117 protein-coding genes, 6 pseudogenes, 3 riboswitches and 1 other annotated feature (1 of these 127 cut by a window edge) are annotated in these 115,343 nt (G+C 31.8%); of the genes and pseudogenes, 98 read left to right on the plus strand and 25 right to left on the minus strand.

Annotation, left to right across the window (positions count from 1 at the left end; genetic code table 11):
• Positions 1 to 80 precede the first annotated feature (80 nt).
• Positions 81 to 530: a dCTP deaminase domain-containing protein gene (locus B6K90_RS04750; RefSeq protein ID WP_235821711.1), complete on the plus strand. Its 450-nt coding sequence runs from the start codon at positions 81 to 83 to the stop codon at positions 528 to 530.
• 55 nt (positions 531 to 585) lie between these two features.
• On the opposite strand, the gene B6K90_RS04755 is transcribed toward B6K90_RS04750, so the two are convergent.
• Positions 586 to 1,980: a peptide MFS transporter gene (locus tag B6K90_RS04755; RefSeq protein WP_088011605.1), complete on the minus strand. Its 1,395-nt coding sequence runs from the start codon at positions 1,978 to 1,980 to the stop codon at positions 586 to 588.
• 687 nt (positions 1,981 to 2,667) lie between these two features.
• Here B6K90_RS04755 and rsgA point away from each other — a divergent pair.
• From rsgA to B6K90_RS04795, 8 genes are all read left to right on the plus strand, one after another.
• Positions 2,668 to 3,714: a ribosome small subunit-dependent GTPase A gene (gene rsgA, locus B6K90_RS04760; protein WP_088011606.1), complete on the plus strand. Its 1,047-nt coding sequence runs from the start codon at positions 2,668 to 2,670 to the stop codon at positions 3,712 to 3,714.
• A gap of 650 nt (positions 3,715 to 4,364) precedes the next feature.
• On the plus strand, positions 4,365 to 5,102 hold the full coding sequence (gene liaF, locus B6K90_RS04765) for a cell wall-active antibiotics response protein LiaF (protein ID WP_088011607.1): 738 nt from the start codon (positions 4,365 to 4,367) through the stop codon (positions 5,100 to 5,102).
• Positions 5,099 to 6,115, plus strand: coding sequence for a sensor histidine kinase (locus B6K90_RS04770; protein WP_088011608.1), 1,017 nt, complete (start codon positions 5,099 to 5,101; stop codon positions 6,113 to 6,115). The genes liaF and B6K90_RS04770 overlap by 4 nt, the downstream gene beginning before the upstream one ends.
• Positions 6,116 to 6,126: 11 nt before the next feature.
• Complete coding sequence (locus B6K90_RS04775; protein WP_088011609.1) at positions 6,127 to 6,765, plus strand: response regulator transcription factor; 639 nt, start codon at positions 6,127 to 6,129, stop codon at positions 6,763 to 6,765.
• 136 nt (positions 6,766 to 6,901) lie between these two features.
• Positions 6,902 to 10,099, plus strand: coding sequence for a DEAD/DEAH box helicase (locus tag B6K90_RS04780; RefSeq protein WP_088011610.1), 3,198 nt, complete (start codon positions 6,902 to 6,904; stop codon positions 10,097 to 10,099).
• A 169-nt stretch (positions 10,100 to 10,268) separates the two neighbouring features.
• Positions 10,269 to 11,633: a 4-aminobutyrate--2-oxoglutarate transaminase gene (gabT, locus tag B6K90_RS04785; protein ID WP_088011611.1), complete on the plus strand. Its 1,365-nt coding sequence runs from the start codon at positions 10,269 to 10,271 to the stop codon at positions 11,631 to 11,633.
• 1 nt (position 11,634) lies between these two features.
• A complete protein-coding gene (locus B6K90_RS04790) occupies positions 11,635 to 13,059 on the plus strand; it encodes an aldehyde dehydrogenase family protein (protein ID WP_088011612.1) in 1,425 nt (474 codons plus the stop codon).
• Between the two features lie 220 nt (positions 13,060 to 13,279).
• On the plus strand, positions 13,280 to 15,076 hold the full coding sequence (locus B6K90_RS04795; RefSeq protein WP_088011613.1) for a M3 family oligoendopeptidase: 1,797 nt from the start codon (positions 13,280 to 13,282) through the stop codon (positions 15,074 to 15,076).
• Positions 15,077 to 15,450: 374 nt separating this feature from the next.
• Here the strand turns inward: B6K90_RS04795 and B6K90_RS04800 are convergent, their stop codons facing one another.
• Positions 15,451 to 16,116, minus strand: a complete 666-nt coding sequence (locus B6K90_RS04800; protein WP_088011614.1) for an HAD family hydrolase — start codon at positions 16,114 to 16,116, stop codon at positions 15,451 to 15,453.
• A 224-nt stretch (positions 16,117 to 16,340) separates the two neighbouring features.
• On the opposite strand from B6K90_RS04800, the gene B6K90_RS04805 reads away from it, so the two are divergent.
• Together B6K90_RS04805 and B6K90_RS04810 are read left to right on the plus strand one after the other, a co-directional pair.
• Entirely contained in the window at positions 16,341 to 16,634 is a 294-nt protein-coding gene (locus B6K90_RS04805; protein WP_139840679.1) for a hypothetical protein, read from the plus strand.
• Between the two features lie 158 nt (positions 16,635 to 16,792).
• Positions 16,793 to 16,990 (plus strand): hypothetical protein, encoded by a 198-nt coding sequence (locus B6K90_RS04810; protein WP_088011616.1) that lies wholly within the window; start codon positions 16,793 to 16,795, stop codon positions 16,988 to 16,990.
• A 190-nt stretch (positions 16,991 to 17,180) separates the two neighbouring features.
• Here the strand turns inward: B6K90_RS04810 and B6K90_RS04815 are convergent, their stop codons facing one another.
• Positions 17,181 to 17,873, minus strand: a complete 693-nt coding sequence (locus tag B6K90_RS04815) for an alpha/beta fold hydrolase (RefSeq protein WP_088011617.1) — start codon at positions 17,871 to 17,873, stop codon at positions 17,181 to 17,183.
• 877 nt (positions 17,874 to 18,750) lie between these two features.
• On the opposite strand from B6K90_RS04815, the gene B6K90_RS04820 reads away from it, so the two are divergent.
• From B6K90_RS04820 to B6K90_RS04830, 3 genes are all read left to right on the plus strand, one after another.
• Positions 18,751 to 19,215, plus strand: coding sequence for a hypothetical protein (locus B6K90_RS04820; protein ID WP_235821712.1), 465 nt, complete (start codon positions 18,751 to 18,753; stop codon positions 19,213 to 19,215).
• A 100-nt stretch (positions 19,216 to 19,315) separates the two neighbouring features.
• The gene (locus B6K90_RS04825; RefSeq protein ID WP_088011618.1) at positions 19,316 to 19,507 is read left to right on the plus strand and encodes a hypothetical protein; all 192 of its coding nucleotides are present in this window, start codon (positions 19,316 to 19,318) and stop codon (positions 19,505 to 19,507) included.
• A gap of 195 nt (positions 19,508 to 19,702) precedes the next feature.
• Positions 19,703 to 19,963 (plus strand): hypothetical protein, encoded by a 261-nt coding sequence (locus tag B6K90_RS04830; RefSeq protein ID WP_088011619.1) that lies wholly within the window; start codon positions 19,703 to 19,705, stop codon positions 19,961 to 19,963.
• Positions 19,964 to 20,059: 96 nt separating this feature from the next.
• Here the strand turns inward: B6K90_RS04830 and B6K90_RS04835 are convergent, their stop codons facing one another.
• On the minus strand, positions 20,060 to 20,899 hold the full coding sequence (locus B6K90_RS04835) for a tyrosine-type recombinase/integrase (protein WP_088011620.1): 840 nt from the start codon (positions 20,897 to 20,899) through the stop codon (positions 20,060 to 20,062).
• Between the two features lie 214 nt (positions 20,900 to 21,113).
• On the opposite strand from B6K90_RS04835, the gene B6K90_RS04840 reads away from it, so the two are divergent.
• From B6K90_RS04840 to B6K90_RS04930, 19 genes and pseudogenes are all read left to right on the plus strand, one after another.
• Positions 21,114 to 21,668, plus strand: a complete 555-nt coding sequence (locus B6K90_RS04840) for a GNAT family N-acetyltransferase (RefSeq protein WP_088011621.1) — start codon at positions 21,114 to 21,116, stop codon at positions 21,666 to 21,668.
• A gap of 85 nt (positions 21,669 to 21,753) precedes the next feature.
• Positions 21,754 to 22,197: a GNAT family N-acetyltransferase gene (locus B6K90_RS04845; RefSeq protein WP_088011622.1), complete on the plus strand. Its 444-nt coding sequence runs from the start codon at positions 21,754 to 21,756 to the stop codon at positions 22,195 to 22,197.
• 228 nt (positions 22,198 to 22,425) lie between these two features.
• Positions 22,426 to 23,169 (plus strand): transglutaminase domain-containing protein, encoded by a 744-nt coding sequence (locus B6K90_RS04850; protein WP_088011623.1) that lies wholly within the window; start codon positions 22,426 to 22,428, stop codon positions 23,167 to 23,169.
• A 173-nt stretch (positions 23,170 to 23,342) separates the two neighbouring features.
• Complete coding sequence (locus B6K90_RS04855; protein WP_088011624.1) at positions 23,343 to 23,912, plus strand: VanZ family protein; 570 nt, start codon at positions 23,343 to 23,345, stop codon at positions 23,910 to 23,912.
• A 167-nt stretch (positions 23,913 to 24,079) separates the two neighbouring features.
• Entirely contained in the window at positions 24,080 to 24,580 is a 501-nt protein-coding gene (locus B6K90_RS04860; RefSeq protein ID WP_088011625.1) for an RNA polymerase sigma factor, read from the plus strand.
• Positions 24,570 to 25,331 carry a hypothetical protein gene (locus B6K90_RS04865; protein WP_088011626.1) on the plus strand — a complete coding sequence of 254 codons (762 nt, stop codon included), beginning with the start codon at positions 24,570 to 24,572 and terminating at the stop codon, positions 25,329 to 25,331. Before B6K90_RS04860 ends, B6K90_RS04865 begins: the two co-directional genes overlap by 11 nt.
• A gap of 227 nt (positions 25,332 to 25,558) precedes the next feature.
• On the plus strand, positions 25,559 to 26,062 hold the full coding sequence (locus B6K90_RS24500) for a barstar family protein (RefSeq protein ID WP_407920495.1): 504 nt from the start codon (positions 25,559 to 25,561) through the stop codon (positions 26,060 to 26,062).
• 148 nt (positions 26,063 to 26,210) lie between these two features.
• Positions 26,211 to 26,783: a suppressor of fused domain protein gene (locus B6K90_RS04875; protein WP_088011627.1), complete on the plus strand. Its 573-nt coding sequence runs from the start codon at positions 26,211 to 26,213 to the stop codon at positions 26,781 to 26,783.
• Positions 26,784 to 26,992: 209 nt separating this feature from the next.
• Entirely contained in the window at positions 26,993 to 27,355 is a 363-nt protein-coding gene (locus tag B6K90_RS04880; RefSeq protein WP_088011628.1) for a hypothetical protein, read from the plus strand.
• Between the two features lie 257 nt (positions 27,356 to 27,612).
• Positions 27,613 to 28,119: a thioredoxin domain-containing protein gene (locus tag B6K90_RS04885; RefSeq protein ID WP_088011629.1), complete on the plus strand. Its 507-nt coding sequence runs from the start codon at positions 27,613 to 27,615 to the stop codon at positions 28,117 to 28,119.
• A 223-nt stretch (positions 28,120 to 28,342) separates the two neighbouring features.
• Entirely contained in the window at positions 28,343 to 28,849 is a 507-nt protein-coding gene (locus B6K90_RS04890; protein ID WP_088011630.1) for a hypothetical protein, read from the plus strand.
• Positions 28,850 to 28,981: 132 nt separating this feature from the next.
• Positions 28,982 to 29,737, plus strand: a pseudogene (locus B6K90_RS04895) (AAA family ATPase).
• A 181-nt stretch (positions 29,738 to 29,918) separates the two neighbouring features.
• Positions 29,919 to 30,380 carry a hypothetical protein gene (locus B6K90_RS04900; protein WP_088011631.1) on the plus strand — a complete coding sequence of 154 codons (462 nt, stop codon included), beginning with the start codon at positions 29,919 to 29,921 and terminating at the stop codon, positions 30,378 to 30,380.
• A 189-nt stretch (positions 30,381 to 30,569) separates the two neighbouring features.
• Positions 30,570 to 31,271: an NAD(P)-binding domain-containing protein gene (locus B6K90_RS04905; RefSeq protein WP_235821713.1), complete on the plus strand. Its 702-nt coding sequence runs from the start codon at positions 30,570 to 30,572 to the stop codon at positions 31,269 to 31,271.
• Positions 31,272 to 31,529: 258 nt separating this feature from the next.
• Positions 31,530 to 32,615, plus strand: coding sequence for a DUF3626 domain-containing protein (locus B6K90_RS04910; RefSeq protein WP_088011632.1), 1,086 nt, complete (start codon positions 31,530 to 31,532; stop codon positions 32,613 to 32,615).
• A gap of 243 nt (positions 32,616 to 32,858) precedes the next feature.
• Positions 32,859 to 33,200, plus strand: a complete 342-nt coding sequence (locus B6K90_RS04915) for a GNAT family N-acetyltransferase (protein ID WP_139840693.1) — start codon at positions 32,859 to 32,861, stop codon at positions 33,198 to 33,200.
• Between the two features lie 74 nt (positions 33,201 to 33,274).
• Positions 33,275 to 33,520, plus strand: a complete 246-nt coding sequence (locus B6K90_RS04920) for a hypothetical protein (protein WP_088011634.1) — start codon at positions 33,275 to 33,277, stop codon at positions 33,518 to 33,520.
• Positions 33,484 to 33,831 (plus strand): DMP19 family protein, encoded by a 348-nt coding sequence (locus tag B6K90_RS04925; protein WP_167555276.1) that lies wholly within the window; start codon positions 33,484 to 33,486, stop codon positions 33,829 to 33,831. Before B6K90_RS04920 ends, B6K90_RS04925 begins: the two co-directional genes overlap by 37 nt.
• 170 nt (positions 33,832 to 34,001) lie before the next feature.
• Positions 34,002 to 34,469, plus strand: a complete 468-nt coding sequence (locus B6K90_RS04930; protein WP_088011636.1) for a hypothetical protein — start codon at positions 34,002 to 34,004, stop codon at positions 34,467 to 34,469.
• Positions 34,470 to 34,792: 323 nt separating this feature from the next.
• Here B6K90_RS04930 and B6K90_RS04935 read toward each other — a convergent pair whose 3' ends face one another.
• The 3 genes from B6K90_RS04935 to B6K90_RS04945 are packed head-to-tail and all read right to left on the minus strand — an operon-like array spanning position 34,793 to position 35,653.
• A complete protein-coding gene (locus tag B6K90_RS04935) occupies positions 34,793 to 34,999 on the minus strand; it encodes a hypothetical protein (protein WP_088011637.1) in 207 nt (68 codons plus the stop codon).
• A gap of 39 nt (positions 35,000 to 35,038) precedes the next feature.
• Positions 35,039 to 35,242, minus strand: a complete 204-nt coding sequence (locus tag B6K90_RS04940) for a helix-turn-helix transcriptional regulator (protein WP_088011638.1) — start codon at positions 35,240 to 35,242, stop codon at positions 35,039 to 35,041.
• Positions 35,243 to 35,254: 12 nt separating this feature from the next.
• Positions 35,255 to 35,653, minus strand: coding sequence for a hypothetical protein (locus B6K90_RS04945; protein WP_088011639.1), 399 nt, complete (start codon positions 35,651 to 35,653; stop codon positions 35,255 to 35,257).
• Between the two features lie 679 nt (positions 35,654 to 36,332).
• On the opposite strand from B6K90_RS04945, the gene B6K90_RS23590 reads away from it, so the two are divergent.
• The 3 genes from B6K90_RS23590 (at position 36,333) to B6K90_RS04950 (ending at position 38,641) form a co-directional block, all read left to right on the plus strand.
• On the plus strand, positions 36,333 to 36,509 hold the full coding sequence (locus B6K90_RS23590) for a hypothetical protein (RefSeq protein ID WP_167555277.1): 177 nt from the start codon (positions 36,333 to 36,335) through the stop codon (positions 36,507 to 36,509).
• A 219-nt stretch (positions 36,510 to 36,728) separates the two neighbouring features.
• Positions 36,729 to 36,866, plus strand: coding sequence for a hypothetical protein (locus tag B6K90_RS23595; protein WP_167555278.1), 138 nt, complete (start codon positions 36,729 to 36,731; stop codon positions 36,864 to 36,866).
• A 629-nt stretch (positions 36,867 to 37,495) separates the two neighbouring features.
• Positions 37,496 to 38,641 (plus strand): HD domain-containing protein, encoded by a 1,146-nt coding sequence (locus B6K90_RS04950; protein ID WP_167555279.1) that lies wholly within the window; start codon positions 37,496 to 37,498, stop codon positions 38,639 to 38,641.
• Positions 38,642 to 39,292: 651 nt separating this feature from the next.
• On the opposite strand, the pseudogene B6K90_RS04960 reads toward B6K90_RS04950, so the two are convergent.
• A pseudogene (locus B6K90_RS04960) lies at positions 39,293 to 39,625 on the minus strand (hypothetical protein); the annotation flags it as partial.
• A 218-nt stretch (positions 39,626 to 39,843) separates the two neighbouring features.
• Here B6K90_RS04960 and tnpA point away from each other — a divergent pair.
• From tnpA to B6K90_RS24050, 13 genes and pseudogenes are all read left to right on the plus strand, one after another.
• A pseudogene (tnpA, locus tag B6K90_RS04965) lies at positions 39,844 to 40,068 on the plus strand (IS200/IS605 family transposase); the annotation flags it as partial.
• Positions 40,069 to 40,158: 90 nt separating this feature from the next.
• Positions 40,159 to 40,371 (plus strand): hypothetical protein, encoded by a 213-nt coding sequence (locus B6K90_RS24035; protein WP_235821714.1) that lies wholly within the window; start codon positions 40,159 to 40,161, stop codon positions 40,369 to 40,371.
• A 119-nt stretch (positions 40,372 to 40,490) separates the two neighbouring features.
• Positions 40,491 to 40,754, plus strand: coding sequence for an adenine nucleotide alpha hydrolase family protein (locus B6K90_RS24040; RefSeq protein WP_235821715.1), 264 nt, complete (start codon positions 40,491 to 40,493; stop codon positions 40,752 to 40,754).
• Between the two features lie 139 nt (positions 40,755 to 40,893).
• Positions 40,894 to 41,035: riboswitch (cyclic di-AMP (ydaO/yuaA leader) on the plus strand.
• Between the two features lie 257 nt (positions 41,036 to 41,292).
• A riboswitch (cyclic di-AMP (ydaO/yuaA leader) is annotated at positions 41,293 to 41,435 on the plus strand.
• A 120-nt stretch (positions 41,436 to 41,555) separates the two neighbouring features.
• Positions 41,556 to 41,951 carry a hypothetical protein gene (locus B6K90_RS04975; RefSeq protein WP_088011642.1) on the plus strand — a complete coding sequence of 132 codons (396 nt, stop codon included), beginning with the start codon at positions 41,556 to 41,558 and terminating at the stop codon, positions 41,949 to 41,951.
• 54 nt (positions 41,952 to 42,005) lie between these two features.
• A riboswitch (cyclic di-AMP (ydaO/yuaA leader) is annotated at positions 42,006 to 42,170 on the plus strand.
• Between the two features lie 199 nt (positions 42,171 to 42,369).
• On the plus strand, positions 42,370 to 42,450 hold the full coding sequence (kdpF, locus tag B6K90_RS24505) for a K(+)-transporting ATPase subunit F (RefSeq protein WP_088011644.1): 81 nt from the start codon (positions 42,370 to 42,372) through the stop codon (positions 42,448 to 42,450).
• Positions 42,451 to 42,466: 16 nt separating this feature from the next.
• Positions 42,467 to 44,137 (plus strand): potassium-transporting ATPase subunit KdpA, encoded by a 1,671-nt coding sequence (gene kdpA, locus B6K90_RS04990; RefSeq protein ID WP_088011645.1) that lies wholly within the window; start codon positions 42,467 to 42,469, stop codon positions 44,135 to 44,137.
• 15 nt (positions 44,138 to 44,152) lie between these two features.
• Positions 44,153 to 46,225: a potassium-transporting ATPase subunit KdpB gene (kdpB, locus tag B6K90_RS04995; RefSeq protein WP_088011646.1), complete on the plus strand. Its 2,073-nt coding sequence runs from the start codon at positions 44,153 to 44,155 to the stop codon at positions 46,223 to 46,225.
• A 43-nt stretch (positions 46,226 to 46,268) separates the two neighbouring features.
• A complete protein-coding gene (gene kdpC / locus B6K90_RS05000) occupies positions 46,269 to 46,853 on the plus strand; it encodes a potassium-transporting ATPase subunit KdpC (protein ID WP_088011647.1) in 585 nt (194 codons plus the stop codon).
• Between the two features lie 40 nt (positions 46,854 to 46,893).
• The gene (locus tag B6K90_RS05005; RefSeq protein WP_268875900.1) at positions 46,894 to 47,121 is read left to right on the plus strand and encodes an IS3 family transposase; all 228 of its coding nucleotides are present in this window, start codon (positions 46,894 to 46,896) and stop codon (positions 47,119 to 47,121) included.
• 504 nt (positions 47,122 to 47,625) lie between these two features.
• A complete protein-coding gene (locus tag B6K90_RS24045; protein ID WP_235821735.1) occupies positions 47,626 to 47,886 on the plus strand; it encodes an SMI1/KNR4 family protein in 261 nt (86 codons plus the stop codon).
• 145 nt (positions 47,887 to 48,031) lie between these two features.
• Positions 48,032 to 48,355, plus strand: coding sequence for a DUF4362 domain-containing protein (locus B6K90_RS24510; RefSeq protein ID WP_407920500.1), 324 nt, complete (start codon positions 48,032 to 48,034; stop codon positions 48,353 to 48,355).
• Between the two features lie 323 nt (positions 48,356 to 48,678).
• Entirely contained in the window at positions 48,679 to 48,870 is a 192-nt protein-coding gene (locus B6K90_RS05020; protein ID WP_088011649.1) for a hypothetical protein, read from the plus strand.
• A 2,015-nt stretch (positions 48,871 to 50,885) separates the two neighbouring features.
• The gene (locus B6K90_RS24050; RefSeq protein WP_235821716.1) at positions 50,886 to 51,203 is read left to right on the plus strand and encodes a histidine phosphatase family protein; all 318 of its coding nucleotides are present in this window, start codon (positions 50,886 to 50,888) and stop codon (positions 51,201 to 51,203) included.
• Between the two features lie 592 nt (positions 51,204 to 51,795).
• On the opposite strand, the gene B6K90_RS05030 is transcribed toward B6K90_RS24050, so the two are convergent.
• Positions 51,796 to 53,262: an alanine/glycine:cation symporter family protein gene (locus B6K90_RS05030; protein WP_088011650.1), complete on the minus strand. Its 1,467-nt coding sequence runs from the start codon at positions 53,260 to 53,262 to the stop codon at positions 51,796 to 51,798.
• A gap of 870 nt (positions 53,263 to 54,132) precedes the next feature.
• Here B6K90_RS05030 and B6K90_RS05035 point away from each other — a divergent pair.
• From B6K90_RS05035 to B6K90_RS05050, 3 genes are all read left to right on the plus strand, one after another.
• Complete coding sequence (locus B6K90_RS05035) at positions 54,133 to 54,570, plus strand: hypothetical protein (protein WP_088011651.1); 438 nt, start codon at positions 54,133 to 54,135, stop codon at positions 54,568 to 54,570.
• Between the two features lie 824 nt (positions 54,571 to 55,394).
• On the plus strand, positions 55,395 to 55,898 hold the full coding sequence (locus B6K90_RS05045; protein WP_167555280.1) for a GNAT family N-acetyltransferase: 504 nt from the start codon (positions 55,395 to 55,397) through the stop codon (positions 55,896 to 55,898).
• 72 nt (positions 55,899 to 55,970) lie between these two features.
• Positions 55,971 to 56,642 carry a YoaK family protein gene (locus tag B6K90_RS05050; RefSeq protein ID WP_235821717.1) on the plus strand — a complete coding sequence of 224 codons (672 nt, stop codon included), beginning with the start codon at positions 55,971 to 55,973 and terminating at the stop codon, positions 56,640 to 56,642.
• Between the two features lie 45 nt (positions 56,643 to 56,687).
• On the opposite strand, the gene B6K90_RS05055 is transcribed toward B6K90_RS05050, so the two are convergent.
• Both B6K90_RS05055 and B6K90_RS05060 read right to left on the minus strand, forming a co-directional pair.
• Positions 56,688 to 57,392 (minus strand): DUF554 domain-containing protein, encoded by a 705-nt coding sequence (locus B6K90_RS05055; RefSeq protein WP_088011654.1) that lies wholly within the window; start codon positions 57,390 to 57,392, stop codon positions 56,688 to 56,690.
• A gap of 26 nt (positions 57,393 to 57,418) precedes the next feature.
• Positions 57,419 to 58,393 (minus strand): NAD(P)H-quinone oxidoreductase, encoded by a 975-nt coding sequence (locus tag B6K90_RS05060; protein ID WP_088011655.1) that lies wholly within the window; start codon positions 58,391 to 58,393, stop codon positions 57,419 to 57,421.
• Positions 58,394 to 58,612: 219 nt separating this feature from the next.
• On the opposite strand from B6K90_RS05060, the gene B6K90_RS05065 reads away from it, so the two are divergent.
• The 3 genes from B6K90_RS05065 (at position 58,613) to B6K90_RS05075 (ending at position 60,200) form a co-directional block, all read left to right on the plus strand.
• Complete coding sequence (locus B6K90_RS05065; RefSeq protein WP_088011656.1) at positions 58,613 to 59,179, plus strand: RNA polymerase sigma factor; 567 nt, start codon at positions 58,613 to 58,615, stop codon at positions 59,177 to 59,179.
• Positions 59,154 to 59,669 carry a hypothetical protein gene (locus tag B6K90_RS05070; protein ID WP_088011657.1) on the plus strand — a complete coding sequence of 172 codons (516 nt, stop codon included), beginning with the start codon at positions 59,154 to 59,156 and terminating at the stop codon, positions 59,667 to 59,669. The genes B6K90_RS05065 and B6K90_RS05070 overlap by 26 nt, the downstream gene beginning before the upstream one ends.
• A gap of 63 nt (positions 59,670 to 59,732) precedes the next feature.
• Complete coding sequence (locus B6K90_RS05075) at positions 59,733 to 60,200, plus strand: hypothetical protein (protein WP_088011658.1); 468 nt, start codon at positions 59,733 to 59,735, stop codon at positions 60,198 to 60,200.
• A 76-nt stretch (positions 60,201 to 60,276) separates the two neighbouring features.
• Here B6K90_RS05075 and B6K90_RS05080 read toward each other — a convergent pair whose 3' ends face one another.
• Positions 60,277 to 60,789, minus strand: coding sequence for a GNAT family N-acetyltransferase (locus B6K90_RS05080; RefSeq protein ID WP_088011659.1), 513 nt, complete (start codon positions 60,787 to 60,789; stop codon positions 60,277 to 60,279).
• Between the two features lie 367 nt (positions 60,790 to 61,156).
• Here B6K90_RS05080 and B6K90_RS05085 point away from each other — a divergent pair, with 367 nt between their 5' ends.
• The 3 genes from B6K90_RS05085 (at position 61,157) to B6K90_RS05095 (ending at position 64,082) form a co-directional block, all read left to right on the plus strand.
• Positions 61,157 to 61,987: an alpha/beta hydrolase gene (locus B6K90_RS05085; RefSeq protein ID WP_088011660.1), complete on the plus strand. Its 831-nt coding sequence runs from the start codon at positions 61,157 to 61,159 to the stop codon at positions 61,985 to 61,987.
• A 149-nt stretch (positions 61,988 to 62,136) separates the two neighbouring features.
• Positions 62,137 to 63,324: an ATP-grasp domain-containing protein gene (locus tag B6K90_RS05090; protein ID WP_088011661.1), complete on the plus strand. Its 1,188-nt coding sequence runs from the start codon at positions 62,137 to 62,139 to the stop codon at positions 63,322 to 63,324.
• A 17-nt stretch (positions 63,325 to 63,341) separates the two neighbouring features.
• Positions 63,342 to 64,082 carry an esterase family protein gene (locus tag B6K90_RS05095; protein ID WP_088011662.1) on the plus strand — a complete coding sequence of 247 codons (741 nt, stop codon included), beginning with the start codon at positions 63,342 to 63,344 and terminating at the stop codon, positions 64,080 to 64,082.
• Between the two features lie 183 nt (positions 64,083 to 64,265).
• Here the strand turns inward: B6K90_RS05095 and B6K90_RS05100 are convergent, their stop codons facing one another.
• A complete protein-coding gene (locus B6K90_RS05100; protein WP_088011663.1) occupies positions 64,266 to 64,787 on the minus strand; it encodes a nucleoid-associated protein in 522 nt (173 codons plus the stop codon).
• A gap of 290 nt (positions 64,788 to 65,077) precedes the next feature.
• Between B6K90_RS05100 and B6K90_RS05105 the strand changes: the two genes are divergently transcribed.
• The 3 genes from B6K90_RS05105 (at position 65,078) to B6K90_RS05115 (ending at position 66,962) form a co-directional block, all read left to right on the plus strand.
• Positions 65,078 to 65,602 carry a hypothetical protein gene (locus B6K90_RS05105; RefSeq protein WP_088011664.1) on the plus strand — a complete coding sequence of 175 codons (525 nt, stop codon included), beginning with the start codon at positions 65,078 to 65,080 and terminating at the stop codon, positions 65,600 to 65,602.
• A gap of 96 nt (positions 65,603 to 65,698) precedes the next feature.
• The gene (locus B6K90_RS05110) at positions 65,699 to 66,193 is read left to right on the plus strand and encodes a hypothetical protein (RefSeq protein ID WP_088011665.1); all 495 of its coding nucleotides are present in this window, start codon (positions 65,699 to 65,701) and stop codon (positions 66,191 to 66,193) included.
• A 208-nt stretch (positions 66,194 to 66,401) separates the two neighbouring features.
• Positions 66,402 to 66,962: a GNAT family N-acetyltransferase gene (locus tag B6K90_RS05115; protein ID WP_088011666.1), complete on the plus strand. Its 561-nt coding sequence runs from the start codon at positions 66,402 to 66,404 to the stop codon at positions 66,960 to 66,962.
• A 291-nt stretch (positions 66,963 to 67,253) separates the two neighbouring features.
• Here B6K90_RS05115 and B6K90_RS05120 read toward each other — a convergent pair whose 3' ends face one another.
• Together B6K90_RS05120 and B6K90_RS23600 are read right to left on the minus strand one after the other, a co-directional pair.
• Entirely contained in the window at positions 67,254 to 67,907 is a 654-nt protein-coding gene (locus B6K90_RS05120; RefSeq protein ID WP_088011667.1) for a DUF1062 domain-containing protein, read from the minus strand.
• 333 nt (positions 67,908 to 68,240) lie between these two features.
• Complete coding sequence (locus tag B6K90_RS23600; protein ID WP_167555281.1) at positions 68,241 to 68,414, minus strand: hypothetical protein; 174 nt, start codon at positions 68,412 to 68,414, stop codon at positions 68,241 to 68,243.
• A gap of 531 nt (positions 68,415 to 68,945) precedes the next feature.
• Here B6K90_RS23600 and B6K90_RS05130 point away from each other — a divergent pair.
• The 12 genes from B6K90_RS05130 (at position 68,946) to B6K90_RS05185 (ending at position 82,841) form a co-directional block, all read left to right on the plus strand.
• On the plus strand, positions 68,946 to 71,219 hold the full coding sequence (locus B6K90_RS05130; protein ID WP_088011669.1) for an AAA domain-containing protein: 2,274 nt from the start codon (positions 68,946 to 68,948) through the stop codon (positions 71,217 to 71,219).
• A gap of 96 nt (positions 71,220 to 71,315) precedes the next feature.
• Positions 71,316 to 72,491, plus strand: a complete 1,176-nt coding sequence (locus tag B6K90_RS05135; protein WP_088011670.1) for an amino acid deaminase/aldolase — start codon at positions 71,316 to 71,318, stop codon at positions 72,489 to 72,491.
• Complete coding sequence (locus tag B6K90_RS05140; RefSeq protein ID WP_088011671.1) at positions 72,479 to 73,786, plus strand: D-arabinono-1,4-lactone oxidase; 1,308 nt, start codon at positions 72,479 to 72,481, stop codon at positions 73,784 to 73,786. Before B6K90_RS05135 ends, B6K90_RS05140 begins: the two co-directional genes overlap by 13 nt.
• Before the next feature lie 631 nt (positions 73,787 to 74,417).
• Positions 74,418 to 75,266: an iron uptake system protein EfeO gene (efeO, locus tag B6K90_RS05145; protein ID WP_088011672.1), complete on the plus strand. Its 849-nt coding sequence runs from the start codon at positions 74,418 to 74,420 to the stop codon at positions 75,264 to 75,266.
• 1 nt (position 75,267) lies between these two features.
• Positions 75,268 to 76,518, plus strand: coding sequence for an iron uptake transporter deferrochelatase/peroxidase subunit (efeB, locus tag B6K90_RS05150; RefSeq protein WP_088011673.1), 1,251 nt, complete (start codon positions 75,268 to 75,270; stop codon positions 76,516 to 76,518).
• Positions 76,519 to 76,527: 9 nt separating this feature from the next.
• Positions 76,528 to 78,240: an FTR1 family iron permease gene (locus B6K90_RS05155; protein ID WP_088011674.1), complete on the plus strand. Its 1,713-nt coding sequence runs from the start codon at positions 76,528 to 76,530 to the stop codon at positions 78,238 to 78,240.
• A 243-nt stretch (positions 78,241 to 78,483) separates the two neighbouring features.
• Positions 78,484 to 79,002, plus strand: a complete 519-nt coding sequence (gene msrA, locus B6K90_RS05160; protein WP_088011930.1) for a peptide-methionine (S)-S-oxide reductase MsrA — start codon at positions 78,484 to 78,486, stop codon at positions 79,000 to 79,002.
• Between the two features lie 114 nt (positions 79,003 to 79,116).
• Entirely contained in the window at positions 79,117 to 80,556 is a 1,440-nt protein-coding gene (locus tag B6K90_RS05165) for an MDR family MFS transporter (RefSeq protein ID WP_088011675.1), read from the plus strand.
• A gap of 25 nt (positions 80,557 to 80,581) precedes the next feature.
• Positions 80,582 to 81,517: an EamA family transporter RarD gene (gene rarD / locus B6K90_RS05170; protein WP_088011676.1), complete on the plus strand. Its 936-nt coding sequence runs from the start codon at positions 80,582 to 80,584 to the stop codon at positions 81,515 to 81,517.
• 36 nt (positions 81,518 to 81,553) lie between these two features.
• A complete protein-coding gene (gene ybaK / locus B6K90_RS05175) occupies positions 81,554 to 82,030 on the plus strand; it encodes a Cys-tRNA(Pro) deacylase (RefSeq protein WP_088011677.1) in 477 nt (158 codons plus the stop codon).
• 21 nt (positions 82,031 to 82,051) lie between these two features.
• Positions 82,052 to 82,312 (plus strand): DUF1294 domain-containing protein, encoded by a 261-nt coding sequence (locus tag B6K90_RS05180; RefSeq protein ID WP_088011678.1) that lies wholly within the window; start codon positions 82,052 to 82,054, stop codon positions 82,310 to 82,312.
• A gap of 229 nt (positions 82,313 to 82,541) precedes the next feature.
• Positions 82,542 to 82,841, plus strand: coding sequence for an SMI1/KNR4 family protein (locus B6K90_RS05185; RefSeq protein WP_088011679.1), 300 nt, complete (start codon positions 82,542 to 82,544; stop codon positions 82,839 to 82,841).
• A 497-nt stretch (positions 82,842 to 83,338) separates the two neighbouring features.
• Here B6K90_RS05185 and B6K90_RS05190 read toward each other — a convergent pair whose 3' ends face one another.
• Together B6K90_RS05190 and B6K90_RS05200 are read right to left on the minus strand one after the other, a co-directional pair.
• Positions 83,339 to 84,562: an MFS transporter gene (locus B6K90_RS05190; protein ID WP_088011680.1), complete on the minus strand. Its 1,224-nt coding sequence runs from the start codon at positions 84,560 to 84,562 to the stop codon at positions 83,339 to 83,341.
• A gap of 609 nt (positions 84,563 to 85,171) precedes the next feature.
• Entirely contained in the window at positions 85,172 to 85,630 is a 459-nt protein-coding gene (locus B6K90_RS05200) for a VOC family protein (RefSeq protein WP_088011682.1), read from the minus strand.
• Positions 85,631 to 85,802: 172 nt separating this feature from the next.
• Between B6K90_RS05200 and B6K90_RS05205 the strand changes: the two genes are divergently transcribed.
• The 5 genes from B6K90_RS05205 to B6K90_RS05225 all read left to right on the plus strand — a co-directional run bounded on the left by B6K90_RS05205 (position 85,803) and on the right by B6K90_RS05225 (position 90,696).
• Positions 85,803 to 86,729: a helix-turn-helix transcriptional regulator gene (locus tag B6K90_RS05205; protein ID WP_088011931.1), complete on the plus strand. Its 927-nt coding sequence runs from the start codon at positions 85,803 to 85,805 to the stop codon at positions 86,727 to 86,729.
• A 269-nt stretch (positions 86,730 to 86,998) separates the two neighbouring features.
• Complete coding sequence (locus B6K90_RS05210) at positions 86,999 to 88,969, plus strand: fructose-1,6-bisphosphatase (RefSeq protein WP_088011683.1); 1,971 nt, start codon at positions 86,999 to 87,001, stop codon at positions 88,967 to 88,969.
• 336 nt (positions 88,970 to 89,305) lie between these two features.
• Positions 89,306 to 89,701, plus strand: coding sequence for a transcriptional regulator SpxA (gene spxA, locus B6K90_RS05215; protein ID WP_088011684.1), 396 nt, complete (start codon positions 89,306 to 89,308; stop codon positions 89,699 to 89,701).
• 121 nt (positions 89,702 to 89,822) lie between these two features.
• Complete coding sequence (locus B6K90_RS05220; RefSeq protein WP_088011685.1) at positions 89,823 to 90,236, plus strand: RrF2 family transcriptional regulator; 414 nt, start codon at positions 89,823 to 89,825, stop codon at positions 90,234 to 90,236.
• A gap of 127 nt (positions 90,237 to 90,363) precedes the next feature.
• Complete coding sequence (locus B6K90_RS05225) at positions 90,364 to 90,696, plus strand: IDEAL domain-containing protein (RefSeq protein WP_088011686.1); 333 nt, start codon at positions 90,364 to 90,366, stop codon at positions 90,694 to 90,696.
• A 299-nt stretch (positions 90,697 to 90,995) separates the two neighbouring features.
• On the opposite strand, the pseudogene B6K90_RS05230 reads toward B6K90_RS05225, so the two are convergent.
• Positions 90,996 to 91,365: pseudogene (locus tag B6K90_RS05230) on the minus strand (FUSC family protein); the annotation flags it as partial.
• Positions 91,366 to 91,853: 488 nt separating this feature from the next.
• Positions 91,854 to 92,807 carry a nucleoside hydrolase gene (locus tag B6K90_RS05235; RefSeq protein ID WP_088011687.1) on the minus strand — a complete coding sequence of 318 codons (954 nt, stop codon included), beginning with the start codon at positions 92,805 to 92,807 and terminating at the stop codon, positions 91,854 to 91,856.
• A gap of 362 nt (positions 92,808 to 93,169) precedes the next feature.
• On the opposite strand from B6K90_RS05235, the gene B6K90_RS05245 reads away from it, so the two are divergent.
• From B6K90_RS05245 to B6K90_RS05275, 6 genes and pseudogenes are all read left to right on the plus strand, one after another.
• On the plus strand, positions 93,170 to 93,670 hold the full coding sequence (locus B6K90_RS05245; protein ID WP_088011688.1) for a GNAT family N-acetyltransferase: 501 nt from the start codon (positions 93,170 to 93,172) through the stop codon (positions 93,668 to 93,670).
• A 147-nt stretch (positions 93,671 to 93,817) separates the two neighbouring features.
• Entirely contained in the window at positions 93,818 to 94,111 is a 294-nt protein-coding gene (locus B6K90_RS05250) for an antibiotic biosynthesis monooxygenase family protein (protein ID WP_088011689.1), read from the plus strand.
• A 443-nt stretch (positions 94,112 to 94,554) separates the two neighbouring features.
• Complete coding sequence (locus B6K90_RS05260) at positions 94,555 to 95,073, plus strand: hypothetical protein (protein ID WP_088011691.1); 519 nt, start codon at positions 94,555 to 94,557, stop codon at positions 95,071 to 95,073.
• Positions 95,074 to 95,396: 323 nt separating this feature from the next.
• On the plus strand, positions 95,397 to 95,831 hold the full coding sequence (locus B6K90_RS05265; RefSeq protein WP_235821718.1) for a hypothetical protein: 435 nt from the start codon (positions 95,397 to 95,399) through the stop codon (positions 95,829 to 95,831).
• 158 nt (positions 95,832 to 95,989) lie between these two features.
• Positions 95,990 to 96,373: a hypothetical protein gene (locus tag B6K90_RS05270; protein ID WP_088011692.1), complete on the plus strand. Its 384-nt coding sequence runs from the start codon at positions 95,990 to 95,992 to the stop codon at positions 96,371 to 96,373.
• A 148-nt stretch (positions 96,374 to 96,521) separates the two neighbouring features.
• A pseudogene (locus B6K90_RS05275) lies at positions 96,522 to 96,762 on the plus strand (antibiotic biosynthesis monooxygenase family protein).
• Between the two features lie 39 nt (positions 96,763 to 96,801).
• Here the strand turns inward: B6K90_RS05275 and B6K90_RS05280 are convergent.
• Positions 96,802 to 97,572, minus strand: a complete 771-nt coding sequence (locus B6K90_RS05280) for a hypothetical protein (protein WP_235821719.1) — start codon at positions 97,570 to 97,572, stop codon at positions 96,802 to 96,804.
• A 260-nt stretch (positions 97,573 to 97,832) separates the two neighbouring features.
• Between B6K90_RS05280 and B6K90_RS05285 the strand changes: the two genes are divergently transcribed.
• Complete coding sequence (locus B6K90_RS05285) at positions 97,833 to 98,324, plus strand: GNAT family N-acetyltransferase (RefSeq protein ID WP_088011693.1); 492 nt, start codon at positions 97,833 to 97,835, stop codon at positions 98,322 to 98,324.
• A gap of 93 nt (positions 98,325 to 98,417) precedes the next feature.
• On the opposite strand, the gene B6K90_RS05290 is transcribed toward B6K90_RS05285, so the two are convergent.
• Positions 98,418 to 99,590, minus strand: coding sequence for an alanyl-tRNA editing protein (locus tag B6K90_RS05290; RefSeq protein WP_088011694.1), 1,173 nt, complete (start codon positions 99,588 to 99,590; stop codon positions 98,418 to 98,420).
• 174 nt (positions 99,591 to 99,764) lie between these two features.
• Between B6K90_RS05290 and B6K90_RS05295 the strand changes: the two genes are divergently transcribed.
• From B6K90_RS05295 to B6K90_RS05310, 4 genes are all read left to right on the plus strand, one after another.
• Positions 99,765 to 100,025 (plus strand): autorepressor SdpR family transcription factor, encoded by a 261-nt coding sequence (locus tag B6K90_RS05295; RefSeq protein WP_088011695.1) that lies wholly within the window; start codon positions 99,765 to 99,767, stop codon positions 100,023 to 100,025.
• Between the two features lie 13 nt (positions 100,026 to 100,038).
• On the plus strand, positions 100,039 to 100,677 hold the full coding sequence (locus B6K90_RS05300; RefSeq protein WP_088011696.1) for an SdpI family protein: 639 nt from the start codon (positions 100,039 to 100,041) through the stop codon (positions 100,675 to 100,677).
• Positions 100,678 to 100,801: 124 nt separating this feature from the next.
• The gene (locus B6K90_RS05305) at positions 100,802 to 102,424 is read left to right on the plus strand and encodes an ABC-F family ATP-binding cassette domain-containing protein (protein ID WP_088011697.1); all 1,623 of its coding nucleotides are present in this window, start codon (positions 100,802 to 100,804) and stop codon (positions 102,422 to 102,424) included.
• Between the two features lie 135 nt (positions 102,425 to 102,559).
• Complete coding sequence (locus B6K90_RS05310) at positions 102,560 to 103,018, plus strand: YkvA family protein (RefSeq protein ID WP_088011698.1); 459 nt, start codon at positions 102,560 to 102,562, stop codon at positions 103,016 to 103,018.
• A gap of 63 nt (positions 103,019 to 103,081) precedes the next feature.
• Here the strand turns inward: B6K90_RS05310 and B6K90_RS05315 are convergent, their stop codons facing one another.
• Positions 103,082 to 103,558, minus strand: coding sequence for a nucleoside deaminase (locus tag B6K90_RS05315; RefSeq protein ID WP_088011699.1), 477 nt, complete (start codon positions 103,556 to 103,558; stop codon positions 103,082 to 103,084).
• Between the two features lie 406 nt (positions 103,559 to 103,964).
• Here B6K90_RS05315 and B6K90_RS05320 point away from each other — a divergent pair, with 406 nt between their 5' ends.
• A complete protein-coding gene (locus B6K90_RS05320; protein WP_088011700.1) occupies positions 103,965 to 105,137 on the plus strand; it encodes an alpha-hydroxy-acid oxidizing protein in 1,173 nt (390 codons plus the stop codon).
• 66 nt (positions 105,138 to 105,203) lie between these two features.
• Here B6K90_RS05320 and B6K90_RS05325 read toward each other — a convergent pair whose 3' ends face one another.
• Entirely contained in the window at positions 105,204 to 105,392 is a 189-nt protein-coding gene (locus tag B6K90_RS05325) for a branched-chain amino acid transport system II carrier protein (RefSeq protein WP_088011701.1), read from the minus strand.
• The gene (locus tag B6K90_RS05330) at positions 105,380 to 105,646 is read right to left on the minus strand and encodes a branched-chain amino acid transport system II carrier protein (RefSeq protein ID WP_235821720.1); all 267 of its coding nucleotides are present in this window, start codon (positions 105,644 to 105,646) and stop codon (positions 105,380 to 105,382) included. Before B6K90_RS05330 ends, B6K90_RS05325 begins: the two co-directional genes overlap by 13 nt.
• A gap of 213 nt (positions 105,647 to 105,859) precedes the next feature.
• On the opposite strand from B6K90_RS05330, the gene B6K90_RS05335 reads away from it, so the two are divergent.
• Together B6K90_RS05335 and B6K90_RS05340 are read left to right on the plus strand one after the other, a co-directional pair.
• On the plus strand, positions 105,860 to 106,612 hold the full coding sequence (locus B6K90_RS05335) for an ABC transporter ATP-binding protein (RefSeq protein WP_088011702.1): 753 nt from the start codon (positions 105,860 to 105,862) through the stop codon (positions 106,610 to 106,612).
• A 1-nt stretch (position 106,613) separates the two neighbouring features.
• A complete protein-coding gene (locus tag B6K90_RS05340) occupies positions 106,614 to 108,140 on the plus strand; it encodes an ABC transporter permease/substrate-binding protein (RefSeq protein ID WP_088011703.1) in 1,527 nt (508 codons plus the stop codon).
• Between the two features lie 272 nt (positions 108,141 to 108,412).
• Here B6K90_RS05340 and B6K90_RS05345 read toward each other — a convergent pair whose 3' ends face one another.
• Entirely contained in the window at positions 108,413 to 108,601 is a 189-nt protein-coding gene (locus B6K90_RS05345) for a hypothetical protein (RefSeq protein WP_088011704.1), read from the minus strand.
• A 262-nt stretch (positions 108,602 to 108,863) separates the two neighbouring features.
• Between B6K90_RS05345 and ilvE the strand changes: the two genes are divergently transcribed.
• From ilvE to B6K90_RS05375, 6 genes and pseudogenes are all read left to right on the plus strand, one after another.
• Positions 108,864 to 109,754, plus strand: coding sequence for a branched-chain-amino-acid transaminase (gene ilvE, locus B6K90_RS05350; RefSeq protein ID WP_088011705.1), 891 nt, complete (start codon positions 108,864 to 108,866; stop codon positions 109,752 to 109,754).
• Between the two features lie 6 nt (positions 109,755 to 109,760).
• Positions 109,761 to 111,428, plus strand: coding sequence for a dihydroxy-acid dehydratase (ilvD, locus tag B6K90_RS05355; protein WP_088011706.1), 1,668 nt, complete (start codon positions 109,761 to 109,763; stop codon positions 111,426 to 111,428).
• Positions 111,427 to 111,663 (plus strand) — a binding site (T-box leader). It overlaps the preceding gene by 2 nt.
• Before the next feature lie 99 nt (positions 111,664 to 111,762).
• Positions 111,763 to 113,451 carry an acetolactate synthase large subunit gene (gene ilvB / locus B6K90_RS05360; protein ID WP_235821736.1) on the plus strand — a complete coding sequence of 563 codons (1,689 nt, stop codon included), beginning with the start codon at positions 111,763 to 111,765 and terminating at the stop codon, positions 113,449 to 113,451.
• The gene (gene ilvN / locus B6K90_RS05365) at positions 113,451 to 113,966 is read left to right on the plus strand and encodes an acetolactate synthase small subunit (RefSeq protein ID WP_025671139.1); all 516 of its coding nucleotides are present in this window, start codon (positions 113,451 to 113,453) and stop codon (positions 113,964 to 113,966) included. Before ilvB ends, ilvN begins: the two co-directional genes overlap by 1 nt.
• A 39-nt stretch (positions 113,967 to 114,005) precedes the next feature.
• Positions 114,006 to 115,016: a ketol-acid reductoisomerase gene (ilvC, locus tag B6K90_RS05370; RefSeq protein WP_088011707.1), complete on the plus strand. Its 1,011-nt coding sequence runs from the start codon at positions 114,006 to 114,008 to the stop codon at positions 115,014 to 115,016.
• 3 nt (positions 115,017 to 115,019) lie between these two features.
• Positions 115,020 to 115,343, plus strand: a pseudogene (locus tag B6K90_RS05375) (2-isopropylmalate synthase) (its annotated part continues 798 nt past the right edge of the window); the annotation flags it as partial.

Consider the following 115,343-nt stretch of genomic DNA (forward strand, 5'->3'; position numbering starts at 1 on the left):
TGTCTCTTTTTTTACATCCTATAATAAAAAAAATTTCTATGTTACACTATAGATGGATTAAATGGTAAAGGGTGAAAGTTTTGGAAAAAATAAGAGGATTTGAAGTAGCAAAAGGATTTGAGAACTGTGGAGTGAATCTTCCAAAAAGAGCAACAACTCATGCAGCTGGTTATGATATCGAATGTATTGAAGAGACAATTATCAATCCAAACGAGATCAAACTTGTTGCAACTGGATTAAAAGCGTATATGCAAAGAGACGAATTTTTAGCATTATTTGTACGTTCGTCTACTCCGTTAAAGAAAGGTTTAATGAAAGGGAATGGGGTAGGGGTTATCGATTCAGACTACTACAGCAATCCTTCAAACGATGGCCATATCATGATGCAATTAATAAATGTATCAAAGGAGCCTGTTATCATTCAAAAAGGTGAGAGAATTGGACAAGCTGTTTTCCAAAAATTCTTATTGGCTGATGATGATTTAGCAGGAGAAGAAAGAGTAAGTGGATTTGGAAGTACTGGCAAATAAAAAGTTGTAGAAATAAAAAAAGAACTCGATTGCTCGAGTTCTTTTAATTTTGTAATTAGTCTAACATTTTTGCAAGTTTTGGTGATAATGCAAGTAAGATTAAGCCTGCAACGATTGCTGCGCCACCTACTACTAAGAATACTTGTAACATACCAAGTGTAGTTGTAAATGCAGCTAATTGACCACCAACTAAGTTTGCAATGAAACTTGAAGATAACCATACACCCATTAATAATGAAGCTAGTTTAGCTGGTGCATAACGAGATACTGCTGATAAACCAACTGGTGAAAGTACTAGCTCAGCAATTGTATGGAAGAAATATGTCATAACCATGAATAACATGTTTGCTTTTACAGTAATATGATTTGGATCAGAACCTGTCTTCATAACTGCCATAATTGTGAAAGCGAAACCAACACCTAATAGGATAAGACCCATTGCCATTTTCGCAGGAACACTAATGTTTTTGCCATTTCGTGCCATTTTAATCCAGATCATAGAAAGAACTGGAGCGAAAAGCATAATGAATAATGGGTTAACAGATTGGAACCAAGCAGATGGTACATTGAAGCTTCCAACTTTAAGATCTAAGAAACGCTCTGTATAAAGTGTTAATGATGAACCAGCTTGTTCAAATCCAGCCCAGAAAAATACTACGAATGCAGCTAAGATAAAGATAACTGTAGTACGTTGTTTTTCTTTTTTAGTAAGAGGAATATCTTTAACTGAAGCGCTGTTACCCTCTTTTACAACTTTTGCATTAGGTTTTGTACCTAAATCTCCTAAATATTTAGAAGCTAATAAGTTGAAAATAATTTGTCCAATAATCATACCGATTGCAGCTGCTAAGAAACCATAACGGTAACCGAATAAATCATCACCAGCAGCATTTTTAGACATAAATAAAGTTTGTGCTAAATAACCAGTAACAAGTGGAGCAAAGAATGCACCTAAGTTGATACCCATGTAGAAGATTGTGAATGCACCATCACGACGTGGGTCATCTCCTTCATAAAGTTCACCAACAATTGTTGAAATGTTTGGCTTGAAGAAACCATTACCGATAATCATTAAAATTAAACCAAGGTATAAACCAGTTGAAGAATGAATACCGAATAATGCGATATTACCAGCTGCCATGATTATACCACCAAGAGTTATAGCAGCTCGCTTTGCAAGGAAATTATCTGTAATCCAACCACCAATGATTGGCGTGAAATATACAAGTCCAGTAAATAATCCATAAAGTTGTAGTGCCCAAGCATCTTTAAATCCAAGTCCACCTTGAACGACTGAAGTTGTCAAATAAAGAACTAAAAGTGCACGCATTCCATAATAACTAAAGCGCTCCCAAGCCTCTGTTGCAAAAAGTAAGTAAAGGCCAGGTGGGTGTTTCGTTTTTTGATTTTGCTCGTTTGATGAAACGTTTTGTTTTGCTGCTACGCTCATTCAAATTCCTCCCTCATAAGTGCTATTCTGTGTAATTTTCTGTTTGAATATTTATTGTCGCTAATTCATATACTATTCTGTCAATTTACTGTAAAAAATAATTTCCGAATTCAACAAATTTCGACAATTTAAGTTAAAAAAAATTTCTAACTTTTTTCAACAGAACATTGCTACTAATTTTTTATCTAGATCGGCCAAATTAACTTGGGGCCAATTTACTATCTTAGTATAACACACAACAGCATAATTCTGTAAAGTTTTTTATATTGTCAGACAAATCTTGCAATACTGATTTTTCTTATTAAACTAGTATTTTTAGACTTTGTCGATTGACCTGTATTAGTACAGTCTAAACATAAAGACCTATATTTAAATAATAATAAGTTTTTGAAATATTTCAAGGGTTTTTATTATTTTTTATATTAATATTAAAAAAGTTTAATTAAACAAAAAAATAAGAATTGTCAAAATTTGTCGAAATAGAAAATAGAATGTTTTGTCCTTTTTTAATATTCAATTAATTCGTATGGACGATTTTCTAAAATTTGGATATACTAAATGTACTATATATGAAACGGAGTGATGAATATGGGAAAGTTAATTAATTTAGTTCAGAAGAAAGTAAATATCAGAGGACAAAAAATGGAGTAAATCTTCATTATTGTCCTTATATAATTGGAGGACAAAATGAATTTAAGACAATTAGGTTGGAATGAAGCGTTCGGAGAAAAGGATCAACATACTGTAGTTGCAAGAGTAATTTCTGAACAAAGACAAATTTATAAATTGCATGATGGAGAAAATGAACTAACTGGTGAAGTTTCAGGGAAATTTCAATACCAAGCAAAAGTAAAAAGTGATTATCCATCCGTTGGAGATTGGGTTGTTATTGAACCGTTAAAAGGTGAAAACAAAGCAATTATTCAAAAGGTATTGCCGAGAATAAGTCAATTCTCAAGGCAATCTGCAGGTGAAAAAACTGAAGAACAAATAGTAGCAGCTAATATAGATTACGTGTTTTTAGTAATGGCATTAAATAACGATTTTAATATAAGAAGATTAGAACGTTATTTACTTGTTGCATATGATAGTGGAGCAAGTCCAATTATTGTTTTAACAAAGAAGGATTTATGCACTGACCTACCAACCAAAATTGCAGCAGTCGAAGAGATTGCATTTGGTGTACCGATTTATTCAGTAAATAGTACAAATGGAGAAGGAATTGAAGAATTGAAACAGCTCATTTCAGAAGGGAAAACTGTTTCTCTACTTGGTTCTTCAGGTGTTGGTAAATCTACATTATTAAACGCGTTAATCGGTGAATCAATTCAAATAACCCAGGACGTACGTGAAGGTGACGATCGTGGTAAACACACCACTACACACCGCGAATTATTTTTCCTACCAACTGGCGGAATGGTCATCGATACACCAGGCATGCGGGAATTACAGTTATGGGGCGGAGAAGAACATATAAGTTCGACATTTACAGATGTAGAAGATTTAGCTAAATCCTGTAAATTCTCTGATTGTACACACGAAAACGAACCAGGATGTGCAGTCAATCAAGCAATCGAAAACGGCGAACTAGACCAACAAAGACTCACAAGCTATCGTAAATTAATGAGAGAACTAGCGTATGCAGAACGTAAACAAGACGCATCTCTAGCTAGACAAGAAAAAGATAAGTGGAAAAAAATTAGTAAAATGATGAATACTAAGTCTTATAAATAAGAGAGAAGAGTATTTATACTCTTCTTTTTCTTTTGAAATTTTGTAACTCATAAAGGGTTGTTGAGTAAGTAAAAAGGCAAGAAAACGAAATATAGTAACTCATGAAGGGCTCATGAGTAAGTAAAAAGGCAAAAAAAAGAAATATAGTAACTCATAAAGGGTTCATGAGTAAGTAAAAAGGCAAGAAGTTGAGATATCGTAACTCATAAAGCTTTCATGAGTAAGTAAAAAGGCAAAAAGATGAAATATAGTAACTCATAAAGGGTTCATGAGTAAGTAACAAGGCAAAAAGATCAGATATAGTAACTCATAGAGAGTTCATGAGTAAGTAACAAGGCAAGAAAACGAAATATTGTAACTCATAAAGGGTTTATGAGTAAGTAAAAAGGCAAAAAGATGAAATATAGTAACTCATAAAGGGTTCATGAGTAATTTAAAAAGCAAAAAAATGAAATTAACTAACTCACAAAGAGTCCAAGAGATAGTTGCTTAATTTATTAAAAAAATCTCAGTCTTAAGACCGAGATAAGACAATACTTAAGTTTGTATCAAAACGAACTAAAAATAGATAAACTACATAGTAGAATAGTTAATAACAAAAGCTTTCAATTGCTATTAACAAGCTAGTTTAGTGAATAGAGGAGAGCTATATGAAGCGATTTAGACGATTGTCTAGCAATGAATTAACTGGATTATTATTCATAATTGCAGGCATAGGATTATTATTTGATCTATTTTTAAATCCTTTTGCAATAATCGCAGCTGGAGTAGGTATTTATTTATTTCAATATGGTGCAAAAAAACGTAAAGTTTACCCATCTACATCTGCGAATATCGCGTTTTTTGGAGGAATTATTTTATTCATTAGTAACGTATTTCAATTGAAATCAATCTTAGGAGTATTATCTTTTATTGTGATTTATGTTGGATATTTGATATTCGTTAATTCTAAATTTAATGCAAAAGTCATTATACCAAACATAGTTGAAACAACGAATACAGGTGTCTTTGAAACAAATTCTCTTATTTCAAATCGATTTTTTACAAATATCCATCTAAAGAATGATTCATTTGAGTTAGAAGATGTCGATTATTATTTTGGAATTGGAGATGTCATAATCGATCTTTCAGAGTCATTTATTCCTGAGGGAGAGACTGTGTTGGTATTAAATGGAATCATCGGTAATATTACTTTGTATGTGCCGTATGATTTAGAAGTCTCAATCCAGCATTCAACTTTATTTGGCAAAATTAATATCCTTAAAAATAAATTAAACGGGTTTAATAAAAATTGTAAGTTCACTTCTAATGATTATAAAGAAGCTTCAAGAAAGTTAAAAATTGTTACTTCTTTAGCAATCGGAAATATAGAGGTGACAAATAAATGAAAATCGACAAAGGTATCTTTTTATCAATTTGTCTTGCTGCATTTACATCAAGTATTTTAATCTGTGGAGTTGTTTATTATTTCATAGATCATACTTTCCTTGATAAAATGTTTCTGTATAAAATTGGGAATTTTCCTTTACTGTTAATACTATTTGTAGCAATCATAATCATATCAATTGTTTATAGTACTGCTGTTTTGAGCACGATTCGTCATAATGAAAAAGCTTTATTGGATGGCATCGTAAAGGCAGAAAATGGAATTTATCATAAAGAATCAGATCATTCAATTCGATCAATTGATAACGAAATCGAATTACAACTTCAAAAAATATCGAAACAAATAGAAGATTCCAGGAAGACCGTTCAAAAACTTGTAGATGAAAAGAAATTAATTGAATCACAGACAATTGAAGATGTCGTAACGAAAGAGCGACATAGATTAGCAAGGGAACTACATGACTCAGTTAGCCAACAATTATTTGCAATTTCGATGATGATTTCTGCGATTAATGAACTTGGTGAAACTACGTTTAAAGAACAATTACAATATATTGAAAAAATGGCGATTAATGCCCAATCAGAAATGCGTGCACTTTTACTACATTTAAGACCAGTTCAGTTAGAAGGAAAAAGCTTAAAAGAAGGTGTAGAAAAGCTTCTAACTGAACTAACAAATCGTCAGGCTCTTCAATTAAAATGGAAAATCGACGATATCTCACTGTCAAAAGGTGTAGAGGATCATTTATTTAGGATTATTCAAGAAGCATTATCAAATACTTTAAGGCATGCAAATGCAAAAACTTTTGAAATAAGAATTAGAAAAATTGAAGATTTTGTATTAGTTCGAATGATTGATGATGGAATTGGATTTGATGTCGAGAACCGAAAAACTGGTTCGTATGGATTGCAATCAATAAGTGAACGTTCTTCTGAAATTGGTGGAACGGCAAAAATAGTAAGTATACCAAAAAGAGGAACCCAGATTGAAGTAAAAGTTCCGGTAATTGAATAGAGGTGCGAAACTTGATTAAAGTCGTGTTAGTTGATGATCATGAGATGGTAAGAATGGGTGTTTCTACATATTTAAGTACTCAATCTGATATTGAAGTGGTTGCTCAAGCAAGTAATGGAAAAGAAGGCGTAGAACTTGTATTAGAAAAACGTCCTGATATTGTTTTAATGGACTTAGTTATGGAAGTTATGGATGGAATTGAAGCGACGAAACAAATTATTTCAAAATGGCCAGAAGCAAAAATCATTATTGTAACAAGCTTTATTGATGATGAAAATGTTTATCCAGCAATTGATGCAGGTGCAATTAGTTATATGCTAAAAACTTCTAGAGCTAGTGATATCGCAAATGCAATACGAACCACACATAAAGGTGGCTCAGTGTTAGAACCAGTTGTAACCGGTAAAATGATGAATAGAATGAGAAAATCTACTCAACGAGAATTACATGATGATTTAACAGCCAGAGAACAAGAAGTGCTGCACTTAATGACTGAAGGTAAATCAAATCAAGAAATCGCAGATACATTGTTTGTTTCATTAAAAACGGTAAAAACGCATGTAAGTAATATTTTAACGAAATTAGAAGTAGTCGATCGAACTCAGGCCGTGATTTATGCTTTTAGACATGGGATTGTAGAGCAGAAATAAATTTATGTTCAAAAAGAAGTCAAAAATGGCTTCTTTTTTTTCTATTTCCTAAGATTTATAGCAATTCTTTAGATAAATAATTAATTAATGGTAAGATAGATATATTCGTTTTATTTATTTTGGAAGGAGCAGTTCATTGAAGAGTAAATTAAATCATAAAATCATAAAAGAACGCTGCGGTACAGTCTCCTTCAAAAGGGGGGACTCTTTTTATCGCGCAAATAAAGTAAAGATTGAAAAATATAATGATGATGCTTGTACAGCAACAGTTATAGGAAATGAAGATTTTACCGTTAATGTCATAAACCAAGAAAATGGTGATTTTTATTGTAAGTGCACTTGTCCAAAACTATCATCAATCAAAACGGATTGCCAACATATAGCTGCAGTTTTAATTTCGATTTTTGAACGTCAGAAAATAGAAGAAAAACCTACAGAAATAGATGTTTTTATAGAAAACTCCGAATTGAATAGGTCAAATGGTATTTTAGAGCTTTTTCATGAAAAAACGTTCAGTAAAAGTGGACAATTAAGACATTTTGACAATCGGCAAATAATTGATTTCGAGTTTATTTGTGAAGTAAATGAAATGAATGAAGGATATAAAATCCTTGGAATTGCAATGAAATTTGGAAAAAAGAAAGTAGAAAATCTACGCAAGTTTTTAAGGGATGTTAAAGAGGGGAAACCAAGTGAAATTTCATCTGATCTTATTTTTGACCCTATTTTGCATTGCGTTCGAAATGAAGTTAATCGTATTTGGGAGCTTTTAATTAAGTTATTAGATGATGAAAAAATGTTTAATGATCCTCTAACAAAGAAAAATGAATACATGTTCATTTCTCCAACAATTTGGAGCCAATTAATTAATTTATTAACCGTTACAGAAAACGTCAATATAATTGAAAACGGAGTTACATTTAATGGAATTTCATTTACCGAAGATAAATTACCATTGGAATTTGAAATTGAGCATTTAAATGGTCAATACTTTTTGACTGCAAAAGGAATTGAACAATTAACGATATTAGAAGCTTATTCAACTGTCTTATATCATGGAAGAATTTTTAATCTTAAAACTGAGGAATTTAATCGTCTTGTTGAATTAAAGCAAATTTTTAAAAACTCAGCACATGAAAAAATAACGATTCCAACAGACCAAATCCATCTTTATGTTGAGAAAGTAATTCCAGGACTTATAAAACTTGGTAAGTTACAAATACCTTCATCACTATCAAAACAATATTCAGATACCCCGTTAAGAGCAAAGCTATATTTAGATCGTATAAAAAATAAATTACTTGCAGGGCTTGAATTTCATTATGATCGCATTGTGATTAATCCGTTAAATAAAAGAGAAATACAACTTAGTAAAACATTAATTAGAGATGAAGAACAAGAATTAGAAATATTACAATTAATGGAAGATAGCTCGTTTTCAAAAACAGAAGGCGGCTATTTCTTACAAAATGAAGAACTTGAATACGAGTTTTTAAGAAATAGATTACCGAAACTTGAAAAACTCACTGAAATTTATGCAACTACCGCAGTTCGGAATCGAATTTTTAAAGAAAATAAGAAACCTCAAATACGTGTTAATTTAAAAAGAGAACGAACGAATTGGTTGGAATTTAAATTTGAATTAGACATTCCTGAACAACAAATAAAAGAAGTATTATTAGCACTAAAAGAGAAACGGAAATATTATCGGTTAAATGATGGTACGTTGTACTCGCTTGAAACGAGAGAATTACAAGAAATCAGGCGATTTTTAAATGCAGTACCTGAGCAAGAATTTGATTATGAAAGTGTATTAAACTTACCGATAAAAAATAGTCTATATTTATTAGATTCTGGGGAAGAAACTAGTTTATTTAAAATTGAAGAACGTTTGAATCATTTTTATAAGAGTTTAATAAACCCAAATGAAGAAGTTGAAAAAGTACCTAAAACATTGAAAAATCTGTTAAAGGACTACCAAATATTTGGGTATAAATGGATGAAAAACTTAGCTAAATTCGGATTTGGAGGGATCTTGGCGGATGATATGGGGTTAGGTAAAACAATTCAAAGTCTTACTTATATTCAATCCGTTTTAAACGAAATCCGTTCATATAATGCACCAGTCTTAATTGTTTGTCCTACTGCATTAACTTATAACTGGTTAAGCGAAGTATTCAAATTTACACCTGAAATTCAAGCGCTTGTCATTGATGGTAATAAAAATGAGAGGTTGAAAATACAAAAAGAACTAGACAATATTGATGTATTGATTACCTCTTATTCATTGTTAAGAAATGACATAAAGTGGTACGAAAAGCAAAAGTTTCATACTGTATTTTTTGATGAGGCTCAGAATTTTAAAAATCCTTTTACTCAAACAGCTAAAGTCGCAAAAAGGATAAATGCTGATCAACGGTTTGCATTAACAGGTACGCCAATTGAAAATTCACTTGAAGAACTTTGGGCAATTTATCATGTGGTTTTTCCTGAATTATTTGGAGGATTAAAAGAATTTAGCAATTTGACTAGGAAAACAATTTCTAAAAGAGTTCGACCTTTCTTATTAAGAAGATTAAAAGAAGATGTTCTTAAAGAACTCCCAGAAAAAATCGAATCGAAGGAATCCGTCGAATTACTACCAGAACAAAAAAAGTTATATGCTGCCTATTTAGCAAAACTATGTCACGATACATTAAAGCATTTAGCAGTTGATAAATTTACATTAGGCAAAAATCACATAAAAATTTTAGCCGGTTTAACGCGTTTAAGACAAATTTGTTGCCATCCTGCTTTGTTTATAGATGGTTACGAAGGTAGTTCTGCTAAGTTTGAACAATTATTTCAAATAATTGAAGCTTCAAAAATAGCCGGTAGGAGAGTATTGATTTTCTCTCAATTTACGAAAATGTTAGATTTAATTGGTAAAGAACTATCGATAATGGGAGAGCAATTTTTCTATCTAGATGGACAAACTCCTTCAGAAGAACGTCTATCTATATGCAATCGATTTAATTCTGGTGAACATAATTTCTTTTTAATTTCATTAAAGGCTGGGGGAGTTGGTCTTAATTTAACAGGAGCTGATACAGTTATTCTTTATGATAATTGGTGGAATCCTGCAGTTGAAAACCAGGCAACAGACCGAGCATATCGTTTCGGTCAAATGAATGATGTTCAAGTGATCAAGCTGATTGCTAAAGGAACGATTGAAGAAAAAATGAATGAACTACAAGAGAAGAAAAAACAATTAATAGAAGAAATCATTGAAACGAATGAAAAACCTTCATTTAATTTAACAGAAGAAGATATTCGTGAATTATTAATGTTTTAACATAAAAGCCGCTCACCTGAGTGGCTTCTTCCCCTCCCCTCGAAAAGCTCTTAGCTTAATATTATTTCATTCTTAAATGTTTAAAAGCGAGTATATTAGTAAAGAAGCTAATAATTTAATAATTTTATAGATAGAAAATGAAATTATTTCTATGAGAGGGAGAGTTAACATGAGCAATAATCGAAAATTTGTTAATGTCTCGGCAGGGGTTCCAGGACCAAAGGGGAAAGAACTTATTGAATTACGTAGTCAGTTTGTTCCAAATGGAGTTGGAAATAATACACCTGTTTTTGTAGAAAAAGCAAATGGTACGATCGTTGAGGATGTTGATGGAAATAAATTTTTAGATTTTGCTGGAGCGATTGGTACATTAAATGTAGGACATACACCAAAGAATGTTGTACAAGCGATTAAAGATCAATCAGAGCGGTTAATCCACTCTTGTTTTCATGTAGGAATGTATAAGTCTTATATTGATTTAGCTAAAAAATTAACTGAAATAACGCCTGGGGATTTTTCCAAAAAAACAATTCTATTAAATAGCGGTGCTGAAGCCGTTGAAAATGCTGTTAAAATTGCGAGGAAGTACACTGGTCGTTCAGGAATTGTTTCGTTTACTCGAGGATTTCACGGGCGAACTTTATTAGGGATGTCTTTAACAAGTAAAGTGAAACCTTATAAATATAAAATGGGACCATATGCTCCTGCTACATATAAAGCTAAATTCCCTTATTTATCAAATCGACCAAAAGAGTTATCAGAGGAAGAGTATATTAATTTTTGTATTTCTCAATTTAAGGATTTTCTTTTAACAGATGTGTCACCTGAAGAAGTGGCTGCGGTTATTATGGAGCCTGTCCAAGGAGAAGGGGGATTCATCGTTCCTCCAAAGAAATTTGTAAAAGAAGTATATAATATTTGTAAGTCACATGGAATTCTGTTTATTGCGGATGAAATTCAAACTGGATTTGGTCGAACGGGTGAATTATTTGCTTCAACGATTTTTGAAATTGAACCAGATTTAATTACAATGTCAAAATCAATCGCAGCGGGTGTACCAATTAGTGCGGTGACCGGTCGTACTGAAATAATGGATGCTGCATCACCTGGCGAACTAGGCGGAACTTATGGTGGAAGTCCTTTAGGCTGTGTAGCAGCACTCGAGGTGATTGAAAACATTCAAAGTGAAAAATTATGGATTCGAGCTAGATCAATTGGAGAAAAAATTAAATCATTCTTTGACGAATTGAAAAATGATTTTCCAATTTTTAATGATATTAGAGGACTAGGCGCAATGATAGGGATCGAATTTATTGATCCTACTTCTAATCAACCAGCAAAAGAGTTTGTAGCAGCATTAACAAAGAAATGTTGTGAAAATGGAGTCATTATTCTTAGTGCAGGTGTTCATAGTAATGTGCTTCGTTTTTTAACGCCCTTAATTATTTCTGACGAGGAATTAGATGAAGGTCTGGATATTATAAAACAATCAATACATCAAGTTGCAAGTCAGCTTGTAACAGAGGTGAATTAAAATGAAAAAACAATTTTATATAGATGGAAACTGGGTTGAAGGGATAAAACATGAAAATCTTCTTGCCCCTCATTCTGGTGAAATTTTAGCCGAAATACCAATTGCAACAAAAGAGAATTTGGAAGAAGCGATTAGAGCTGCTAATAACGCAAGTGCTCAAATGGAAAAGCTCAGCTCATACGAGAGAAGTATCATTTTAGAGCAATTAGTTGAACAGTTTAAAGAAAATCGTTCAAAACTTGCTGAGATTTTAGCATTAGAAGCGTCCAAACCATTAAAGGCTGCTTTAGGTGAAATTGATCGAACGATTGCAACTTATAAAATAGCGGCCGAAGAAGCAAAAAGAATATACGGAGAAACAATCCCTCTTGATGCAGTAGCAGGTGGCGAAGGTCGATTCACTTATACTGTTAGAGAGCCAGTAGGTGTAATAGGTGCAATTACACCGTTTAATTTCCCGTTTAATTTAGTAGCACATAAAGTAGGTCCAGCAATCGCTGCAGGAAATACGATCGTTTTAAAACCTGCAAGTCAGACGCCACTGTGTGCGATTGCATTAGCTGAAATGATTGATAAGACAGATTTACCTAAAGGTGCGTTTAATTTAATTACTGGAAAGGGCTCCGAAATTGGCGATGCTTTAGTAAAACATCCTGAAGTAAAAGCAATTACATTTACCGGCAGTCCTGAAGTAGGCATCTCATTAAAAAGTAAAGCAGGATTAAAAAAGGTAACTTTAGAACTAGGTTCAAACTCTGCATTGATCATCGATGAAGGAGTCAAGCTAACTGATGAATTAATTAATCGTTGTGTATGGGGAGCCTTTATTTATAACGGCCAAGTATGTATTTCATTACAGAGAATTTTTGTTCATCATACGCTTTATAATGAATTCCTAGTGAAGATGAAAAATGCTACCGAATTATTAAAGATAAGTTCTCCATTAGATATTCAAACAGATATTAGTGCACTTATTTCTAAAAAAGATGTTAATAGAATAGATGAATGGGTTAAGCAATCAATAAAAGATGGAGCCGATCTAGTAACTGGTGGCGATAAAATAGATGAACGTCTTTATAAACCAACTATTTTAACAAACGTAAAGAATAGTAGCAATGTATCTTGTAAGGAAATTTTTGGTCCTGTTGTAGTCATCAATTCATATGAACAGTTTGATGAAGCAATAAATGAAGTAAACAACAGTCGATTCGGATTACAAGCTGGTGTATACACAGACAACTTACAAAGAGCATTATATGCTACTAAAAAATTACATGTAGGTGGCGTGCTAGTAAACGATGTTCCTACATTTAGAGTTGATTTAATGCCTTATGGTGGAGTAAAAGAAAGCGGCTATGGAAGAGAAGGCATAAAGTATGCAATACTAGAGATGACTGAATTGAAATTAGTTTCTATTAAACTTTAATTTTTTTGCAAGGACTTATCATGTTTAAAGACGATAAGTCTTTTTTTATGGATAAGAAGGTATTTTGGAAGGTGTACCTTGATCAACCTATTGGTAGATTAGTTGAAATTTAAAAAATCAATGTCTCTTGTAATTGTATGGATTTTTCACATCTGAAATATGTTATGATGAGAATGTACGTTCGTTTTTAATGGTATATACATATTAGGGGAGGTAACTTATGGGGAAAACAAGCTATCCAAAAGAGTGGAATCTAGATAAGGTTTTTATGGGCGGAAGCAAATCAATTCAATTTTTCGATCATATTAATCGATTAGAATCTCTTGTACATGAACTAGAAGGTACTGTTGAATCATTTATTACTCCACTTTCAATAAATGAACTAATTAAAGTGGTGAATTTAGTAGAAAACATTGGAAACATTCGATTGTACTTAACGCAAGCAAATTCGTTTATCACTTGTCTCCTTGCAGAAAATCCAAAGGATCAAGATGCAGCGGTTTTACGAGGAAAAGTTGCTCAAAAAGAATCCCGTTTTGAAAAAGAATTATCGAAAGTAAAGAAAATATTACGAAATACAAAGGAAGATGTTTGGGAAAGCATACTAGAAACCGAAGAATTACACGAATATAAATTTATTCTAAACGAATGGCGTGAAAACGCAGATAAAAATTTGTCAGAAGAAGTGCTTAATTTGATTTTTGATTTAATGATTGATGGGTACCATGCTTGGGGACATTTCTATAAGGATTTAGTAAGTAGTATTAATTTAAAGATTCAAATTAACGGAAAAGAAGAAACTGTATCAGTTGGACAAGCCATTAACTTGCGTTCACACCATAATGAAGAAGTGAGAAAGGAAGCTCACTATTTATTAGAATCTACATGGAAAGAGAAAGAAGATTTATTTAGTAAAATAATAAATCACATTGTTGGCTTTCGTATACAAGTGAATAACAAACTCGGGATAAAAAGTGGAATAGATGAACCTTTGAAAAAGAACAGAATGAAGGAAGAAACACTGAAAACGATTTGGACAGTGGTCAATAAGTATAAAAAACCTTTCTCGGATTACTTAAAGCAAAAAGCTGAAATGATAGGCGATTCTAGTATGAAGGCTTATCATTTTTGGGCTCCCATTAAAAAAAGTCATCAAGAGATAAAATTCGAGGAAGCTGCTTCACTTATTACGGAACATTTTAGTCAGTTTGGAACTGAATTAGAAGGTTTCGTTAGGCAAGCATTCAAAGAAGGTTGGGTAGAGGCCGAAAATCGTCCAAATAAGTCTGCTATTCCGTTTTGTGCTAGTTTTCCACTAACAGGTGAATCAAGAGTATTTATGACATTTAGTGGTACTTTTTTAAATGTGTTAACTCTTGTCCATGAACTGGGGCACGCTTTCCATAATTATGCCATGAAGTCGGTTAATGGGTTGAATAAGCGTTATCCGTTAAGTATTGCTGAAACTGCTTCAACCTTTTCCGAAATGATTATTTTTGATGCGGCTATGAAAAAGGCAAAGTCAAAAGAAGAAAAATTATTTATACTGGATGAAAAATTAAAACGCAGTGTAATGAACTTTATGAATATCCATTCGAGATTCTTATTTGAGCAGAGATTTTACAAGGAACGGAATGAAGGTATTGTTTCAGCCAATCGACTTAATCAGTTAATGGAAGAATCAATAAATGAGGCGTATGCTGGTTCATTAGAACAACCCTCAATTTATTCTTGGATTTGGACACCACACTACTACATAACACAATCACCTTTTTATAATTTCCCATATACTTTTGGGTATTTATTTGCTTTGGGAATATATGCAAAGGCAAAAGAGAAAGGAAAAGATTTTGAGAAAGATTATTTGAATATACTTCGTGATTCTGGAAGTATGACTGTAGAAGATTTAGTTATGAAACATTTAGGAGAAGATATTACTTCTGAAGAATTCTGGGAAAAAGGAATGGAATTATGCGTTAAAGATGTTGAAGAATTCATTAAATTAGCTTCTTCTTAATTTGTTGGATGATATTGAACGCTATGTTATTCATCGTTATGATAAGGACCCAAAAAATCATAATGTTTGATTAATTCTTCTTCAACAAAAGGGCGCAATTTCATAGTAAAGGATTTGCGCTCAATTTTGCATTTTAGGACCAAATTGTTTGAACAAAACTATAAAAAAGCAATAAATATTAGAAAATATTCACAAATGGGTGCGTGTTTACATAATTGTTTACTAATTACAGCATCGATTATCTGTGATTGGTTAAATTTTTTTAGAAAAATTATGAGATATAATTTATAGAATTTTAAAGAAAAAAAATTTGATAAATTTTAGTAGATATTAAGAAAAATTTTTAAAAGCCTGGGATACCCAAGCTTTTTTTGCTATTTACACAATATCAATTGATTAAATTCTTCTACTGTTTCGAAATAATATTTAGAATCCAATTTCATTTGTTCCTTAATTTCAGGTATAAAGCGTGACCATCCGGCAGTAGCAAAATCAACCTTACAACTACTAGCCATTTTTAACCCAGGCATTAGGTCATCCAACATCAGTGCTTCTGTTTCTTGCAGAGAAAATTGTTTTAATATTTCCTGAATTGGATATGGATGTGGCTTTCTTTGGTGTTCAGGAAGTTCCCATCCAAAAATTGCGTCTGGCACAAATCCACAATGGATTGAATAATCTCTCTCAATTTTCTCTCTCTCAGAGTGAGAAACCACTGTAACAATACCACCTTGCTTTTTAAATTCTTGAATTGTTTCAATAAATAGATCATAGAAGTCTGGTACTGTAGATTTAGTATATCTTTTCCAAATTACTTGTTGATGTTTCTGCTCCTCATCTGAGAATTTAATTATGTCCTTACATAATGAAGAAAAACCGGGATTATAACAGTATCTAACAAAATCTTCAAATGAAATCAATTTCTCATTTGGACGTACATCTTTTAATGCCTCTACAAATGAAGGATAGTGTATATTCGGTGTGCTTTTAACTGCTGTATCATCATGGTCTAAAATTAAACACTTATATTTTATAGCCATAATAACCTCCTATCACAGATTTACTTAACTCTTTCAAATTATCTTAACTAATTTTATATAAATTTTGAATAGGTTATTATTAAAGAAAAGTGTTTAGTTGAAATTTGCCATATTTTTATTTTATAAATTTATACATCATTATCATACTTTTCCTTCACAATCAACTAACTGGCGCATTAGTTTTATAAAGAAATGGAATAAACACTTTGAAAGCGAGTGATCCAATGGAGAACGTACAATGGATAAACGGTAGCTACAAAGAAGATAATTATATATTTGAAACACAACGGCAAGCAGAAATGTGGGCAGACGCATTATATCCAGATTTTGGACTGTATTTACATTCAAAAACAACCGTAGGATACGCTACACCTGATGAAAAGGTTATTAAATGTCTGGCTGAACTTATACCTGAATGGATAATTTACAACAATAATACGAACGGTAGTATTTGTTTAGGAGAAGATAAAATAAACGGAAAAATCATTTATAAAATATGGGTAAAAAATTTGATGTAGTTATGCAACTAATTGGCGAGTTAGTTGAAAATCGAGAGTTACTTAAATGTAGCTCTTTTTATTTTAGTAAATTGTAGGTTAGCTGATAAAGGAATATAATTTTTCAGATTGAATATTTAATATAAAGTACAGCAGCGATGGGAAAGAGGTTCAATCAAATGGAATCTTTTAAACTGTTATTAAAGTGGGTATGTATAATACTGATGTATTGGTTATCTGGTGTTATTTTATCAGCAGGTTTTGCTTTTTTGTTTGCATTAATTGGAGTAGAAATCGTACCATATGGAACTGGTCTAATTATATTGCTAACAATAATATATGGGATTTATTGGAACATTCGAAAGTCTATAATTTAAAATGTAATTATGGGAGTTAAGAGGGGAATCTTATGCAACTTTATTATATGCAAATTGGTACAATTTCCGAAAAAAATGTAATTTTAAAAAGTCAGATTCCACTTTGTGGAATCCGACTTTTTTGTATATTATGCTTTTTGAACACTGGTTATTTGTGGACTATCTGGACCATCTTGAACATTAAATTAACTCAAAATTTAAGAAAACTTTTTAAAGCAACTGTAAAAGCTGGTAGATTAGCATCATGCACAAAATGACCTGCATCCTCTATAGTCACCATTTCGCAATTAGGAATACACTCAGAAACTTCGAGTAATTTTGTTTGAGGAATATGACTAGATTCACCGCCACCTATAATAAGTGTCGGAATGCTAATGTCCCCAAGTCGCAACCACCATTCGGGATTGGGTTCATTTAGTTGTCTTAGGATTGAAGGGACAACTGGCCAATCAAACGGTAGAGGCTCTGATGGTTTTGAAGGTATATTGATCGGTTTATCATTGAAAGGAGGAGGAGTATCTTCAATAATCAAATGTTCGATTCTTGACGGAAATGTTTCCGCGAATAGATAAGAAACTGTCCCCCCCATGGAATGTCCAATCAGCGTAAATCGTTCCAAGTTCATTGCATCCGCAAAATGCAGCAAATCATTCCTCATCAATTCAAAAGAGTATTCACTAGTTCTCGCACTCCCACCATGTCCACGTTGATCTAAAGCTAAAACATGGAATTTGTCTCCTAATATAGCAGCCACTTTATCCCATGAATCTGCACTTCTTCCAAGTGCGTGAAGTGCAACAATCGGTGGTGCAGAAGAGTCTCCACTCTCACGATATTGAAATGTGAGTCCATTCAATTCAATTTGCTTAACTCTTATTTCCATCTCTTTTCATCTCCTAGAGTAGGTTTCATTATTTGAAACCTGAATTCTTTAATTTACATACCTATATGGACATTCAATAAAACCAGTTTATAGCCTCCCTCTCTATATATAGTTTATATAATTTTCAGAAAAAAAGAAATAATATTTTACTCTATAGAGTAATTAATTTTAATTGCAACGTAATAAAATGATTACTTATTGTCTTCCATGTTATTTAAAACATAATCCTAATTCAACTAACGAGAGCATTAGCTTAATAAAATCATGAGTTGCTATCTGCGACTCCTTTTTTATTGTAGTTTATTAGAGAAATGTGGAATAAGAAAAAATATAATTTACTAATGCTGTTATAATTAATCATATACATTATTTGATTAGGAATCGGAGTTATTTAAAAAGAAATTAAAATTAAGATATATACTTTATCTATTTTCTTTTATTGTTGTTTTCCCGTTTAGCATACCAGTTTATTTAATAAGTGGTTTTATGACTGATAGTTTATAGTCTGAACAAACAGTAAATCTTATCTTTTTTGGATTTCTTGCTTTCATAACCATTTTTGGTTCAATTATATCGAAATATATATTTGGATTTGCTAGAAAAAAATAAATATTCTTTGTCAATATTTATAGCACATTTAATATTAATTCCATTAAGTTATTTTGTTTATAACTGGATTTTATTCTATTAAAATGTAATTTTCTAATATAACTAAATGGCGCGTTAGTTCAAGATCAGAGTCACTGTTGTGGCTTTTTTTGATGTAGTTGACAGTATTGGCGAAAAAAGGTTTCAATCATTTTTTGTGGAATATATTAAATGATAATACTGGGAATTAATTCCAAATTTATTGGTTCGTATAGGGGGCAAAAGGAGATTGAATAAGTTTTTGAAATTATTTATGAGATTGATTTTGGTTTTTACATTAACAGGCTGCATAGGAGAGGATTATGATGTAGGTGTTCCGACAGCTCATTTATATTTTGAAGTTGAAGATGTAAAATTAAAAGAAGCAAATATAAGGTGGAATACAGAAAGTGAAGATGTTCAAAAAACAGTAGACGATATACAAAAATTCGCATTATCTCAGAAGGAAATAAAGCTGGTTTCAAACCAAAAAGTTTTTTTAGAGTTTAAAGAGAACGAAGAAAACGGGGGAGATATTTGGACAGCTCCAATAATAACTGTTACCTTATGGAAAGGGGAAGAACAAATCGAAATCAAAATGGATGATAGTAGGGAATTTAGGTTTCCAAATACTAACGGAAGGTATGTATTAGAAGTTAATTTTATAAGTAAAGCAGGAAGTGCTCAATATGTAGGGAATGTCTTGATTCAGTGATAGGAACATTCTTACTTGTACAACTAACGACTGCGTTAGTTACATATAGAAATCGTTTTTTATAATTCACCTAGAGTAGTTCAACAAAAGGAGATTCATCATGTTTGTATATTTAGACCTGTTTGTAGTGGTTGTTATAATCCTATTATTAACATTTTTCTTCTACTTTTCTTTTAAAATTATAAGAGGAAAAAAAACAATTAATTCTTGGATTACATTGATTGGATTATCTGCGTTTATCTTTATTATTGTTTGGCAGGTGCTAATTGCTCTTGGTGTTGTTCGACCATGAGATAATTATTGAATTAACGCAATGCAATAGTTGAAGATTACGAGTTACTTCGGTGACTCTTTTTTGTTTAAATAATGGCAGTTTAGTTGCATAACGATTATTTAAAATTCTATGAAAAAAGGCGGAATTCCCCCAAATTTCAAAAGACGTTAAGTTGATATAATTAACTTAAAACTTTTTGAAGGAAGGAATAAAATGAAAATGAATCTAGCTGTTAAATTAAGTTTTGCGACAACGATCATAACTGCATTTATCCCTACACCCCCCAAAGAATTACCATATTATCATTGGTTTGGAAAACCAAATACAGTTTTCGGCTATACAGAAACAGGACACTGGAATGTTATGTTACAAGATATTATTTTTAATTTCTTAACTTTTTATCTAGCATTTTATTTGGTCTTTAAAATTATCAACAAAATGAGAAAAACTTCAAATAAAAATACAACTATTTAATAAAACATACAATTTAAAAAAATTAATTTCTTGTGCAATTAACGCATGCATTAGCTTTACAAAAATCAATTATTAAAAGGACCGTACAGGTCCTTTTTAAAAGTATTTGCAGTATTGATCTTGGCGTTGCTTTCCACTTAGTTTTGCATATATTCGTGTTGTTTCACTCTTTTCGTGACCTAATAAGCTCTGGATTACTTCAAGTGGAGCTCCGTTATCCATTAAATGTGTTGCGTAACTGTGTCTTAGTTGGTGGGGTGAAATCTTTTTGTTAAACTCTGCATGTATGGAAACTTCCTTAATTATATGGCGCGTTTGAGCAATACTTAAGCGACGAGGTGCTCTTTCGGTTACAAATAATGCAGGATCTTCATCGTGTCGTTCGTTTAAATATCTAAATAACCAAATTTCAGCACGAATATTGAAGTATACTTCTCTTTCTTTATCACCTTTTCCTCGTACTATTACAGAGTGATTCGTCCAATTTATATCATTTTTATTTATTAAGACAATTTCGCCAATACGGCATCCTGAAGAATACATAAACTCAATTATTGCATGTACTCTTGGTGTATTGCAGGCTTCGCGAAGGAGCTCAATTTCCTTAATAGTTAAGAATTTAGGAATTCTGGTTCCAGCTTTTGGTTCTTTGAGCTTTGAGGAAGGGTTGCTATGAATTTCACCCTCTTCATGAGCCCATCGGAATAAAGATTTTATAAAACGAACTCGGTGTGCTAGACTTGCAGGTTTTAATTTTTCTCCAACAATTACAAGGTACTCTTTCAAAGCATCAGTAGTGATTTGAGCAATTTTAATATCACCGAAATGTTTAATTAATAGTGTTGCTTGTATTTTATATGCTTTTAGAGTAGTTGTTGAGTATCCTTCAATTAACTTATCATTATAGTAACTTTTCCATGCTTTAGATAATAACATTAATGAATTCCCTCCAATAATTGGTGTTTTACCATGCATTATTGACGAAATTCATGATTAAAAAGGTGGGTTAAAACTAGAAGAGGATCAAATTTTATTGCACTAAATGGCAGTTTAGTTGAACAAGGAATAGGGCTAACAGTAAATAATTTGTATAATAAATAGAAAAGATTTTTAGAGTAAAGATGAGATTTAATAAGAAAGGTTGTTATATTTGAACAAATTTGACTGTATTTCAGAAACGGAAAGATTAATAATTAGACCATTAAAAGATGAAGATTTTAAAAATTGGCTTTGTGAATTTGAAAATAGACTTCCATCCCAACACAAATATGATAAAGGTAAGATTGATATGAGTGAATGTACAGAAGAATGGTTCTCTAATTTGGTGAAAAAACATCAGGAATTAGCATCGAATGATACTGCTCACGTATTTGGCGTTTTTCGGAAAGATGTAGATACACACTTGGGAATGATAGATTTCTCTACATTAGCAAGAAATGATTTTCAATGGGGGAGAATTGGTTACACCATTCATAATCAGTATTGGAGAAAAGGTTACGCTAAAGAAGCAGTCAAAGAGGCACTTAATATCGCCTTTAGAGATTTGAATTTCCATCGTATTGAAGCTCATATTAACATTGATAATATATCATCAATAAAATTAGCAGAAAGCGTTGGAATGGAGTTTGAATGCACGAGGAAAGGATTTATTTTTGAATTTGGTGAATGGACTGATCATCTAGTATATTACAAAAATTTGATATAGGTCTTAAGGAGTATTAAGTTAGTGGATATTTTTGGTAAAATATTAGGTGGAGAAATAAAATATTGAGTAACTAAGGGAGAGAATGATGAACTATAATATAGAAGTTTCATTAGAGGATAATGATGAGTTTGCAATTTACTTAAAAAACAAGATAAAAGAGTTTAATAATAAACATTCACTTCATCATAATGAGGCTAGAAAAATAGGTGCGGTTCAACCTATCAATATTATGGTATCGGATAATAATAAAAATTGGATAGGTGGACTAACTGCGGAAGTTTATTGGGATTGGATTGAAATTAAGGATTTTTGGTTTAGTGAAGAATTTCGAGGCAAGGGAATAGGACGTGATCTTCTTGAAAAAGCAGAGGAAATCGCTATAAGTAAAGGTGCAACAAGATCATTGTTAACTACTTTCGAATTCCAAGCTCGTTCATTTTACGAAATATATGGTTATAAGATTGTTGGTGAGGTTAAAGATTATCCACCAGGTAGTAGTTATTACACAATGGTAAAATCACTTGTTTAAATATTCCTTATTCAACTAACTAATGCATTAGTTGTACAACATGAAACGTGATCGACAATTTTGTCGATCCTTTTTTATTCAACAAAATGGCAGATTAGTTGCATAAGAAATGAATATGATGAGAAATTTATTTTGAATTTGAAGGTTATTTTTAATCAAATGATTAATAGACTTTTAAGTAGAATTTAATAGATAATCAAAGTTAAGTAATTATATGGAGGACATATTATGATTACCTTTTCTGTTGAAGAAATTCAGGTTCAAGATAAGTTTTTATGGCTTGATTACAATCATCAATATCTAAAAGAACTTCGTGAGAGGTATAAATTAAGAAGCCTAGTTAATGATGATATGGACGATTTGGTAAAAGTGAAAGCTGTAATGAATTGGGTAAATAATTTATGGGAGCATAATGGTGAAAAAGTACCCGATCACTTTGATCCTTTATATATTTTAGAGCAAGTTTTTAAAGGTAACCAATATCGGTGTGTTGAATATGCCGTAGTTCTAAATGGGTGCTTAAATGCTTTGGGACTTCGCTCGAGACTATTATCATTAAAAACACAGGATTGTGAGACCAGACAATATGGTGCAGGTCACGTGGTTGTAGAAATATATATTTCTAAAATAAGAAAATGGATAATGGCAGATCCTCAGTTCAATGTAGTTACTTATAAAAATAACCAACCATTAAATGCTGTTGAATTAGCCCTGAGTAATAAGAGTACAGTGGATATAAAGGGATCATTTAATGATGGCTTTTCTTACTACGATTGGATCTTCCCATACCTATTCTTTTTTACAATCAATTTCGATAACAGAGTAAACATTGACCGTTCTTATAAAGATAAAAAACAATTAATGTTAGTTCCGTTAGGTTCTCATTTTCCAAAAGTCTTTCAGCAGGCATACTCAATTGGAGATGTTGAATACACAAATGCAGTTAGTAGAATTTATTATAATCCTATCTAAAAGTATTTGTTGTACAACTACCACATCGCAATAGTTGAGGGTCAAAAAATGCTTAATTGCAGTTTTTATATTGCAGTAAATGGCAGATTAGTTGTATAAGAAAACTTCCAAAAACTGGATAAAATTTATGGTAAAATGATTTTATGCTACGTATTTAAGGAGGAAGAAAAATAGTGATTCAATTATGGAGAGCATTTGGTGATGTTGTTCCTTTATTTATCATAATCGTTTTAGCAATGGGTTTTACTACATACTTTGTTATTAAGAAGAAGAACTCAAATTTTAAAAGAGTGGTTGTAAATAATTTATTTGTGATTAGCATTATTGCTATTTTATTAATAACTGTTTTTCCACTTTCTTATGGTGTAGCAATGCCCCGAGTAGTGAACTTTGTACCATTTATAGGAATGTATGATATTATATTTAATTCTGTTGATATTACAGTACCAATTCGTAATTTAGGACTTAATATTCTTTTATTCATTCCTTTTGGATTTCTCCTTTCTTTACGCAGAACATTTAATAAGAGAATAGTTCTTAATGTTGCTTTCATAGGATTATTGTTATCTTTTTTTATCGAAATTGTTCAATATATTGTTCCAATGGGGCGTGCAGCAGACATTGATGATTTGATATTAAATACTTTAGGGGCATATTTTGGGTATGTAATTTGGAAATTTTTAAACAAGAAATCTTCAAATATATTCACAATGAAATCAGAAAAAACCATTGAACGTCAATAATGTGAACACTCAAATTTTATGCAACTAACGATTGCTTTCGTTTAACAAGCAGTGGGTAAATAGATTTTTGAGTTGCCACGGCAACTTATTTTTTTTGTTATTTTTTTGAAAAATTCTGTATACATTTTTCGTCTTTGAACGTTTAACTAGTAGAAAGGAGAGAACTAATGGGGAATGAAGAGATAGATCAGCTTTTAATCAAGACAGCAAAGAATATATACGGCTATTTATTAAAAATTGGCGTCAATCGGGCGGATGCAGATGATATTGTACAGGACACGTTAAATAAGGCTTTACTGACAATTTACCAAGTAGACATTACCTACATAAAAACCTGGTTATTCCAGATTGCGATAAATAAGCATCGGGACCTATTAAGGCGTCGTAGGCGTATTGAACAATTTCCTCTTGAATCGGTTCAGTTAATCGGAACAAAGGGATTAGAAGAAGCTATTTTAACTAAAGAAATGCAGTTGGAAATACAAAAAGTACTTAATCAATTAAACCCAATGTACAAACACATCTTACTTTTAAAATATGATTTTGAGTTATCCTACAAGGAAATTAGTGTGTTATTAGAAATGAAGGAAGAGACCGTAAAGACATCTTTGTATAGAGCTCGAAATGAATTTAAGAAAATTTACAGGAGGGAAAATGATGAAGAATGATGATTTTGACTTTGATCTTGATCGTAAAGTGACAAAAATGTTATCAAAGGCAAAAAGAAAGCAATCAGTTAGAATTATATTAATTTCTGCAATCACATCTATTTTAGTGTTCGTTGCTGGGATTATTGCTTTTCAAAAAATTACTGATGATACATATGAAGGAATGAGTGTGATACCTGAACAAAGAAAAGATATTGGATTATATAAAGGCCTAGAACCGAGGCAAAATGATTATGTAATGAAAGGGAATCGATGGAAAGAAATCTATAATTACTATCTTAAGAATCTACCAAAACACGGTTGGGTATTGGAACACAATGAGTCTAAAGAAATTGAACGAATTCCTGGAGGTTATGCACGCTGGATAAAAGAAGGTCAAGTTGAATTAGACATTTCGACTTCTTATTTTCCACAAGAGGATCAAACCCAAGTGAATTTTGACCTAAATAAAATAATCCCATCTTCCAAATGGATTTCAATTGTTCCAAAGCGTGTAGATGTATACGACGAAAACAATAAAAAAATAAAAGAAATTGTTAATGAAGATCAAATAAATCAAATACAAAAATTCATAAATGATGAAGCTTATGATACCCAAAATCAACCTTCAGGTAAAGTGCTTAGAAAGTTACATATAAATGAATTAGAAATAGCAGTCTATGAATCAGGAAGTGAACCAATCTATTTTGTTTCGGATAAGGGGACCAAGATGATGAAACCTGAAGGGGAATTTTTAAAGCTTTTAAAATAAGAATAAAAAAATGAAAATTATGTTTTATGTTTATTCAACTACTATGGAAGTAAGATATAACCTTCCATTCACTGTGGTGAATCTGAGGATTCATGGTTGGCTAACGCATGCGTAAGTGACATAAAAAAGGATTGATTAATCATTCTTTTATTATGCTTTAGGGGTGTTTTGTAATGTACATTGCATGGTAAAATTTATTAATTAGATAACGAAAGCTGGACATAAAAATGAAAAAACATAGAAAAAAATATTGGACTCTATTACCACCTTTTTTATTAATTCTTATGCTTATAATGGTTTGTTTACCAAATCCAAAAACATTAATAATGCTCCATTATGCAGCTCCAGTTACTTTTTTTTACAAATTACAAGGTTCTATTTTATTGTTTTTTTTATTCTTCTTGCCTTATTTTATTGTTTTTCTATACATAATTGAAAAGAAAAAAACTGAAGCACCCACATTAATAGTTGATGTAACGAAAGTAAAAACTAACAAAGAATTGCATGCACTATTGAAAGAAAAACTGAAATTTCCAGATTATTATAGTGAAAATTGGGACTCTTTTTGGGAGACCATTACTGGAGTCGTTGAGTTACCAAATAAAATAGAATTTGTTGGGTGGTCAGAATTGGTTAAAAGATTACCTGAAGATTCGAATATAATGAAAGAGTGTCTTCTAGAGCATAATCAGGAATTTCCCAATTGGAAATGTGAGTTCTTGTTCAACTAACGCATGCTTTAGTTGCATATCACGAGTTGCTAGCAACTCGTTTTTTTATTCAACAAAATGGCAGTTTAGTTTCAAAAGAAATGATAAAATAGTAACTAAATTGATGATAATACGAATCTAAATACATGAATTAGGGTGGTTAAACTATATGGGGAGTTACATAGACTTCTTGGAAAGTCATTTAGGTAAAATTGATTATGGATGGAACACTGACGCTGATAACCATGAAATGCCATTTCAAATTGTAAAGTTTAAGAAGGGTCCATTTAAAGGAACTATTACATATTCAACGTTGGGATTAAGTCATCATTCTTTAAAGAGTTCTGAATCTGGTAAAAGCATCAGACAAGAATTATTTATTGTGGCAGATTCAAAGTTTGGTGATCAAAATATTCCTAACATACTTCAACAACTAGGACTTGAGGTAATAGAAAGTCATCTCCCCTATTTAAGAGGACAAGTTATTGGACCAAGAGGAGAGTTGGTTAAAGGTACAAAATTAGAAGCAATGTATGCAACTGTTCCAGTTTATTTTCCAGAGTCATTTCATGAATTTGAGGTAGGTGATGGGGATGTTCCTATTGTTCAAGTTTGGATGGTACCTATTACCGAACTAGAAGCTGAATATATTTTAAAAAATGGATGGTCAAGGTTTGAAGATTTATTAGAGGAAATTGATCCAGATTTAATTGATTTTCATCGAGAAAGTATAATTGATTGAGGAAGAAACAGCTTTTTTTTAATTTTTTATAAACTATTCCTTATGCAACTAATGCATGCGATACTTCAATAGAAGATCGCTTTTTCTTATTAAACATAATGGCAGTTTAGCTCAATAAGAATTCATTAAATAACATTGATAGTGTAAATGAAGGGATTAACATTTTAGTTCGAGAATTAACATATTATGGTAATAAAGGAGAGGTTACTTTGAGAAAAATGTACTTGTTGACTTCGGTTTCCTTGTTTCTGTTAGTTGGTTGTTCAAATGAAACCCTTCATTTTAAAGGTCAAAGCGAACATTGGAAAGGCGAATACATAACAAATGTAGATGGTACTAGCGAAGATGGTCAGTTTGAATTTGTATTCAAAGATGGTAAACAAATAAAAAAAAATTTAGAAATCAATGTCGATGGACCTACTCTTGGCAGTAAGCGAACAGAAAGTGAAAGTGTTGAAACCGTCATTAGAATGAAAACCTCTTGTTCAGGTTGTGCAGTTACTAAAGATTCAGATGTTTTTAAAGTAACCATTAAGTGGGATGGAAATGAAGAATCTTTTGAGTTGAAGTAAATACAACTAACGGGTGCGTTAGTTGAACAACTTGATCGGCTGAAAAGTCGATTTTTTTATTGTAATGGCAGTTTAGTTGCTTAAGAATAATTTAAATTTTGTTGAAAAAAAGTGGAATTCCCCCAAATTACAGTAGGAGATATACAATGTATAATGAACTTTATGGGAGTTACTGGAAACATGGAAATAAGCTAGATTCAATTTCTAATAAAAGTGACTAAATCATGAAGATTAATTATAAATGGAGTGAGATTTTCTTGAAAAAGCAAGTTGTGAGTTTAATGTTAAGTTGTTTAGTGGTCGTAAGTGCAGCAGGTTGCAGTCAAACATCGGCAAAAGGTGTTTCAAAGGAAATGGATACTGTTATCTCGAATTATATCGTTGAAAAGTACAAAGGTAATTTAAACAATCCAACTGACAAAGGTTTTGAGGCACACAAAATCTACGGGTCGAAAAAAATGAACGATAAAACGACAGTTTATCTTCAATATTTTTATGAAGGATTTTCCTATTCTACAAAAGCGGAATTAGAGACTGGTAGTGTTGTGCCAGCATCAATTACCTTAAAAGAAAAAGGTAATTCATACGAAGTTGTTGATTACCAAGAACCTGGTGATGGCGAGATGTTTGAAGACGGCTTAAAAAAACTATTCCCATCTAAGTATGTCAAAAAAGCCATTCACGACCAAAGTAATGCAGCAGGTTTGAATGATGAAATGGACAAAAAAGTTAAGGAATGGGAAAAAGAGAAAAAGAAATCATAACAATTCTAGAATTAGACATTAAGTGACTAACGCATACGATTCTTCAAAAACGAAGGATCGTTTTTCTTATACAACAAAATGGCAGATTAGTTGCATAAGAAGTGTTATTATTTAAGTAGAAAATTTAGAAAAAATAAAGCGAAAGTAGTACTCAGAATATAATTAAAGCAGTTTTAAATAAACAAACTTATGTAAAATAATAAATAAAATTTTGAGGTGAAATATGTTAAGTATCAAAACTTATGTATACAAAAATGGTGAATGGTATGGTGAGTTAGTAAAACCAACAGATTACAGTAAGCATTTTATAGAATTTCGAGAATTTAACAAAGAAAAACTTCAATTCCTATCAGGAAGAGAAAGATTATACGGATTTGTTGATATGCAATTTAATACGACAAGTATTATAGATTCCACCTATTTTGGAACTTTAACAGATATGTGGTTAGTTTATGTACAATTAATTCAAGGCTTTTTATCAACTGGAGAAGGAAACGAATGTTATCCAGATTATGAATGTTACTTATCTATTAAGAAAAATGTAAACAATGGAATTTCACTAAAAATTGGCGAACAAACAAATGAATATGACATTGAACCAACATATTTTTGCAAAGAAGTTATTAAAGGTGCTAATTTGTTCTTTGAATCATATCCAGTTATTACAAATTTGGATGGATATCAGAATTACATTGAAGAGGTAATTAATCCTTTGTTAAAAAAGATTTAGAATAAAGTTGGCAGCCTAGCTAAATAAATGAAATTATTATTCAACTAACTAATGCGTTAGTTCAATTTGAGAAGTAATTAATGGAGACATTTGTTCTAAAAAGGATTGTTTACAAAACGAGGTGATTAATTAGTGAAGTTAAATCAAGAATCTCAATACATTAGGTCTGTTAATCTTAAAAGTGAGCAAATATCTTCATATGATCAATTCCCACTTAATCTCCCAGTAATTCGGAATTTCCAAGAAATAATGTTTCATCCAAGTGTTACTTATATTATTGGAGAAAATGGAATGGGTAAGTCAACTTTACTTGAGGGGATTGCTATAGCTTTGGGATTTAATCCGGAAGGTGGCACGTTAAACTTTAATTTTTCTAGTTATGACTCCCACTCAAATTTAGATGAATACCTGCAAATAGTAAAATGAGTAAACAGGGCAAAGGATTCTTTTTTCTTTAGGGCAGAAACTTTTTATAATATAGCAACCAATATTGAGGAATTGGATAAGGAACCATTCTCTGGCCGTAAGATAATTGATTCATATGGAGGAAAATCATTACATGAACAATCTCATGGCGAATCTTTTTTCGCAGCATTTATGGAGCGTTTTCAAGGAAGCGGTTTATACATATTAGATGAGCCAGAAGCAGCTTTGTCACCATTAAGGCAAATGTCGATGTTAGCTAGAATTAATGATCTTGTTAATCAAGGTTCTCAGTTTATTATTTCCACTCATTCACCGGTAATTATGGCTTACCCGAATGCTAAGATTATTCAACTTACAGAAAACGGTATGAGTCATTCTAAATTAGAAGACACGAATCATTATTCAATTATGAAACAGTTTTTTGAAGATAAAGATCGATTATTGCACCATCTTTTCGAGTGAAGTAGGACTATTGTTAAATTCATAATTTACTTAAACAAGTAACGCTCAGCGATAGTTGAACAACATGATCGGCAATTTGTCGGTCTTTTTTTATTTTAACAAACTGACAGGATAGTGAAACAAGGATTTATTATAAACTTATTGAATTTCTAAATTATAACAACCAAAATGGGGTGTTCTTTTGAGTTCAACTTATAAAGGTTTAGTAGAAATTGACCTTGAATATGGAGAGGTCAATATTACTGTTTCTGGAGATCAACAGGTTTTCACTTTTACTTCTGGTTTAGGTTCCGTTATTTTACCTCAGCTATTCTTAGGGTTATCCTCTCTTTATAATGGCAATAGTAGTCGTGTTCGCCTGAGTAATTACGGTAATAGTGACTATTATAATTTTGTAAGGGATAGTAATAAAATTCGAATCGATCAAATTAGGCATCAACCTGGTGGCAGAGATATCTATTCTTTTAATCTTTATATGTTTGTAACGGCCATTGATAAAGCCTTTAGCAAACTTCTTAGACAGCTTCATAGAGAAGCGATATTACCATTGAGTTTTCAAGATGATGTACACCCTTTATGTCAAAGCGTTATCGATAAATTTAACGAATTTTCATCTATTATTAGAAAGTCTAAATTGAAGTAAGTGTAACCGCATGCAACCTGGATGTATATTCAACTAACAAATGCATTAGTTAAAGATTAAAAAAGGTTGTCACACAGCCTTTTTATTTTTGTCCTGTGGCAGTAAAATTAAAGAAGGTATATACAAATAGAGCAATGAACTTTAGGATGTATGTAAAAAATAGCAATTTATATTAAAGGAGGAACTCTATTGAAACGTCTTCTATTAGAGAAACAGAACCGGATCGGCTTAGTAGGTATTGGAAAATTGGGTAGTTCTATGATGAAACATTGGTGTGATCAACAAATACCAATTGGAGTTTATCACCCTAATCAGTCAAAAGCTGAGCACTTCATTGCTCGTTATTCAAATGGATATCTGATTAAGAAAGAAGATATTTATGAATTAAGTGTTTGTATTTTGGCCATGCCTTCAGATACTGTGGTTCCGTTTATTTCTCAACTCGTTTCTCCACAATTCCCTCTTGAGAATACCTACTTAATCAATATGGCAACCGCTTTGAATACAAATGAGGTTTGTAGTAAATTTCCTGACTTATCTATTGCAGGCATGAAATATATGGGTCATTCCAACGACTTATATGAACATGGTAATGGATTATTTATTACAGAACATTCCTTACCTGATGAAATTTTAGAGTTATTTCGGTTTCTTGGAGAGGTGAAAAGAGACAGCGAAGAAGTAGTAATAACGGTTAACAAAACTGCTACCTATCAGGCAGTTAAAGCGGCCATCGAGCTCGAAATAGAGTTTGCAAAGAAAAACCTCCCAGTTGAATATAAAAACAGAGCCCTAACATCACTTTTTCCAGAAGTAGTACGTTCATACAGTAAAGGGAACCTTGGACATTTTGCAATCGAAATTGTAAATGAAATAAAACATAGAAGATAATGCTATTGTGTAGTAGTAAAATTATTACATCTATAATAAAGTCGTTTATAAAAAATCTAAAACATTCCAAATGTTTTCATATTCATACAGAGGATTTAACCAACTTGTACAACTAACGCTCAGCGATAGTTGAAGATTATGGGTCACAGATGTGGCTCATTTTATATTAAAGTAGTAATTAGAAGGTTAGTGGAAGAAGGAAAACAAAAAATTTGTTGAAGTATTATTTAATATTAGCTTTAGGGGTGTCTCATTACTATGAAATTAACTAAGTCACAACAATTAGCTGTCGAATATATTACTAATTATGCAAGAAGCAATAAATTTGAAGCACAAGCAGTTATTAATCATGTACTTAAAATGGCAAATATCACGGGAAATACATTTACAAATGCTGTTTCCAATTTAAAAGCTAATGCAAGGATTGGACTTCATTTCCATCCAGACAGACCAGATTCAACTATGAAAACCGTTGCTGAAGCGCTGTTTGAACAAGGAGTTTATAAGAGCCAATTTGAATCGGGGTTATCTAATGGTAGCGTATCGGCATATTCTGGTGGGGATCGTGATCTTTGGGAAAAGAGAATTTTTGGAGGTGCTTATCAACTGGAGGGCACAACAAATAATCAACGACCAAAATATGGGGCCCTAAATCTAATGTTACATTCAGATGGACCTGCTCCACGCTTTGGGTCATGTTATTTTCTTCTAGCACCTGTTGTTTCAAATCGATCAACATTTACATATTTAGATTCCCATCAAGATCCAAAAGAGAAGGGGACATTTGAAGAATTTAATAGCATACTAGCTGCTTTGTTGGAAGATGTATTTGTAAGTGATTTTGCAATCGGTGAAAGAAACCTGACTCCAGTAAAGTTAGTCAATCATTTGCTAGACAATCTTAAGAGTCCGTTTAAATACCCAGCAAACAATGATCCAAACCGAAATCTAAATCATTACATTGAAGCCCAGGTCCATGGTGTTATTTCACTCAAAGAAGATGTGGAAGTACTTGTTGCAGATCCTTCATTTAGAAACACTCATGTGGGGGATATATTAGAACAGTTATGCCTAAAGTATTCTATTAATCTTTATTGGCACAGGGGATTTGAACTAATGGTAGACGAGGTTCCTTCAGATTTTCGTGGCCCATCTATGCCTTCCTTAGCAAAACGTATAGCTCAAAACAATTATATTAATGCAAATACAATTGGAACTGCAGTAATGAACTTGAAGCACTATCCAGATGCTTGGAGAGATAGAGGTAATTATAATGAGGTACTTCAAGAATTAAAACTATTGTGGCATGTTTTAGTAAGATATGGAAAACCATTTGGTAATTGAACAGATTATTACATTAGTCAACTATCAATTAGATTCCTTGTTGAACTAACGCTGAGCAATAGTTGAACAATACGTAGGAGCTGAGATGATCGGCTCTATTTTCTTTATTGCAGTATCATCAAATAAGACAATTTGAAATTTTTTATGTAAAATAAACAATGGAAATATTTATGAAAAGTAGGGGATAAAGTGAAAGTAGATTATTTGAAGTACACTGAAAAACCATTTAAAGCAATTGAGCTTATGAAACTATATAAAGATGCAGGTTGGTGGGCAGAGAGGAACGAGAATGATATTGAAAAGATGCTAGAATCTGTAATTTCAATAGGTGCATGGAAAGACGGAAAACTTATAGGATATGCTAGAGCGATTTCAGATGATGAATTTAGAGCATACATAGAGGACGTGGTTATTCATTCTTCATACAGACATTCGGGAATTGGAATGAATCTAGTTTCCAAGTTGTTAGATGAGCTATCTAATATTGATGTTATTAGCTTGTTTTGTGAAGAAGAATTAATTCCTTTTTATACAAAAAATCATTTTAAATATACTAAATCACAATTTGTAATGCATAGAAAATAAAATTGAACCTTGTGCACCTAACGCCTGCGATAGGTCAATAGGGTCATTAGTTTATTTCAAAGGTAGTTTTTGATATGAGAGATAGGAATTATCGAGAATTTCTTAATAATTTAGTTTCATTGAAGCAATTAAAAGATAAATCTGGCGAAGAAATCGTAGAAGAAATTGCATCAAACTTATATGAAGGCGAAAATTATTTAATATTCCAAGAGGAATATTTTTATAAAATCCCTGAACAAATTAGAGAGATTATTCTCATACTGAACTTGCAATGGAAGGTATATTGGGTTTTCTTGAAAACTCAAGTGGTGTTTATCTAAACGATACAATAGAAACCTTAGAAAAGATAAAAGCAGAACAAGATCACAATATATTGAATAATATCAAGCATATATTGGATGAGAATAATATATTTACTTCTCAATTAAGAGTTAATACAAATGATCAAGAACTTTATAGCATTCAAGGCTTTAGTGAAACACATGGCTCAGCATATGATGATATGGCAGATAGAATTTGTGAAATTGCGGAAAAACTTTATATTTCTTCAGAAGATAGAAACATATTTGATTACCTTATTTTGTATGTAGATAAAAATAAATCATTGTTGATCAGGGAACTAAACAACTGAAATTTCAAATTCTCTTATTCAACTAAATAATGCATTAGTTGAAGTTCACAAAGGCTGGTTTACAGCCTTTTTATTATGTGAAATAACATTTTAATGGAATAAGAAATGGTATAATTTATTTAAAATCAATAAGAATTAACCTAAGAAAATAATGAGGAGTTTTAAATTTAATGGCATTAATCCATGATTTTTATTTAGTATCAAAAGATGCAACCTTAAAAAATGATTTAATGGGTTACATGGATTCTATAAAAGAGTTCGCAGTAGCTCACGTTAAAATAAACGATGACCTTATTCTGTATATGGCTGATACGATAAATTGGGTACCATCTAAAAACACACCTTTTACAAGACGATTTCATGAAATGGGTTTAGATTATTATGGTATTACGATTTTCGATGAAAACTCAATTACTATTTTAAAAGACGTTCTTCTTGGATGGAGAATGATATTTGCAAGTGCTCCAAAAGTAATAACATTAACGGGTATGTACGTTGAAGGTGATGATGAAGAAGATGGAGAGTATGAGAAAAATACTTTTGATCAAGATGAAGTACTTCAACAATTTGATGCTTTAATCGCACTAATTGTTGAAGTTGAAAAACATAGTCATAAAATTTATCATATAGGAATTTAAACTACAAAATATAGCTTTTACTTATTAAACTAACGCATGCCATAGTTGAATAATAAAATAGCATATATAAATGATCATTTAGCAATTTTGGATACTAACTTTAATTTGGCTACTAGTTGTTTATATATAGTTAATTTTATAGAAAGAATTTAACATTATTTAAATACCATAGTAACTTTTTTAAAGATTATAAAAAAATGAAAAGCATGATTTGAATAGCTTGAACAAAACATGCTTTTATTTATTAATCTACTAATTTCTTTAGAATTAAGTTCAGTATAAAATGAGATGGATACTAATAAAACTTATATTCTAATTTGTTACTACTTAATAAAAAACGCGATAATACCTATGATAATACATAAAACTCCACCCAAAAATTGTCCTAATCCAGATGCTTCTCCCATTAATAATAAATTGAATATGTTTTTACTTCTTTGACTTTTTCCAAATAAGCCTTTGTCTGTTCTCATACGATAAAGACCCCAAGTAATTAAAATTATTCCAAAAATAAATAAGATTATAAGCATTTTCGTTCCTCCGTTGTTTGTTTAAGTAATGTAATGAAATTATTTGTCATCTTCATCAAAAATAAAAGTTTCTTCAATTGATAAATTGAAAACTGAAGCTATTTTATATGCAAGTTGAACAGATGGATTATATTTTTGTTTTTCTAATGAGATGATCGTTCTTGAAGATACACCTACTTTATCAGCTAATTCTTGTTGTGTTATATCATGTTTCATTCTCAATTCTTTCACTCTATTTATCATAACTCCTCCTAATTAAAGGACATGATTATAAAATTTTCTAGATACCATATCACTTATTATCAATGAAACTAAAAGTATAAATAATGCAGCATTTGTTGAAATTACAACAAAATTGGATAGAAACATAATAATTAAAAGTTCACAAACCAGCAAATTCAAGGATAAATGGGCAACTTTCCCATCAATTATCATATCTCTTTCGTCATACTCCTTTGATAATTCCTTTTCTATTACAGTGTTATTTCTAGATTTAATGTAACAGGCTATTGAATATAACAAAAGTATTCCGCCTAATAATAACAAGATAAATCCGAAATTAAATCCTACCGATTCATTGAAAATTAATTTTATACTCCCAAATACAATGAGCAAACTTGACAATAAAAACCGATCCCTAAACATATTTTTCAAAATATATCTCTCCTAATCAATTTACCACGCAAAAAGTGAAGTTTTCTTCACGTGAAGTTTATTTCATGTGAAGCCTACTTCATGTTACTGTTGTTTTAAAAAAATGTCAATATGTAAAATCTTAAGCCGATTAAGTAATAGTTATAAAGAATATAATGAGCGAACCTTTATATAACTAACTAATGCGTTAGTTGAATAAGAATCCTTGTATAGATACAACGATGGTGTACCAAAATCTATTCAAAAAACAATAGATGACAATCGATACGATTCAAAAAATTTCGCTTGAAATAAGTGCGTAATTTAATCAACAAAAGAGACTGTATACGCTCGTCATTGCCAACAGTACCAACAATATCAAAATATATAGTAAACCGTTCGAAGTGGCATCTCAGTCAACTTCTTCGTTCACCCGTTGAAAAGAACAAAGCAATTGTTCTCGATGAGCACACCAACGAATTATTACAAGGAAACATCAAATCCATTGCAAGAGCTGGTTTCAACGGATCCATTGGCTGGATCATCTTCATTCCAGTTATTCTAACCATCGTTCGATACTTTTTCTTTTCGAATTAATAACTCATGACTATTAAAGTGTGCATTTATCTGCTTTATTTGGTATGCTTAACGGACAGTTATGGACCGGATCCACTAAACTGAATGAAGAAGAGGGTAAAACATGGGAAAATTGAATGCAGTCGAAAAATTGCAAAAAGAATTAATGAAGACGCGTGAAGCGATCGACATCGTCAAGATCATCTTAGCGAAGAAACACGACCCTCATCTCGAAGAACAGTTGAAAAGATTAATCACCGAACACAACGAAATTGTGACACAAATCAAGAGCATCCAGTAAGGATGCTTTTTTATCTTATCGCCCTCTACTCGTAACTACCCGGACGCTATCCATCTAGGTCAACCAGTCCATCCATATTTTATGTCATGACTATTTCATTTTTGAATGTTAACATTTTTACACATTCAACCAAACTAAAATGATATCTTTCCTTTTTTACACAAACCAGAAATGACCGATCGATTATCGTTCGAATCGAATCGAAAGGATGAAGTCAAAATGAATGATGAATCAACGCAAGTGATTTTAATGGCAATCAAATCATTAGACCAAAGAATGCAGTCAATGGAAAATAAATTGCAAGCGATGGATGAAAAATTCACATATTTCATGGACCGTCAACATTCAATTGAATAAATGGAATACAAAAAATCAAGTGGAATTTAACATCAATACAGGAATTTTTTGTGAGAAAGTGTCTGCTATATTAAATGGAGAATTATCAACAACCTTTAGAATTATTAACAACCTTTCCAATAGAAGTACATTCTATGTTAAGGATTCGATTAAGCGAAATAAAAAATTCAACAGATCATTGGTATAAAAACACAGTGAAAACGGATCTTGAAACTCTTTTTTGTACTACGCCACAAAAATGGTTTTACTTGAAGGTTCATTATTATAACAACACATAATTCTAAACCCATTACGCAAGAGAACATTCTCTTCTATTTCCAAATGTACCCTCGAATAATATTTTCCATTTACGCAAGGCTCTGTTAAATTTAATTGATGATTTTTGAACTAAAAAAGGTTGTCTAATTAGACAACCTTTAGAAACTCTTATACAACTACCATGGGAGTACGATATAAGCTTCCATTCACTGTTGTGAATCTGAGGATTCATGGATGGCTAACGCATGCGATTCTTCAATAACGAAGGATCGTTTTTCTTATGCAGCTAAATGGCAGATTAGTTGAACAAGATTTTTAATATTTATCGTATAATCTATATATTAAGAAAATAAAGAATAGGAGTTTCAAATTTGAATAATAAAATCAGTTATGAAGATTTAGTACATGGAAAAATAACTATTGAAGATCCAGAAATTCTAGCGTTAATCGAAACAAGTGTATTGAAGAGATTACGTTATATCAAACAACAAGGAAATACTTTTTTTATTCATTCTAAAGCAACTCATAATAGGCTTGAACATAGTTTAGGCGTACATAACTTGGCAACTAAATTTATTAGTAAATTTCAAAATGAATTTACAAATTATGAAAAAAAATTACTTTTAATATCGGCACTATTACATGATATCGGTCACGGACCGTTTTCCCATTGTTTTGAGGGCATATCGAACCATTCTCATCATGAATGGACAATAAAACTGATCAAGGAATCTGACGAAATTAAAAACATTTTAAATAGAATATCTGGTTTGTTTGATGATGTTATTGAGGTTTTAAGCTATACAGGGAAATTTAAGGTAATTGAAAAAATTCTATTTGGACCATTAGGATTAGATCAATTAGATTTTTGGAATAGAGACCTAATTCATTCAGATTTAAAGTTAAACCAAATGGATTTAAATTCTCTTTTAAATCAAATGATAATTTGGAACCATGAAGTGGTCATCGACGAAAATGGAATCAATCATATCGAACAGATGACTTTGATTAAAAATTCTCTTTTTCATTCAGGATTTGGAAATCCAGGTGTCATTGGAAAGGACATATTATTAAAGGTGATTTTATCAGAATTAAAAAGCAGAAATCACATTCGTTCTAAGTTACTTCAAGAAGTTTTAATAAATCCAATTGAAAATACCTCTATTGAATCTTACTTGGCACTAACAGATGAAGTTCTACTTAAGGAAATGAAGGAAGCTAAAGATTTTGAAAACGGAGATAAATATTTACAAGACCTTATTAAATTGTACCTTAGTGAAAAACAAAGTTTACCGTATTCTTTAGATAAAGTCGAATTGTCAAGCAACGAAGAATCAATCATTTCATATATTCAACACAATAAAGGTTACTACGCTTATCAATCAAACGTATTGCTAAAAACAAATACTAATGTAAGAGACGCAAAAGAGATTTCTGATCACCTACTAGAATCATCACTCTTACCTAAAGTAGAGTATTACTTTACTCTTCCCACACCTGTGAAGTTATGCAACTAACTAATGCAATAGTTGAATAAGATTTGGGTGAGAGCTGATTGATAATTGGACTCCTATTTAACTATTGATTTTCTAAAAAGGGGTGAATTTTTTTGGTAAGGGAAGATCTTAAGGTATTCACTAAAATCACATTCATTATTGCGCTGCTTACGATTACGTTAATACCTATAAGTGTGTTCCTAGTATCCGTAACTTCTGAGGAGGTGGAACCTGTATTTGAAGGTCTAGTCATGCTTTCGGTTGTGCTTACAGTGCTTGGCATTCCTTTAAGTATAATTTCCATGTTTAGCACAGAAAACCTAGTTAAAAGAATTTTTGCTTTAATTATAAATTTTTTGCCACTTACCGTTATAGTTTACAAGTTTATAATGGAAATCATAAATGAGTTTACAAAAACTGCACCTTAGCAAAATCAAGAAAATATATTTTTCAAAGGGGCTACATCTCATTTTTCTTATGTAACTAACGCATTGCTTTAGTTGTAGATCACGAGTTGCTAGCAGCTCATTTTTTATTCAACAAAATGGCAGATTAGTTGCATCAGAAAAGGGGATGTTTTAGTAGAAAAAAGTAAAAGAACCCTGTTTTTAGAATAATAGGGTTCTTTTATTATATGGTATGGGGAGACCGAACGTTATAACTATTTATTTATTACTTCCATGGAGTTTCAGTTTTATGCTCGATGATGTGTACTACTTTTGGTTCAATATTTTTTTTCATTTGCTCCATTTGATCATCATTATTACCAATCTGAATTTGTGCCTGTGTTTGTGCAATGGCATCAATTACTTGTTGTTTAGAAACATTTTTAGAAGCTGCAATCTCAACTACAGTCTTTCCTGTCGTTAGTTCTTGTTTTAATTCTTGTGCGTTTATTTTTAATATAGAAAATAATTTTTCATCGTTTAAAAAATAATCTGCAGTATAATCAGGTTGTCCTTTTGTAGAAAAAAAGCCTTCCACTTTAATATTTGAAGGTGTAGGTTGACCTTTTTGCCTATTATATAAATAAAAATAAAATAACAAGCAAATTTGCTTGTCAGGCTGTCGAAAAAGTCGACAGCCTTTTATTGTGGAAACGAAAACCTTAGGCTAGACCTAGGGTTCTAAAAAGCTTACAGCGAGGTATTAAAAAAATTCTCCCAAGGTGCTAAACTATTTTTGGTTCGCCAGCCAAAATAGCAGCATACGGAGGAATTTTTATGTCAAAAGACAGTAATAGTTTAGGACATACAACCTGGAATTGTAAGTATCACATCGTATTCGCCCCAAAATACAGAAGGCAAGTCATTTACGGGAAAATAAAGAAAGATATAGGAGAAATACTTCGAACTTTATGTGAAAGAAAAGGTGTTGAGATTATAGAAGCCACAGCGTGTAAGGATCACATTCATATGTTAGTTAGCATCCCGCCAAAGATTAGTGTGTAAGCATTTGTAGGATATTTAAAGAGGAAGAGTAAAAAGATATGAGGATGTTGAAGAATTACTCGCTGCTGGTATTAATGTGAATTGGCAATGAATATCCAGCATTTAGAAAGTGTTCATGACATGGTACAACAAGTTACCGGAGTTGCTGTAAGAGAAAGAGTACCTGACTCTTTTGTACGGAAAGCAAATGAAATGCAGTTAATTGGCCTAACTCCGGAAGCACTTCAAAAGAGATTACAAGATGGAAAGATTAATAATAAAGAGAAAATTGAACAGAGAATAAATAATTTTTTACAATAACAAATTTAGGTGCTATACGAGAACTAGCACTCCACGGTTCTACTGCTGGGAAGCTTATCCGACGAGGCTGGAGAATGGCTAACTGATTAAATGCAGATCTAATTGTTTTAACTGTAAAAATGGAAAGTGGGAATTTTAATTCTCCTACAAGGCAAGTAACTGTATCAGAATGGAGAGAACTGACAGAGCAATTAGGCGCAGTATTTACTGAAGAGCCTTCAAAGGGAAGTAAACCGGCAGATGTTATTGTAAATATCGCAAAAAAACACAATATTACTCAAATACTACTTGGCCAATTAGCACGATCCAGATTTGAAGATATTACAAAAGACTCAATTGTTAATGCAATAATGCATAAACGAGTAATATTGATTTGTATATAGTATCAGATAATCGAAATTAATTGTTATTTTTATAAAATAATTTGGCGTTTCTTTAGAACAACTTAAAAAATTTTAAAAAAATGTAGTTTACAAAATGAATTTACAGGAGTATATTAACGAACATAATAAAAAATTTAATGACCTATGATCGCTGAATTCTTTTGAAGCGGGGGAACCAATTATTGTGCATTTGCACTTGGGGTGAATCCTTTAAAAAGGTAGGGCTACTCTTAAAAGCCCGAATCCGACAGCTAACCTCGTAAGCGTGTTTTAGAGAAGGTTTCTATTTGTCCTTGAAAAAAGACACTTGGAATCCTAGTGTCTTTTTTGTGTTCTAAAACAGATTAACGACCATAGGCATATGGAAGAAGGGAAGAGTAAAAAAAAAATTATCGAATAGCCCAATCAAATTCAATAAACATGAATATTTGTAAAGATGTGCAAAAATATTAATTTACTACTTTACAAGTTGAATTTAGGAGTGTAAAGTAACGTTCATAATCGAATAGTACAAACAGATTACTAATTGTAATCAAATAACCTATGATCGCTGAATTCATTCGAAGCGGGGGAACCAAATTGTGTGCAAATTGCACTTGGGGTGAATCCTTTAAAAAGGTAGGGCTACTCTTAAAAGCCCGAATCCGACAGCTAACCTCGTAAGCGTGCCTAAGAGAAGGTTTCCTTTTGTTGTCATTGTCTAGACACTAGGGATAACCTAGTGTCTTTTTGCTGCCTTCTAACAAATCGAAAACACTTAGGGATAGTGAGTAGTAAGCATTATTCAAGGAGGAAATTTTGATGGAAGGTCCAGAACAAATCGTTCTATTTGTTGACGAAGATGATAAGATTAATAATTTTAAATGTCTATTAGAGCTAACTGAAACTTTGATTATTATTACAAGAAAGGATCAGGCAGTTAGAAAAATTAAGGAATTAGGATTTTTAAACGTGTTAAAAGAATCATCAGATATTCTTTTATTTCAGGAAAAATGTGAACGAATTTCAAAAATAATTGTTTATAGTGATAAATTAGAGACAACTTCACATTTTCTAGAGTGTGCTCAAAGGTATTTTAAAGCACCAATTATCTTAATTACTGAAAATAAAAAGTATTCTGTTCTAACATATAAATTACTTGGTGCAAACTTAGTAATTTATACAAATTCAATTCATATTTTGCCTTTTTTAAAGTAATGAGTTTATCGAAAATAACAACAAAAATGGTAAAAAGATGATAATTAATTTAATAACCTACGATCGCTGAGTTCAAATTGTCGAGTGAAGAACGAGACTTGAAGCGGGGGAACCAATTTTTTTGTGCAAATGCACTTGGGGTGAATCCTTTTTAAAAGGTAGGGCTACTTTTTAGGCCCGAATCCGACAGCTAACCTCGTAAGCGTGTAAAGAGGAGGTTTCCTTTAGTGATGTCTTTTTTAGGCACTGGGGATTCTCCCAGTGTCTTTTTTGCGTTCATCTTTAAGGAATTTAGTAAAAAAATGGAGGGATTAAAAGTGTTAGACATGTATATGATTGGTGGTATTTTGGTTCTGACTGTTTTAATGGCAGCATTAATCACTTGGTCAGATTCAGTGGTGGAAGAGGGGAAGGATCAATGACAATCGCTTTAGGAATACTTGTCATTCTTGTTACAGGTTACTTAGTATATGCGTTAATAAATCCAGAGAAATTTTAAGGAGGAACCATACATTATGGTTTGGATTGCAGTTTTTATCAGTATATTATGCTTTATTTTCTTAGCAAAACCAATGGGGCTTTATTTAGAAAAAGTATTCGAGTCAAAGGACTCGAATTTTAATAAGTATTTTAATCCAATTGAGAAATTAATTTTTAACATATCCGGTATTAAACAGACGAATCAAAATTGGAAGCAATATATATTAGCATTAGTTTTGACGAATAGTTTTATGATTTTTGTAGTTTACTTAATTTTTAGGTTTCAAGGATCACTTCCTTTAAATCCAAGTCATATTCCAAATATGGAGCCTACTTTAGCCTTTAATACAGCAATCAGCTTTATGACGAATACAAATCTACAGCATTATAGTGGTGAAAGTGGATTATCATATTTATCTCAAATGTCAGCTATTACATTCATGATGTTTGTTGCACCATCTACTACATTGGCGCTAGCTATTTCATTTATTCGAGGATTAGCTGGAAAACAATTTGGTAATTTTTATGTTGATTTTATTAAAGCAATTACACGAGTGTTTCTACCAATTTCAATTATCACAGCTTTTATATTTGTAGCATTGGGAGTACCGCAAACATTAGAAGGAACAGCGGTAGCACACACAATTGAAGGTGTAAAGCAATACATCTCTAGAGGACCAGTTGCTTCGTTACTTTCAATCAAACAACTTGGTAATAATGGTGGCGGATTCTTTGGTGTAAACTCGGCTCATCCATTTGAAAACCCAACGATATTTTCAAATTTAATTCAAATGATCTTAATGATGCTTTTACCGACGGCTCTACCATATACGTATGGAAAAATGGTTGGTAATAAAAAGCAAGGACGCGTGTTATTTGTTTCAATGTTTATGATGTTTTTAATTGGATTCGCAACGCTTTATACAGCTGAAGCTGGCGGTACACATGTTTTAAATTCACTTGGAATTGACCATTCTGCTGGCAATATGGAAGGTAAAGAGGTTCGATTTGGTACTGCATTTTCTGCATTATATGCAACTGTAACAACGGCTTCAGAAACTGGAGCAGTCAATACAATGCACGATACATTAACACCAATCGGTGGAATGGTACCTTTAGTGAATATGATGTTAAACACAGTATTCGGTGGTGTTGGTGCTGGTTTTATTAACGTATTAATGTACGCGATGATTGCAGTCTTTATTTCAGGCCTAATGGTCGGTCGTACACCTGAGTTTTTAGGTAAGAAAATTGAAGGAAAAGAAATGAAGCTAATAGCCGTTACATTGCTTTTCCAACCACTATTGATTTTAGGTTTGTCAGCAGTAGCATTATCAACTCATTTAGGAGCGGATGCAATTTCAAATCCAGGATTCCATGGATTAACACAAGCAATCTATGAATATACTTCTGCGGTTGCGAATAATGGGTCAGGTTTTGAAGGTCTAGGTGATAATACACCATTCTGGAATATCACAACTGGTGTTGCAATGTTCTTAGGTCGATATTTCGGATTAATTACAATGCTAGCAGTAGCTGCATCATTAAAAGAAAAGAAAGTGGTTCCTGAAACAGTTGGAACATTCAGAACTGATAATAGTTTATTTGGTGGTATTTTCGTAGGAACAGCAATTATTGTTGGAGCTTTAACGTTCTTCCCTGTCCTTGTTCTTGGACCAATTGCCGAATTTCTTACGTTAAATTAATGGAGGAGTAATAAAATGAGTAAATCAATTGTTCCGATGGATACAACGAATGAAACGGAAATAAGAAAAGCAAAAACATTAGATAAAGATATTGTGAAAGACGCAATCGTCCAGTCAATCGTAAAATTAAATCCAAAAGTAATGATTAAAAATCCAATCATGTTTGTCGTTGAAATTGGTTTTATCATTACGTTGATATTAACTGCATTTCCAGATATTTCTGAAAATGTGCCGCAATGGTTTAATGCTCTAGTATCATTAATCCTTTTAAAGACAGTCCTTTTTGCAAACTTCGCTGAAGCTTTGGCTGAAGGGCGTGGTAAAGCACAGGCTGATTCATTAAAACAATCGAAAAAAGATGTATCAGCAAATCTTGTAAAGTCAAATGGAAATATTATAAAAGTATCAGCTACAGAATTAAAAAAAGGTGATATCGTTTTAGTCAAGCAAGGAGAATTTATTCCAAGCGATGGAGAAGTAATTAAAGGATTAGCATCAGTTGATGAATCAGCAATTACTGGCGAATCAGCGCCTGTCATTAAAGAAGCGGGTGGAGATTTTTGTTCAGTTACAGGTGGTACGATGGTTGTTAGTGATGAGATTACTGTGAAAATCACTAGTAACCCAGGGGAGTCATTTTTAGATAAAATGATCTCATTAGTTGAAGGTGCAAAACGTCAAAAAACACCGAATGAAATTGCATTAAATACGGTTTTAACAAGTTTAACGTTAATCTTTTTAATTGTAGTAGTCACACTACCAGCTTTTACAAAGTATTTAGGCTTTTCAATTGATACATCTGTATTAATTGCATTACTTGTTTGTTTAATTCCAACTACAATTGGTGGCTTATTATCAGCAATCGGTATTGCAGGAATGGACCGAGTAACAAAGTTTAATGTTATTGCAATGTCCGGTAAAGCTGTAGAGGCAGCTGGTGATATAAATACCATTATTTTAGACAAAACAGGAACGATTACATTTGGTAACCGTATGGCTTATGAATTAGTTCCTTCTGCAGATGAATCATTAGAATCAGTCGCAAAATGGGCTGCAATCAGTTCTGTACAAGATGAAACACCTGAAGGTCGCTCCGTTATTGAATGGGTAAAAAGAAAAGGTTTAGCTTTTGATTCGAAAATCGCTGATGATGGAGAGTTTGTACCATTTAAAGCAGAGACTCGTATGAGTGGAATCGATTTAAAAGATGGAATGAAAATACGTAAAGGAGCCGTCAATGCGGTAGTTGATTGGGTAAAGGAACAAGGCGGTATCATTCCAAAAGGATTATTAAAGCAAAGTGATTCGATCGCAAAAGAAGGTGGAACACCACTTGCAGTAGCAGTAAACGATAAAATTTATGGCTTAATTTATTTAAAAGATACCGTCAAACCTGGAATGCGTGAACGATTTGAAGAAATGAGACGTATGGGAATTAAAACGATTATGTGTACAGGGGATAACCCTTTGACAGCAGCTACAATTGCAAAAGAAGCTGGTGTTGATGAGTTTATCGCTGAATGTAAGCCAGAAGATAAAATTGCTGTTATTAAAGCTGAACAAGCAAAAGGTAAATTAGTGGCAATGACAGGTGACGGAACAAATGATGCTCCAGCACTAGCTCAAGCAGATGTTGGTTTAGCTATGAATAGCGGGACAGCTGCTGCAAAAGAAGCAGCAAATATGATTGATTTAGATTCAAATCCGACGAAAATCATTGAAGTCGTATCAATCGGTAAACAATTATTAATGACTCGTGGTGCATTAACTACATTTAGTATTGCGAATGACGTGGCAAAATATTTTGCGATCATCCCAGCAATGTTTGCGGTTGCAATTCCAGAAATGAATACACTTAACATCATGGCATTACATTCACCATTATCGGCGATTTTGTCAGCATTAATATTCAATGCAATCATCATACCGATCTTGATCCCGTTAGCTATGAAGGGGATCGCATACAAACCAATGAGTTCAAATGCATTATTAAGAAAAAACCTATTCATTTATGGTTTAGGTGGAATGGTTGTACCGTTCATTGGAATTAAGTTAATCGATTTAGTTGTCGCTTTATTCATGGCTTAATTCAAGTGTAAATAAAAAAATACAATAATAAAGGAAGATAAATATGAGTGAAGGTAAAGTACAGTTTGGACCAATCATTCGCATGACGCTTGTATTAATTTTAATTTGTGGAATCATTTATCCACTAACTGTAACAGGTGTTGCACAAGTCATAATGAAAGACAAGGCTGATGGAAGTTTAATATATAATAAGAAGAAACAAGTAATTGGATCTGAACTAATTGGACAACAATTTACAAGTCCTGAGTACTTCCATGGACGCGTCTCTAGTATTGAATACAAATCAGAAGGATCGGGGTCAAATAATTTTGCGCCATCAAATCCGGATTTAAAGAAACGACTTGATGAGTCAGTAGCAGCTTTCCAAAAAGAAAATCCTGGAATTAGTTTAGCTGAAATACCAATGGATTTAATTACAAACTCCGGGTCTGGTCTTGACCCACATATATCACCAAAAGCAGCAGATGTACAAATTGATCGAATTGCAAAATCAACAGGTCTGGATAAAAAACAATTAAAAGATTTAGTTAAAAAACACACAGAAGGACGAGCATTAGGACAATTTGGGGAAGAAAGAGTAAATGTCCTAAAACTTAATATAGAGATTACAAAACTATTAAATAAGTAATGAAATATTTGAATGGTGAAAAGTATTAGCAACGTTTAAGATTCAACGATCGCTAAGTATGAAGGGATGCCCATATGATAACGCAGTCGCTACCTTTAAAATCATTAAAACAGAGTTTCTTAAAGGTAGACATTATGAGAATCTAGAAGATTTAACAAGAGAATTTGATGACTACGTTCATTGGTTTAATCATATTCGCATTCACTCGACACTTGGATACTTAAGTCCAATTCAATTTAAACTTGAACACTTAAAAAAAGTTGTCTAGTTTAGTGTTGACTTTCCAGTAAATGCAAAGAGTGGTAGTAATTACTTTAGGAATTGTAGTTTATTTATTAGTATTTTGGCTTTATACAAAAGTGGTACCAAATTTTAAATTGTACTATACGGTTGGCGCTATATTTAGTTTAAGTGTAGTTTATTTAGGAACTAAACTTTTGAATAAAATTAGACTATCAAAAATATCTACTAAATAATTTCTTAAGCAACTAACGCATAGTCGAAGATCACTAGTTGCTTGCAGCTCCCTTTTTTAATGAAGTAAATGACAGTATAGTTGAACAAGAAAATTAAAATATGAAAAAGCAATTGAAATAATCGAGCAAAAACAAGAAGAAGCCGATTTTGTAGGAAAACGTTCAGAAAGTTTAATTGAAAAAGCAGAAACTACGTTAGGGTTAAAATTTTCAAAGATATATCGCCATTTTCTCATTAATTATGAGCTGGAGATTTCGGCTCCGAAGAAGTATATGGAGTAATTGACGATGACTTTATAAATTCTTCTGTTCCAGATGCTATATGGTATACAATCAAACTAAGAAAAAATGCTGGTTTACCAGATAATTATCTTATAATTTATGCCACAGGTATGGGTGAACTATATTGTTTAGATTTTAATAAACTTAATCGAGAAAATGAACCTGCTGTAGTTTCTATTAATTTTGGAATGGAGTTTAGTGAACAATCAATAGAACTTATTGCAGATGATTTTGGAGATTTCTTTTTAGAAATCATCCAAGAAGAATTAGAGTAATTTATTTTTTCTTATACAACTAAAGAGAGCGTTAGTTTAAGATCATTGGAGTTACTTCGGGTAACTCCTTTTTCTTATTTTAGCACTATTTACCGCGTGTTCAAATGAACTTTATACATCAAAGAAAGCAATTAAGAATGGGGACATTGTTACAAAAATTGAAACACACAATCTAGATCGACTAGAAGAGTTTACAACAAATGTTGCAAATAATGTAAGTGATACAATTAGATTAACAAGCTATACAAAAAATGGAAATCCGATAATTAGAGAACTAAATTATGATGGTGAAGGAATCCAGTTCTCATATACAGACACGAAAGACAAAAATAAGGGAAATGAAAATAAAGTAAAATGGGATGTATGTAAAGAAATTACGAAAAGTAAAAACTTTCAAAATGGAAGCGATTATTATTTGACTAATTGTGGAAAAAATTTAGATTATTTTTTAATATCTGTTGGTAAATAAATATCAAAAGAAGGATACTTTTTGAACTACTAATCCTCATTTACAACAACAACATTTTTAGTATCTTATTCAACTATTGAATGCGTTAGTTGAAGATCACGAGTTGCTTGCAGCTCGTTTTTTTTATAGAACCAAATGGTACGATTTGTATAAGAAGCAGGAGTTTTGGGTTAATTTATACTGATAAAATACGCACTTTACTTTAATTAACTAATAAATTTTATTAAATTAAGATTGAAATAACCCAACTTAATTTTGAAGGGTATCAAAAATATACTGTAGAAATTATCTATTTAACGAAAATATGTATTAAGGAGAAAAAAATGTTTGATTTCCTTTATCCTGTTTTACCTTTATTGAATATTGTCTTTTTTATGGCACTTATTATTTACATTATTTTGAAAGTTGGTAAGAAAAATAACAATAAGTTAATGCGTGTTTTAGGCAAGTTCCTTATTTTTTATGTATCTTTAATATTAATAATTGGAATCGTTACTTATTTTAAAAACCCTTAAGTAATTACGCAATGCTTTAGTAGGATATGATGCTAGACTAAAAAGTGGACACAGATTGTTATAATAAAATAAATATAACAATAATGAGGTGTCTTAATGGCTAGTGGAAAAGGTAAGCGTTATGATGAAACATTTATTCAACATAATAGCAGGATAGCTCAATAAGTAAAGGACTTCGTGAATATTTAATAGAACTTATTTAGTATATTGTAAAAAGTAGAAGTATATATTTTGTGCAATGTCTATGTTTAATGAAAGGAACTGATTTCATTGACCAAAAAAGTAAGAGACATTATGAAATATCGAAAAATCTCGTTATTATGTTTATTCAGTGCAATGTTTATTTGTATATTAGATTTTGTGATAAATAGCATGTTCTTAGCTAAACTTGCTTGGTTTCTCATCTTCCTATTTGTAGCAATAACAATCATATTCTGGAGATGTCCAAAATGTAAAAAGAGACTGCCATTTCGATTTAATATCAATAAAGACGTTCATGATTATTACCGATGTCCATATTGCGAGACAAAGTTTTTAGACGGCGAAATCGTCGAGTAATTAAAATGTTTATATTATTAGATAAATATTATCTAATTCAACTAACGCATGCGTGTGCGGGCGAGCCAAGGTCGTATCATATAGTGGGTGGGATTCCCGTCGAGTAAGAACTAGCCATTCACTCGTAGCGAGTCTTGGAGGGCTAAAGGTAACTTTAGTCTTTAAGCGTAGACAGTTAGGTGGAGCAGCCGTCAAGGCTGAGAATCTTACCGTGGCCTATTCTACACAGAGAGAATAAGGTCAGAACAGTCTGTGTGGCGAGCAAACCTAGAGGCCAGAAGGATTAAACGAATACTGCAGTCCCGAAATCTACGCCCCTCTATAAAACTGCTTCGAGGGATGATTTGCTTAGCGTCGACCTTTATCTAACGGGGGAAGACCGATGCCTTACGGGAAGAAACGGTCAAAAGCACCGTAAGGGCAGCCGGGGCAAGGATTCTAGCATCTAGGGAAAGATTCTCACAGATAACGACGGGAAGGTCCTACTTCAAATTGGGAAGGTACTAACCAATAGAGACCTATTATATAAGAGGCTAATAGAAAATGGTAGGATGATTTAGGACTGGCGCATGAGGTCGTAGTAGCGATGAGGGAAGGGTAATGCCTTCCTAAGTGTAAGATAATTACACTTCTATCAAGGTAACTCCTATGAAGGAGCGAAGGACCTCTGGGCACTTGGGTAGTCAGAACATACCAAGACACAGAGCTTATTATTTGTTCACTGACTAGCATACAAGTAAATCAATAATTGATGGGGGAATATGTGTACCAACATTTAATCCTACGGTTATTAGGGAAGGCGAGTATGTGATAATAACCAAGGTCAGAACCAGACTCGGGAAATCCGACCGTCCGGGATCGTAGGTGGGCTACAAGAAACGTGACTCAATAATCATTGATTGCGCGCGCTTGTTTTCTACCCGACTGCGGGCCGAAAGCCAAATGGTTGAAGGGATTGAGCTTCGAAATGTTAGTAAAATGAGAGGGCTGATACCTTACGCATAGCAGAAAGCAACATTTTACCTTTCATTAAAGGCAAGAAGGGTAAAACCTCTCCGGAGTCAGAGACCTTGGCACGTAACACATTGATATGATACGGCAACTCGGGAGACCCTACCGGTCTTTTCATTTAGAAGAAGAGTATGGTGTACAAACGATAACAAGTAAGGAAACCAAATGCCGATGTAGGAAAGGCTGCTACCAAAGTATCACCCTTAATAGGGACACATTTACTACACACAGAGGTAGAATAAATGGAAACAAAACTATTAAGGATAGTAGAATTAGCAATATTTAAGATTGCTACATTCTGTGAATGATAACTTGGAGGAGCCGTGTGCATTAATAGTGCAAGCACGGTTCTGAGAGGGGGTGGAGTTCAATTTACCGCAAGGTAAAAAGACTCCATTCTACTCGACTAGTTTATTAAGTACTAGAAAAAATTTTAGGAGTCTGCTATGAAAATTTCATTGATAAGACATGGTAAATCTCTGTGGACTGAAGATAAACCAATAACAAGTAGAGAGTTTAAAAATTGGATACAAAAGTATGATGAGAATGGGGTCTCTGAAGAAAAGACTTATCCATCAGGAACTCTAAAAATAGTAGCTAATACTAAAGTAATAATTACGAGTGATTTGATAAGAACAATTAAATCAGCTGAGTTTTTGAATCATTATGATATTTCAACTAAAGCAGATCCATTGTTTCGTGAAACGGAATTACCTACTCCTTTTACAAACTTGTTTGGATTGAGGCTAAAACCCAGTTTTTAGGCAGTAATATTGAGATGTCTATGGTTTTGTGGTTATTCAAGTAACTGTGAGTCATTGAATGACGCAAAAATTAGATCTGAAAAAGCATCAAAATTATTAATAAAATATGCCCAGGGAACATACTGATGTCGTATTGGTTGGACATGGATTTTTTAATCTGTTGATTGCTAAAGAACTTAAAAAGACTGGTTGGAAAGCAAATAAAAAAACAAGTTCGAAACATTGGGATATAACCACATTTTCAGTTGATGGTTAAAATATTTTACTTTTACTTCTTATGCAACTAAAGCATGCAGTGTAAAAAGACTATAAATCTTCCGTTTTTTTTTGTTGGATTTTTTTAAAAATATGATATCCATAAATATGAAACCTATTACATATCGGTTTTGCTTTATTAATTGCACAAAGCCTATTTTTATAGATAAATAATGAAATTAGCCCACTTTTTGGTTATTGCTAATTTTTTTGGGGATATTTTTAGACATAATAAAAACCCCAAATAGTAGACTACCTATCCTTTTTATCGGATGGTTTTTTTGGGGGTGTCTACAATAAGGGGATAATATCATAAGTCAGTCCTTTTTCACATAGATCATCCAGTCTTTTTATCACTGTTAGAATTTTGATATTTATATTCTTTCTCCCAGAAATCAGCATTTTCGATACCAAGTTTCGTAGGTTCAAAAACAGGATCTTTTCCAGCTTTTAGCTGTGCTTCGTAATCTTTAAGTACTTTTAATGTTGGTTTCGTTAAAAGTAGGATTGCAATGATATTTAACCACGCCATACTTCCTACACCAATGTCACCTAATCCCCAAGCTAGACTTGCAGTTTTCACGCTTCCATAGAATGTCATCACACAAATTAGAACTTTTAAAACATACTCAGTCCATACACGATTTGTTTTACTATTAATATAGGCAAGGTTCGTTTCTGCCATGTAGTAATATGCCATAATCGTCGTAAATGCAAAGAATAATAACGAAATTGCAACAAAAGGAGCGCCAAAGCCAGGAAACATGGATTCAACAGCAGCTTGAGTATAGCCTGGACCTGGTTCTATATCAGCAAGATTGTTAACTATTTTTGTTTTACCTTCAGGAGTAACATTGTACATTCCTGTAATCAAAATCATAAATGCTGTAGAAGTGCAAACTAATAAAGTATCTATATAAACTGAAAAAGCTTGAACAATACCTTGTTTAGCAGGATGAGATACTTCTGCAGCAGCAGCGGCATGTGGACCAGTACCTTGACCGGCTTCATTAGAATATATTCCACGTTTAACTCCCCAAGAAATAGCGGCACCTAGGATTCCTCCAAAGGCAGCATCTGTACCAAAAGCACTTGAAAAGATCAGCTTTATAATCCCTGGTAGTTCTGAAATATTTAATACTATAATAATAATTGCTACTAAAATATAACAAAGCGCCATAAATGGAACGACAAATTCAGCGACACGAGCTATACGTTTTACTCCTCCAAATATAATGAAAGCGAGTATAGCAACTAAAACAATACCAGTTATCGAAGGACTAATTCCGAAAGCGCTTTTAACACCTTGGGCGATACTATTTGCTTGTACACCAGGTAAAAGTAAACCTGTCGAAATAACTGTCACAACCGCAAACAAGATTGCATACCATTTTATTTTTAGCCCTTTTTCTATGTAAAACGCAGGGCCGCCTCGAAATTGACCGTCCTGTTTTGACTTATACACTTGTCCTAAAGTTGATTCAATAAATGCAGAGCCAGCTCCCAAGAAAGCCATCACCCACATCCAGAAAACTGCTCCTGGTCCACCAAAGGCAATCGCTGTTGCAACTCCGGCAATATTTCCTGTTCCTACTCTTCCTGATAATGCAAGACTCAACGCTTGAAAAGATGAGATACCTGCTTCTGATTTTCCACCTTTGAACATTAGTTTGAAAATATCTTTCATATGCCTTAGTTGCAGAAATCTAGTTGCTAAAGAATAAAACAAACCAACTCCTAAACATAAATAGATAAGTGCTTGACTCCAAATTATACCGTTTAGCCAGTTTACTATTTGTTCCATATCATCTCTCCTTTTACTTGATATTTTTCTATTATATTATAGACTATTAATTTAAAAAAGAATCTTTTGTATTTTTTTAATATTCCAAAATAAAGATTAAGCAATTAACCTATTTAAGCATCTAGGATTATTTATAATTTGATAAGATTTATAGTTGTATGAGGAAAATTATACGTTGAGATTACTAAATGATTTGGTAGAAAATTAATAGGTAGGTGAATGTTTTTATACTGAATAATAATTCTATCAGTTTTATAAACAAAATTAAGAATTTAGCACGCTAGTCATTGATTCTAATTATTTTAGAAGCACAAATATGATCATATATCAAATAATGATATAACCAATACTCAGATTATATAAATGTTTAAAAGCAATTATATCAAACATTCTCTCAACCTCATTGGAGAGACATATAATCAAAAATTTTATTAATGTAGATAAAAATTGTATTTGACACCTATGTAATTTGTATCACTATTCAAAGAAGAAATGAAAAGTTTATCAGTAGCTCAAATGAAGTATAAGCATGGGTATTCTGGAATCAAAGAGTATAAAAAGAGATAGCGTTTAATAACCATTAGTTTGATAGGTTAATAAGAAAAACTGGTAGGGATTGGGATATGATTACCCTGGTTTCTTATTTATTGTTATTTGTTTTATTAAGAATATTAGTTTTCTATTCTATAAAGGAGTGGAAGGATGGCAGCATTAACTAAAAGTAAAATGTCGTGAGTAGATTCGATTAAGTATGCTCAACAACACTTAGCAAACGAGAGGACATATTTGTAAAGATAGTACACAACCTGAAAATCTTTACCCTCATCACAAAATAGTAGGAATTGTTAATGGGTACGATGAAGAAAATATGTGGTTAAATATTCCTCTCAACCACAAGCTAAAAAAATACCAAAAAGGTTCATTGCTAATACTGATCAAAAAGATGGTGATGTAATTAGTTATCAATTATTGTCAGGAGACTACATTCTACTAAAAGTAATACTCATTATTGAAGAATGGACTGGTGATAGATATACTCTATTTGAAATTTGTGATTGGCGAGGTAAAGTGATCCCTACAAAAGAATACATTAGTCGATTGCAACTTAAAGAATGGATTTGGGAAAATGGGGATAGAGAACTTATTAAATTAGTAGTTTATCAAGCAGTAAAAAGAGATGATCCTTCTAATAGAATTAAGAAAGTAGCTGAAAAAATAGATGCCATTTTAGATAAGGATCCCCCTCATAGGTTAATTACTTGGAAGGAGTTAGATAAAAAATTAGAGCAATTTTATCAATTAAAATAACAAGTATTTATTTTCTTCTTATTCAACTAAATGATGCGTTAGTTTTAACTGATCTTTTGCTTAAACAAATGTGAATAAAATGCAATTGTAGCTGAAAAGAGTGCAATTATAACAGTAGGTAGTAATGAACTTTTTACGAAAACAACTCAGGTGAGAATTGATCAACATTATTCCATAAATTAGATGGATTTGAAAAATTCATTCGAAATTTTTATTTATATAATGTTTAATCGAATATATAAATGATAAATATTCAAAGCATAAAGGGTAAAACACTTGTATAATCCTAAAGTGTTCTTCTATTAGTTGCGGTTGGCACTAATGGCAAATGCCATAATCTAAATCCCCGCAGCAGGGAAGGAAATCTTAGATTTAGAAACAGTTTCAAACTGGAAATATGAACAGAATAATCACAAGAAAATTTGTAAAGATCCTCGAATAGAAAAACTTCTTGAATATCGCAAAGGTTTTAAGACTGTTTATAATAAAGAAGTAAAGGAAGTTCGAAAAGACGATTATCGAAAATATCGGAAACGAATGAACCATTTAATCAGAATTGAAAAATACGAACTAATTCACAAATATAAAAAAACTAGTGGTTGGTTGACATGGTAGTAATGAATGAATTTAGTCTTTATTAAACTATAAATAATTATTTGGAAGGACTTATCTTATAAAAATAATAAGTCCTTCTTTTAATTCTAAAACTTCAGAATTATATGTTATATTTGTATGAGACGAAGTGAAATGATAATGATTTAAGTGAATTCTAAAAGTGTTTTTAAAAATTTGACACAACTATGAGAATCGAAGGGAGATTAAGGATGGAAATTCGAAAATTAACAATTAAAGATTTACCTGAATTTATTCGATTAAGAAGTGAAGGGTTAAAATTATCACCAGAAGCTTTTGGTGAAAGTTTAACAGAATATGAGAGTAAATCAATGGAACAGCATACGAATAATTTTCCTAAAACGTACGATAATTTTATTATTGGTGCATTCGACAAAGATGTACTTGTAGGGGTTGCAGGCTTCTTCCAAAAAAGATCTGAAAAAATGAAACATAAAGGAACAATTTGGGGAATGTATGTTACACCAGATTACCGTGGTAAAGGTGTTGGAAAAAATGTTTTAAGTCAAGCGATTCAGGATGCAATGGAAATTGAAGAAATTTTACAAATTGAATTAGCAGTCATTTCATCGAATCAGTCTGCAAAAAGACTTTATGAGACTGTAGGATTTGAAAGCTTTGGAACAGAAAAAAGAGCATTATATGTAAATGGTGAATTTTATGATGAGGACCACATGGTTAAGATTATTAAATAGAAGGAAGAGATGATCAAATGAATGGTTTGATCGTCTTTTTTTTGTAAAAACATCTAACCATAATTGATAATTTTGATTGTAAATGTTGGATTATTGTTAGCCTTAGTAGGTGGATTTTTAGATGGGTATAATTTTATTAGCAGAGACGGTGTGTTTGCCAATGCACAAACGGGAAATCTTGTTCTATTAGCAATCAATCTATCTTATGGGAGCTGGAAAAACTCTGTTGCATATATTCTTCCTATTATCGCCTTTATTTCAGGTGTATTGGTTGCTGAAACTGTTAAACATCCACGTTTAAAAGAGCTATTATACAGTTATAGAAGGTCGATCCTTATATTAGAGTGTATTGTTTTAATAATTGTAGGGGGATTACCTAGTAGTGTACCTAATTTAGTTGTAACAGTTTGCATTTCCTTTGTCTCGTCATTACAAATTTCAACCTTTACTCATTTAGATAAATGGACATACAATTCAACAATGACAACTGGTAATATAAGAATTGCATCACAGGCGGCATATACTGCATTTATAAATCATGACAAAGAAGCCAAAACGAAATTTAAAAAGTTTTTCGTAATTATCATATCGTTTTCTTTTGGTGCATTTTTCGGAAGTATTTCTACAAAGTATATTGGTAATCAATCTGTTTGGATTGCCGCAGGAGTATTATTAATCGCGTTAATTTTATATCATAAAGACAAAGGTTATTTTAGAAAGAAATTACATTTATGTAAAAAATGAGCCCTGTTTCAGGCTCATTTTTTTTGCGTAGACCAGTTATTTAATTTACTTGAAAAATTGAATTAAACAAACAAAAATAAGTGCAAATAAAATAGAAGGTAGCATATTTCCAATTTTTATTTTTACTAATCCTAATGAATTCAAACCAAGAGCAATTAATAAAATTCCTCCTGTACCTGAGATTTCGGCAATAATTGAATCTAATAAATGCTGTGTTACTAGATTCGGTACGAAAGATGCAAAAATGGCAATAAATCCTTGATAGATTAAAACTGGGACAGCAGAGAGTAACACGCCAATTCCAAGAGTCGAAGTTAAAATGATTGATAGAAAACCGTCCATCATTGATTTTGTATATAAAATTTCATGATTATGACGTAGACCGCTATCTAGTGCTCCGAGTATTGCCATCGCACCGACACAGAATAATAAAGTGGAAGTTACAAATCCTTTCGAAATAGAACCCTCACTTTTCGAATGGAACTTACTTTCTATAAAATCACCTAACTGATCTAATTTACTTTCAATATCTAACCATTCACCTACAACTGCACCTAATGATAAGCTGAAAACAACGATTAGAATTTGATTTGTTTTCATCGCTAAAGTAAATCCTATAACGATAATTACGAGAGAAATTGACTGAGTTACTAGGTTTTTCATTCGATCTGGAATTCTTTTAATAAACAAACCTAGTAAAGAGCCAAGAATAATAGCTGCTGCATTAACAATTGAACCGAGTAGTACCATGATTATCCCCTTTAATTTGCATATAATTAATTTATTTTTAAGACTATTTTTCCGATATTTAAATTGTTCTCCATTCGAGTATGCGCTTCATTCACGTCATGCCAGCTATACACTGAATCGATAACCGGTTTTATTTTCTTATTCGTAAAAAGTGGTAAAACATATTTTTTAAATTGATTCGTTAAATAGATTTTTTGCTCAAGTGTTTGTGAACGCAAAGTACTCCCTATAATGGAAATTCTCTTTGTCAAAAGTGGTAATAAGTTCACATCGTTCACTTTAACGCCACCCATTGTACCAATCAAAATCAGCCTACCGTTTCTGTTTAATGAGTGTAAGTTTTGATGGAAATAAGATGCTCCAATAAAATCTAAAATGACATCTACACCAGCATGATCAGTAACTTTTTCGACCACAGTTTTAAAATCTTCATTTTTATAGTTAATCACATGATTTGCACCTAAATCAGTACAAGCTGCAAGTTTCATTTCATTCCCGGCAGTAACGATTGAACTTGCACCAAATTCTCTTGCAAGCTGAATTGCAGCGGTTCCAACACCACTTGCTCCGGCATGAATTAAAACAGTCTCATTTTCTTTTAATCTACCTAATTCAAATAAATTTAAATAAGCTGTCAAAAACACTTCTGGAATAGCCGCAGCCTCTTCGAACGAAAAATGATTTGGAATTGAAATAGCCAAATCTGAAGGGATGGAAACATACTGCGCATAACCACCGCCTGGCAATAAGCTACAAACGCGATCGCCAATTTTCCAATTTGTAACATTTGCCCCAACTTGCTCAATAATCCCGGCCATCTCTAACCCTAAAATTGGAGACGCACCTTTTGGTACGGGATACTTACCATGTTTTTGAAGTAAGTCAGCTCTATTAATAGCCGTAGCATGAACTTTAACAAGTAGTTCATTCTCACCTAAAACAGGCATATGATAATCGTCAATAAATAGATGCTTTGATTCATCAATTTGAACTGCCTTCATTCTAAAAACCTACCTTTAATTTAGATAATTCTTATCATACTATATAACTAATCGAAAGAATATTTTAAAAACTTGGATTGAAGAAATTTGTCTATTTTCTTAACACAATTCCTTACTCATTCTTTTTTTAGTAATTTTAGGGAAAAAAATTAAAAAAACCCCCGAACTATAAGTTGTTTTTAAGTGTATATAGAGTAAGAACTGAAAGGAGAAGAACTAGTGCCTGAAAGTATAAACAAAGATCGTTTAGAAGAATTGTTTAATAATCACTCGTCAATGGTGTATCGCACAGCTTACTTTTTAACTAAATCAAAAGTAATGTCAGATGATATTACACAAGAGACTTTCATTCGTATCATAAAAAAATTTCATTTGTATGATCAAACAAAACCGATTGAACCTTGGATTTATCGAATGACAGTAAATATCACCCGTAATATGATACGTAAACAAAAAATTAAGAAACTTTTTGGCATTAACCATGATGTACTAGCTGAAAATGACGTTGTTCAATCGATTTTACAAAATGAAATGGAAGAACAATTATGGAAAGAGATAAACTTATTATCAGAGAAGAGTATGGAAGTGATCGTTCTTCATTATTATCTAGAACTCAAATTGGATGAAGTGGCGGATTCTTTAAATATTCCAATCGGTACATGTAAATCAAGGCTTAATTACGCACTGACAAAATTAAGAAATCGTTTATCAAAAAACGAACTGTTTAAAGTAGAACAAAAACTTAAAGGGAGAGAACTAAATGGAGGAAAACAATCCTATTTCTGAAATTAAACAAACACTTCAGAAGAAATTAGATCATCATAATCCTTCCGTCACATATCATCAAATATGGAATAAAGCAAATTCAAAAATGGGCAATAATCGAATCAGAAAGACGTTCGTTTCAGTTGGTATTCTTTTATTTTTGACATTTAGTATTTATATTTTTTCCCCTATTAAAAACGCACAAAAGAAAGAGTTAGGCATTAAAAGTGAATATAAAAGTACTTCTGCAGATGACTCTACTGGACTATTAATTGTTAACGGGGTTAGGTATCGGTTTGAAGGAATTATAAATAATAAAGAATTTACTCTTAATCAACAAATTGGTGTAATCCAGGAAGTTGTTAAAGATAATACAATTCCGAAAGTCAATTTTTCGTCAAATATGTTAAAAGTTGGCGATAAAATTTACTTAACAAATGAGGATTCAAAAGTCATTATAGTTAGACAAGAGGATGGAACAATCTTAAAGTTTATAGAAACTAAAAAATGATTGATTTTTTAAAAGAAAAATAGGATTCTTTAAAGTCTAATTTGAAATAAGGGAGTGTCCAAAATGTCAAAATGGTTAAGTGCATCTGTACTTCTTTTGTTTCTTATTCTCACAGGATGTTTAGCATATTATGGTTTCAAAGGCAATAAGCCTCCAAAAACAATAGTTCAAGTAGGGAATCATACATATGATACGAAGTTAGGTACTTATTGTTGGAGTATGAAAGGAGAAGGGGAATGCGTCGATACGGCTGGTCCAGTTGAACTATTAGAGGGTGAAAAGCCGATTGAAGTAAAACCTGGTGAAAACGTTAGAATGATAATGAACTATAGTCCTAAACCAAACGAAATCCACTTAACTCAAATAAATAACGGTAAAGAAAGTGAAATAGTAGTAGTGAAGAATCAATTTTCAGCACCTATTAATAAAGGAGTATACTATTATTCATATGGAGTATGGTGGTTGAATAAAAAAGATGAACACTTATCAAATGGCGATGCTTCTTATGTTTTTGCTTTAGAGGTAAAATAGATAGTTTTTGTTTGATTAAGAAAGGGTATGTTTTGTAAAAAAATTAATCAAAACATACCCTAAAATAAAATGCTCATTATTCTTCAGTAGGATTTTTTGGTCCATCAAGATCTAATTGATAAAAGGCCAAGTCAAGCCATCTATTGAATTTATAGCCAGCCTTTTTAATTGTGCCTGAATATACAAACCCAAAGTTTTTATGCATAGCAATACTTTTTTCATTATCTGCATCAATTCCAGCAATTAAAGTCATATACTCTCGTTCTTTGGCAATAGAGATTAATTCTTTCATTAATGAAGTGGCAATTCCCTTTTTTCTGTATTCTCTATTTACATATACGGAATGCTCAATCGAATATTTATAAGCCGGCCATGCTCTAAAAGGACCGAATGTAGCAAAGCCAACGACTTTTTGATCAAGTTCGAAGACTAGGATCGGATACCCTTCATCTATCTTTTGTTCAAACCAAATTTTTCTACTTTCAAGGGTTTGAGGGTTATACGAATACACAGCAGTTGTATTAAGAATGGCATCGTTATAAATTTCTAAAATGTCGCCTAAATCGTTTTGAGTAGCTTCCCTAATCATTTTTTTCTTTCCCCCAAATTTAATTTGTTATTTCTTCTTATTTTAGAACTTTTTGTACAAAGCGTAAAATTAAAATTTACATTATAAAGCTTTGTATCCTTGGTTAACGATCCTTCCATAGTGCGAATAGAGGATAATCAATTTTCGATAATCTTCCATTTCATTATTTGAAATGTTTGTTCAAGAAGGAATCTAATCTATTTTCGTTGAATTAATTACAAATTGAATTTTCATACCAATGTAAACTAGTGGGCAAAAATAATTATTTAGGTAGTTGGTTTAAATGAAAGTTTAATTGACTTAGAGTTAAATAGAGAAATAGCAGTTGAATTTCTTAAGGTAAGATCAAAGGAGCGAGGAAGTTAAAATGAATCAATCCTATTTTTATTTAAAACTTGAAACACATCAATTACATATGTCTTATAAAAATGAAAAACGTCGCGTGCGTGTTTTATTGCCGAAAAATTATGATAAAGATGTGGCTGAAAATTATCCAGTTGTCTATATGCATGATGGACAAAATATTTTCTACAGTAGTGAATCATATAGCGGGTATTCGTGGAAAGTTATTCCGGCAATTAAACAAAACCCCGATTTACCGAAAATGATTGTTGTTGGGATCGATAACGGTGGTCAAGACCGAATTAATGAATATACGCCTTGGAAAATTACTGAAAGTCCACTTCCTGAAGATTTTGAATTAGGTGGAAGAGGCGTGGAGTTTGCTGATTTTGTCATGACAGTAGTGAAGCCGTTTATCGATAAGCAATACCGAACTAAATCAGATAAATATCATACAGCGATGATTGGTAGTTCACTTGGAGGAAATATTTCGGCTTTTATGGGTGTTGAATATAAAGACCAAATTGGTTGTTTAGGCATTTTTTCTTTAGCCAATTGGATTACAAGTAAAGCATTTGATAGTTATATCGCTAAAGAAGTGTTGGATCCTGAACAACGTGTATACATTCAAGTTGGAACTCAGGAAGGCGATGATGCTGATCGACAATTGATGTACGGTAATATGAAGCAGGCGTATATCGATTGCTCGATTAAGTATTATAAACAACTAATAAAAGGATCTGTTCCAATTGATCGCATTCGTTTAAATATTTTTGCGGATGAAGTACATGATGAAAAAGCTTGGGCAAAACACCTGCCAGAATGTTTACGTTTCTTAAGTGAAAAGTGGTCCTAAATGAACTGAATGATAATATTTGACTTAAATTAGGTTATGAGAGGGATCTATCACTTTTTTTTAAAAAGCTTACATAGATATTAAATTGAAATAATTGTACCTTAGTTGTAAAAATAATTTATTTTTGATATTAAGAAAGGAGCTTTTTCATGAATTATATTTTGATATCACCATATTATCCAGTTAATTTTCAGTCATTTGCTCTACGTTTAAAAGATGCAGGTGTCAATGTATTAGGAATTGGCGAAGAGCCATATGACCAATTAGGTTCCGAATTACAAAACGCTTTAACAGAATATTATCGAGTGAATAATTTAGAAGATTTAGATGAAGTGAAACGTGCAGTTGCATTTTTATTTTATAAACATGGTCCGATTGATCGCATTGAATCTAATAACGAATACTGGTTAGAACTTGATGCACAGTTGCGTGAGCAATTTAACGTGTACGGCAATAAAACGAGTGACTTGAAAAAAGTTAAATATAAATCTGAAATGAAAAAGCTGTTTAAAAAAGCAGGTGTGCCGGTTGTAGATGGTAAAGTCGTTAAAACTAAAAAGGAGTTATCTATTGCCATTGATGAATTAGGACTGCCAGTTATCGCTAAACCGGATAATGGTGTTGGAACAGCTGCAACCTTTAAATTATGTTCAGAAGAGGCTGTATCCCATTTTGAAGAAGTATGGGATGAAGAACAAGTGTACTTCATAGAACCATATGTCGAAGGAGGCATGCTTTGTACATTTGATGGTTTAGTGGATCAAAAAGGGAACATTGTTTTCCAAACAAGCTTTACATATAATGTGCCAACTCTGGAACTCGTAAATGGTCAATTGGATTTAGCTTATATTATTCAAAAAGAAATTGATCCAAAACTCGAAACTTATGGAAAGGCGATTGTAAAAGCTTTTGGAATGAAAGAACGCTTTTTCCATATTGAGTTTTTTAAATTAGAAGATGGGGATTATGTAGCACTTGAATATAATAACCGATTGGCTGGTGGCTACACGATCGATATGTATAATTTTGCGTACTCCATTGATTTATTTGCTCAGTATGCTTCTATTGTAACAGGGGGAGAATTTAAGGAGTCTGATGTCGAAAACCAGTTTTGTGTCGGTGTAACACAGCGTGATGCGTATGAGTATAACCATGATACAAATGCTATTAATGAACGATTTGGCGACAGTGTGAAATTTGAAAAGCGTATTCCAGATGCGTTTGCAAAACTACAAGGAAATCAATTTTATGCGATTAATGCAGATACCCAGGAAGAAGTCGATGACATAATCAGTTTTGTACATGAACGAAAAAATTGCAGCGTTGTAAACGTATAGGAATAGGAGATTTAGCTATGCAAATTGAACATTTAAGCCATTGGAGTGGGGAATTAGGACGTGAAATGCCGTTGAACAGATATGGACACAGTGGCATGCCAATCTTAGTTTTTCCATCATCTGGGGGGACTCATTTTGAATACCATAATTTTGGAATGATTGATGTGTGTCATGAATTTATAGAATCAGGAAAAGTTCAGTTTTTTACATTGGCTAGTATAGATAGCGAAAGTTGGCTTCACGACTCAAAATCGGTACATGACCGTGCATTAGCTCATGAAGCATATGATCGTTATGTGATTTCAGAAGCTATACCATTTATTAAACATAAAACAGGTTGGTTTGATCCAATGATGACAACGGGATGTAGTATGGGGGCATATCATGCGTTGAACTTTTTATTGAGACATCCGGATGTCTTCCAAACAACCGTTGCCCTTAGCGGTGTTTACGATGTGCGTTTCTTTTTTGGGAACTACGGAAATGATCCTCTCGTATACGAAAATTCACCGAGTGATTACATATGGAATCAAAATGACGGGTGGTTTATCGACCGATATCGTTCAGCAGATATCATTATTTGTACTGGGCTTGGTGATTGGGAAGAAGATGGACTGCCTTCATACTTTACATTAAAAGAAGCCTTTGAACAAAAGCAAATTAAAGCATGGTTTGATGAGTGGGGCAAAGATGTTTCGCATGATTGGGTTTGGTGGCGACGCCAAATGCCGTATTTTTTAGGAGAATTATTTAAATAAGATTGCTAGTTTATCCCTTAAAATCAATTTAAAATAGAAAAAGGCTCTTTACTAAAGGGCCTTTTTTTGAATTTGTAACCTTACATAATACACATGGATATTTTGTAAAATATATTATAAGTTTTTTAGCAATTTAGGTCTTGAAAACTACTGAGGATTCTTAATGTAGTCGGTATGTAGAACTTATTTTGACTGAGAAAGTACATAATGAAAATACTTTTGTGGCGTACCATAACGCATGAGCTCTTGAATTAATTCTTCATCAACTTTAGTAATAGTTCTTTTTTCTGCTTCACTACCATCTTGAATTGATACGGGTAATAAACTTCCATTTTCATAATCAAAATGAATCATTTTTCCTATACCTTCTCCTGTAATGCTTAACGTAACTCCTTCATTTACCATAGCATAACCAACAATGTCATACATTTTCTTAAACAATTCCTCTATATCAGCAAAAGCAACAAATTCTTCTTCACCGTCGTTAAATACGTCATCCTTATCAAATTTTACCCAAATACCAACGGGTTCTTTTTCTGGAGCTCTATTTAAATCTTCATAATCGATTTTTGTTATCGTCCCTGAATGATAAATAGGCTCTTCCTCATTAACACAATAAATGTCACTTCTTTTAATAATTTCTACACGATCGCCTTCACCAACTGTTAATTCTCTTTTTGTTCCAAACCTATTGTAGTAATTCAAGATACTTCCTCCTAATAAATTCTTTAGACTTACAAATTATCCCCTAAATTACTAAAGAAATACTTAAAGAGAATGTCAATTTTAATTGATTTTCATTTGATTTTTTCATCAGTGTAGTTAGATAAAAAGTTCTTTAGCATTCATATAAATTAAGAAAGGAGAAATTTAACAACTATGGAATATAAATAAAAGGATTTAGAGTAATTGCAATTGCATTTTAAAAACTACTTTTTGTTAATTTGCAGATATTTATAGAATCAATTCGTTTTATCCGCTTAGGGAGATAATTTATGAGAAAACTAATTTTTATCACTATTATGTTAGTTTTTTTTGAAAGTTGCTCGTCATCGACGCTTCTAAATGCAATTGAAATATCGGGTCGTGGAAACGTTAATGTATTATTTCAAGATGATCGAGATCGAATTGTTATTTTTTCAAGCAAAAACGGTTCAGGTAATGAAATGCTAAGTTTAAATACTTTTACAAAAACAAAGAAAGGTTATGAGTATAATTCAGATGGAGAATTTGGTGTAAACATGCATTCTACAATTAAATACGAATTTTTAACAGTGAGTAGAGTAGGACACAAAACTAGTAAAGTATTCTGGGGTTATGTAGCAAACTATCCGAATGCAGACCATGTGAATTTCATCTTGGAGGGCGAAACTCACCGAGTGTTATATCAATCAAAGGTTAATATACAAGAAAATAATATCGTCATTAAGAAGTTACCGAATGAAAAATCTCTTGTGAATATTAAAGAGTTTCGATATGAAATTTTAGATAAAAAAGGTAAGGTTATTGTTAAACGTTGATGTTCAACGAACGCAGTACTTTAGTTGTACAACAATTTAGGAGTTGATCGAACGCGATCAGCTCCTAAAAACAGAAGTATTAGGTAGGGGATAAACATGGAGAAATCTAATAGTGAACAACTATTCAATGAGTTTTTAAGAATTTCCCACATATTAAATATCGAACTTAGTATCGTACCTGTTTTATACGGCTCGTTAGGACTTCAAAAAATTAGTGGATTAGAATTTTTCCCTCAGGATATAGATATTTTATTACCACTTGAATTTTTAAGGGAAAAATGGAGAAGTTTGCAATTAACAGTTGAATCGTTAGGATATAAACTTGTTGATTTAAATGAGCATGAATTTAAAAAATATGAATTTAATATCGCTTTTTCACATGAAGAAGATCTTTATCAATTTGCAGAAGTAGAATTTAAAAATCTTAATATAATAAATGTTAATGGGATTAAATATAAAACTCTGAGCATAGAAGAGTACCTTATAGTTTATAAAAAATCTTCAATAGATGGTTATAGAAGGACAAAAAAAAATAATAAGGATTTTGTGAAAATAAATATCATAGAAGAATTAATGCAAGAAAAATTCTAGGTAAATTTGTGTTTCTCTTATTCTATTAACATAATGCGTTAATTGAAAAGCATAAAGGGCTGCTTTGGCGGTCGTTTTATTATGCTATCCTAAGGGTTAATGAAAAGATAAAATTATTGTGAAATAACAAAAAATTATCGATATCATGAAAATAATATTTAAGTTACAGAAATGTGAATTTTAATAAATAGTATAGGAGAAAAAACCAATGAATCCATTATTATTAGAAATTCCAACTAGGATCGATACAAAGAGATTGTACTTAAGAATTCCGATGGCTGGCGATGGTGAAACAGTTCAAGCTTCAATAAAAGCATCACTTAATGAACTTAAACTTTGGTTAGCTTTATTTCAAAATATGCCTGATATTAATGAAACAGAAATACTTGTGCGACGCGCGCATATTCAGTTTTTAAATCGTGAAAGTTTTCGTTATTTTATATTCAGTAAAGAAACAGATGAGTTTATTGGTACGTGCAGTTTACACAAAATTAATTGGGATATACCTAAATTTGAAATAGGATACTGGATTGATACTCGTTTTAGTGGTAAGGGTTTTATGACAGAAGCAATTCAAAGATTAACCGATTTTGCAATTCAGGTATTGAATAGTAAACGAATTGAAATACGATGTGAATCTAGTAATACGAAAAGTCGTACGATCCCCGAAAAATTAGGATTTGAGCTTGAAGGGATTTTACGTAATGAAGATTTCTCAGCTGATGGTAAAAAATTAACTGACACTTGTATTTATGCAAAGATAAATTAATCTATAAATTATCTTTACTTCTGCAACTAAAGCAAAGCATACCTTAGTTCGATTAGAAACTATTAAGTAAAAATAGTTGATCTGTTTAATCCTTAGATACAAGCACGAAAATGCGGATTTACAACGTTAAGGTAATTCAAATATAAAAAAGCCTAATTTCTCGTTATTATAAGTGAGAAATTAGGCTTTTGTTATTTTCATTAAAGCTCCATTTTGCCGAATAAGCAATTTCAAGAAAATTAGAGAAAATCCATAATGATTAAGTCTCCCCACAATCAAAGAAAGAGATGGTTAATGGTGGCTTTCAAATGCGAAAGCTGGGTTAATCATTTTTAATGCATCGTAAGTAATAGTAATTTTAATATGTTTATCTTTTATTTTATGCTTTCTTATATTAACTTCGGGATTTGTGAATATAAACCCATTTTCAATCATCTCCCAAAGCTTTTTTCTTGAAACGTTTAATTTATTTTTAAGTAACTTGTCTAGTCGAAGATTAAAGCTATATTGTGACTCAATTATAATAAATATTTCTTGCGGCAGTTTTTTATAAAAATCAATGTTTTCACCTATTGCGATATAATCAATATTAAAAATTGCTTCCGCTTGATTTCTCCTAATAGTGTCCATATCGAAGGCATATTTCCATGCAGTCTCTTTATCATTTTTCGACATGTTTTCAAATAAGCTTTTATCTAGATCTACTGGGTTAATACGAGAAAAGATAGTTACGTTCCATGTTGAATCACATTGATTACATTTATAAATTAACCATACATCTATTTTTTGTTTGTTCGCATTCATTCTAAAAAGTTCACTACAATAAAATTCCTTTTTTTTACCGCATTTAGTACAATTCCTTAGAACCAATGGTGTGCTCTTCGGCTGTATAGACCAAGTAATTATATTATTTTCATTCATAGAGTATTGGTGCTTAAAACTCATCACTTTCACCTCGAAAAATGTTATTGAACATTCGAAAAGTTATTTGCGTGAAAGTGTTATCTTATCATCGGTCTCACCCCTTTGATAAATTTATAAATTAACAAATGAAAAATTCATTGGACGATACCTCACTTTCTTTTAAGAATAACTCTATAATACCATAATTTCCCTCAAAAACCGTATTTTACCAACAATATCCCATTAATAAATTGTAATATTAATAACAAAAAAAGATTCTTCGAACAGAAGAATCTTTTTTAGAAATCGTCAAATTGTAAGGAAGATAAACATTTTTGTAGAACTAACGCATTAGTTAGTTGCATAAGAATGAAGTTATTCTTTCCTAAGAAAAAACGTTATTAGATAAACAACTAACATCCCGATCGTTGTCATTCCAACTGTTGATACAAAATTGGCTACACTCAAATTTTCCGTTATCGTTACTTCATTCCACTCTACAATTACTCTTAAGATAACGCCGACAACACTACTAATAATAGCGACCATTAAGGTACTGTACCACTTTCTTTGAAAAGCGTTGTAACATGAAATACCTGCCATTATACAATAAAAGTAATATAGAAAATTTAAATTCGAAGTAAATTTTAAAGGAAATACAACGAATGACAATATAATTTGCATTAAAGATATTAGCATTATAAGAGTCAGCTTTTTTTTATTTTTGAGAGATAGTATCATGTTCATTTACTTTTTACCTCACTTAATATTCGTTTTAAATGAAGGATAATACTATATTTTATTTGATATTATTCGGCATAAATTACTAAAATCCCTTGTTCAATTATTTTGCAATTTATTTACTTGTTTGAAAACAAAAAGCGCAAAATTTCAAATAATTATATTTTAATAAACTGTATGAACTAGTGTATGATTAGTAAATTACTATTAAAGTTTAAACTTTCTTTAGTTCGTTAAAAGGGTGTCCGAGACTTAGGGGAACTCACTAACTCAAAATATAAAAAGATGTCTAAAGAGAAATCTCTAAAGATCAATTTGAAAATTAATAAGGTGAAATAAATGATTGTAAATACATTAAATGACGTAAATGAGTTAATTACAGAATGGCAAACAGCAATTGAGGCGGAACGAAATTATTTAAAATTTCACGGTGGGAGAAGTTATACTCTTTCAAAGGGAACTCCACTATATCATATTGGACAAAGTACAGTTATCTTGTTTACGATTTATGCAGAAATTTTTGTCCCAGAAGGAACGCCGGTAAGAATAAAAATAGATAATCAAGAGTATCAAGGTGAATTATTGTCCTTTAAAGGCTCTCAAGTTGAAATTAAAATTAATGAAAGTATTACTTCAACAATTCCATATGCTGAACTTTTTAATGAACCTTGGGAGTTACTCGATCAATTAATTGAAAGACTTGAGGAAATAAAAGATTATCGAAGTAAACAAAAAAGAATTATGAAACTAATGAATGCTGATGCTACTGCTAAACATTTAAGTAAAATGAAGAAAAAAAGTTCAACAAAGCAGGAGCTAATTTATCGTTCGTTTTATAATGCGACTACATATATATGGGGGCCACCAGGAACTGGGAAATCTTATAACTTAACAAATATTATTTTAAAACATTACGAAAAAAATAAGTCAGTTCTAGTAATTGCTCATTCTAATGCAGCAGTAGATGTTTTAATGAAAAATGTTATTCATGAATTAGAGCAGAAAGATAAATGGAAAAGTGGAGAAATTGTCCGCTATGGTTATACAAAAGATGAAGTGTTATTACAACACGAAGATGTCCTTTCATCAAAGCTTGTTGAGATAAATGGAAGTATAAATCAAGATGAGTTGGAAAATTTAGATGAAAGAAAGCATTCAATGCTAAGGAAAGCTAGAAGAGGGGCAGCCTCGAAAAAAGAATTAGATGATTTAAGTAAAATTCAAACTAAATTAAATAAAATTCGAGGGGAAATCCGTGAAAAAGAAAAAGAATTGATTGATCAAGCAAAAGTGATCGGAACTACATTATCCAAATGTTCAATTGACCCTTTAATTTATCTACGCCAGTTTGATTTAGTTATTGTGGATGAAATTAGTATGGCATATACACCACAAATTGCATTTGCTTCAACATTAGGGAAACGAATTGTTGTCTGCGGAGATTTTAAACAATTACCCCCAATTGCATCATGTTTTCATAATGAATATGTAAAAAAGTGGCTACAAGAAGATTTATTTCATCATACAGGGATTGTTCAAAAAATAGAAAATGGTGAACCATTAATTAATTTAGTTTTATTGAATCAGCAAAGGAGAATGCATCCGGCCATATCTGGATTTACGAATAGTGAGATCTATCATTCGTTAGTGTTTGATCATCCATCCGTCAAAAAAAGGCAGGAAATCTCAAAACATAGACCATTTCCAATGAAAGCAAATAGTTTAATAAATTCTCAATTTCTAAAAACCTATGCTCTAAAAGATTCAAATACAAATTCTAGATATAATTTAGGGTCTGCGATTATTGCAATTCAATGTATTCTTACAAGTATCTTAGATGGGGTCAAGTCAATTGGAGTTGTTACGCCATATAGAGCACAGGCAAAGTTACTTAAGGCTCTCCATAAAGAGATGATCGGCAAAACAAAATATAGAGAATTACCAATACAAATCGCAACAGTTCACCGATTTCAAGGAGCCGAGTGCGACGTTATCATTTTTGATTCAGTCGATACGAAACCACAATATTCTCCTGGATTACTGCTTACAGATCAAAACAGTGAAAGATTAATTAATGTTGCTTTGACTAGAGCTAGAGGTAAATTTATTCATATTGCAGATATTCCATTTATTAAAAGTAAAACAAATTCAAAAAAGACGATTAATAAGTTAATTCATTACCAAATGGAAAATGAATACAAGGTGAGTAAAGAAGATTTTGAAAAAGTTTTTTCAAAGAATATATCAAAGAGGTTAAGACTGTTTTTAAATGATTCAATCGACCTAAAAAATGAATTAGTAAACGATATAAAAAATGCTAATAAAAAAATAATTGTCTCAATGCCAAATTTATCTGAAATGTCATTGGAAATTCGGAAACTTATAAATGAAGTTGAGATTCCTATTCAGTTTATAAGTGAAGCTCATTTTGAAAATCAAAAAAATAGAACTTTTATTAAAAAAGATCAAGTTCAACCCTTTATAATGATTGATAATGAAGTTTTATGGTATGGAATTTCTTTGTCAAAAGTAAGTTTAAACCAATCAAATAACTCTGCGAGATTGAATTGTCCTTTAACATGTCAAATATTAAGAGGTTTTATTGATTATTAAAAGTTACATAGAGCGTATTCTATGTAATTTTTTTTATTCTTATTAAATAATTTTCCGCATAAAATTAAAATAAAATGCTACGGGATAGGTGAATAAATGGTCGATCGATCGGTATTTTCTAAATTGTCTATGCCATGTGCTTTTTTGGATTGGGATGCTTTTGTTCAAAATGTAGATACTATTGCAACTAAATCAAACGGTAAGAAAATACGAATTGCTACAAAATCAATTCGTAGTGTACAAGTTTTAAAATATATTTTAGAGAGAAATGATTGTTATGAGGGGCTAATGTGTTATAACCCCCATGAAGCAGATTTTCTTGCTGAAAATGGTTTTGATAATTTATTAATTGGTTATCCAACAGTTGATGTAATAGGAATAAATAAAATTGCACAACAAATAAAAAAAGGAAAAAAAATCATTTGTATGGTGGATGAGACAGAACAGATCAGTATTATTGAAAAGATTGCAGTGAAAAATGAGATTGTTATTCCACTTTGTATCGACGTAGATATGAGTACTTCATATTTAGGATTTCATTTTGGAGTAAGGAGGTCACCAATTAAAGAAACTAGAGATTTAGTACCGCTACTAACACATATATTGCAATCTTTGAATGTGCGCTTGGAAGGAATTATGGGATATGAGGCACAAATTGCAGGGGTTGGTGATGATGCAAAAAATAGGTTTATGAAAAATAAAATAATCCAATTTTTAAAGAAGAAATCATTAGGTGAAATAGCGAAAAAAAGAAGAGAAATTGTAAAACATATTGAAAAAGATGGATACCACCTTGAATTTGTAAATGGAGGGGGTACTGGAAGTCTTCACTCTACGACAAAGGAAAAAGTGGTTACTGAAGTAACAGTAGGCTCAGGATTTTATGCTCCAACATTATTTGATGAATACAGAAGTTTTCAATATCAGCCAGCAATTGGCTTTGCTTTACCAATCATTCGAAAACCAGCGGATAATATTTTTACATGCACAAGTGGAGGGTTTATCGCCTCAGGTGCTGTAGGTAAAGAAAAATTACCAACTCCATATTCCCCAGATCATTGTACACTTTTGCCACTAGAAGGTGCTGGTGAAGTTCAAACCCCAGTTTATTATTCAGGACATGAAGATTTAAAAATAGGCGATGCAATTTTATTTAGACCAAGTAAGTCCGGGGAAATTGCTGAGCGTTTTTCTCATTTATATGTTGTAAGTAAAAATAAGATCATCGACCGGTTCACAACATACAGAGGAGATAGGGGGTGCTTCCTATGAAAAGTATGTTATGGAAAAACTGGTCTGGAAATGTAAAATTTAATCCTAAACAAGTAAAATATCCATCATCGATTGAAGAAATAGTTAACATAGTTAAAAAAGCTAACTCGGAAAATATGAAAATAAGAGTAGTAGGTTCAAGTCACTCATTTACTCCACTAATTTCAACAAATTACTATTTAATGTCACTAGACAATTTAAATGGCGTTATTTCAATCAACAAAGAGGAACAAATTGCCGAAGTTTGGGCTGGAACTAAGCTTGCGCAATTAGGAAAGGAATTATACGAATCTGGTTATTCACAAGAAAATTTAGGTGATATTAATGTTCAATCGATTGCAGGAGCATTTTTAACGGGTACACACGGCACAGGAATTGATCACGGAATTTTATCTACTCAAATTGAAGAAATGACAGTAGTATTACCATCAGGTGATTTATTAAATTGTTCTAAAACAAAAAATACAGATATTTATAGGGCAATAGGCGTATCGTTAGGTTTACTAGGCATCGTTGTTAAATTTAAAATTAGAATAAAGCCTGCTAAAACGTACCGTTATGAGAGTAAAAAATTAATGATTGATGAAGTTTATAGTAATCTACCAAATTTGAAAAAAGAAAATGAACATTTTGAGTTTTACATATTTCCTTATTCAGAAAATGTTCAAGTAAAAGTAATGAATGAAACTAGAACGAAGAAACATTCATTTAAATTTGAGAAATGGAAGGTTGCAACCATTGAAAATAAAGCATTCTGGTTGTTAAGTGAATTTAGTAGAAACTTTCCAAAAAGTAGTTCTCAAGTTAGTAAAATAAGTGGTAGCAGTGTTCCGAATTCAAAGATGGTCGGACCGAGTCATGAATTATTTTCAACAACTCGAAATGTGAAGTTTAACGAAATGGAATACAGTATTCCAGCACAATATATGAATGATGCGACCTTAGAAATACAAGAAGAGATTAAAAATAAACGGTTTAACGTCCATTTCCCAATCGAATGTAGATTCGTAAAATCTGATAATTTTTTAATAAGCCCTGCCTCTATGCGAGACTCAGCGTATATCGCAATCCATATGTATAAAGGAATGCCTCATCAAGAGTATTTTAATAGAATAGAAGAAATTCTTCAAAGTTATAACGGTAGACCACATTGGGGAAAAATGCATTCAATGAATATAGAAAAACTAAATCACTCGTATCCATCATTATCTAACTTTCTTACTATTCGAAGTCAATTAGATAATAAAAATATTTTTGTGAATGCTTATTTAGCGAAATTATTTAAGATTGACTAATTAAATTTGGGGTTATAAGTCTTGCTGTTAAATGATTTAAAAGTTTCAGTCATTAATATCTTAATTATATATGAGTTAATATAAATTAGTACGAACATTTATTGAACTTAAATGAAAAACTTGTTCCACTTGATAAGTTCCTTTTGCGTAGGGTTGAAATATATTGTAGTCAATATTGAAAAATATAAACATTAAATGAATTTAGGTCATTATAATTACAAATATCTCTTTTTGAGGATCAATATTTGTAAAGATGTGTAAGTCGATCAATTTTTCAAATGACTGTTCTATTCTATTTAAGAATATTCGTTTTATAAAGAAGTGATTGAAACGAAAGGGTGCTCGACTCCTATGGGATTTGCGGGAAGGCTAAAGACCCCACAGGCGAAAGCCGAGGAGGCTCAGGTCTCGCCCAATGGAAATCAAGATCATACAACATACTTATCAATGGTATCTAAAAATTAATTGATAAATTCTTAATTTAACAGTAAAAAAATGACTGAAAAATCTTCAGTCATTTTTTTTATGAAATTCTAATTGAAAATATTTATCAATTGTATTATGATTATTACTGAAAATAGTTATCAATAAACGTACATAAATTTAATTAAGATTTTTCGGGGGTATTTTCATGAAGAAGCCAACAACAATGATCGCAATTTCTCTAGCTACAAGTTTAATGATGGCAGGTTGCGCACAAAAAAGTGAAGAAGCTAGTAACGTAAAAAAAGAATCAAAAGTAGAAGCAAAAATAAATTTAGATTCAGAGATTAATAATTATAGAGATTTTGTTGTATCTCAAACGGAAGAGTTTGTATCAAATACACAGAAGTTTGTTGATGCAATTAATGCTGGAAACATGGCAGAAGCAAAACGTTTATATCCAATTAGTCGCTCATATTACGAAAGAATTGAACCAGTAGCAGAATCATTCGGTGATCTAGATCCAAAAATCGATGCACGTGAAGGCGATGTACCTGCTAATGAGTGGACTGGTTTCCATAAAATTGAGCAAGTTCTATGGGTTCAAAATACAACAAAAGGTCTTGAAAAATATACAGAACAACTTATGAAAGATGCTAACTACTTAAGAGCAAAAGTAGAAACAGCTGAAATTGATCCAGTCTTATTTGTAACAGGTCCTGTAGAATTATTAAATGAAGTTTCATCTTCAAAAGTTACAGGTGAAGAAGAACGATATTCTCATACTGATTTAGCTGATTTTGCAGCAAACGTAGAAGGTTCAGATAAAATCGTTCGATTATTATCAGATAAATTAAAAGCTAAAGATGCTGATTTAGCATCTACAATTGAAACTAGATTCAATGAATTAATGACAACTTTAAATACGTATAAAAAAGGTGATCAGTACGTTGATTACAAACAGTTAAAAGAAGATGAAGTGAAAAAATTAGCTCAACAAGTAGATGCATTAGCAGAACCGATTTCACAAGTTGGGTCAACATTAGGGGTTAAATAATATGAAAAAATTAGAAACGAATAAAGTTTCTAGAAGAGATGCATTAAAACTTATTGGAGTTGGTGGAGCCGGCATACTTATAGGTGCAACTGGAATTGAAGCAGCTACTGAAAAGGTAACTAACTTCTTTTCCCCAGCTAAAGCGGATGCAAGAGAAATTCTTCCGTTCTATGGTGAAAAACAACAAGGTATTACAACTCCTGCTCAAGATTTTATGTATTTGGCGTCATTTAAACTAGAAACTACTTCAAAAGCAGATGTCAAAACAATGTTTAAAAAATGGACTGAAGCAGCAGCTTTAATGAGTGAAGGAAAGGAACTAGGTGATTCTGACTTTCCTTCATCTCCACCAGTTGATACTGGCGAAGCAACAGGTCTTCAACCAATGAAGCTTACATTTACATTTGGAGTTGGTCCAACATTTTTTGATCGATTGTCAATTCAATCAAGTAAACCATCGGGGTTAAAAGATCTACCTCATTTCCCTGGAGATGACTTAAGAGAGGAATGGAACGGTGGAGATATCGTAGTTCAAGTTTGTGCAAACGATCAACAAGTTGCTTTTCACGGCGTAAGAAACTTGATTCGTATTGGACGTGGAACTGTTAGTTTAAAATGGATGCAGCACGGCTTCCAACGTTCATCTGGAGCGGATCCATCTGGTAGTACTCCTAGGAACTTAATGGGCTTTAAAGACGGTACTGGAAATCCAGATACAAAAGATGAAAAAGAAATGAATACACATATTTGGGTACAGAACGGCGATGGTCCAGCTTGGCTAACAGGTGGTTCTTATCTAGTTGCAAGACGTATTCGTATACGTGTTGAGGAATGGGATCGTAGTTCATTACAAGATCAAGAACAAACATTTGGACGTCACAGAGCTACTGGTGCACCAATTGGTGAAAAAGATGAGTTTGCTAAATTAGATTTAAAGAAAACTGATGATAATGGGAAATTAATGATTCCTGCAGATTCACATGTTGCCTTAGCAAGAGGAAAAGGAAAAATTAAAATTTTAAGAAGATCTTATTCATACACTGACGGACTTGATATTCAAACTGGAAAATTAGATGCAGGCTTACTATTTGTTAGTTTCCAAAGAGACTTAGAAAAACAATTTATTCCTTTGCAAGACAAATTAGCGAAGATGGATTTATTGAACGAGTACATTGAACATAATGGTAGTGCAGTATTTGCATGCTTCCCAGGAGTTAAGAATGGAAGCTATATTGGTGAAGGATTACTCTAGGTGAATTGTATGAAAAAAAATATACTTTTAATAACTAGCTTACTATTTTTTAGTTTAATGATTAGTCCGTTCCATAAAGCATTTGCTGAAACTGATACACAGGAACAAGTACTTTCACATATTGGTAACTCATTAACAGAAGTTAAAAATGGTGAAAAAGATAAAGTGAAAACAGATTTATTAGCGATTAAAGATTTAATTAAAAATGAGAAAAAAACTTCGAAATTAAATAAACTTGTTGACCAAGCGATTAAAGATATTGATCAAAATGAACTTGCAACAGTAAAAGATGATCTTCGCTCGATTGCTTTTGAAACTGAAAAGTGGATAGAAAATACGAATGATAAAAAAGATCTTTCTCAAATTAATCTTACTAAACTAGTAGCTCATTTAAATAATGTTAAAACTTTATCAAATGAATCGAATTGGGCAAAAGCACAATCAGAGTATAAGCTTTTTGAAATTGAATGGTCTAAAATAGAAAATGATATAAGAAAAGCAAACAGTGGTTTTTATGGTTCAATCGAAGCAAATATGATTACTTCTAGGTCAACTTTGTTTACTGAAAATCCTTCAATTAATAAAGTAAACGATTCGTTTACTAAATTAATTAATGTATTGAATAATCCAAGTAGTGACTCATCAAAAGAAGTAAGTATTGAGAAAGCAATTAAACTACTAAATCAAACAATCAATTATGTAGAATCAAATGATACAGAGAAAGCACGAACTACATTTAATGAATTTATAGAAGATTGGCCTTATGTTGAAGTAATGGTGCAATCAAATTCAATGGAATTATATAAGAAAATTGAAAATGATACATCTATTGCATTAACTCAGTTAACAGAAAAGCCTAAATCAGCAACAACTATGAAAACATTAAAAGAAATTCAAAACAATTTAAACTTAGCTACGAAGAAAACATCTTATACGATGTTTGATGCCGGGACAATTGTATTTCGTGAAGGTTTAGAGGCTTTAATTATTATTTCTGCTTTACTAGCATTAGTGTCAAAAGGCAAACAAGAATCAGCACGTAAGTGGATTTTCGTTGGTGGTGCTTTTGGTATCCTAGCTAGTTTAGTAGCAGGTCTATTATTCCAGTTCTTATTATCAAAAATCTCAGCTGGAATTAGTAATCAATTAATTGAAGGAATCTCAGGTCTTATTGCTGTCGTTTTCATGTTAACTGTTGGGTTATGGTTGCATAAACAATCTCGTCAACAAGAATATGGTAGTAAGATGAAAGAGAAAGCAAAAGAGGCTATTGCAGGTGGAGGGATACTTTCATTAAGTTTACTTTCATTTTTTGCAGTATTTAGAGAAGGTGCCGAAACTGTAGTATTTTATATCGGTATGAGTTCATCAATTACAATGAAAGAATTGATTACTGGTTTTGCAGGTGGAATCATTATACTTGTAATAATTGGAATCTTCATCTTAAAAGGTAGTAAATTTATTCCGTTAAAGCCGTTTTTTACAATCGCAAGTTTATGTATTTATTACTTGACGTTTAAATTCATTGGTCAAAGTATCCATGCATTACAAGGAATTGGCTATTTACCTGACCATATGAGTACGATTTTTCCAACTATACCTAAATTAGGGATCTATCCTTCTCTTGAAAGTATCATTCCACAATTAGTTTTATTACTATTTGTAATTTGGTTGTTCGTTGGAATGAGAATCAAAAACAATAATAAATCAATTGCTGCTTAATATGATTTAAGAAAACAGACATAATTGTCATTAATATAGACAATTAATGTCTGTTTTTTATCTTCTATTCAGCGTAATAATAGTCCAATCAAATTAAAATAATTGATTTTATAAAAAATTGGTAAATTATGAGCTGAAATATTTAAAAATTCTTTTAAAAGAGATAAGATAAGATTAAAGAAATATACGGGTTTTACATAATGATATTATGTAAACTAGGTAATGTAAGGAGGATTTAAAATGATTCAAAAAGCTACATTTGCAGGTGGTTGTTTTTGGTGTATGGTAACACCGTTTGAGGATTTACCTGGTATACATGGTATTGTTTCAGGTTATATGGGTGGAGAGTTAGAAAATCCTACATATGAAGAGGTTAAAAAAGGGACTACAGGTCATTATGAAGTAGTTCAAATTACTTATGATGATGAATTATTCTCATACAAAAAACTATTAGAATTATTTTGGCCGCAAATTGATCCAACAGATCCGGACGGTCAATTCCAAGATAGAGGTTCACAATACCGAGCTGCAATCTTTGTTCATAATGATTCACAGCTTAAGGAAGCAATGGAATCAAAAGAAAAATTAATTGAGAGTAATATCTTTAAGAAACCGATTGTAACCGAAATTTTAAAAGCATCTGCTTTTTATGAGGCTGAAGAATATCACCAAGACTATCATAAAAAAAATCCAAAACATTATAAAGAAGACAGAGCGATGTCTGGCAGAGACGAATTTATTGAGTCAAATTGGAAAAAGTAGGCTTAAAAACAATAGAAGCTCCATTGAGCTTCTATTATTTTTAAGGAAGTATAGGAATATTTATCTATTCTAAAAACTTCATTCCTAATTTCTGCTCTCGAATGGAGGTTTAAAATGGAAACAAATCGAAGGCTAGTGACGATTGGGTTATTAGTAGCTGTGACATTGTCTGCTATAGAAGGAACAATCATAACAACTGCAACACCTACCATTACTACAGAATTATCAGGTGTAAAGTTGATGAGTTGGATATTTGCAGCTTATATGTTGGCAATGACTGTAACGACACCGATTTATGGGAAACTATCGGATTTATATGGTCGCAAAAACTTATTAATGTTTGGCATCATTTTATTTATTTTAGGTTCAGTTTTATGTGGTTTTTCACAAAATATGGGTCAATTAATATTATTTCGTACAATTCAAGGGCTAGGTGCCGGAGCTGCATTACCCTTAACAATGACGGTAATAAGTGATCTGTATCCTTACCAAGAAAGGGCTAAAGTACAAGGATATATTAGTGCAGTATGGGCGGTTTCAAGTGTAATTGGTCCATTAGTTGGAGGCTTTTTTGTAGACTTCATTTCTTGGCGTTATATCTTTTTTATTAATTTTCCATTCGGAATCATTTCTATTATTCTATTTTGGAAATTTTATCATCAAAAAATTGACCGTAAAGATACAATTTCAATTGATTATTTAGGGTCCATTCTTTTTATCTTAAGTACTTTATCTGCTTTATATGCTTTAGTTGTAGGAGGAGAGCAACATAACTGGACTTCTCCAAATTTATTATTCCTTTTTGCATTTGCAATCATTTTATTTGGGTTATTTCTTTTTATTGAAACAAGGACAAAAGAACCATTATTACCACTTTCTTTATTCAAAATCCGTCATTTAGTCGTAACGTATGCAGCAATGTTTATTGCACATGCACTTTTAATATCAATCGAGGTATATTTACCTGTTTATAATCAAAGTGTGTTTGGATTAAGTGCGACTCAGTCAGGTTTAATGTTGATTCCTCTTTCATTCGCTTGGACATTAGGTTCATTTTTATCTGGTCGTCTTATTAAGAAAATGAAGGCAAAAAATATTATCTTATTAGGAGCTTTCTTATGTATAATAGGTGCATTAGGGATGAACTTTTTCCATGATTCGAAAGTATTAATTTATCCATTTAATGTATTTTTAGGTCTTGGATTTGGATTATCTTTTCCAATTTATATGATCCTAATTTCTTCAGCTGTTGGAATGAATCAAAGGGGTATTGCAATTGCCGCAAATTCCTTTTTAAATACTTTTTCACAAACAATTACGGTTGCTGTGTTAGGTACCATTTTTACGATTAAGGCATCCGAAGTATTAAATGGTCATAAATTAGTTCTAAATTCTCAAAATCAAATCAATCATCTTGCTACAGTAAAAGCTGTAACTACTGGTTTTGAAATCATCACATTATTTATGGCGGTATTTAGTGTAATTACGTTTATTTTCGTTTTATTTTTACCGTCTGAACAATCTGAAGAAAAAAAGGTTGAAATATCACACTAATCTTTAAAAAGAAAGCTGGGAGAGAATGAACAACACACTTAAAGGGATTTTGTACGGTGTTCTTGCATATGTGGTATGGGGAGTCTTACCAATTTATTGGAAACTAATTCAAGATATTTCACCTTTTGAAATATTAACGCATCGTATTATATGGTCTTTTGTAACTTTATTACTTTTCATTCTTCTTACAAAAAAATTAAAGCAATTTAAAATTACTTGGAAACAAATTGTAAGTAATAAGAAAGTATTAGTTTCAATGATCGTTATTTCATTATTAATTAGTACGAATTGGCTATTATATATTTGGGCAGTTAATTCAAATCATATTCTTGATGCAAGTTTAGGCTATTATATAAATCCATTAGTTAGTATTATACTAGGTGTGATCGTATTGAAAGAGTCATTGTCAATTTGGCAAATCGTTTCAGTATGTTTAGCAACAGTAGGTGTAGGCTATTTAACAATCATGTCAGGTACGTTACCAATTATCGCAATATTATTATCATTAACATTTGCTTTTTATGGATTATTGAAAAAGATTTTAAATATCGATGCTTTTTTAAGCCTTACTATTGAGACATTATTAATTTTTCCAGTAGCCTTAATATACTTTGGTTTTCTATCATATAAAGGGCAAGCGGGACTTATACAAAGTGCACCAATTGAACAATTATTAATAGTGGGTGCTGGTTTAGTAACCATTATTCCTTTATTATTTTTCGGAAAAGCAGCACAATTAATTCCATATACTTATGTTGGATTTTTGCAATTTATTTCCCCAACGATTAGTTTATTAATTGGGGTTTTATTATACGATGAAAGTTTTTCAAAGAAAGATTTTATTTCATTTTCATTTATTTGGTTAGCTTGTATCGTATTTGCCGTGTCAACTACACCGTTTATGAAATCAATTGAACAAAAACTTAAAAACCGAAATAAGAAGCAATCAATATCTGCCTAAAAATAAATTATTTTTGTAGCATTGAAAGGAGTAAAAATGGCTGTAAGTAAAACGAATGCAATGAGAATGTTAGATTCAAAAAAAGTTAGCTATTCAACCTTAAATTATGACTCGAATGATGGAAAGATTGATGGAGTTTCTGTAGCAAATAAAATAAATAAAGACCCTGAATTAGTTTATAAAACACTTGTATCAATCAGTCAATCAAAGGCGATTTATGTATTTGTCATTCCAGTCGAAAAAGAATTAGATTTAAAATTAGCTGCAAAGGCTGCTGGAGAAAAGAAAGTCGAATTATTACCAGTGAAAGACCTTTTAGCAAGTACAGGATATGTTCGAGGTGGTTGTTCACCAATTGGTATGAAAAAACAATACCCTACTTTTATTGAAGAATCTGTTAATAATATAGAAGAGATTATTGTTAGCGGAGGAAAAATAGGTATACAACTGCAATTGAATGCAAAAGATTTAATACAAACAACTCGTAGCAAAATAGCAAAAATTTCAAAATAAACGAGTGTATGAGGGATCAAAATGGTAGGGTATTTTATTTTTTATTTAGTAATTGTAAACATTGTTTCATTCGCAATAATGGGAATCGATAAATCTCGGGCAAAAAGAAAAGCATGGAGAATTCCTGAACGCATTTTATTTTTATTTGCAATCATCGGAGGTTCGATTGGTTCTATTTTAGGAATGTATTATTTTAAACATAAAACAAAGCATCCAAAATTTGTTTTTGGTTATTGGATTATCCTATTTATCCAATTTGTTGTCTATTTTTTCTTCCTGTAATTTAGTGGGATAGTCTTTCCTTAATTGTATAAAATATTTTTATGACATTTAAGGAGGCGAAAGAAATGGGACGTGGTAATGGTGGAAGAAAAAATAACGCCGGTCAAAAACAACCAAACTATGAAGATAAATCAAATTTATCTGAATCAAAAAAAGCACAAAAGTAAAACGGTTGGCCTGTGATCACTTGGTTGATACAGGCTTTCTTATTGGAAATGGGGAATAAAAAATGCAAAATGAATGGTTTTCAAGAATTAAAGGAATCGGTATAGATGAAGTCTCAAATGAAAATATGACAGTCTATTTTATAAAAGAAGAAGATTTAAACGAAGCAAAAAAGGACTTAAGTAAAAGAATACAATGGCCTGAAAATTGGTTAATAATTGGCTTCGATGATGAAACAGACGATGTTATTTTTATCAACGAGGAATCAGGAGAAGTATGTACTACCTATGAATTTGAACGAAAGTGGGAAGTAGTTACACTATATTCAAGTTTGAATGAATTTTTAGCTGCATATGGATATTAATTTTTTATAAAAACGAGGGTGTTCCAAAATTCTAACTTTATATGGGCACCCTTGTTTTTTAATGCGGGTAGATAAAAATTGCAAATAAGAAATCCATCTATGCAATTAAAGTATGAAAATGTGAAAAAGAACAGTGGTCTGCAAATAAAATCTGAAAATCGCAAATAAAATAGCAAAACAGCAATTAAATTTAAGAGAATCGCAAATGAAATTAAAAATTATCCATACCAGTTAGGGTATTATGACCTTATATTTGTAAAATAGTGTTTAGATACTAGTGAATATTTTCTATTTTTTACTAAATTGAATAAGAATCTTTTAATTAACTTTAAAAATGATCGATTTTATCTACTATAAATGAAAATTGCTGTAGAAATACCTCTGTTTCCTTCTATCAAAGTAACTCAGTACTTAACTAGTAATGTTTACGAGCCGTTTGTAATAAAAAAGAGGCGCCTCATTGTCAGATAGCCTGACTTTTGAGATAGCCTCTTTCATTACATAGATAAGTTTTGAGTTTCATTCACTAACTCTTCTTTTGTTTTTTTGTCTTTATATAATAATCTAGCAAGAATTAAGAGCGAAAGCGTACCAAAAATTAAAACCATATTTTGTAAACCAATTGTATCTAAAAATAATCCTGTACTTAAAAGTACAACCTGAAATGTTACTCGGTCATACATACTTCTAAATGAGAAAAGCCGACCATGATATGATTTGTCAATTGAAGTTTGAAAAACAGTTGAACAAACAGGAAAGAAACAACCAACTGAAAATCCGAAAATTGCAAATGAGATAAGTGTCATCCAATGGTGGTCTGCAAAGAAAAGTGATAGCTGAGCAAAAGCTACTAAAAAAGTTGAAAAATATAGTAATTGTTTATTCGTATACTTTTTTGTTAATCGTTTAATGACAAATGCTCCAATCATGAATGAGATACCTTCACTTGTATAAATAAGGCCTTTAATCGAAGGGTCATGTTGAATATCACTTATTTCGATTACCATTAAATTAAATCCACCAAGGAAAAGTACTGGAATCAGGTTTAAGATAAATAAATTTAAGATTGTTGGACTTTTTCTTATAAGTGCAAATATTTCAGTAAATCCTTTTTCAGTTTTAGATTCCTTTGTTTTCTCTTCATTAATTGGTTTGACATTAGGTTCATCAATTCGTAAAAAGAACGTCATTAAAAATAAAAATGCATATGCGAGCATACTCATTCCGTAAACATTTGTGAGACTAGTTGACACAACTAAAATACCACCAATTGAAGTCCCTGCTATTCTTGATATTGTAGAAATATTCATATGAATCCCATTTAAAGTTAATAACTGTTCGTTTTTCACAATCATTGGTATAACAGCTTGAAGCGCTGGGAAGTAAAATGCAGCAGAAATTTGCAGCATAACTAAAAATAAGACCATGAAAATTATACTTCCGTATTGTATTGCAAAAAACATAAGAATTACGCTTAAAGTACGACCTAAACCACTAATTAATAAAATCCTTTTCTTTGAATATTGATCAATTAACCGTCCAGCCAACGGACCAACAATAACTCCTGCTAATAAACCGAAAAAAAGAATTAACGATTTAAAGAAATCAGAAGGTACATGTTTTTGCATAAATTCTAAATTTCCGATAATTCCGAACCAAAGACCTATACCGGCTCCAAATTCACCGAACAACACGATCCAAACGTTTCGGTTTTTCCACATAATATTTTCTCCCCACTTACCCTTAATATAATTCGACAAAAACTATTATCTCATCAATAGTTAAAAAAGACTATGTAAAATTCGAAATAAAAATAGAAAAAGTAGTATATAGGTTCTGATTAATTTGTGTTGTTGAGGTGCTAGTTTAACTAAATGGCAGGATTGTTGAACAAGAAAAGGACTATTTATCATTAAAATAGAATAAATATAGTGGTGCGTATGGGAAGTGTGATTCAATTTAAGGTGAATATTTTTGCAAACAAGTGATTTTTAATAAGAAAATTAAAATAAATATTAACCAAATATTTTATATGCGATTAGAAGGAGTTCTTTTTTTATGGAGGTTATTGTTCGAAAGTATCGAACTATTTTCTTTTTATTGATAATAATCGTAAATTTAATATATTTAACATTAGACAATAAAAAAATAGAAACTATTACTTCAATAGTAACTTTAGCTATTGCCACAATACTTTATATTATAAAAATGAGATATGATAGTAATGACGTTAAAAACAAATAGAAGTATGTTTAATGCCTATATAAAAAACCACCTAATATTATAATTAGGTGGTAATTAAATTCATTTAGTGTAATTTATTCTTTAAGTTAATTCTCCTTTTGATGTCCTCTTTTTACTGCTTCCTCTGATAGTGCTGTAAAAATTTGAAAGGTAACCCCGAATTTGTCAGTTACAAGGGCGTAGGCTGGACTAAAATGAACTTGTTGCAATGGCATAACCACTTGACCTTCTTCCTTCAACAAATTATAAAAATGATGGGATTTCTCCATTTCATTAGTAGTAATACAGATATTAACATTGTTTCCATTTCGATAAGTCATACTGGGAAACATGTCAGCAATCATGATATTAGTCTCACCGATTTTTAATATTGCATGTGCTACTAAACTTTTTATATTTTCTGGTAGAGGGGATTTAGGATCTTCTGGTGCATCCCCAAATGTTTGACTAAATAAAAGTTTTGCATCTAGAGCTTCCATGTAAAAATCAATAGCTTCCTTTGCGTTTTCATTCATCATTAAAAATGAATTTAATTGTACTGTCATAGTAAAACATCTCCTTTATTTTTAAGTGTAGTTTGGCTCGTTTAATATGATTGAGAGATTTATTATTCTAACGTATAAACGAGATTGTATTGTTTGCTTCATCGATATTGATTACACTTAAAAGTATAGTGAATAAAGGTGACAGATCTTGGCACCGTTAAGAGGTGTTTTTATGAAAAAATCAGAACGAATAAATCAAATACTTCGCTTCATTAATCAAAAGCAGCATTTTACACTTCAAGATTTAATACAAGAATTTCAGATTTCAAAAAGGACAGCACTAAGAGATATAGCTTCATTAGAAGAAATTGGTGCACCAATCTATGCAGAATATGGTCGTTATGGGGGATATCGTTTACTTAATCAAATGCAGCTGCCACCTATTTCTTTTACTAATCAAGAAATATTTGCGCTTTACTTTGCTTTGCAGGCACTCCGAAGCTTTTCGAATTTACCGTTTCAAGTATCCTATCGTACCATACATGAAAAATTCCTAAATGAACTGTCTGAAAATCAAAAGCAGGATATAGCGAGAATGCAAAATCGCGTATCTTTTCAACATACTGTGCAAATTAAAGAAAGCACACATTTAGAAATTTTATTAATGGCAGCTGTTCAAAATATTGTAGTTAAAATAGAATATCAAAATCATTTTCGTACTATTCACCCAATTGCTTTATATGTAATGAAGGGATATTGGTATTGTCAAGCATATGATATGGATAAAATGGCTTACAGAGTTTTTCGCTGTGATCGTATTTCATCAGCTGAATTAACTACGATTCAACCTTTGGAGGAGTTAAAGGAAATTACGAAACAAAATTCGCATTCACTGTGGAAGGCGTCTGATAAAGCAATTCAATTTAAATGGTTGATAAATCGAGCAGGAATAGAATTATTTCAAAGGGAACATTATCCATCAATGGAATTAATCTATGAGTCGGAAAAAACATATATTGTAGGTCACTATGAGCCAAACGAACTTGACTTTATCATTAAATATCTTGCTAGATTAGGAAAAACAGTAAAAATCACAGAGCCTAAAATCTTAAAGGAATCCTTACGACAATACTATAGGGATTTAATTGAAAATATATAAAGAACTGGACAATCAATTATTTGATAATCTTGATACTTACAAATTTGAAAAAGACAATTAAGCATTATATTCATTTTTTACTTAGCTAAATATCAAATAAATCCAACTTTGGGTGGTCAGTACAGTTTGTTGAGTAGAATGTATATATTTACTCTAAAAATGTAATCTACTATTATAAAATACAATCGAATTTTCTATTATAATGTAGGTATTAAGCTCAATCTTCGAGCAAAAATAAATGAAGAAATTATAAAGGAGATACTAGAAAGTTGAACATAAAATATTTAGATTTACTGGCTCATAAATATGATAGTGAAGAAAAAGTGGTAACTGAGATTATTAATCTTGAAGCCACCCTCAATTTGCCAAAGGGAACAGAGCATTTTGTTAGTGATTTACACGGGGAATATCAGGCTTTTCAACATGTGTTAAGAAATGGTTCGGGTAGAGTAAAAGAAAAAATAAGCGACCTATTTCAACATGAACTATCTGATTCAGAAATTAATGAATTTGCAACGTTAGTTTATTATCCTGAAGAAAAATTAAAGTTAATTAGAAATAAGTGTGTAAATAAACAAGAGTTACAACAGTGGTATACAGAAACCATTGACCGTATGATTAAGCTAATTTCTTATTCCTCATCTAAATATACACGCTCAAAGTTACATAAAGCATTGCCTCAAGAGTTTGTTTATATAATAGAAGAGTTACTTTACAAAAAAGATGAATCTGCAAATAAGAAACAATATTATTCAAAAATAGTCCAGCAAATTATTTCTCTTGGTCAGGCAGACAAGCTCATTACAGGTCTGGCATATTCTACTCAGCGGTTAGTAGTTGACCATCTTCATGTCGTGGGTGATATTTATGATCGCGGACCTGAACCCGATAAAATTATGGATACGCTAATTAATTATCATTCTGTTGATATTCAATGGGGAAATCATGATGTCCTATGGATTGGAGCCTTTGCTGGATCGAAGGTTTGCCTAGCTAATATTATTCGTATATGTGCCAGGTACGACAATTTAAACATAATTGAAGACGTGTATGGAATAAATCTTATACCACTTCTAAATCTTGCGGAAAAGTACTATGAGGACAATTTAGCGTTTAGACCAAAGAGCAATTCGGATAAGAAAAAGTCTGATCATGAACTTTCGCAAATCACTAAAATCCATCAAGCGATTGCAATCATTCAGTTTAAGCTTGAAATGCCAATCATAAAAAGACGCCCGTATTTTAATATGTCAGAAAGGCTTTTGCTTGAAAAAATTAATTATGACAAAAATGAAATAACAATTAATGGGAAAACTTACCCACTGGATAATACTTGCTTCAAAACCATTAATCCAGATAATCCTAGTGAATTATTAAAGGAAGAAGAGCAAGTCATAGACAGACTATTGTTTTTTGTCCAGCATTCAGAAAAATTGGCCAGACATATGAATTTTCTCATGAAGAAAGGTAGTCTTTATTTGAAGTATAATGGGAACTTATTAATACATGGATGCATCCCAATAGATGAAAAAGGAAATATGGAAAAAATGGAAATTGAAAATCATACCTATGCAGGTCGTGATTTACTTGATATTTTTGAACATTATTTACGACATTCTTTTGCACATCCTGAAGAAACGGATGATCTTGCAACAGATATGGTCTGGTATTTATGGACAGGAGAATATTCTTCATTATTTGGGAAAAGAGCAATGACGACCTTTGAAAGGTATTTTATTAAAGACAAAGAAACCCATAAAGAGATTAAGAATCCCTACTATCATTTACGCGAAAAAGAGGAAATCTGCAGAAAAATTTTAGCAGAAATGAATCTTAATCCTAACGGAGGTCATATAATAAACGGCCATACACCTGTTAAAGAAATAAAAGGAGAGAATCCAATTAAAGCAAACGGAAAGTTGATTGTCATTGATGGTGGATTTTCCAAGGCGTATCAATCAACTACTGGTATTGCTGGATATACTTTATTATATAACTCCTACGGTATACAACTTGTCGCCCATGAAAAATTTAATTCAAAAAAAGATGTTCTACTAAAAGGGTCAGATGTATTATCAGTCAAGAGATTGGTGGATAAAGAACTCAAGAGAAAAAAGGTTCTAGAAACTAATGAGGGAGAGCTATTATTACAGGAAATAACCGTTTTAAAAAGTCTGTTGGAAAATCGCTATAGGAGCTTAGATCAAACATTACAATCTAATGATAAAGACTTTATATAAACATAAACGCATTATGTATTGACTTTTATTAACGCATAATTTATCAGCGGAAATACTGAATGTGGAAAGTCAATCAATCTCAATGTTAACTTTAATTTAGTAAGAAGATAAGAAGATCATTTTATTGATGATCTTCTAATTTATATTTAGTACAAACAAACTCTAAAAAATATAGTTGACACTTTTAACTGTAAATAATAAAATTACAGTATACTCATTTAAATTGAGCATGGAAGTCAACCTAATTTGTTTTATTAGGTAATACATTATTAATAATTTTTATCTCAACTGTAATTTTTTTAATTACATTTTAAAATTTAAGGAGTGTGTAAAAGAATGGTGAATCTATATGTAACACCAAGTTGTACATCTTGTCGTAAAGCAAAAGCTTGGCTAGATGAACATCAAATTGATTATAGTGTTAAAAATATTATGAATGAATCAATTACACTTGAGGAGATTAAATCTATTCTTCGCATGACAGAAACTGGTACAGAAGAGATTATATCGAAAAAATCAAAAACGTATCAAGAATTAAATATAAATATTGAATCGCTCCCACTTAATGATTTATATAAATTAATAATAAATAATCCCAAAATGTTGCGCATGCCAATAATCTTAGACGAAAAAAGATTACAGGTTGGTTATAATGAAGAAGAAATTCGTAGTTTTCTTCCTCGTAAGCTAAGAACATTCACATACATTAAATCACAAAAAGTAGCTAATTAATAAATCATACTAATAGTATAAAAAATCAGTTTCTTGACAAGACAATCTGTAACAAATAGTATTACAGTAATAAATAATATCATCGAAGTATTAGAAATTAATGATTTTTAGGAGGCAGGCCATGAATAGTGATTTCACTCTTGCCATTCATAGTTTAACTTATCTTGCGCTGCAGCCGGATCGGATGTCTACAAGTGATGGAATATCAGAGAGTGCTTGTGTCCATCCAGTACGTATTCGTAAAGTGCTTAGTTTGTTAAAAAAACATGGATTTATTAAATCGAAAGAAGGAACTGGTGGTGGATTTATATTTGCCTTAGATTTAAATGAAGTTAATCTATGGGATATTTATATGATCACCTCTGAAGGGGCATTACAGCCTAAGTGCCCTGAATCAAATAAAAAGTGTGTTGTTGGTGCAAATATGCAACATGTTCTCTTTAAAATTTTCATAGGTGCAGAAGAACATCTTGGAGGATATTTAAAGCAATACACCATTAAGGACATTGTCGATCATATCAATTGTGAGAAGTGAGCAGCTAAAAAAGTGAAGGCTAGGCCTTCTTTTAATCGAAATGTAATAAAAAAAATTACAGTTTGAACTAAGTGCTGTAATGATCACAAATTTTTTAACTTAAAACTTTAATTAGAAGGTGGAAAAAATGAACTTAAATAATGATTCTATTTTAAAAGCAGGTGACTGGGTTAAAGGTAATTCAATGGATGGAGAATTAGTAATAGGTTATATTGAATCACTTTCTATTCTTGATGAAATAGTAAAGGTAAATGTAATAACTTCAGATAATAAAACGACAGTTGGGAAAACCATTCCGATGTTAAATAAAAACGTAAAGAAAATACCTGATTCGAAAGTGACAAACAAAGAACAGATTCGTTTTCTAATTGACTTGGCCCTCGTAACGGGGGATGAGGATTGGTTTAATGAGCTATCTTCTCAGTTAATTTACATGAGGCAACTTGTTAATAGTGCATGATTAGTTTAATAACTACTAGCATCGGCTACAATTTTTTGTTTAGAGGTTCATAAAGAGATTAAATCTTTTATTTGTAATTACTGGTTCGTCGTACAAAACCAAAATCTCGTAAAATATTTGGAGATTTGAATTTTTTGAGCAAATAGTTTTAATTCATCAGATACAGAAATAGACATAAAAATACGCCATCCTTTCTTATGATTCTATAGAAAGAATAGCGTATTTTTTTATTTTAGGGGGATTTTTTCAACTGGAAAAGATACCAGAAATATAAAGCATCTTTCGCTAGATAACCACATTTACACTGATTTCGCCATCGATCTACTGAATATCAAGTTCACTGCAATCACGAGGACTGCACCGACAAAGGTTGCAAATACACGGTCGAATAGAATGATAAACTGGAACGGCTTGCCAGCTTCCATGATCAAAATAATGAGCGGGATCATTGTAGCAGAGTATACAAGATAATTTCGAACCTTTAGAAGAGGTCGAACACTTGCGAATAGCCCGACTTATAACTACCCCCCAAATTAGTAGACTAGTTGCGAGAAGCAAGCTCGCAACAATCACGCCTATAACTGTACCAAGCACTCGTTGTGTTGTTTTGATTGGAAAGAGTTCTATTTTCCTCTGAGTAAGGATCGCTACGGTAATTGCAACCCAATATATTTCCAAGATATTTTATATTATTTTTAATTTGAAATAATAAGTTCTTCTTCAAATATCGATGAAATAGAAAAAATATTAAATGATGATATTAAAGAATTAATGGAGATTTATTAAGTATTCTAACCCTACTATTCAAAGAATAGAATCTTATTAAACTACTATGGGAGTAGGAATTAAACTCCCATTCACTGTTGTGAATCGTTGGTTTTGGGATTCGTGATGGCTTACGCATGCTTTAATTCAATAAGGAGTTTAATTAAACCTGCATAATAATTGATTGACAAAAAGTAAAGAAAGTAAGTTGTAATAGGTGGATCTTGATTATCATCACAGTTGCTCAAGAAATTCTTGTAAATTTATAAAGCCTATTTGCAACTGTAACCTTAGTTCTTTAAAAAAATAAACGCCGAATCCATGATTAATGGTGATTGGCATTTATTTTTAATACTTCATATTTTATGATTTTTCTTTTTTAACCCTTTATGTTAGGTAAATCGATTCTTTAAAAATGTATTAATAATATCAGTCTTAAATAATTCATAATTGAACTGAAATGCTACACTATGCATTTTGAAATTTGGGTCTGGCTTTGCACGTAAGTCAATAATACTTTGACCAAACCCATCACCCTGATCAGGAATCACTTTAATAGGGACTTTCGAAAGCTGAACAGCATTAGGATGCAATAAATACCACACTGTTAAAAAATCATGAATGGGACTTCCTTCAATTCCTGGGTTCGAATGAGAATAAAAGTTATAATAATAGTCTAACATTGGCTTAATAATCAGTCCTGCTGGGTCACGAGTAATTTGATGAAATTCATCAATTTGATTAACCATTTCAGGTGTGACAATTGCATTTTGAGTAACGTTCAAAGGAATAATCGTTAAATTCTTTGCGTATTGCACAACTAAATTTGCTGCATACGGATCTGAATGGAAATTTGCTTCTGCAACGGCAGTCACATTTCCTGGATAAAAAAATGATCCTCCCATGCAAATATATTCTTTTACATTTTCCATCTCCTCAATTTTTAAAACAAAAGCTGTCGCCAATGAAGAGAGCCTACCTAAATTAATTATTGTCACATTATTAAAATCTATATTTTTCATATGATGGATATCGCTTATTGGGTAAACAGGATAATTAATTTTAGGAGGAATAATTGGACCTAACCCCGCCTCACCATGCACCTCTGGAAAAGTCTTAATACCTTTTCCAGTTAGTGGAATCGATGCTCCTAGAAATACCGGGATCTCTTGTCTTCCAGTAATGTATTTTAAATAATTTATGTTCCACATAGCCTTTTCTCTTGTTACATTTCCATAATCGGCAACAATTCCTACCAATTCAATATCATTACGAAATAATATATATAAAATTGTAAATGCGTCATCAATACCTATATCTGTAAAAAGGAGAACTTGTTTCATTATATACTTCCTCCTTAAATAAAATTGACAAGTTCTTGTAATTTTTTCATTTCGCTCTATATTTTATGAGAAATATAAATTCATCATTACAAACCTCGGGAAAGAAATCTTGTAAAGAATGTTTGAAGAAGAATGGAAATAAAATATTCATTTAATCAAGGACAGATTCAAACACTCTCTTATTGCTACTTCAACTACTATTGCATCACTGATAAAATCCCAAATGTTAACATTTTCAAAGTTAAAATCGAGAATCTACTATTTAAGTGGCTCAATAGAAGAAGTCAAAGAGGATAAGAGGGAATGCGATTTCCTTTATAGAATATAATTATTTATTAATAATCATTACATAAGGCGGGAATTAAATGAACATTAGAGAAATCAAACTAGAAGATGCAGAAAATTTTGTACAACTAATTAAAGACGTGGAAAAACAGGCTGATTTCATGCTTTATGGGGCTGGAGAAAGAAATATTACGGTCGAGAAACAACGTAAACAGTTAGAACTAATTGAGAAATCAACGAATTCAACCGTATTTGTTGCGGAAGATTCTTCTGGAAGATTAGTCGGTTATGCGTTTGCGATTGGGAGTAGTGCGATAAGAAAAAAACATTCGGTCTATCTTGCAATTGGAATCTTAGAGGAATACACAGGTAAAGGTATTGGTACTAAATTATTTCAAAACATAGAAGAATGGGCAATTAAACATAGTATTACAAGATTAGAACTGACTGTCGTAAAACAAAATGAAGCAGGAGTAGGTTTATATAAAAAGATGGGGTATGAAATTGAAGGAACAAAAAGGAACTCAATAATAATAGACGGTAAAAGTTTTGATGAATACTACATGTCTAAAATATTATAATGAGTTCTTATTTATCTAATATATAAATTAGTTGAACAACACTGAGGGGCTGAACAATTAATACCTTTCTCACTTTCTGGAAGTAAAGATTAATAAAAGAGCTCTAAAAAAAGTAATATTGATTAACTTATGAAAAGGGGATTTTATATGATATTAGAAGCGGTAATGCTACAAGTTAAGGAAGGCATGGAAGAGGACTATGAAGAGGCATTTCGTGGGGCATCAGAAATAATTTCTTCAATGAAAGGCTACATAACTCACGAATTACAGCGTTGTATCGAAGTAAAGGGGAAATATTTACTACTAGTTCAATGGGAAACATTAGAAGACCATACAGTTGGATTTAGACAATCTAACGAGTATCAAGAATGGAAAAATCAGTTACATCATTTTTATGATCCATTTCCGATAGTTGAACATTTTAAAAGGGTTGAAATTTAGTAAGTCTTATACAGCAATTGACTGCTTCGGTGGTCTTTTTTATTGCACTAAATGGAAGTAAAGTTGAACAAGGTTTTAAAGAACTATTAAAGAATATAATATTTCTAAATGCTTTTAAAAGGGAGATTTGCCATGTCAATGGAAAACGAAAAGAATAAGAAGGACCAGTATGAAGGGGTACACTTATTAGTATTTTTATCAATTTCCATTTTCTGTGATTATTTCAATCTTCCTGATTTTATTTTTCCGATTTTATTTCTGCTATATTTTATATTTTCTTTCTATTTTTTAGAGAAATGGACGAAGGGAAAAATCATAAAATATGCTACATTCTATTTAATACTTTTTATCATTGGCAAGATGGTCGAGAGGTTATTTTAAATTAATAAACGTAAAATTTTTTAAGTAATATCAATATTTAGTTCGAAAAGGAGATCATAGCATTGGATTGGCTCAGAGAAATGAATGTCATGGCAGTTGTTAATGGTACATTAGGTAATGGAATAAGTAATGAAAAACTCGAAATAAAAAGAGTTCAAATAGATAAAAAATGTAATGATATAACTATCATTGCTCAATTTTTTATTGCGATTCATACACTTTTTGATTTACCTATTGTGACAGCTATTCCGATTACAAATGATGAAGTTGAAGAAATCGTCATGGAACAAATTGCAATTCACTTCAATAAAATTCAAAAAATAATCATCAATGAGCGCTTAGAACGAATTCAACTGAGGAAAATAAAGGACTTCTCTAAAAATAAACTCTTGGAAATGTCTCGAACTAATCAAATTCACCAAATCATAAAAGAATTATATTTTTCGTCAGAAATTATTCCTATGGAGCACAATTTTCTAAGCTTTAGGGTAAATAAAAAGCTATACCAAGTATTAAATGAAAAAATAGAGATACCTGCTCAAACAGATTCAAATTTTTTTTGGATGTCATCAAGTTTATAAAAAAAATCTTTGGTGTTTCAGAAGAAGACAATCAAACATTCGTTATATCGCCAGCAGGATGGATACTAAGGAATGAACTGAAAAATCTTGAATCAATAAAGCTGTTCAGTCAATATTTTAATTTAGAATTAATTGTAGACAATGAGAATGGTCAAATATTATCGATTGATCTCTTAAATCGGTAAAGGATTCTTATATAACTAAAACAGTTCTTTAGTTACTTAAGTTTAAATTGAACTTTGATTTATTGAATTATTACACCTCGTAAACTGGGCTATTTTTTTAGAAAATAGGAAAGATAATTTCTGAGGTGAATTTACTAAATGAAAATGAAATTTTTATTGATGATTACAATTATAATGTGGTCTTTAGGTTCAATTCAGGTGCATGCACAACCTACAAAATGTCCTGTGTTAAGTGACATAGATAAAACATCTATGAAGAATCAAAAAGAGGTAATTGAAGTTTTAAATACCTTAATTCCAAAAACTTATGGTACAGGTTTAGAGGATCTTCCTGACATTTATTCGAAGTGGAACGTAGTTACAGCAAAGCCATTTCCTAAAACAGTCGGTGTTAAAGAAGAAGAAGTTTATTTTGGAATGGCAAAGTATTTTTGCGGGAAAGAGATTGCTGAAAAATCGTGGCTTGTCCGTTTAGATTTCCCAAAGGCACCTGGGGCTAACTTAGCCCAAGGTCAAATATTTTTAGCTAAAAGTAAAGAAAAAGGATGGTTTGTTTGGTTTCGATACCATTAACTTTATTTAACTAAAGGATGCATAAGTTGAACAACGATTGACTGCTTCGGTGGTCATTTTTTATTGGACTAAATGGCAGTAAAGTCGCACAAGGATTTTTACAGAATTACCAATATATGGATTATAATAATTACTATTAAGAGAAGGAGGAGGAATTATTGAAAAAACCATTAGGTGTTTCTGTAATTAGTTATTTTTATATTTTAGGTGCCTTAGTTTTACTTTTTACTTCTGTTTTTTATGATGCAAATGCTAATCTGATTGGTATAGCCGAAAGATTTGGAATTACAAACGGATCTGAACAATTATTAAGTGTGATAATAGCTTTTCTAACCTTGGTAATGATTTTTGGATATATTCGACTAAAGAAATGGGGATTTTGGTTAATGATTTCGTATTCTGTACTTTTCGGAGGTATAAGTTTGTACTTAGCCATAAACCATAGCCAACAACCTTATATTGGAAATATGATTTTTTCCTTCTTTATTTTGTTATATACAATTTACGTTAAAAAATCATTTTTTCAAACAAAACTTCAATAATATAAAAAATGGCTATGAGCCTATAGGTATTTTAGTAAATTGAACTTATTCAATTAACGCATGTATTAGTTGAACAACACTTAGGGGCTGAACGTTCAGTCCTTTCTCACTTACGGGGAATATTGATTAACTTAAAAGGGGACTTTATATGTATTTAGAAGCCTCCATGCTACAAGTTAAGGAAGGGATAGAAGAGGACTATGAAGAAGCATTTCGTGGGGCATCAGAAATAATTTCTTCCTTCAATGAAAGGCTACATAGCTCTCGAATTACAGCGTTGTATCGAAGTAAAAGTGAAATATTTAGTACTAGTTCAATGGGAAACATTAGAAGACCATACTGTTAGATTTAGACAATCTAACGAGTATCAAGAATGGGAAAAGCGTTAGTTCAATAAGAAGATTCACTAAAAAAATGAAAAAACACGCTCAATTACACGTGTTTTTAATCCCCCAAGGAATTTTTTGATTTTGTTTAATATGTTTTTTCCAATAATCAGGTGGTTGATAATTAATCAGTGAATAATCGAGTTCATAACTGTTAATTGCCAATTGTATAAGCAACATTTTCTTAAAATCAGACGGATGTATATCTTTTGTTTTTACAGTTATTACTTGAACGCCATTGCGTTGTGGATTTCCAACAACAACAATTTGATTTTCTTTTGTATAAACTTTTGTAACATTTGTTTGAAAAACAATAAGATATAAGTCAAGGTCGGCTTGATTTTGAAATGTTGGAAAACCAATACCTAAATGATTTCCAATATTAAATAAATTTGTAAGTCCAATATCATAGATTGGGAATAAACGATGTTGTGCGTAATATATCCTACTTGGGATATAACTCCATCTTCTATAGGTGCTATGCCACTGCTCTTGATATATTGGTCTTTCATAATTAGGTTCATTTTTAATTATATTGAAAGGTATTTTTGTTCCTTTACTTAAAATTTCAGAAATAGAAAAGGTATTTGTAGGATAATTCCCCTCTGTTTCTTTTTGTTCTGGAGATTTTAGAATAGTAATTGGCTTAGGAGGTTCAAGACTATTTAAACGTTCTTTCAGTTCCAAGCACTCATTATTATTTTGCTGATTAATCGACTTTGGAAGATTTATTTTTGCATTAGTGTTTGTACTATGAAAAACACACAAAAAAATGGAGTATAAACACAGAGTAGTAATGCTTCTTTTTAGCATATACCTTCACCTCTAAGTTAATATTGGTGTACTAAAGGTAATTTATTCAAGTAGTTAATATGGGAAACAAGAAATGGATAGTTAAACATCGCAAGTTGCATAGTTGAAGCTTTTTTTTATTGTAAAATTTAACACTTTAGTTAAATAAGAAAGAAGGACATCTCGATATTTATATTGAATAAAGTGGTAACAGCGATATGAAAGATAAGTGGCTATATTGAAACAGTAAAGTGTTAATATTTTAAAGGCGGTGTAAATTAATGAACAATATTCCTATTGTGAAAGAATACTCTAATGATTATCAAGCTCAAGTAGTAGATTTAATACTTGATATTCAGCAACAAGAATACAATATAAAGATAACGAAGGATGATCAGCCTGATTTATTTACTATAGAAGATTTTTATCAGAATGGAAACGGGAACTTTTGGGTTGCGCTGTCTGGCGATAAAGTAGTTGGTACAATTAGTCTTTTAGACATAGGGAATCAGCAAGTTGCGTTAAGAAAGATGTTTGTAGACAAAGAATACAGAGGTGCAAAATTTAATACTGCTAGTCTCTTATTAAATAATGCCATTAATTGGGCGAATGAAAAGTCAATAAAAGCAGTTTATCTTGGAACAACCCCTCAATTTTTAGCCGCTCATCGATTTTATGAAAAAAATGGATTTACATGTATAGAAGTGACAGATTTACCTGAGGAGTTTCCTGTAATGAAGGTCGATAAAAGATTCTATAAGTATGTGGTTTGAATATATAGCACAAAACAAAAAAAGAACAACGGTGCACTTTAGCAGTCTGTCGTTGTTCTTTTGAATGTATAAATGTGTTAAGTAAAGTTAGCTTTAAAAGATAAGAATACGTTTTAGGGTATTTTCAGCTTCATTTAATTGGACTGACGTTTCAAATGTCGCTTGTGCTTGCTGAGTACCGCCGCCTCCTTTTCCTTCAACCTGTTTTAGTAAATTTTTAATTAATTCTCCACAGTGCACATCATTTTTTAGTTGATTAATTAGCACTAATTTATTCTCTTTTATGCTCGAAAAAACAAGTAATGAAGGTTTTTTAGCTTGGATGACCTTTGCGAGTATTTGTAAGTCTTTTACTGATTCTTCTTCAAATGTTTTGATAATGATATCATTTGTTGCATTTGAAATTAACTCGTCAGAAATTGAGTTAAATATCGTTGCTTTCATTTTCTCGATTTCTTTTTGCGCTTCTTTTAATTCATTAATTGTAATCTCGACTTTATCTTTAACAAGATCAGTTTGTGTATTAAATAATTGATTAATAGTTGATAAGGCTTTACTATTCTTTTGAATTTCTTCTAGTGCTCTATAGCCACATTTAAAATGAAGTCGAGTAGTTTGTCTAACTTTTTCAGTTTTAATTAATTTTATTAATCCTATTTCACCAGTTTGATTTACATGAGTACCACAACATGCAGATATATCAGTGTGTAAAATCTCAACAATTCGTATGTTGTCTTCAACTTTTGGCAATTTGCGTAGTTGAAGTGAATTTAATTCATCTTTATTTACAAAATATGTTTTAATTTCAATATTAGCAAGAATCTTTTCATATACTGCTCTTTCAATTTGATTTAATTGTTCAAAAGAAAGAGAAGGTGTATCTAAATCAATCGTAACTGTCTCTTTTCCTAAATGAAAACTTACTGTAGGTATATCATACAGTTCAATAATTGTTGCTGAAAGTAAATGTTGGCCGCTATGATGTTGCATATGATCAATTCTACGATCCCAATTTATTTCACATGTTACTTCTGTTGTATCTGGTCTTTCATTTAAGACATGGACAACTTCTTCATCATCTTCAATTAATTCATCTATTTCGATTCCATTAATTGTTCCGAAATCAGATGGTTGCCCACCACCTTCAGGATAAAATGCAGAATCTTCAAGTTTGATATGAAATCTTGAATCAACTTCCTTTATTTCAGTAATTTTAGTAAACCATTTCTTTAATGAGGGTTGTTCATAATATAGTTTATTAGCCATTTTTATACCTCTAATCGTTTAATTTTCTAAATTTGATGTTTAATTTAAATTATATAGAAACGAAATAAAAACATAAAATAATATATTTCTAATCTTAGCATAATTGACAATTACTCAAATAGATTTTAGTATTTAGTTAATTAACTAAATACTAAATTTTAAGAGGTGTGAAATGTGAATGAACTATTTAAAGCATTATCAGATCCCACTCGAAGGAAAATTTTAGATTTATTAAAAGAGAAAGATTTAACTGCTGGAGAAATCTCAGAACAATTTGATATGTCAAAACCTAGTATTTCGCAGCATCTTAAAATACTAAAATCTGCTCAGTTAATTCAAGATGAAAAGAAAGGGCAATTTATTATTTATTCTCTAAATATGACGGTTTTCCAAGAAATTATTAGTTGGGCATATAGTTTTAAAGAAAATAAATGAGAGGTGACTTATTTTGAAAAAACATATAATTGCAATATTAATTTTTATTTGTTCTCTAGTACTATGGATGATTAACTTTCATGATTTACCAAGTCAACTACCTGTACACTGGGATTTTTCAGGTCATGTTAATAATTACGATTCAAAAGTGCAAACATTTATCGAGCTTCATGCGATCATGCTCCTTGTTTATTTATTGCCAATTATTACTCCAAAAATTGATCCAAGAAAAGAGAATTATAAGTTATTTCAAAGAAGCTTATATGTAATGGCAACAGGGATTTTATTTGTTTTCTTTTTAATTAATATAAGTGTTTTATTTTATGGATTAGGTTATAACGTTCACATCGGATCGATGAGTTTTCTCTTTATTGGTCTTTTGTTTATGTTTCTTGGAAATTATATGCCTCATGTTCGTTCGAATTATTTTATTGGCGTCCGTACACCATGGACATTAAGTAACGAAACTGTTTGGAAGAAAACACATCGTGTAAGTGGTAGATTATTTATGATTGTTGGTATATGTTTCTTATTGCTTTATTTTATACCAGTGAATGACAAGAGACTCATTATAATTCCATTGATTATAATATTAGTCGGATTCCCAACTATTTACTCATATATTGCCTTTAAGAAGGAAATGAAAAACTAAATTAGGCTACTTTTTTACAAAATTTGGTGACTGTTTTTGAATTTATTTTAGAAAAAATTTAATTTCCTTTTAAAATATGGTATTGTAAAGAGTAGAGCAAAAGAGTTGGAGGAATAAAATTAAAATGATTACAGTTTCTAATGTTAGTTTGCGTTTTGCGGACAGAAAATTATTTGATGATGTTAATATAAAATTTACACCAGGTAACTGTTACGGTTTAATTGGTGCTAATGGTGCGGGTAAATCTACTTTTATTAAAATTTTATCTGGTGACATTGAGCCTTCAACAGGTGATGTAATTGTAACGCCAGGTGAGCGTCTAGCAGTTTTAAAACAAAACCAATTTGAATATGAAGAGTTTGAAGTTCTTCAAACTGTTATTATGGGTCATACTCGTCTTTACGAAGTAATGAAAGAAAAAGATGCAATCTACATGAAGGAAGATTTCACTGAAGAAGATGGCATGAAAGCTGCAGAACTTGAAGGTGAGTTTGCAGAGTTAAATGGTTGGGAAGCAGAATCAGAAGCTGCGATTTTATTAAAAGGTCTTGGCATTACAGAAGACTTACATTATAAAAAAATGGCTGAATTACAAGCAGGCGAGAAAGTAAAAGTTTTACTTGCTCAAGCACTTTTTGGTCAACCAGATATTCTTTTACTAGATGAGCCAACAAACAACTTAGATCTTAAAGCTGTTCAATGGTTAGAAAACTTCTTAATTAATTTTGAAAACACAGTTATCGTTGTATCACATGACCGTCACTTCTTAAATCAAGTATGTACTCATATGGCTGATTTAGATTTTGGTAAGATTCAACTTTATGTTGGTAACTATGATTTCTGGTATGAATCAAGTCAATTAGCTCAAAAATTAATGTCTGACGCTAATAAGAAAAAAGAAGAAAAAATTAAAGAACTACAAGGATTTATTGCTCGATTTAGCTCAAATGCTTCAAAAGCAAAACAAGCTACTTCACGTAAAAAACTTTTAGATAAAATTACTCTTGATGATATTAGACCATCTTCTCGTCGTTATCCATTCGTTGGATTTACGCCTGAGCGAGAAGTTGGAAATGATTTATTAACTGTCGAAGGAATTTCAAAAACAATCGATGGTGAAAAAGTATTAGATAATGTACGTTTTACTGTAAACAAAGGTGATAAAATTGCGTTTGTTGGTAAAAATGACGTTGCTATTTCAACTTTATTTAAAATTTTAATGGGCGAAATGGAGCCAGATACTGGTTCATTTAAATGGGGTGTAACAACTTCTCAAGCATTTTTCCCTAAAGATAACTCTGAGTTCTTTGAAAACAGTGATATGAACTTAATCGAATGGTTACGCCAGTTCTCTCCACAAGATGAGTCCGAAAGCTTCTTACGTGGATTTTTAGGGCGTATGCTATTCTCAGGAGAGGAAGTAATGAAAAAAGCTTCTGTACTATCTGGGGGAGAAAAAGTTCGTTGTATGCTTTCAAAAATGATGTTAAGTGGAGCAAACGTATTAGTATTAGATGATCCTACTAACCACTTAGACTTAGAGTCAATTACGGCATTAAATAATGGTTTAATTGCATTCAAAGGTACTGCATTATTTACATCACATGACCATCAGTTCATTCAAACAATTGCAAACCGTATCATTGAAGTAACTCCAAACGGTTTAGTTGATAAAGAGTGTACTTATGATGAGTTCTTAGAGAATAAGGATTTACAAAAGCAAGTAGAAGAGTTATATAATAAATAATTAACAATACTGATCTTTTACAATGAAAGAGAATATTTGTGAAAAGAGTGAAACCACTAATCAATTGATTAGTGGTTTTTCATACTTTTATCTTGTTTTCATTTTTGTTAAACTATAAAAAAGGGAGGAGAAAAAATGTCTGAGTTAAATGAAAATAAGTTTTTTAAAAAATATTTAAAGAAAGCTTCTTCCTATTTAGGAAATAAAGAAAAATCAACAAATTTATTGAAAAAAGCTGCTAAGTTGGCACCGGATAAAAAAGGTGCTTTAGGTGAAGCATGGGAAAAAGTAAATTTATTTATTGATCTATTTAAATCATATATTAATGGCAGTTATAGAGATATTTCCACTAAATCAATTTTGACTGTAATTGGCGCATTAATTTATTTTGTAAGTCCAATCGACGCAATACCAGATTTTATCGTAGGCTTAGGCTTTTTAGATGATGCAACGATTTTAGCATATACCTTTAAACAAATTAACAAAGATATCGAAAAGTATAAACTTTGGAAAGAAAATAATAACGAAATAGTTGAACCAGCAAATTTAGTGGAAATTGAAGAGTCAGAGAAAGATCATGAGCTAAAAGATTAATATTGTAAAACAAAATAAAATTAAGGTTGCCCCATTTTAAATGAGCAACCTTTTCTATATTTATTAATAATGTACATGACTTTCTTCTTTGGACCAAACGATGAAAGGGTTTTCAATATCTTTGACTTTAATCATTATTTGTTCACTAGGTATTGTGCGATCTTCATATGGCAGTGAAAGTTCATTATAAATATGTGCATCATCAAATCCAATTTTTGCAGCATCATCTTTTGTGAAAAAATAATATATTTTTGAAATTCTAGACCAATAAGCAGCACTTAAACACATAGGGCATGGTTCACAACTAGTATATAAGACAGCATCCTTTAATATGTACGTACCTAAATTTTGACATGCGTTTCGAATTGCTTGCACCTCAGCATGTGCAGTAGGATCATTTAAAGTTGTGACACCATTAACTCCGGCTCCAATCACTTTTCCATCTTTGACAATAACTGCTCCAAATGGTCCACCATTCTTATTTAATAAGTTTTCGTACGCTAGTCTTACACTTAATTTAATCCAATCAGAGTGATTCAAACTAACACCACCTTTATAGTTATAAGGGCGAAAGATTTAAAAGGGACATTTATCTAATCTCTAAAATTAATATAAATAGATATTCAATCATATTGGTTAACAAAGCGATTTACCATTCTTTTAATCGAATAGTACCGTTAGTATTAAAAAGGGTAACTTACTTATTTGTACACACTATTACAGTATTTAAGAACATATTTAAGCCATATAAAGTAAGAAAATTCGTTACTATTAATAACAAAAAATAGAATAATATTATCCAAACAAAAATTTTTAATATAAAATAGAGAAAGGAAATCTTATAAATATTCAAAATGTCGAATGATTTATTAATAAAATTAAAGGAGTTATATGAACCCATTCAGAATATGTAAACGGTTACAACTTTTTTAAGGATGTGTTTCATATGAAGAATTTCGGAAATTATATGCAATTGAAAGTGTATAGTAGTGGCAAAAAAAGTGAAATTCCTGTAAGATTTGAGGATTTAGAAAGTTTAGCTCAAGAACAATTAGAAGAAGGACCTTTTTATTATATAGCAGGGGGCGCTGGTGGTGAGCGCTCGATGAATGAAAATCGATTAGCATTTGATAAATGGAAAATTGTACCGCGAATGTTACGGAATGTAGTTGAGCGTGATATTAGTATAAATTTATTTGGCAAAACATATAATTCGCCAGTTTTATTTGCTCCTATCGGTGTCCAGTCGATTGCACATCCAGAAGGGGAACTTGAAGCTGCAAGAGCAGCAGCAGAATTGAATATTCCATACATTACTAGTACTGCATCTACTTATTCATTAGAAAAAGTTTCAAGTGTTTTAGGAGATTCTCCTAAATGGTATCAATTATATTGTAGTAGTGATATGGAAATTGCAGCAAGTATGATTAAACGTGCTGAAGCAAGTGGATACGAAGCAATTGTTATTACACTTGATACTTCGACTATGGGCTGGAGAGAAAAAGATATTGAAAATGCATATTTACCATTTCTACAAGGTCAAGGTATTGGTAACTATTTAGAGGATCCAGTGTTTTGTTCAAGATTAAATAATTCACCTGAAGAGGATCCGCAGTCAGCAATTCTATTATGGACAAGACTCTTTGGTAATCCTTCATTAACATGGGAGGATTTGGCATTTTTGCGAAATCAAACTAAATTACCAATTTTATTAAAGGGAATTTTACATAAGGACGATGCAATGCTTGCACTTGAATATGGTATGGACGGCATCATCGTTTCAAATCATGGTGGAAGACAAGTCGATGGAACAATTAGCACATTAGATGCATTAGAGAGCATTTGTAGTGAATTAAAAGGTAGATTACCAATTTTAATGGATAGTGGCATTAGAAGGGGATCAGATGTATACAAAGCATTAGCAATCGGTGCTGATGCAGTATTAATTGGTCGACCGTATATGTATGGTCTAGCTCTTGCTGGAAAAAACGGAGTAGTCCAAGTAATGAAAAATATTTTAGCTGATTTTGATTTGACGATGGCTTTATCCGGACAAAAAAGTATTAGTGAATTAAAGCCGTCTTTGTTAGTGAAAGAAAATCTTAGTAAACATTTTTAAAAATGAAAAAGAGCAATCTCAGTAAGTGCTTAGACTAATGAGCCGCTCTTTATTTTTGGATATAACTTAAGCTGCATTTTTTATTTCAGCATATTCTTTAACAAAAAGCTTCTCCATAATACACCCAATTAAAAAACCGATTAAGCCAGGTATTACCCAACCGAATCCTTTACTTTGCATTGGAACAATCGATAATAAATCACTTAGTCCATTATTTAAAAATGATGAATTGATAATCTCGATTAGGCTATACATTCCAATCCTTCAGCCAGAAATGGTTTAACCGCCATTTCATAGGCTAGGCTACTAGCTCGGGGAATAGCAAGTCCAGGTCCAATCGACAAGTAGATTGCTATCGGGAAGAGAAGTGCGAAGATAGGATGCACTCTGTTTACAAGCGTATCAAGATTACTGGACTTTGCTATTGCAATAAACGCTAAAATCGCAAGTCCCGCATCTGAAATAATAAATCCAATAAACATAATTTCTTTTTTTGTTAAAGTATTCAAGCAATACACCTCAATCATAGTTGCAATTTAAAAATGATTTTCTCATTCTACCAAAAAACAATTCTATTTACTACAAAATCTTTTAAAATTCTTACAATTATCATGAAAAAATGAAAAAAAATTTCTTTGTCCTAATTTTTTTTACTTAAAGCATAAGAAAACTTGTCCTCTAACTATATATACTTATAGGCATTTTTATAGGGGAGGACTACAATGATCCAATTTCAAGATATTTCTTTTAAGTTTCCAAATGGTAAAAGTGCAGTTCAAGATTTATCTTTCTCAATACTAACAGGTGAATGTTTTGTTTTAATTGGCCCAAGTGGCTGTGGGAAAACTACAACAATTAAATTAATAAATAGATTAATTAAACCGACTGATGGTGAAATTTTTTATCATGATAAAAACATTAAAGATTATGATGAACATAAGCTGAGGAGAGAATTTGGATATGTACTTCAACAAATTGCACTATTTCCGCATTTGAATGTTGAAGAAAATATTTCGATTGTTCCAGAATTAAAAAAATGGAACAAGACACAAATTAAAGAGCGTGTAAAAGAATTATTAGAATTAGTAAAGTTAAATCCTTTGGAATTTAGTAAAAGACCTATTTCAGAGCTATCCGGGGGGCAGCAACAGCGGGTAGGTGTAGCGCGAGCTTTAGCAGGGGATCCAAACTTATTATTAATGGACGAACCATTCAGTGCATTAGATCCAATTACAAGATTACAATTACAAAATGACTTGAACCAATTAAAAACTAAGATTAATAAAACGATTCTTTTCGTTACACATGATTTAGACGAAGCATTTTATTTAGGGGATCGAATTGGGATCATGCACGATGGTGAACTAGTTCAGGTAGGAACGAAGGACGAAATTTTAAATAATCCCATAAATCCTTTTGTTGAACAATTTATAGACAATTATCGTGGTAAAGCTGTTGTAAAGGAGGGAATATAAGATGATTCTCACTTCATTTACAACGACTCTTGCAGATAGAAAAGCGCAATTATTAACAGCTTTGTTAGAGCATATTCAAATTTCAGTATTTGCACTAATTATTGCAATACTCCTAGCTGTCCCGATTGGAATTAACTTAACGAGGAAAAAAGGTATCTCTGAGTTTGTAATTGGGACTACGGCAGTTATTCAAACCATCCCTTCATTAGCGTTGTTAGGGATTTTAATACCATTAGTCGGTATTGGAAAGATTCCAGCGGTAATTGCGTTAAGTGTTTATGCATTATTGCCAATCTTGCGAAATACATATACCGGAATTAAGGAGATTGATCCAATCCTATTAGAAGCAGCAACTGGGTTAGGAATGAACGGTAGACAAAGACTTTTTAAGGTTGAATTGCCATTAGCATTACCAGTTATTATGGCGGGAATCCGAACAGCAATGGTAATAATTGTCGGAACTGCTACTATTGCAGCATTAATCGGAGCTGGTGGATTAGGAAGCTTAATTTTACTAGGAATCGACCGAAACGATATGAATTTAATTATTTTAGGGGCAATACCATCAGCACTTTTAGCAATTTTATTTGATTTTATTTTAAGGTTAATAGAGAAGAGGAGTTTTAAGAGTTTTTCATTAAGAATCATAACGGCCAGTTTTATTTTACTAGCATTATTATTTTCTCCATTAACAATTAAATCTTGGAATAAAGCGGATCTAGTGATTGCTGGAAAATTAGGTGCAGAACCAGAAATAATAATGAATATGTATAAATTAATGATTGAGGACGAAACGAATCTAAACGTTGAAGTTAAGCCTAATTTTGGTAAAACAACATTTGTGTTTAATGCATTAAAAAAAGGTGATATTGATATTTATCCAGAATACACAGGCACTGTCGTTTCTACTTTTTTAAAAGAAAAGGCTGTTAGTAATGATGCAAAGGCTGTATATGAACAAGCTGCTGAAGGTTTAGCAAAAAAGTATCATTTAAGCTATTTAGAACCTATGAAATTTAATGACACTTATGCATTAGCTGTTCCAAATCACATTTCAAATCAATTTGGAATCGAAACGATTTCAGATGCAGCCAAAATAGCAAATGAGTTAAAAGCAGGTTTCACTTTAGAATTTACAGATCGTGATGACGGATATTTAGGGTTGCAAAAATTATATGGATTGAAGTTTCAAAATTTAAAAACGATGGAGCCAAAATTGAGATATGATGCAATTCAATCAGACGATCTTTCAATAATCGATGCGTATTCAACTGATAGTGAGCTCCAAAGTTTTAACATGAAAGTGTTAGTCGATGATAAAAATTTATTTCCACCATACCAATGTGCACCACTTCTAAGAAAAGAAACACTTAAAAAGTACCCAGAAGTCAAAAATATTTTAAATAAATTAGAAAATAAAATAACGGATGACCAGATGCGTGAAATGAATTACAAAGTAAATGTTGATGGAAAATCTGCCGAAAGTGTTGCTAAGGAGTTTTTGAAGGAAGAAGGCTTGTTAAAATAAAATGAATATAAAAAGAGACCGTCTCTATAGTCAGGGGAACTGAACAAGCGGTCTTTTTTTTGTTGTAAACATACATACTTAACAGAATCGTAATGTTATTTTATTTGATATAGATAGAATTAGACTGAATTATTGCGGATTCACTTTAGTTCAGTCTACATAGTCAATATACATCTTTCATTTAACAATTGTTCAAAAAAAGAGGGTTGCCTAAAAACTAGAATTTTTTAGCTACCCTCTTTTTTGTTATCATACGATATGAATTTTAATGTTTAATCATTATAGGCTCCGGTTAACATTTCACTTACAAAAGAATCATTTTCCCATTCTTCATAAGAGAAATCTACTGAATAGTCCTGATCGGATTTTTCGTCTTTAATCTGAATGTCAAAATGATTACTCATTACTTTCAACACTTCATTGATTTCGTTAACAGTTCCATTAATTTGTAAAGTAGCCATTTTTAATCGCCTCCGATTTTAATTTACAGAAAATTCTGTATAAATTAACCATATGATAATCCTTTTAAAAAAAAATAGCAAGGGTAGAATTTTGTCGAAAAATTATTTTAAAAAAATGTAAAGGTTTTCATTGTTGATTTACCAATATTTATACGAGATTTGAATAAATTGTGAATTTAAAATTTTCTAAAAACTTATTGATTAATTTCTTAGATTGGAATAAAGTAAGTACAAATATTTTAACTCTTGAGGAGGATTAACCGTGACAGAGCAACAGATTTTTTTAAATGGTGAATTCGTTCAAAAACAAGATGCAAAAGTTTCTGTATATGATCATGGATATCTATATGGAGATGGAGTATTCGAAGGGATTCGCGTATACGATGGCAATGTATTTCGCTTAAAAGAACATCTCATTCGATTATACGAATCAGCAAAATCAATTTTATTAACTATTCCTTATTCATTAGAGGAATTAACACAAATTGTTGTTGATACAGTAAATCGAAATAATTTACATAGTGGTTATATTCGACTCGTCGTCTCAAGAGGTGAGGGAAATCTTGGATTAGATCCAACTTCTTGTCCAAGAGCAAATGTAGTTGTCATTGCTGAACAACTAGCACTGTTTCCACAAGAACTATACGACAATGGTATGGAAATTGTAACAGTAGCAACGAGAAGAAATCGAAGTGATGTATTAAATCCACAAATTAAATCGTTAAATTACTTAAATAATATATTAGTAAAAATTGAAGCTAAACTAGCTGGTGTACAAGAAGCACTTATGTTAAACGATCAAGGCTTTGTAGCTGAAGGTTCAGGAGATAATGTTTTCTTAGTAAAAGGGAATAAGTTAATTACTCCACCAAGTTCAGCAGGTGCATTAGAAGGAATTACTCGTAATGCAATTATGGAATTAGGTGACACATTAGGTTACGAAGTTGAAGAAAAATTGTTCACTAGACATGATGTTTATATTGCTGATGAAGTTTTCTTAACAGGTACAGCAGCTGAAGTAATTGGTGTATCTAAGGTAGATGGACGAGTGATTGGTGATGGAAGACCAGGACCAAATACACAAAGGTTATTAAAAGCATTTCGTCAATTAGTAGTTGAAGATGGAGAAAAAATTTACGTAAAACAAGGGTGATAAATTGTGCGAAGTGACATGATCAAAAAAGGAATCGACCGTGCGCCTCATCGTAGCTTATTATTAGCGGCAGGTGTAAAAGAGGAAGATTTTAATAAACCATTTATAGCGATTTGTAATTCATATATTGATATTGTTCCAGGTCATATTCATTTAAGAGAAATGGCTGATGTTGTAAAACAAGCGATTCGAGATGCTGGTGGAGTTCCATTTGAGTTTAATACGATTGGTGTCGATGATGGAATTGCAATGGGGCATATTGGAATGAGGTACTCTCTACCAAGTAGGGAAATCATTGCCGATGCAGCTGAAACTGTTATTAATGCACATTGGTTTGATGGAGTATTTTATATGCCAAACTGTGATAAAATCACACCGGGAATGCTAATGGCAGCTGTTCGTACAAATGTACCAGCAGTCTTTGTATCAGGCGGCCCAATGGCTGGAGGACTATCTAAAGATGGAAAGGCTCTCTCTCTTGCTTCAGTATTTGAAGGTGTAGGAGCTTTTAAATCAGGAAAAATGAGTGTAGAAGAATTACTCGATATTGAAAAGTCAGCATGTCCTACATGTGGATCCTGTTCTGGAATGTTCACAGCAAATTCAATGAATTGCATTATGGAAATGCTTGGTGTAGCACTACCGTATAACGGAACAATACTTGCAACTAGTAAAGACAGACATCAATTAATCAAAGATGCAGCAGTTCATCTAATGGATTGTATTGAAAAAGATATTAAACCAAGAGACATTATTACAAAAGAGGCCATCGATGATGCATTTGCATTGGATATGGCAATGGGTGGATCGACAAATACAGTTTTACACTTAATGGCCATCGCAAATGAAGCAGGAGTTGATTACGACTTAAAGGATATAAATGAAGTAGCAAGAAGAGTACCTTATTTATCTAAAATAAGTCCTGCATCTCACTATTCAATGCATGATGTTCATTTAGCAGGTGGCGTTCCAGCAATTATTAAGGAACTTACTACTATACCTGGAGCAATCAATAGTGACCGCATTACAATTACGGGTAAAACTTTATTCGAGAATGTGCAAGAAGCTACAATCTACAATAGTGAAGTTATCCGTAAGAAAGAAAATCCTTATTCACAAACAGGTGGATTATCAATATTACATGGGAATATAGCCCCAGATGGAGGAGTTATTAAAGTAGGTGGCGTTGATCCTTCAATCCAAACATTTATTGGCGAAGCAATTTGTTTTGACTCACACGATGAAGCGGTTGAAGCGATTGACAACGGTCTCGTTAAAGAAGGGCACGTAGTTGTCATTCGTTATGAGGGGCCAAAAGGTGGACCTGGAATGCCAGAAATGCTTGCACCAACTTCATCAATTGTTGGAAGAGGATTAGGTACAAAGGTTGCGTTAATTACAGATGGTCGTTTCTCAGGTGCTACACGAGGAATTGCAATCGGACATATTTCTCCAGAAGCAGCTGAAGGTGGGCCAATTGCATATATTGAAGACGGCGATGAAATCATAATCGATCTTTTATCAAGAAGTATTACATTATCCATTTCAAACGAAACGTTAGAATCACGTAAAAAATCATCTAAATTACATGAACCAAAAGTAAAATCAGGTTATTTAGCAAGATATGCAAAGTTAGTAACTTCTGCTAATACAGGCGGAATTTTAAAAATATGAAAAAGCATTGAAAGAGAAAAGTAGTTATGAAAAGGATCTTCAGAGAGTCGGTGGCTGGTGTGAACCGATGACCTTGATTAATGAAACTCACTCTTGAGTGTCAAGCCGAAGTACTTTGTACGGTAAGCTTGAACGTTGGCCACGTTATAGCTAGATTTTGGTTAGCCAAAATCCCAAAGTTAGGTTATTAACCTAAGAAGAAGGGTGGTACCGCGAAAAGTCTTTCGCCCCTTCAGCATCTGCTGAAGTGTGGAGTTATGGCTTTTTTTATTGCGAATAAATGGGTAAATTTTATCCAAAAATGGAGGGAAAAGTAGAAATGAGTCATCATTCGATGAGAACTCTGTCAAAAGAATTGTCAGGTGCAAATTTACTAATTGATGCTTTGAAAAATGAAAATGTTGAAATGATTTTTGGTTACCCTGGAGGGGCAGTATTACCATTATATGATGCACTTTATGATGCTGATATTCCTCACATACTAGCAAGACATGAACAAGGAGCCATTCACGCAGCAGAAGGATATGCACGAGTGACTGGACGTCCAGGAGTTGTAATCGCAACAAGTGGGCCAGGTGCAACAAATGTAGTTACTGGTTTAGCAGATGCGATGATGGATTCATTACCACTAGTTGTTTTTACTGGCCAGGTTGCTACAAATGTAATCGGAACGGATGCCTTTCAAGAAGCAGATGTTATTGGAATAACAATGCCAGTTACAAAGCATAACTACCAAGTGCGTAATGTTGAAGATGTCCCACAAATTGTAAAAGAAGCATTCCATATTGCATCAACAGGCCGTCCAGGTCCAGTCGTCATCGATCTACCAAAAAATATGATGGTTGAAAAAGGAGTGAAAAAGGACGATATAGAAGTTCAATTGCCAGGTTATCAACCGACATATGAACCAAATTATATTCAAATAACAAAGTTAATAGGAGCGATTGAAAAAGCTAAAAAACCAGTCGTGTTAGCTGGAGCAGGTATATTACATGCCAAAGCAGCTGATGAGTTTACAGAATTTATAAAAAAGTTTAATATCCCGGTTGTCAATACGCTTTTAGGACTAGGTGGATTTCCAGCAAATGAGGAATTATTCCTTGGAATGGGGGGGATGCATGGGACCTATACAGCAAATATGGCAATGTATGAAAGTGATTTACTAATTAACATCGGAGCAAGATTTGATGACAGGTTAACGGGTAATTTAGCACACTTTGCTAAAAATGCAATTGTTGCACATATCGATATAGATCCTGCGGAAATAAATAAAGTGATTCCGACAAATATTCCAATCGTTGGATGTGCTAAGGAAGTTCTGAAAGTTCTATTAAAACAAAAAGTAGATAAACAAAATCATAGTGAATGGTTAGAGCTCCTTAAAAGTCGGAAAGAGGCATTTCCACTGCAGTATGAATCGAGTAGAGAAGTTATTAAACCACAAACTGTCTTAACTTTACTCCATTCAATCACAAATGGGAAAGCGACGATTTCCACAGATGTAGGTCAACATCAAATGTGGGCTGCTCAGTATTATCCTTTTGACGAACCACATAAATGGATCACATCAGGTGGACTAGGAACAATGGGATTTGGATTACCAGCTGCAATTGGAGCACAATTTGCAAAGCCTGATGAATTAGTTGTAGCCATCGTAGGTGATGCCGGATTCCAAATGACATTGCAAGAATTGAGCATGATCAAGGAACATAATTTACCAGTTAAAATTTTAATTTTAAATAACGCAGCTTTAGGAATGGTAAGACAGTGGCAATCAGCTTTTTATAATGACCGCTTCTCTAGTTCTCTATTAGACTGCCAACCTAGTTTCACGAAACTTGCTGAGGCTTACGGTATTAAAGGGATGACAATTTCAGATCCAAATCTAGTTGAAAATCAATTAAGAGAAGCAATTGAATTTGATGGACCAGTTTTAATTGATTGTCGAGTTCATCAAGCTGAAATTGTTACACCAATGGTTCCACCTGGTAAAGGAATCCATGAAATGGAAGGGGTGAAATAATGAAACGAGTCATTACATCGACAGTATTAAATAACAGTGGCGTACTTAACCGAATTACAGGAGTCATCTCGAGAAGACGCTTCAATATCGAAAGTATTTCTGTAGGACATACAGAGCAAGATCATATTTCAAGAATTACGTTTGTCGTTCATGTAGAGGATTTACAACAAGTTGAACAATTGATTAAACAGCTTCACAAGCAAATTGATGTGATAAAAGTAGCAGATATAACAGAAGAATCCGTTATTGCTAGAGAACTAGCCTTAATAAAGGTGAGTACAAATGCAGCTACAAGAAATGAAATTTATAGTCTAATAGAACCATTTAGAGCCTCGGTTATTGACGTAAGTCGTGATCAGATTGTCGTTCAAGTAACTGGTACCTCTGATAAAGTAGAGGCTTTGATTGAATTATTAAGACCTTTCGAACTAAAAGAAATAGCTCGAACAGGTGTAACCGCATTTACTAGATCTGCTAAACATAAGGAGCATGCTCAAAAGCTACTCTCTTATTAAATAAAAATATAAAACTAAAAACATTGGAGGAATTTGAAAATGGCAAAAGTATATTATGGTACAGACGTAAAGGAAAACGTATTAGTAGGAAAAACGATTGCAGTAATTGGTTATGGTTCACAAGGTCACGCACATGCTTTAAATTTACATGAAAATGGTCATAAAGTTGTTGTTGGTTGTCGTCCTGGTAAATCATGGGATGCTGCAGCAAATGACGGACTACATGTAACTACGGTTGCTGAGGCATCAAAGGCAGCAGACGTAGTAATGATTCTATTACCAGATGAGCATCAACCAACTGTTTATAAAAATGAAATTGAACCGTATCTAGAAAGTGGTAACGCGCTTGCGTTTGCACACGGATTTAACGTTCATTTTAATCAAATTGTTCCTCCTGCAAATGTTGATGTATTTTTAGTAGCTCCAAAAGGTCCAGGACATCTTGTTCGACGTACTTTTGTTGACGGCGCAGCGGTTCCAGCATTATTTGCGGTTTACCAAGATGTAACAGGTGAAGCAAAAAATGTAGCACTTTCTTACTCTGAAGGAATTGGTTCTACAAGAGCTGGGGTGCTTGAAACAACATTTAAAGAGGAAACTGAAACAGATCTATTCGGAGAACAAGCGGTACTATGTGGTGGTGTAACTTCTTTAGTAAAATCAGGATTTGAAACATTAGTAGAAGCTGGCTATCAACCAGAAGTAGCATACTTTGAGTGTTTACATGAGTTGAAGTTAATCGTTGATTTAATGTACGAAGGCGGAATGAGCTATATGAGATATTCAATCTCTGATACTGCTCAGTGGGGTGATTTCGTATCAGGTCCTAGAGTAGTTGCAAATGAGTCAAAATTAGCGATGAAAGATATTTTAACAGAAATTCAAGATGGTACATTTGCTAAAGGTTGGATCAACGAAAATAAAAATGGTCGTCCAGTATTCAATGAAATTAATGAAAGTGAAAAGCAACATCAGTTAGAAGAAGTTGGAGAAAAACTTCGTGCAATGATGCCGTTTATCCAAAGAAAAGAAAAAGTCGAGGTGAAATAAAAAATGAGTAAAATTCAGTTTCTTGATACAACATTACGTGATGGCGAACAATCTCCTGGGGTTAATTTAAATCGATTTGAAAAGCTCGAAATTGCAAGACAACTAGAAGCTTTAGGTGTTGATATCATTGAAGCTGGTTTTGCCGCTTCTTCGGAAGGTGACTTTTTAGGTGTTCAAGAGATTGCGAGACAGATTCGATCTGTCTCCGTCTCTAGCCTTTCTCGCGCAAAAGATTCAGATATTAAAACAGCATGGGAAGCGTTAAAAAATGCTGCAGAACCGAGACTTCATATTTTTCTAGCTACAAGTGACATTCATATGAAATAT

The sequence above is a fragment of the Gottfriedia acidiceleris genome, from assembly GCF_002128425.1.
GTDB lineage: Bacteria > Bacillota > Bacilli > Bacillales > Bacillaceae_G > Gottfriedia > Gottfriedia acidiceleris.

What these genes read in the sequence shown, in the direction of transcription:
- B6K90_RS04755 (WP_088011605.1), bottom strand. Translation starts at nt 1,980, where the DNA reads ATGAGCGTAGCAGCAAAACAAAACGTTTCATCAAACGAGCAAAATCAA.
- rsgA (WP_088011606.1), top strand. Translation starts at nt 2,668, where the DNA reads ATGAATTTAAGACAATTAGGTTGGAATGAAGCGTTCGGAGAAAAGGAT.
- liaF (WP_088011607.1), top strand. Translation starts at nt 4,365, where the DNA reads ATGAAGCGATTTAGACGATTGTCTAGCAATGAATTAACTGGATTATTA.
- B6K90_RS04770 (WP_088011608.1), top strand. Translation starts at nt 5,099, where the DNA reads ATGAAAATCGACAAAGGTATCTTTTTATCAATTTGTCTTGCTGCATTT.
- gabT (WP_088011611.1), top strand. Translation starts at nt 10,269, where the DNA reads ATGAGCAATAATCGAAAATTTGTTAATGTCTCGGCAGGGGTTCCAGGA.
- B6K90_RS04790 (WP_088011612.1), top strand. Translation starts at nt 11,635, where the DNA reads ATGAAAAAACAATTTTATATAGATGGAAACTGGGTTGAAGGGATAAAA.
- B6K90_RS04795 (WP_088011613.1), top strand. Translation starts at nt 13,280, where the DNA reads ATGGGGAAAACAAGCTATCCAAAAGAGTGGAATCTAGATAAGGTTTTT.
- B6K90_RS04800 (WP_088011614.1), bottom strand. Translation starts at nt 16,116, where the DNA reads ATGGCTATAAAATATAAGTGTTTAATTTTAGACCATGATGATACAGCA.
- B6K90_RS04805 (WP_139840679.1), top strand. Translation starts at nt 16,341, where the DNA reads ATGGAGAACGTACAATGGATAAACGGTAGCTACAAAGAAGATAATTAT.
- B6K90_RS04810 (WP_088011616.1), top strand. Translation starts at nt 16,793, where the DNA reads ATGGAATCTTTTAAACTGTTATTAAAGTGGGTATGTATAATACTGATG.
- B6K90_RS04815 (WP_088011617.1), bottom strand. Translation starts at nt 17,873, where the DNA reads ATGGAAATAAGAGTTAAGCAAATTGAATTGAATGGACTCACATTTCAA.
- B6K90_RS04825 (WP_088011618.1), top strand. Translation starts at nt 19,316, where the DNA reads ATGTTTGTATATTTAGACCTGTTTGTAGTGGTTGTTATAATCCTATTA.
- B6K90_RS04830 (WP_088011619.1), top strand. Translation starts at nt 19,703, where the DNA reads ATGAAAATGAATCTAGCTGTTAAATTAAGTTTTGCGACAACGATCATA.
- B6K90_RS04835 (WP_088011620.1), bottom strand. Translation starts at nt 20,899, where the DNA reads ATGTTATTATCTAAAGCATGGAAAAGTTACTATAATGATAAGTTAATT.
- B6K90_RS04845 (WP_088011622.1), top strand. Translation starts at nt 21,754, where the DNA reads ATGAACTATAATATAGAAGTTTCATTAGAGGATAATGATGAGTTTGCA.
- B6K90_RS04850 (WP_088011623.1), top strand. Translation starts at nt 22,426, where the DNA reads ATGATTACCTTTTCTGTTGAAGAAATTCAGGTTCAAGATAAGTTTTTA.
- B6K90_RS04860 (WP_088011625.1), top strand. Translation starts at nt 24,080, where the DNA reads ATGGGGAATGAAGAGATAGATCAGCTTTTAATCAAGACAGCAAAGAAT.
- B6K90_RS04865 (WP_088011626.1), top strand. Translation starts at nt 24,570, where the DNA reads ATGAAGAATGATGATTTTGACTTTGATCTTGATCGTAAAGTGACAAAA.
- B6K90_RS24500 (WP_407920495.1), top strand. Translation starts at nt 25,559, where the DNA reads ATGAAAAAACATAGAAAAAAATATTGGACTCTATTACCACCTTTTTTA.
- B6K90_RS04875 (WP_088011627.1), top strand. Translation starts at nt 26,211, where the DNA reads ATGGGGAGTTACATAGACTTCTTGGAAAGTCATTTAGGTAAAATTGAT.
- B6K90_RS04890 (WP_088011630.1), top strand. Translation starts at nt 28,343, where the DNA reads ATGTTAAGTATCAAAACTTATGTATACAAAAATGGTGAATGGTATGGT.
- B6K90_RS04910 (WP_088011632.1), top strand. Translation starts at nt 31,530, where the DNA reads ATGAAATTAACTAAGTCACAACAATTAGCTGTCGAATATATTACTAAT.
- B6K90_RS04915 (WP_139840693.1), top strand. Translation starts at nt 32,859, where the DNA reads ATGAAACTATATAAAGATGCAGGTTGGTGGGCAGAGAGGAACGAGAAT.
- B6K90_RS04920 (WP_088011634.1), top strand. Translation starts at nt 33,275, where the DNA reads ATGAGAGATAGGAATTATCGAGAATTTCTTAATAATTTAGTTTCATTG.
- B6K90_RS04930 (WP_088011636.1), top strand. Translation starts at nt 34,002, where the DNA reads ATGGCATTAATCCATGATTTTTATTTAGTATCAAAAGATGCAACCTTA.
- B6K90_RS04935 (WP_088011637.1), bottom strand. Translation starts at nt 34,999, where the DNA reads ATGCTTATAATCTTATTTATTTTTGGAATAATTTTAATTACTTGGGGT.
- B6K90_RS04940 (WP_088011638.1), bottom strand. Translation starts at nt 35,242, where the DNA reads ATGATAAATAGAGTGAAAGAATTGAGAATGAAACATGATATAACACAA.
- B6K90_RS23590 (WP_167555277.1), top strand. Translation starts at nt 36,333, where the DNA reads ATGGGAAAATTGAATGCAGTCGAAAAATTGCAAAAAGAATTAATGAAG.
- B6K90_RS23595 (WP_167555278.1), top strand. Translation starts at nt 36,729, where the DNA reads ATGAATGATGAATCAACGCAAGTGATTTTAATGGCAATCAAATCATTA.
- B6K90_RS24035 (WP_235821714.1), top strand. Translation starts at nt 40,159, where the DNA reads ATGAATATCCAGCATTTAGAAAGTGTTCATGACATGGTACAACAAGTT.
- B6K90_RS24040 (WP_235821715.1), top strand. Translation starts at nt 40,491, where the DNA reads ATGGAAAGTGGGAATTTTAATTCTCCTACAAGGCAAGTAACTGTATCA.
- B6K90_RS04975 (WP_088011642.1), top strand. Translation starts at nt 41,556, where the DNA reads ATGGAAGGTCCAGAACAAATCGTTCTATTTGTTGACGAAGATGATAAG.
- kdpF (WP_088011644.1), top strand. Translation starts at nt 42,370, where the DNA reads ATGACAATCGCTTTAGGAATACTTGTCATTCTTGTTACAGGTTACTTA.
- kdpA (WP_088011645.1), top strand. Translation starts at nt 42,467, where the DNA reads ATGGTTTGGATTGCAGTTTTTATCAGTATATTATGCTTTATTTTCTTA.
- kdpB (WP_088011646.1), top strand. Translation starts at nt 44,153, where the DNA reads ATGAGTAAATCAATTGTTCCGATGGATACAACGAATGAAACGGAAATA.
- kdpC (WP_088011647.1), top strand. Translation starts at nt 46,269, where the DNA reads ATGAGTGAAGGTAAAGTACAGTTTGGACCAATCATTCGCATGACGCTT.
- B6K90_RS05020 (WP_088011649.1), top strand. Translation starts at nt 48,679, where the DNA reads ATGTTTGATTTCCTTTATCCTGTTTTACCTTTATTGAATATTGTCTTT.
- B6K90_RS24050 (WP_235821716.1), top strand. Translation starts at nt 50,886, where the DNA reads ATGAAAATTTCATTGATAAGACATGGTAAATCTCTGTGGACTGAAGAT.
- B6K90_RS05030 (WP_088011650.1), bottom strand. Translation starts at nt 53,262, where the DNA reads ATGGAACAAATAGTAAACTGGCTAAACGGTATAATTTGGAGTCAAGCA.
- B6K90_RS05045 (WP_167555280.1), top strand. Translation starts at nt 55,395, where the DNA reads ATGGAAATTCGAAAATTAACAATTAAAGATTTACCTGAATTTATTCGA.
- B6K90_RS05055 (WP_088011654.1), bottom strand. Translation starts at nt 57,392, where the DNA reads ATGGTACTACTCGGTTCAATTGTTAATGCAGCAGCTATTATTCTTGGC.
- B6K90_RS05060 (WP_088011655.1), bottom strand. Translation starts at nt 58,393, where the DNA reads ATGAAGGCAGTTCAAATTGATGAATCAAAGCATCTATTTATTGACGAT.
- B6K90_RS05070 (WP_088011657.1), top strand. Translation starts at nt 59,154, where the DNA reads ATGGAGGAAAACAATCCTATTTCTGAAATTAAACAAACACTTCAGAAG.
- B6K90_RS05075 (WP_088011658.1), top strand. Translation starts at nt 59,733, where the DNA reads ATGTCAAAATGGTTAAGTGCATCTGTACTTCTTTTGTTTCTTATTCTC.
- B6K90_RS05080 (WP_088011659.1), bottom strand. Translation starts at nt 60,789, where the DNA reads ATGATTAGGGAAGCTACTCAAAACGATTTAGGCGACATTTTAGAAATT.
- B6K90_RS05085 (WP_088011660.1), top strand. Translation starts at nt 61,157, where the DNA reads ATGAATCAATCCTATTTTTATTTAAAACTTGAAACACATCAATTACAT.
- B6K90_RS05090 (WP_088011661.1), top strand. Translation starts at nt 62,137, where the DNA reads ATGAATTATATTTTGATATCACCATATTATCCAGTTAATTTTCAGTCA.
- B6K90_RS05095 (WP_088011662.1), top strand. Translation starts at nt 63,342, where the DNA reads ATGCAAATTGAACATTTAAGCCATTGGAGTGGGGAATTAGGACGTGAA.
- B6K90_RS05105 (WP_088011664.1), top strand. Translation starts at nt 65,078, where the DNA reads ATGAGAAAACTAATTTTTATCACTATTATGTTAGTTTTTTTTGAAAGT.
- B6K90_RS05110 (WP_088011665.1), top strand. Translation starts at nt 65,699, where the DNA reads ATGGAGAAATCTAATAGTGAACAACTATTCAATGAGTTTTTAAGAATT.
- B6K90_RS05115 (WP_088011666.1), top strand. Translation starts at nt 66,402, where the DNA reads ATGAATCCATTATTATTAGAAATTCCAACTAGGATCGATACAAAGAGA.
- B6K90_RS05120 (WP_088011667.1), bottom strand. Translation starts at nt 67,907, where the DNA reads ATGAGTTTTAAGCACCAATACTCTATGAATGAAAATAATATAATTACT.
- B6K90_RS23600 (WP_167555281.1), bottom strand. Translation starts at nt 68,414, where the DNA reads ATGGTCGCTATTATTAGTAGTGTTGTCGGCGTTATCTTAAGAGTAATT.
- B6K90_RS05130 (WP_088011669.1), top strand. Translation starts at nt 68,946, where the DNA reads ATGATTGTAAATACATTAAATGACGTAAATGAGTTAATTACAGAATGG.
- B6K90_RS05135 (WP_088011670.1), top strand. Translation starts at nt 71,316, where the DNA reads ATGGTCGATCGATCGGTATTTTCTAAATTGTCTATGCCATGTGCTTTT.
- efeO (WP_088011672.1), top strand. Translation starts at nt 74,418, where the DNA reads ATGAAGAAGCCAACAACAATGATCGCAATTTCTCTAGCTACAAGTTTA.
- efeB (WP_088011673.1), top strand. Translation starts at nt 75,268, where the DNA reads ATGAAAAAATTAGAAACGAATAAAGTTTCTAGAAGAGATGCATTAAAA.
- B6K90_RS05155 (WP_088011674.1), top strand. Translation starts at nt 76,528, where the DNA reads ATGAAAAAAAATATACTTTTAATAACTAGCTTACTATTTTTTAGTTTA.
- B6K90_RS05165 (WP_088011675.1), top strand. Translation starts at nt 79,117, where the DNA reads ATGGAAACAAATCGAAGGCTAGTGACGATTGGGTTATTAGTAGCTGTG.
- rarD (WP_088011676.1), top strand. Translation starts at nt 80,582, where the DNA reads ATGAACAACACACTTAAAGGGATTTTGTACGGTGTTCTTGCATATGTG.
- ybaK (WP_088011677.1), top strand. Translation starts at nt 81,554, where the DNA reads ATGGCTGTAAGTAAAACGAATGCAATGAGAATGTTAGATTCAAAAAAA.
- B6K90_RS05180 (WP_088011678.1), top strand. Translation starts at nt 82,052, where the DNA reads ATGGTAGGGTATTTTATTTTTTATTTAGTAATTGTAAACATTGTTTCA.
- B6K90_RS05185 (WP_088011679.1), top strand. Translation starts at nt 82,542, where the DNA reads ATGCAAAATGAATGGTTTTCAAGAATTAAAGGAATCGGTATAGATGAA.
- B6K90_RS05190 (WP_088011680.1), bottom strand. Translation starts at nt 84,562, where the DNA reads ATGTGGAAAAACCGAAACGTTTGGATCGTGTTGTTCGGTGAATTTGGA.
- B6K90_RS05200 (WP_088011682.1), bottom strand. Translation starts at nt 85,630, where the DNA reads ATGACAGTACAATTAAATTCATTTTTAATGATGAATGAAAACGCAAAG.
- B6K90_RS05205 (WP_088011931.1), top strand. Translation starts at nt 85,803, where the DNA reads ATGAAAAAATCAGAACGAATAAATCAAATACTTCGCTTCATTAATCAA.
- spxA (WP_088011684.1), top strand. Translation starts at nt 89,306, where the DNA reads ATGGTGAATCTATATGTAACACCAAGTTGTACATCTTGTCGTAAAGCA.
- B6K90_RS05220 (WP_088011685.1), top strand. Translation starts at nt 89,823, where the DNA reads ATGAATAGTGATTTCACTCTTGCCATTCATAGTTTAACTTATCTTGCG.
- B6K90_RS05225 (WP_088011686.1), top strand. Translation starts at nt 90,364, where the DNA reads ATGAACTTAAATAATGATTCTATTTTAAAAGCAGGTGACTGGGTTAAA.
- B6K90_RS05245 (WP_088011688.1), top strand. Translation starts at nt 93,170, where the DNA reads ATGAACATTAGAGAAATCAAACTAGAAGATGCAGAAAATTTTGTACAA.
- B6K90_RS05250 (WP_088011689.1), top strand. Translation starts at nt 93,818, where the DNA reads ATGATATTAGAAGCGGTAATGCTACAAGTTAAGGAAGGCATGGAAGAG.
- B6K90_RS05265 (WP_235821718.1), top strand. Translation starts at nt 95,397, where the DNA reads ATGAAAATGAAATTTTTATTGATGATTACAATTATAATGTGGTCTTTA.
- B6K90_RS05280 (WP_235821719.1), bottom strand. Translation starts at nt 97,572, where the DNA reads ATGCTAAAAAGAAGCATTACTACTCTGTGTTTATACTCCATTTTTTTG.
- B6K90_RS05285 (WP_088011693.1), top strand. Translation starts at nt 97,833, where the DNA reads ATGAACAATATTCCTATTGTGAAAGAATACTCTAATGATTATCAAGCT.
- B6K90_RS05290 (WP_088011694.1), bottom strand. Translation starts at nt 99,590, where the DNA reads ATGGCTAATAAACTATATTATGAACAACCCTCATTAAAGAAATGGTTT.
- B6K90_RS05305 (WP_088011697.1), top strand. Translation starts at nt 100,802, where the DNA reads ATGATTACAGTTTCTAATGTTAGTTTGCGTTTTGCGGACAGAAAATTA.
- B6K90_RS05310 (WP_088011698.1), top strand. Translation starts at nt 102,560, where the DNA reads ATGTCTGAGTTAAATGAAAATAAGTTTTTTAAAAAATATTTAAAGAAA.
- B6K90_RS05320 (WP_088011700.1), top strand. Translation starts at nt 103,965, where the DNA reads ATGAAGAATTTCGGAAATTATATGCAATTGAAAGTGTATAGTAGTGGC.
- B6K90_RS05325 (WP_088011701.1), bottom strand. Translation starts at nt 105,392, where the DNA reads ATGTATAGCCTAATCGAGATTATCAATTCATCATTTTTAAATAATGGA.
- B6K90_RS05335 (WP_088011702.1), top strand. Translation starts at nt 105,860, where the DNA reads ATGATCCAATTTCAAGATATTTCTTTTAAGTTTCCAAATGGTAAAAGT.
- B6K90_RS05340 (WP_088011703.1), top strand. Translation starts at nt 106,614, where the DNA reads ATGATTCTCACTTCATTTACAACGACTCTTGCAGATAGAAAAGCGCAA.
- B6K90_RS05345 (WP_088011704.1), bottom strand. Translation starts at nt 108,601, where the DNA reads ATGGCTACTTTACAAATTAATGGAACTGTTAACGAAATCAATGAAGTG.
- ilvB (WP_235821736.1), top strand. Translation starts at nt 111,763, where the DNA reads ATGAGAACTCTGTCAAAAGAATTGTCAGGTGCAAATTTACTAATTGAT.
- ilvN (WP_025671139.1), top strand. Translation starts at nt 113,451, where the DNA reads ATGAAACGAGTCATTACATCGACAGTATTAAATAACAGTGGCGTACTT.
- ilvC (WP_088011707.1), top strand. Translation starts at nt 114,006, where the DNA reads ATGGCAAAAGTATATTATGGTACAGACGTAAAGGAAAACGTATTAGTA.